The 115,343-nt window shown below is 33.6% G+C and carries 104 protein-coding genes and 1 riboswitch (1 of these 105 running past the window's edge); of the genes, 52 read left to right on the top strand and 52 right to left on the bottom strand.

The features are described 5' to 3' along the window. Positions 1–12: 12 nt before the first annotated feature. A complete protein-coding gene (gene hisS / locus BZARG_RS05100) occupies positions 13–1,386 on the bottom strand; it encodes a histidine--tRNA ligase (RefSeq protein ID WP_040288039.1) in 1,374 nt (457 codons plus the stop codon). Positions 1,387–1,776: 390 nt separating this feature from the next. Here hisS and BZARG_RS05105 point away from each other — a divergent pair, with 390 nt between their 5' ends. Further along, positions 1,777–2,535 carry a hypothetical protein gene (locus tag BZARG_RS05105; RefSeq protein WP_008636147.1) on the top strand — a complete coding sequence of 253 codons (759 nt, stop codon included), beginning with the start codon at positions 1,777–1,779 and terminating at the stop codon, positions 2,533–2,535. 165 nt (positions 2,536–2,700) lie between these two features. On the opposite strand, the gene BZARG_RS05110 is transcribed toward BZARG_RS05105, so the two are convergent. From BZARG_RS05110 to rpsF, 5 genes are all read right to left on the bottom strand, one after another. After that, entirely contained in the window at positions 2,701–3,168 is a 468-nt protein-coding gene (locus tag BZARG_RS05110; RefSeq protein ID WP_008636253.1) for a DUF6495 family protein, read from the bottom strand. 25 nt (positions 3,169–3,193) lie between these two features. Further along, a complete protein-coding gene (locus tag BZARG_RS05115) occupies positions 3,194–4,078 on the bottom strand; it encodes a glycerophosphodiester phosphodiesterase family protein (protein ID WP_008636231.1) in 885 nt (294 codons plus the stop codon). Positions 4,079–4,163: 85 nt separating this feature from the next. Next, the gene (gene rplI / locus BZARG_RS05120; RefSeq protein WP_008636254.1) at positions 4,164–4,625 is read right to left on the bottom strand and encodes a 50S ribosomal protein L9; all 462 of its coding nucleotides are present in this window, start codon (positions 4,623–4,625) and stop codon (positions 4,164–4,166) included. Positions 4,626–4,638: 13 nt separating this feature from the next. After that, on the bottom strand, positions 4,639–4,938 hold the full coding sequence (rpsR, locus tag BZARG_RS05125; protein WP_192807232.1) for a 30S ribosomal protein S18: 300 nt from the start codon (positions 4,936–4,938) through the stop codon (positions 4,639–4,641). Further along, a complete protein-coding gene (gene rpsF, locus BZARG_RS05130) occupies positions 4,938–5,276 on the bottom strand; it encodes a 30S ribosomal protein S6 (protein ID WP_008636087.1) in 339 nt (112 codons plus the stop codon). The genes rpsR and rpsF overlap by 1 nt, the downstream gene beginning before the upstream one ends. A 207-nt stretch (positions 5,277–5,483) precedes the next feature. Between rpsF and BZARG_RS05135 the strand changes: the two genes are divergently transcribed. Next, positions 5,484–6,179 (top strand): LytR/AlgR family response regulator transcription factor, encoded by a 696-nt coding sequence (locus BZARG_RS05135; RefSeq protein ID WP_008636141.1) that lies wholly within the window; start codon positions 5,484–5,486, stop codon positions 6,177–6,179. 179 nt (positions 6,180–6,358) lie between these two features. On the opposite strand, the gene priA is transcribed toward BZARG_RS05135, so the two are convergent. Genes priA through nadC form a run of 3 tightly spaced genes read right to left on the bottom strand, consistent with a single transcriptional unit; the run spans position 6,359 to position 10,642 of the window. Beyond that, complete coding sequence (priA, locus tag BZARG_RS05140) at positions 6,359–8,815, bottom strand: replication restart helicase PriA (protein ID WP_008636144.1); 2,457 nt, start codon at positions 8,813–8,815, stop codon at positions 6,359–6,361. Position 8,816: 1 nt separating this feature from the next. Then, a complete protein-coding gene (locus tag BZARG_RS05145; RefSeq protein ID WP_008636140.1) occupies positions 8,817–9,746 on the bottom strand; it encodes a YihY/virulence factor BrkB family protein in 930 nt (309 codons plus the stop codon). 38 nt (positions 9,747–9,784) lie between these two features. Beyond that, positions 9,785–10,642, bottom strand: a complete 858-nt coding sequence (nadC, locus tag BZARG_RS05150) for a carboxylating nicotinate-nucleotide diphosphorylase (RefSeq protein ID WP_008636153.1) — start codon at positions 10,640–10,642, stop codon at positions 9,785–9,787. A 265-nt stretch (positions 10,643–10,907) separates the two neighbouring features. On the opposite strand from nadC, the gene rlmH reads away from it, so the two are divergent. Continuing rightward, complete coding sequence (gene rlmH, locus BZARG_RS05155) at positions 10,908–11,381, top strand: 23S rRNA (pseudouridine(1915)-N(3))-methyltransferase RlmH (protein WP_008636194.1); 474 nt, start codon at positions 10,908–10,910, stop codon at positions 11,379–11,381. Between the two features lie 9 nt (positions 11,382–11,390). Here the strand turns inward: rlmH and BZARG_RS05160 are convergent, their stop codons facing one another. Beyond that, complete coding sequence (locus BZARG_RS05160; protein WP_008636203.1) at positions 11,391–11,690, bottom strand: HPF/RaiA family ribosome-associated protein; 300 nt, start codon at positions 11,688–11,690, stop codon at positions 11,391–11,393. A gap of 160 nt (positions 11,691–11,850) precedes the next feature. Beyond that, on the bottom strand, positions 11,851–12,837 hold the full coding sequence (locus BZARG_RS05165; protein WP_123766878.1) for a DUF4421 family protein: 987 nt from the start codon (positions 12,835–12,837) through the stop codon (positions 11,851–11,853). Positions 12,838–12,914: 77 nt separating this feature from the next. Here BZARG_RS05165 and BZARG_RS05170 point away from each other — a divergent pair, with 77 nt between their 5' ends. The 8 genes from BZARG_RS05170 (at position 12,915) to BZARG_RS15755 (ending at position 20,960) form a co-directional block, all read left to right on the top strand. After that, complete coding sequence (locus BZARG_RS05170; protein ID WP_008636216.1) at positions 12,915–13,490, top strand: non-canonical purine NTP diphosphatase; 576 nt, start codon at positions 12,915–12,917, stop codon at positions 13,488–13,490. Positions 13,491–13,586: 96 nt separating this feature from the next. Then, entirely contained in the window at positions 13,587–14,102 is a 516-nt protein-coding gene (gene bilS / locus BZARG_RS05175; RefSeq protein WP_008636185.1) for a flavodoxin family protein BilS, read from the top strand. A 173-nt stretch (positions 14,103–14,275) separates the two neighbouring features. Further along, positions 14,276–15,112: an alpha/beta hydrolase gene (locus BZARG_RS05180; RefSeq protein WP_008636209.1), complete on the top strand. Its 837-nt coding sequence runs from the start codon at positions 14,276–14,278 to the stop codon at positions 15,110–15,112. A gap of 244 nt (positions 15,113–15,356) precedes the next feature. After that, positions 15,357–16,133: a YoaK family protein gene (locus tag BZARG_RS05185; RefSeq protein WP_008636123.1), complete on the top strand. Its 777-nt coding sequence runs from the start codon at positions 15,357–15,359 to the stop codon at positions 16,131–16,133. Positions 16,134–16,526: 393 nt separating this feature from the next. After that, positions 16,527–18,368 carry a DEAD/DEAH box helicase gene (locus BZARG_RS05190; protein WP_008636131.1) on the top strand — a complete coding sequence of 614 codons (1,842 nt, stop codon included), beginning with the start codon at positions 16,527–16,529 and terminating at the stop codon, positions 18,366–18,368. 86 nt (positions 18,369–18,454) lie between these two features. Further along, complete coding sequence (locus BZARG_RS05195) at positions 18,455–19,228, top strand: carboxypeptidase-like regulatory domain-containing protein (protein ID WP_008636214.1); 774 nt, start codon at positions 18,455–18,457, stop codon at positions 19,226–19,228. A gap of 868 nt (positions 19,229–20,096) precedes the next feature. Next, positions 20,097–20,570, top strand: a complete 474-nt coding sequence (locus BZARG_RS05200; protein WP_040288040.1) for a GlcG/HbpS family heme-binding protein — start codon at positions 20,097–20,099, stop codon at positions 20,568–20,570. Positions 20,571–20,789: 219 nt separating this feature from the next. Continuing rightward, positions 20,790–20,960 (top strand): hypothetical protein, encoded by a 171-nt coding sequence (locus tag BZARG_RS15755; RefSeq protein WP_008636110.1) that lies wholly within the window; start codon positions 20,790–20,792, stop codon positions 20,958–20,960. Positions 20,961–21,213: 253 nt separating this feature from the next. Here the strand turns inward: BZARG_RS15755 and BZARG_RS05205 are convergent, their stop codons facing one another. Both BZARG_RS05205 and BZARG_RS05210 read right to left on the bottom strand, forming a co-directional pair. Further along, a complete protein-coding gene (locus BZARG_RS05205) occupies positions 21,214–21,876 on the bottom strand; it encodes a TrmH family RNA methyltransferase (RefSeq protein WP_040288041.1) in 663 nt (220 codons plus the stop codon). Between the two features lie 63 nt (positions 21,877–21,939). Next, on the bottom strand, positions 21,940–23,145 hold the full coding sequence (locus BZARG_RS05210; RefSeq protein WP_008636228.1) for a CHRD domain-containing protein: 1,206 nt from the start codon (positions 23,143–23,145) through the stop codon (positions 21,940–21,942). Between the two features lie 106 nt (positions 23,146–23,251). Between BZARG_RS05210 and BZARG_RS05215 the strand changes: the two genes are divergently transcribed. Then, positions 23,252–23,929 (top strand): SIR2 family NAD-dependent protein deacylase, encoded by a 678-nt coding sequence (locus tag BZARG_RS05215; protein ID WP_008636119.1) that lies wholly within the window; start codon positions 23,252–23,254, stop codon positions 23,927–23,929. A 4-nt stretch (positions 23,930–23,933) separates the two neighbouring features. Here BZARG_RS05215 and BZARG_RS05220 read toward each other — a convergent pair whose 3' ends face one another. The 5 genes from BZARG_RS05220 to BZARG_RS05245 form a co-directional block, all read right to left on the bottom strand. After that, positions 23,934–25,499 carry a serine hydrolase gene (locus BZARG_RS05220; protein ID WP_008636241.1) on the bottom strand — a complete coding sequence of 522 codons (1,566 nt, stop codon included), beginning with the start codon at positions 25,497–25,499 and terminating at the stop codon, positions 23,934–23,936. A 131-nt stretch (positions 25,500–25,630) separates the two neighbouring features. Then, positions 25,631–27,268, bottom strand: coding sequence for an ABC-F family ATP-binding cassette domain-containing protein (locus BZARG_RS05225; RefSeq protein ID WP_008636151.1), 1,638 nt, complete (start codon positions 27,266–27,268; stop codon positions 25,631–25,633). A 66-nt stretch (positions 27,269–27,334) separates the two neighbouring features. Next, complete coding sequence (locus BZARG_RS05230; protein ID WP_008636084.1) at positions 27,335–28,567, bottom strand: glycosyltransferase family 4 protein; 1,233 nt, start codon at positions 28,565–28,567, stop codon at positions 27,335–27,337. A 7-nt stretch (positions 28,568–28,574) separates the two neighbouring features. After that, entirely contained in the window at positions 28,575–29,048 is a 474-nt protein-coding gene (locus BZARG_RS05235; RefSeq protein WP_008636219.1) for a heme-binding domain-containing protein, read from the bottom strand. A 585-nt stretch (positions 29,049–29,633) separates the two neighbouring features. After that, positions 29,634–30,614 (bottom strand): DUF1028 domain-containing protein, encoded by a 981-nt coding sequence (locus BZARG_RS05245; protein ID WP_008636244.1) that lies wholly within the window; start codon positions 30,612–30,614, stop codon positions 29,634–29,636. Positions 30,615–30,740: 126 nt separating this feature from the next. On the opposite strand from BZARG_RS05245, the gene purB reads away from it, so the two are divergent. Further along, complete coding sequence (gene purB / locus BZARG_RS05250; RefSeq protein ID WP_008636094.1) at positions 30,741–32,084, top strand: adenylosuccinate lyase; 1,344 nt, start codon at positions 30,741–30,743, stop codon at positions 32,082–32,084. A 282-nt stretch (positions 32,085–32,366) separates the two neighbouring features. Here purB and BZARG_RS16180 read toward each other — a convergent pair whose 3' ends face one another. Beyond that, complete coding sequence (locus tag BZARG_RS16180; protein ID WP_040288042.1) at positions 32,367–32,546, bottom strand: helix-turn-helix transcriptional regulator; 180 nt, start codon at positions 32,544–32,546, stop codon at positions 32,367–32,369. 475 nt (positions 32,547–33,021) lie between these two features. Between BZARG_RS16180 and BZARG_RS15190 the strand changes: the two genes are divergently transcribed. Both BZARG_RS15190 and BZARG_RS05265 read left to right on the top strand, forming a co-directional pair. After that, entirely contained in the window at positions 33,022–33,795 is a 774-nt protein-coding gene (locus tag BZARG_RS15190) for a GLPGLI family protein (protein WP_008636182.1), read from the top strand. A 38-nt stretch (positions 33,796–33,833) separates the two neighbouring features. Then, the gene (locus BZARG_RS05265; RefSeq protein WP_008636081.1) at positions 33,834–36,428 is read left to right on the top strand and encodes a TonB-dependent receptor; all 2,595 of its coding nucleotides are present in this window, start codon (positions 33,834–33,836) and stop codon (positions 36,426–36,428) included. A 64-nt stretch (positions 36,429–36,492) separates the two neighbouring features. On the opposite strand, the gene BZARG_RS05270 is transcribed toward BZARG_RS05265, so the two are convergent. The 4 genes from BZARG_RS05270 to BZARG_RS05285 all read right to left on the bottom strand — a co-directional run bounded on the left by BZARG_RS05270 (position 36,493) and on the right by BZARG_RS05285 (position 38,676). Then, positions 36,493–37,038: a DUF4252 domain-containing protein gene (locus tag BZARG_RS05270; RefSeq protein WP_008636210.1), complete on the bottom strand. Its 546-nt coding sequence runs from the start codon at positions 37,036–37,038 to the stop codon at positions 36,493–36,495. 9 nt (positions 37,039–37,047) lie between these two features. Further along, on the bottom strand, positions 37,048–37,614 hold the full coding sequence (locus tag BZARG_RS05275; RefSeq protein ID WP_040288051.1) for a DUF4252 domain-containing protein: 567 nt from the start codon (positions 37,612–37,614) through the stop codon (positions 37,048–37,050). An 83-nt stretch (positions 37,615–37,697) separates the two neighbouring features. Beyond that, the gene (locus BZARG_RS05280) at positions 37,698–38,180 is read right to left on the bottom strand and encodes a hypothetical protein (protein ID WP_008636085.1); all 483 of its coding nucleotides are present in this window, start codon (positions 38,178–38,180) and stop codon (positions 37,698–37,700) included. Further along, on the bottom strand, positions 38,167–38,676 hold the full coding sequence (locus BZARG_RS05285; protein WP_008636142.1) for an RNA polymerase sigma factor: 510 nt from the start codon (positions 38,674–38,676) through the stop codon (positions 38,167–38,169). Before BZARG_RS05285 ends, BZARG_RS05280 begins: the two co-directional genes overlap by 14 nt. A gap of 143 nt (positions 38,677–38,819) precedes the next feature. Here BZARG_RS05285 and BZARG_RS05290 point away from each other — a divergent pair, with 143 nt between their 5' ends. Continuing rightward, positions 38,820–40,235 carry a S41 family peptidase gene (locus BZARG_RS05290; RefSeq protein WP_040288043.1) on the top strand — a complete coding sequence of 472 codons (1,416 nt, stop codon included), beginning with the start codon at positions 38,820–38,822 and terminating at the stop codon, positions 40,233–40,235. Positions 40,236–40,670: 435 nt separating this feature from the next. Further along, a complete protein-coding gene (locus BZARG_RS05295) occupies positions 40,671–41,375 on the top strand; it encodes a Dph6-related ATP pyrophosphatase (RefSeq protein WP_008636077.1) in 705 nt (234 codons plus the stop codon). Positions 41,376–41,439: 64 nt separating this feature from the next. Here the strand turns inward: BZARG_RS05295 and BZARG_RS15985 are convergent, their stop codons facing one another. From BZARG_RS15985 to BZARG_RS05315, 3 genes are read right to left on the bottom strand one after another with little or no spacing between them, the layout of a single operon-like run. Continuing rightward, positions 41,440–43,401 carry a DUF5074 domain-containing protein gene (locus BZARG_RS15985; RefSeq protein WP_008636239.1) on the bottom strand — a complete coding sequence of 654 codons (1,962 nt, stop codon included), beginning with the start codon at positions 43,399–43,401 and terminating at the stop codon, positions 41,440–41,442. A 19-nt stretch (positions 43,402–43,420) separates the two neighbouring features. Then, the gene (locus BZARG_RS05310; protein WP_008636205.1) at positions 43,421–44,500 is read right to left on the bottom strand and encodes a YncE family protein; all 1,080 of its coding nucleotides are present in this window, start codon (positions 44,498–44,500) and stop codon (positions 43,421–43,423) included. A 5-nt stretch (positions 44,501–44,505) separates the two neighbouring features. Next, positions 44,506–46,335, bottom strand: coding sequence for a TonB-dependent receptor plug domain-containing protein (locus tag BZARG_RS05315; protein WP_008636247.1), 1,830 nt, complete (start codon positions 46,333–46,335; stop codon positions 44,506–44,508). Between the two features lie 33 nt (positions 46,336–46,368). Then, positions 46,369–46,568: riboswitch (cobalamin riboswitch) on the bottom strand. 218 nt (positions 46,569–46,786) lie between these two features. Between BZARG_RS05315 and BZARG_RS05320 the strand changes: the two genes are divergently transcribed. The 8 genes from BZARG_RS05320 to BZARG_RS05355 all read left to right on the top strand — a co-directional run bounded on the left by BZARG_RS05320 (position 46,787) and on the right by BZARG_RS05355 (position 53,762). Continuing rightward, positions 46,787–47,944 carry an ABC transporter substrate-binding protein gene (locus BZARG_RS05320; RefSeq protein ID WP_008636079.1) on the top strand — a complete coding sequence of 386 codons (1,158 nt, stop codon included), beginning with the start codon at positions 46,787–46,789 and terminating at the stop codon, positions 47,942–47,944. A gap of 31 nt (positions 47,945–47,975) precedes the next feature. Further along, positions 47,976–48,998 (top strand): FecCD family ABC transporter permease, encoded by a 1,023-nt coding sequence (locus BZARG_RS05325; protein WP_008636197.1) that lies wholly within the window; start codon positions 47,976–47,978, stop codon positions 48,996–48,998. A 1-nt stretch (position 48,999) separates the two neighbouring features. After that, positions 49,000–49,791, top strand: a complete 792-nt coding sequence (locus tag BZARG_RS05330; protein ID WP_008636195.1) for an ABC transporter ATP-binding protein — start codon at positions 49,000–49,002, stop codon at positions 49,789–49,791. A 95-nt stretch (positions 49,792–49,886) separates the two neighbouring features. Continuing rightward, the gene (gene rmuC / locus BZARG_RS05335) at positions 49,887–51,284 is read left to right on the top strand and encodes a DNA recombination protein RmuC (RefSeq protein ID WP_008636243.1); all 1,398 of its coding nucleotides are present in this window, start codon (positions 49,887–49,889) and stop codon (positions 51,282–51,284) included. A gap of 14 nt (positions 51,285–51,298) precedes the next feature. Next, positions 51,299–51,667, top strand: a complete 369-nt coding sequence (locus BZARG_RS05340) for a hypothetical protein (RefSeq protein ID WP_008636145.1) — start codon at positions 51,299–51,301, stop codon at positions 51,665–51,667. 1 nt (position 51,668) lies between these two features. Then, positions 51,669–52,214, top strand: a complete 546-nt coding sequence (locus BZARG_RS05345) for an acyl-CoA thioesterase (protein ID WP_008636129.1) — start codon at positions 51,669–51,671, stop codon at positions 52,212–52,214. A gap of 233 nt (positions 52,215–52,447) precedes the next feature. Continuing rightward, positions 52,448–53,056, top strand: coding sequence for a hypothetical protein (locus BZARG_RS05350; protein ID WP_008636173.1), 609 nt, complete (start codon positions 52,448–52,450; stop codon positions 53,054–53,056). 1 nt (position 53,057) lies between these two features. Further along, positions 53,058–53,762, top strand: a complete 705-nt coding sequence (locus tag BZARG_RS05355; protein WP_008636112.1) for a DUF3307 domain-containing protein — start codon at positions 53,058–53,060, stop codon at positions 53,760–53,762. 97 nt (positions 53,763–53,859) lie between these two features. Here the strand turns inward: BZARG_RS05355 and carB are convergent, their stop codons facing one another. Next, positions 53,860–56,712: a carbamoyl-phosphate synthase large subunit gene (gene carB / locus BZARG_RS05360; protein WP_008636207.1), complete on the bottom strand. Its 2,853-nt coding sequence runs from the start codon at positions 56,710–56,712 to the stop codon at positions 53,860–53,862. A gap of 97 nt (positions 56,713–56,809) precedes the next feature. After that, the gene (gene rpmH, locus BZARG_RS05365; protein WP_040288045.1) at positions 56,810–56,971 is read right to left on the bottom strand and encodes a 50S ribosomal protein L34; all 162 of its coding nucleotides are present in this window, start codon (positions 56,969–56,971) and stop codon (positions 56,810–56,812) included. A gap of 168 nt (positions 56,972–57,139) precedes the next feature. Here rpmH and BZARG_RS05370 point away from each other — a divergent pair, with 168 nt between their 5' ends. Continuing rightward, entirely contained in the window at positions 57,140–58,036 is an 897-nt protein-coding gene (locus BZARG_RS05370; protein ID WP_008636114.1) for a DUF6263 family protein, read from the top strand. Then, entirely contained in the window at positions 58,026–58,592 is a 567-nt protein-coding gene (locus BZARG_RS05375; RefSeq protein WP_008636082.1) for a membrane protein, read from the top strand. Before BZARG_RS05370 ends, BZARG_RS05375 begins: the two co-directional genes overlap by 11 nt. Position 58,593: 1 nt before the next feature. Here BZARG_RS05375 and cls read toward each other — a convergent pair whose 3' ends face one another. Genes cls through BZARG_RS05390 form a run of 3 tightly spaced genes read right to left on the bottom strand, consistent with a single transcriptional unit; the run spans position 58,594 to position 61,692 of the window. Continuing rightward, positions 58,594–60,048, bottom strand: a complete 1,455-nt coding sequence (cls, locus tag BZARG_RS05380; protein WP_008636224.1) for a cardiolipin synthase — start codon at positions 60,046–60,048, stop codon at positions 58,594–58,596. Further along, positions 60,048–60,977 (bottom strand): lytic transglycosylase domain-containing protein, encoded by a 930-nt coding sequence (locus BZARG_RS05385; RefSeq protein WP_008636235.1) that lies wholly within the window; start codon positions 60,975–60,977, stop codon positions 60,048–60,050. Before BZARG_RS05385 ends, cls begins: the two co-directional genes overlap by 1 nt. A 34-nt stretch (positions 60,978–61,011) precedes the next feature. Next, complete coding sequence (locus BZARG_RS05390; RefSeq protein ID WP_008636218.1) at positions 61,012–61,692, bottom strand: hypothetical protein; 681 nt, start codon at positions 61,690–61,692, stop codon at positions 61,012–61,014. Positions 61,693–61,806: 114 nt separating this feature from the next. On the opposite strand from BZARG_RS05390, the gene BZARG_RS05395 reads away from it, so the two are divergent. Both BZARG_RS05395 and BZARG_RS05400 read left to right on the top strand, forming a co-directional pair. Beyond that, positions 61,807–62,103 (top strand): N-acetyltransferase, encoded by a 297-nt coding sequence (locus BZARG_RS05395; protein ID WP_008636104.1) that lies wholly within the window; start codon positions 61,807–61,809, stop codon positions 62,101–62,103. 319 nt (positions 62,104–62,422) lie between these two features. After that, positions 62,423–64,006, top strand: a complete 1,584-nt coding sequence (locus tag BZARG_RS05400) for an ABC transporter substrate-binding protein (protein ID WP_008636113.1) — start codon at positions 62,423–62,425, stop codon at positions 64,004–64,006. Positions 64,007–64,270: 264 nt separating this feature from the next. Here BZARG_RS05400 and BZARG_RS05405 read toward each other — a convergent pair whose 3' ends face one another. From BZARG_RS05405 to BZARG_RS05415, 3 genes are all read right to left on the bottom strand, one after another. Continuing rightward, the gene (locus BZARG_RS05405; RefSeq protein WP_008636121.1) at positions 64,271–64,984 is read right to left on the bottom strand and encodes a lysoplasmalogenase family protein; all 714 of its coding nucleotides are present in this window, start codon (positions 64,982–64,984) and stop codon (positions 64,271–64,273) included. Positions 64,985–65,075: 91 nt separating this feature from the next. Further along, positions 65,076–66,251, bottom strand: coding sequence for a GlmU family protein (locus BZARG_RS05410; RefSeq protein WP_008636177.1), 1,176 nt, complete (start codon positions 66,249–66,251; stop codon positions 65,076–65,078). A 77-nt stretch (positions 66,252–66,328) separates the two neighbouring features. Further along, positions 66,329–66,580: a type B 50S ribosomal protein L31 gene (locus BZARG_RS05415; protein ID WP_008636196.1), complete on the bottom strand. Its 252-nt coding sequence runs from the start codon at positions 66,578–66,580 to the stop codon at positions 66,329–66,331. 158 nt (positions 66,581–66,738) lie between these two features. On the opposite strand from BZARG_RS05415, the gene BZARG_RS05420 reads away from it, so the two are divergent. The 7 genes from BZARG_RS05420 to BZARG_RS05450 all read left to right on the top strand — a co-directional run bounded on the left by BZARG_RS05420 (position 66,739) and on the right by BZARG_RS05450 (position 73,586). Then, complete coding sequence (locus BZARG_RS05420) at positions 66,739–67,269, top strand: DUF4199 domain-containing protein (protein ID WP_008636249.1); 531 nt, start codon at positions 66,739–66,741, stop codon at positions 67,267–67,269. 43 nt (positions 67,270–67,312) lie between these two features. After that, positions 67,313–68,254: a glycosyltransferase family 2 protein gene (locus BZARG_RS05425; RefSeq protein WP_008636108.1), complete on the top strand. Its 942-nt coding sequence runs from the start codon at positions 67,313–67,315 to the stop codon at positions 68,252–68,254. A 55-nt stretch (positions 68,255–68,309) separates the two neighbouring features. Next, positions 68,310–70,043: a phospho-sugar mutase gene (locus BZARG_RS05430; RefSeq protein WP_008636143.1), complete on the top strand. Its 1,734-nt coding sequence runs from the start codon at positions 68,310–68,312 to the stop codon at positions 70,041–70,043. Continuing rightward, positions 70,040–71,869, top strand: coding sequence for an ABC transporter ATP-binding protein (locus BZARG_RS05435; protein WP_040288046.1), 1,830 nt, complete (start codon positions 70,040–70,042; stop codon positions 71,867–71,869). The genes BZARG_RS05430 and BZARG_RS05435 overlap by 4 nt, the downstream gene beginning before the upstream one ends. A gap of 191 nt (positions 71,870–72,060) precedes the next feature. After that, the gene (locus BZARG_RS05440; protein WP_008636259.1) at positions 72,061–72,603 is read left to right on the top strand and encodes an RNA polymerase sigma factor; all 543 of its coding nucleotides are present in this window, start codon (positions 72,061–72,063) and stop codon (positions 72,601–72,603) included. 31 nt (positions 72,604–72,634) lie between these two features. Then, positions 72,635–73,129: a hypothetical protein gene (locus BZARG_RS05445; RefSeq protein ID WP_008636226.1), complete on the top strand. Its 495-nt coding sequence runs from the start codon at positions 72,635–72,637 to the stop codon at positions 73,127–73,129. 16 nt (positions 73,130–73,145) lie between these two features. Further along, positions 73,146–73,586, top strand: coding sequence for a hypothetical protein (locus BZARG_RS05450; RefSeq protein ID WP_008636188.1), 441 nt, complete (start codon positions 73,146–73,148; stop codon positions 73,584–73,586). Positions 73,587–73,643: 57 nt separating this feature from the next. Here the strand turns inward: BZARG_RS05450 and BZARG_RS05455 are convergent, their stop codons facing one another. After that, positions 73,644–74,693, bottom strand: coding sequence for a WD40/YVTN/BNR-like repeat-containing protein (locus tag BZARG_RS05455; protein ID WP_008636175.1), 1,050 nt, complete (start codon positions 74,691–74,693; stop codon positions 73,644–73,646). A 159-nt stretch (positions 74,694–74,852) separates the two neighbouring features. On the opposite strand from BZARG_RS05455, the gene BZARG_RS05460 reads away from it, so the two are divergent. Together BZARG_RS05460 and purL are read left to right on the top strand one after the other, a co-directional pair. After that, the gene (locus tag BZARG_RS05460) at positions 74,853–76,064 is read left to right on the top strand and encodes an RsmB/NOP family class I SAM-dependent RNA methyltransferase (RefSeq protein WP_008636118.1); all 1,212 of its coding nucleotides are present in this window, start codon (positions 74,853–74,855) and stop codon (positions 76,062–76,064) included. A gap of 265 nt (positions 76,065–76,329) precedes the next feature. After that, entirely contained in the window at positions 76,330–80,043 is a 3,714-nt protein-coding gene (purL, locus tag BZARG_RS05465; RefSeq protein ID WP_008636242.1) for a phosphoribosylformylglycinamidine synthase, read from the top strand. A gap of 80 nt (positions 80,044–80,123) precedes the next feature. Here purL and BZARG_RS05470 read toward each other — a convergent pair whose 3' ends face one another. Together BZARG_RS05470 and BZARG_RS05475 are read right to left on the bottom strand one after the other, a co-directional pair. Beyond that, on the bottom strand, positions 80,124–80,579 hold the full coding sequence (locus BZARG_RS05470) for a hypothetical protein (RefSeq protein WP_008636213.1): 456 nt from the start codon (positions 80,577–80,579) through the stop codon (positions 80,124–80,126). Further along, positions 80,570–81,133 carry a hypothetical protein gene (locus tag BZARG_RS05475; protein WP_008636179.1) on the bottom strand — a complete coding sequence of 188 codons (564 nt, stop codon included), beginning with the start codon at positions 81,131–81,133 and terminating at the stop codon, positions 80,570–80,572. The genes BZARG_RS05470 and BZARG_RS05475 overlap by 10 nt, the downstream gene beginning before the upstream one ends. 380 nt (positions 81,134–81,513) lie before the next feature. Between BZARG_RS05475 and BZARG_RS05480 the strand changes: the two genes are divergently transcribed. From BZARG_RS05480 to BZARG_RS05505, 6 genes are all read left to right on the top strand, one after another. After that, positions 81,514–83,283, top strand: a complete 1,770-nt coding sequence (locus BZARG_RS05480; RefSeq protein ID WP_008636220.1) for an AMP-dependent synthetase/ligase — start codon at positions 81,514–81,516, stop codon at positions 83,281–83,283. A gap of 118 nt (positions 83,284–83,401) precedes the next feature. Beyond that, positions 83,402–83,857, top strand: coding sequence for a MarR family winged helix-turn-helix transcriptional regulator (locus BZARG_RS05485; RefSeq protein WP_008636106.1), 456 nt, complete (start codon positions 83,402–83,404; stop codon positions 83,855–83,857). 1 nt (position 83,858) lies between these two features. Next, on the top strand, positions 83,859–86,267 hold the full coding sequence (locus BZARG_RS05490; protein WP_008636258.1) for a 3-hydroxyacyl-CoA dehydrogenase/enoyl-CoA hydratase family protein: 2,409 nt from the start codon (positions 83,859–83,861) through the stop codon (positions 86,265–86,267). Positions 86,268–86,380: 113 nt separating this feature from the next. Next, positions 86,381–87,571 (top strand): acetyl-CoA C-acyltransferase, encoded by a 1,191-nt coding sequence (locus tag BZARG_RS05495; RefSeq protein WP_008636198.1) that lies wholly within the window; start codon positions 86,381–86,383, stop codon positions 87,569–87,571. A 126-nt stretch (positions 87,572–87,697) separates the two neighbouring features. After that, positions 87,698–89,506 (top strand): acyl-CoA dehydrogenase family protein, encoded by a 1,809-nt coding sequence (locus tag BZARG_RS05500; RefSeq protein ID WP_008636149.1) that lies wholly within the window; start codon positions 87,698–87,700, stop codon positions 89,504–89,506. 86 nt (positions 89,507–89,592) lie between these two features. Next, positions 89,593–91,230 carry a M1 family metallopeptidase gene (locus tag BZARG_RS05505; RefSeq protein ID WP_040288055.1) on the top strand — a complete coding sequence of 546 codons (1,638 nt, stop codon included), beginning with the start codon at positions 89,593–89,595 and terminating at the stop codon, positions 91,228–91,230. Positions 91,231–91,315: 85 nt separating this feature from the next. Here the strand turns inward: BZARG_RS05505 and BZARG_RS05510 are convergent, their stop codons facing one another. From BZARG_RS05510 to BZARG_RS05520, 3 genes are all read right to left on the bottom strand, one after another. Continuing rightward, the gene (locus BZARG_RS05510; RefSeq protein ID WP_008636111.1) at positions 91,316–92,782 is read right to left on the bottom strand and encodes a hypothetical protein; all 1,467 of its coding nucleotides are present in this window, start codon (positions 92,780–92,782) and stop codon (positions 91,316–91,318) included. A gap of 57 nt (positions 92,783–92,839) precedes the next feature. Then, on the bottom strand, positions 92,840–93,967 hold the full coding sequence (locus BZARG_RS05515; protein WP_008636080.1) for a vWA domain-containing protein: 1,128 nt from the start codon (positions 93,965–93,967) through the stop codon (positions 92,840–92,842). A 263-nt stretch (positions 93,968–94,230) separates the two neighbouring features. Beyond that, positions 94,231–94,908 (bottom strand): Crp/Fnr family transcriptional regulator, encoded by a 678-nt coding sequence (locus tag BZARG_RS05520; protein ID WP_040288047.1) that lies wholly within the window; start codon positions 94,906–94,908, stop codon positions 94,231–94,233. Between the two features lie 108 nt (positions 94,909–95,016). Between BZARG_RS05520 and BZARG_RS05525 the strand changes: the two genes are divergently transcribed. The 8 genes from BZARG_RS05525 (at position 95,017) to BZARG_RS05560 (ending at position 103,708) form a co-directional block, all read left to right on the top strand. Further along, positions 95,017–97,389, top strand: coding sequence for a heavy metal translocating P-type ATPase (locus BZARG_RS05525; RefSeq protein WP_008636154.1), 2,373 nt, complete (start codon positions 95,017–95,019; stop codon positions 97,387–97,389). Positions 97,390–97,469: 80 nt separating this feature from the next. Continuing rightward, entirely contained in the window at positions 97,470–97,658 is a 189-nt protein-coding gene (gene ccoS / locus BZARG_RS05530; RefSeq protein WP_008636246.1) for a cbb3-type cytochrome oxidase assembly protein CcoS, read from the top strand. 5 nt (positions 97,659–97,663) lie between these two features. Beyond that, on the top strand, positions 97,664–99,838 hold the full coding sequence (gene ccoN / locus BZARG_RS05535; RefSeq protein WP_008636166.1) for a cytochrome-c oxidase, cbb3-type subunit I: 2,175 nt from the start codon (positions 97,664–97,666) through the stop codon (positions 99,836–99,838). Positions 99,839–99,855: 17 nt separating this feature from the next. Beyond that, a complete protein-coding gene (locus BZARG_RS15990) occupies positions 99,856–100,050 on the top strand; it encodes a cytochrome c oxidase subunit IV (protein WP_040288048.1) in 195 nt (64 codons plus the stop codon). Then, a complete protein-coding gene (locus tag BZARG_RS05545; RefSeq protein WP_008636076.1) occupies positions 100,047–101,060 on the top strand; it encodes a cbb3-type cytochrome c oxidase N-terminal domain-containing protein in 1,014 nt (337 codons plus the stop codon). The genes BZARG_RS15990 and BZARG_RS05545 overlap by 4 nt, the downstream gene beginning before the upstream one ends. Before the next feature lie 24 nt (positions 101,061–101,084). Next, entirely contained in the window at positions 101,085–102,509 is a 1,425-nt protein-coding gene (gene ccoG / locus BZARG_RS05550) for a cytochrome c oxidase accessory protein CcoG (protein WP_008636116.1), read from the top strand. Between the two features lie 49 nt (positions 102,510–102,558). Then, positions 102,559–103,005: a FixH family protein gene (locus tag BZARG_RS05555; RefSeq protein ID WP_008636117.1), complete on the top strand. Its 447-nt coding sequence runs from the start codon at positions 102,559–102,561 to the stop codon at positions 103,003–103,005. A 1-nt stretch (position 103,006) separates the two neighbouring features. After that, positions 103,007–103,708, top strand: a complete 702-nt coding sequence (locus tag BZARG_RS05560) for a sulfite exporter TauE/SafE family protein (RefSeq protein ID WP_040288049.1) — start codon at positions 103,007–103,009, stop codon at positions 103,706–103,708. A gap of 433 nt (positions 103,709–104,141) precedes the next feature. On the opposite strand, the gene BZARG_RS05565 is transcribed toward BZARG_RS05560, so the two are convergent. From BZARG_RS05565 to BZARG_RS05620, 12 genes are all read right to left on the bottom strand, one after another. Beyond that, positions 104,142–106,139: a TonB-dependent receptor plug domain-containing protein gene (locus BZARG_RS05565; protein ID WP_008636078.1), complete on the bottom strand. Its 1,998-nt coding sequence runs from the start codon at positions 106,137–106,139 to the stop codon at positions 104,142–104,144. Between the two features lie 78 nt (positions 106,140–106,217). Further along, positions 106,218–107,069 carry a hypothetical protein gene (locus BZARG_RS05570; RefSeq protein WP_008636245.1) on the bottom strand — a complete coding sequence of 284 codons (852 nt, stop codon included), beginning with the start codon at positions 107,067–107,069 and terminating at the stop codon, positions 106,218–106,220. 168 nt (positions 107,070–107,237) lie between these two features. Continuing rightward, on the bottom strand, positions 107,238–107,636 hold the full coding sequence (locus tag BZARG_RS05575; protein ID WP_008636083.1) for a hypothetical protein: 399 nt from the start codon (positions 107,634–107,636) through the stop codon (positions 107,238–107,240). A gap of 51 nt (positions 107,637–107,687) precedes the next feature. Next, a complete protein-coding gene (locus tag BZARG_RS05580; protein ID WP_008636212.1) occupies positions 107,688–108,137 on the bottom strand; it encodes a hypothetical protein in 450 nt (149 codons plus the stop codon). 2 nt (positions 108,138–108,139) lie between these two features. After that, entirely contained in the window at positions 108,140–108,922 is a 783-nt protein-coding gene (locus BZARG_RS05585) for an ABC transporter permease (RefSeq protein WP_008636124.1), read from the bottom strand. Beyond that, a complete protein-coding gene (locus BZARG_RS05590; RefSeq protein WP_008636148.1) occupies positions 108,915–109,622 on the bottom strand; it encodes an ABC transporter ATP-binding protein in 708 nt (235 codons plus the stop codon). The genes BZARG_RS05585 and BZARG_RS05590 overlap by 8 nt, the downstream gene beginning before the upstream one ends. Then, the gene (locus BZARG_RS05595; protein ID WP_008636186.1) at positions 109,609–110,820 is read right to left on the bottom strand and encodes a nitrous oxide reductase family maturation protein NosD; all 1,212 of its coding nucleotides are present in this window, start codon (positions 110,818–110,820) and stop codon (positions 109,609–109,611) included. Before BZARG_RS05595 ends, BZARG_RS05590 begins: the two co-directional genes overlap by 14 nt. Positions 110,821–111,063: 243 nt before the next feature. Further along, positions 111,064–111,501: a nitrous oxide reductase accessory protein NosL gene (locus BZARG_RS05600; protein ID WP_008636150.1), complete on the bottom strand. Its 438-nt coding sequence runs from the start codon at positions 111,499–111,501 to the stop codon at positions 111,064–111,066. Between the two features lie 81 nt (positions 111,502–111,582). Further along, positions 111,583–112,200: a hypothetical protein gene (locus BZARG_RS05605; RefSeq protein WP_008636115.1), complete on the bottom strand. Its 618-nt coding sequence runs from the start codon at positions 112,198–112,200 to the stop codon at positions 111,583–111,585. A gap of 125 nt (positions 112,201–112,325) precedes the next feature. Continuing rightward, positions 112,326–114,278, bottom strand: a complete 1,953-nt coding sequence (gene nosZ, locus BZARG_RS05610) for a Sec-dependent nitrous-oxide reductase (protein WP_008636199.1) — start codon at positions 114,276–114,278, stop codon at positions 112,326–112,328. A 22-nt stretch (positions 114,279–114,300) separates the two neighbouring features. Further along, entirely contained in the window at positions 114,301–114,870 is a 570-nt protein-coding gene (locus tag BZARG_RS05615) for a fasciclin domain-containing protein (protein ID WP_008636074.1), read from the bottom strand. Between the two features lie 10 nt (positions 114,871–114,880). Beyond that, positions 114,881–115,343: the 3' portion of a c-type cytochrome gene (locus tag BZARG_RS05620; RefSeq protein WP_040288059.1), read on the bottom strand. Its footprint extends 38 nt past the window's final position; only the last 463 of its 501 coding nucleotides appear in the window; its start codon lies off the right edge, out of view; the stop codon is at positions 114,881–114,883.

Consider the following 115,343-nt stretch of genomic DNA (forward strand, 5'->3'; position numbering starts at 1 on the left):
GTATTAGCTCGATTATCTTGTCAATTTCTGTATCAATTCAGTTAATGATAATTTAAATTGCTCACCAGAAATCATATTCTTTAACGTATAAATACCATTATTCATTTCATTATCACCAACTAAAACAACAAAAGGAATTTCACGTTTGTTCGCATGATTCATTTGCTTTTTCATTTTAGCATTATCCGGATATAGTTCTGCGTTCACACCATTTAAACGCAATTGTTTAATCGCTTTTAAACTAAATAAAGCTTCTGCTTCACCAAAATTTATAAACAATACATCAATATTTTTAGTAACAGTTTCTGGAAATAAATTAAGCTCTTCCAAAACTAAATAAATACGATCTAAACCAAAACTAATTCCTACACCACTCACGTCTTTTAATCCAAAAATACCGGTTAAATCGTCATAACGACCACCGCCACCAATAGATCCCATACTCACACCTTCTGGTGCAGAGACTTCATAAATAGCTCCAGTATAGTAATTTAAACCACGCGCTAATGTAACGTCTAATTGTAATTTAGCTGTCTCTAAACCTAATTCTGAAATGGCGTTGTCTATAAATGCTAATTCGGCTATTCCTTTTTTGCCTTCTTCCGAAGAACTTAAAATAGTTTTAAGCTGTTCAATTTGCGAATTGAAATCGCCAGACAATGTAAAAAGTGGTTGTAATTTATCAATTCCTTCTTGGGGAATACCTTTTTCAAGCATTTCCGTTTTTACTTTCTCCTCACCTATTTTGTCTAGTTTATCTAAAGCTACAGTAAAATCAATCAATTTATCACTGGCACCAATTACTTCGGCTATTCCAGATAAAATTTTACGATTGTTGATTTTTATAGTGACGCCTTCCAATTTTAAGGCCGAAAACACCATATCATATAGTTGCACAAATTCTACTTCTTGCCATAAAGATGTGGAACCAACAACATCTGCATCACATTGATAAAACTCTCTAAAGCGTCCTTTTTGTGGTCTATCTGCTCTCCAAACTGGTTGCATTTGGTAACGCTTAAACGGAAACTCAATCTCGTTTTGGTGTTGTACAACGTAACGTGCAAACGGAACGGTTAAATCGTAGCGCAAAGCTTTCTCGGAGATTATTGCCGTGATTTTATTAGAATCTTTTTCAGCATACAAGACCTCGTTCACCTTATTTAAATAATCCCCAGAATTAAGAATTTTAAAAATCAGTCTATCGCCTTCTTCTCCATACTTACCCATTAGAGTATCAGAATTTTCAAAACTTGGTGTTTCTATTGGTTGAAATCCAAAGGTTTCAAATTGCTTCTGAATGGTTTGGGAAATATAATTTCGCTTTGCAACTTGCTCTGGATTAAAATCGCGTGTGCCTTTTGGTATGCTTGGTTTTTGTGCCATGTTAAACCCTACGAAAGCAGGAGTGTGTTAAATGATTATCAATTAGAGATTTCATACTAAAACAACAGGGTTTATGTATGGAATTTCTTTATGGTTCAAATATAATGAATAATGCAGATGCCATAAAACCAAAAGGTGCTTAAATTATATTCAAATCAAACCTTTTTTAAAATCAAACACATATAAATCTATAAGGAAATATGGAAATTAAAAAAAAGATGTTCAGGTAATTTTTGACATTTACTGCTTTAACATTTTACAATATGCAACTGTATTAAATAACGAGTATATAAATCCTATAATTTTCTTTTATTACTACTAAAAAACCTCAATACATATAAAAATTTGGTTATTTTTGCGCTACCTACTTATAATAAACCCGAATAAACTATGCTAAAAAATTACTTATTTTTATTGATATTCTCCTTTTCATTTTTAAATTCATTTTCGCAATCTGATTGTTCGGGAGCTCAGGCCTATATAGTATATGCGTTATCGAATTCTAATTCAGCTTTAGAAGCAAATAATTTAACCCATGCCAAATATTATGCGGCCAAAGCAAAAGAGTCTTTTGAGAATGTCCAGGAATCTCTAAAGGATTGTCAATGTGACCAGGTTGATGATTTTGTCTATGATGCCATAGCCTACTTATCTAAAGCCGAATCTGCCGAAAAAAAAGAAAAAGCTTATTACTATGCCCAAAAAGGAAAAGAGTTAGCTCAAGCTACCATTGAAAAGCTGGATAGATGCACCATGACAGGATCGGGAAGTGACGTCTCGTCTAACACCACATACGAAGCGGATGAACTATCATCTATTGCAAAGCAACAAGAGCAATTAAAGCAACAGCAACTAGCTTTACAACAAAAGCAGGCTGAATTAAAACAACAATTAATCCAAAAGGAAGCACAAGAATTAACGCTCAAAAAAGAAGTCCTTATCTCTAAAATGACTTCAGTGGTTAAAAACAATATTAGAACGTTCAATGATGCTTTAAAAAACTTTAATTGTACAAACGAAATTTTGGAAGATTCTTCTAATCAAATTGATTTAAACAACCAATCTTTAGAGTCTATCAGATTGCATTTTATTAATATACTTACTGAACTATCCTCTGAATATACCCTTAAATTAAAAAGCTGCATATAGTTATACGCTATGCCTTTTTAGATTAGATAGATTTAAGATCTATCAACAACTTAAAAAAAACCCTCTGTAATTTCTTGGAGTATCAAGAAACACAGGGGGTTTTATATATGTATTTTAAGTTAAACTAAAATCTTAAAAGAAGCTAGCTCAGTTTATAAACGTATTTTAACTAATGAGTTGATGTATGTATTTATACAAATCTCCTTTAGTAATAACACCACCTTGTTGAATTAATTGAAATTTATCAGAATTCTTATCTTTAGAGTATTCTTTTTTAGCTTGAGAAAACTCAACATCCTCATCCATTAGGTTCTCTCGTAACCAACTAAAACCTTCTGGTGTTGTTAAATCAATTGGGTTTTTAATTTTAATGGCAACTAGTTTCATGGTATCATCTTTTAAATGAAACAAATGAATTTGCTGTGGCGATATATGTTCAATATAGTCTACTTTGTTTAATACACCTTCCCAAACTAAATCGCTAAAAACGTCTAATTCTTCCTCAGCTACTTCGGGTTTGTTGATTTTAATATCCGTCCACTCATCGGCTGTTATGGTCTGTGTCGCTAGAAAATTAATAAACTCTTGATTCAATTCTTCAAATTGTTCTTTGGTTAATCTTGCGTATTTCATGGTAAAAAATTATTTTGTTATTCTTTTATTTTTCAATATTTAAAGCTTTTGCCGCTTCAAATGGTCTATCGGTTGCAAAGATATCGATTCCTAATTTACGCCATTTCATGTAAAGACCATCACCTTTGGCTTCCGCTTGTTTATCCAAGTTACCAAGGGTTCCTAACATGGTTTTAATGCCATTTTCATGAAGATTAGTATATAAGCTTTTGTCTGATAGTCTAGTTCCCGTAAAAGCCAACATATTTTGAGTTGGTATATTGGATTCCAATAACCAGTCTAATTCCTCCTGATTTCTAGCAGAAACGGAAAGCAATAAATCGGGTGCTAAATTGTACGCCTTATTGGCTTGCTCCATATCGTAGGTAATAATTAGTGCAATGTCTTCAGCTTGCGCATCTCTAATTTCTTGAATGACATCCGCGACATCCACACTACGTTTAATATCTACTGTCAAAATAGCTTGATTGGCTTTGGACCAGCTTAAAACATCGGAAAATTTTGGAATTTTAAAATTGGTAACGTTTCCAAAGTCATCCTTCATATTAAAAGCTAAAAGTTCATCATAAGTATATTGCGTTAATTTACCAGTTCCTGTTGTGGTACGCTCCAAAGTATTATCATGCAATAAAACTAATACCCCATCTTTGGTTTTAGCAATATCAATTTCGAATACCGCCGCAATACTATCGTTAACATATTTAATGGTTTCTAAACAATTCTCCGGATAATTTAGCAACCCTACGCCACCGCGGTGAACACTAATCCATGGTGTATGATCAGGCTGATATTTAAAAACCTCAATTAAAGCTGAGGGTTTCAAGGACGATTCAGGATTTCCCTTAACCTGTTTGCTATTATCTTTACATGAAAAGATTAATAAAAAGGCAAAAACATAAAAAATTCTCATAATTAAATTCTTTAAAAAATTAAATTAAAAAAACCGTTTAGAATGACTCTAAACGGTTTTTATTGTACTATACAGAGTGCGGCTATTAAGCTTGTGCAATAACTTCGAATGGTAATTCAACAGTTACTTCTCTATGTAAACGAATAACAGCATCGTATTGACCTAGACGCTTGATATTTCCACCAATAAGATTGATGAATTTTCTATCAATAGTTTGTCCTTCTTTTTCTAAAGCCTCTACTAAATCTGCTTTGGTTATAGAACCAAATATTTTATCTCCAGCTGATGCGCCTTCAGTAGCTTTAGCTGTAATTTTGATTTCTAAAGATCTGATAGCTTCAGCAATTTTAGTTGCCTCATCAATAATTTTCTTTTCTTTAAATGCACGTTGCTTTAAGTTTTCAGCTAATACTTTCTTTGCAGAAGTTGTAGCTAAAATGGCTTGACCATGAGGAATTAAAAAATTTCTCCCATAACCGTTCTTTACTGTTACAACATCGTCTTTAAATCCTAAACTTTCAACGTCTTGTTTTAATATAAGTTCCATTGTTATGAGTGTTTTATTTTAATAAATCGGCCACATACGGCATTAATGCTAAGTGACGTGCTCTTTTAACTGCTACAGACACTTTTCTCTGGTATTTTAAAGAAGTTCCTGTTAAACGTCTTGGTAAAATTTTACCTTGCTCGTTTACAAAACCTAATAACCAGTCTGGATTTTTATAATCCACATATTTGATACCAGATCTTTTAAAACGACAGTATTTTTTCGCTTTATTGGTATCTATGTTTAGCGGTGTTAAATATCTAATTTCACCGTCTTTCTTTCCTTTTGCTTGTTGCTCTATAGATGACATAATTACGCTTTTTCTTTAAGTTTAACTCTTCTTCTTTCTGCCCAAGATATAGCATGCTTATCTAGGGTTACAGTTAAGTAACGCATAAAACGTTCGTCACGTCTAAACTCAACTTCTAATGGATTGATAACTTCGCCATCAACTTGGAATTCGAATAAGTGATAAAAACCACTTTTTTTGTTTTGAATTGGGTAAGCTAATTTTTTCAAGCCCCAATCCTCTTTGGATATCATCTTCGCTCCTCTAGAAACAAGAAATTCTTCGTATTTCTGTACTGTTTCCTTTATCTGTACTTCAGATAAAACGGGATTTAAGATGAAAACAGTTTCATAATGATTCATAAAAATCTATTTTATAGTTAAAAATGAGTGCAAAAGTAATAGTTTATTTCAAATTTTACAACATTCCAGCAAAGAATCTTCATATTTATTTTTCACACCAAAAACAGTGTTAACTAAAAGTTAAAACAAACGTTTTAACGATGATTCTTGTTTTTTAACCGAATATATTGTACTATTGTCGATACCTTAATCGATAAAAAAAATGTTATGATTCTAAACTGTGTAGTAGTTGACGACTCCGCGATACAACGTCTGTCCATAGTTAAGCTAATTGAGAATCATCCTTCTCTTAACCTAATAGCCGAATATAGCAGTGCTTTAGAAACAAAAAATGGTTTAAACACTTATAAGGTAGACCTTATTTTTTTGGACATTGAAATGCCTGTTTTAAATGGCTTTGAGTTATTGGACGTTTTAAATAATAAACCTCAAATTATATTCGTTACTGGTAAAACTGAATATGCCTTTAAAGCATTTAATTATGATGCTACAGACTATTTACACAAGCCTATTACTAGAGAGCGTTTTAATACGGCAGTTGACAAAGCTGTTGAGCAACATAAACTAAAATTAGATTTTAACGAAACTGAAGGTGAACATATTTTTGTGAAAAGTAACCTAAAGAAACGTAAAGTATACATCAAAGATATTAAATGGATTGAAGCTTTAGGCGATTATGTAAAATTAGTTACTGAAGAAACCAGCCTAGTAGTATTATCTACCATGAAAGCCTTTGAACATGAATTGCCAGAAGGTAAATTTTTAAGAATTCATAAATCTTATATTGTAAATTTAGACAAGGTAGACCGATTTAACAGTAAGAATGTTGAAGTAGGGACTTACGAAATTCCTTTGAGTAGAAATAAAAAGACCCAACTGGTCGATGCACTAAACAATATTTAAAACACCATCCTGATCTAAGCATCAGGATTTTTTTTTTGCTTTATTATTTTTCAATTTTAAACGATTTCCTATTGAAGTTCTTAACTGCCCGCCTATCGGCAAACAAGCGCTCGAACTGAAATTTTCGCATTATTATAGAATTTTACGTTTTTTAAACACGTGATCTCAATTTATTTCTCCTAATAATTATCCACATTTAGTATTACACGAATTGGCCTAAAATCCTTCACACTAGAAAAACTACTATTTATTTTTAAAATAGATGCCTTGGTTTTCGCAAGCGATTGTTTACTCGGAATTTTAATCAATATGTTTTTATGATACTGATTACGAATCCTTGAAACTGGAGGAAACTCCGGTCCTAAAACATTATCCTTAAAAACCTGTCTCAAGGATTTGGCAAACCAATCGGCTCCAACATTTACCTTGTTATAATCTCTATGTTTTAAGGTGATTTTAATTAATCGATAAATTGGCGGATACTTGAAATTATACCGATCATCCATTTGTTCTTTATACATTTTCAAATAGTTATTGGATGATACTTGTTGTAAAATATTATGATGTGGATTGTAAGTTTGTATCACCACTTTTCCCCGCTTATCCGTTCGTCCTGCTCGTCCTGACACCTGCAAAAGCAATTGAAAACTGCGCTCATGAGCTCTGAAATCTGGAAAATTCAGTAAATTATCGGCATTCATAACACCTACTAGCTTCACGTTTCTAAAATCTAAACCTTTGGTAAGCATTTGGGTACCAACCAAAATATCTACTTCTTGATTTTCAAACGTACTAATAATTTTTTCATAGCCATATTTGCCACGCGTGGTGTCTAAATCCATACGCGCTACTTTATGGTCCGGAAACAATAAGCTCACCTCCTTCTCTACTTGCTCGGTTCCAAATCCCTTATTATCGAGCTCTACACTTCCACAAGCTTCACATTTTTTAATCATAACGCTATTATAGCCACAATAGTGACAACGTAACTGATCGCGGTATTGATGATAAGTTAAACTAACATCACAACTCGGACATTGCGGTGAATGACCACAAGTTTCGCATTCAATTATTGGCGAATAGCCTCGGCGGTTTTGAAATAATATAATTTGATGTCCATCTGCTAACGTTTCGGTCATTTCCTCAATCAACCGATCGCTAAAATGACCTTTCATCCGTTTGCGTTTGTGCTTGTCTTTAATATCAACAAGCTCTACTTCAGGCATCAATACATCATTAAAACGGGTGGTTAATTCTACTAATCCATATTTTTGCTGCTGGGCATTAAAATAAGTTTCCAAACTTGGTGTTGCCGAGCCTAAAAGTGTTTTGGTTTTGAAAATATTTGCTAATACAATTGCCGTATCTCGCGCATGATAACGTGGAGCTGGATCAAATTGTTTATAGGATTGCTCATGTTCTTCATCGACAATTACTAATCCTAAATCGTGAAATGGCAATAAAACTGAAGAACGTGCGCCCAGAACAATCCGCGCTTTCGGCGAATTACTCAACACTTGGTTCCAGACTTCTACACGTTCGTTAGATGAATATTTAGAGTGAAAAACAGCGACTTGCTCTCCAAAATAATTTTGTAATCGCGATACCAATTGTGTCGTTAAAGCAATTTCTGGTAAGAGATACAAAACTTGCTTACCCTGCTTTATGGCATCCTCAATGAGCTTGACATATATTTCTGTTTTCCCAGATGACGTAACACCATGAAGTAAAACAATATTCTGATTTTCGAAAGAATCCAAAATTTCTTTTATAGCCACTTCTTGCGCTTCATTTAAGCGTTTGGAACCTTCAACTTCCTGATCGTCATGCTGGACTCGATCGGTTTGAACATGATACTCTTCTAGAATCTCTTTGTCAATCAAGGTTTTTACTATAGCTGAAGAACTATTACTTGCCGTTGTTAAATCGGAAACAGGAATGGGTTTTTTACTTCTTGCGGTTAATGAAAAAAGTGTCATAACTACTTCCCGTTGTTTGGGCGCGCGACTTAATTCTTCCAACAAAACCTGTAAAGCATCTTGGTCATGAAACTTATTTTGAAGCTTCACATAACGGACTAATTTCGGTTTGTATTTATCGAAAATTTCTTCATGAACGAAAATCGCTTCTTTTTCTAAAAGACGCTTCACCAATGGCAGCACATTCTTCTTATCAACAATATTACTGATGTCCTGAATTTTTAAAGAAGACTGATGCTGTAAGGCTTCATAAATTAAAAACTCATCATCTTTTAAATCTGCTACATTAATTTCTAAAGCCATATTTTTAGAAATAATAGTTTCACTATCTAAAATAAAAGCGCCTGGAAGAGCAGCCCGCATCACATCTCCAATCGCACACATATAATAACTTGACATCCATTCCCATAACTGAAACTGTGTTTCGGTTACTATAGGCGTATCATCTAAAATTTGATGAATCTCTTTAGCGTCATAAATTAACGGTTGATTGTTATGAATAGCCTGAACTATTCCGGTATAAATTTTACGCTTCCCAAAAGGAACAGAAACACGCATTCCAGGTTTTATAAATTCAGATTCGGCTTCAGTAATGCTGTATGTGAAGCTGTTTTCAATGGGAATAGGCAATATGACATCAATAAAATGTAATTTCATATTAAAATCCTTTTTTTAATCGGTTCAACGACGCATTTAACTCATAGCCCATTAATAAAATATTACTGTTTAGCCATAGGTAAAATAGCAAAATTAAAAGTGCGCCAATAGAACCGTAAAGCTCGTTATATTGGGAGAAATTAGTAATGTAAATCCCAAATAAATACGAGGTTAAAATTATTAAAAACGTTGTAAATAAAGCGCCAACTGAAAAGAACCGTGAGGCTTTCCCTTCCCGAGTTCCAAAATAATATAAAGTGGCAATTGCCATATAAATCATGGTTACAAAAAATACATATTTAACAATAGGAATCCATATAAGTGTATTTTCTTTATCCATATACCCATAGGTTTCTAGATTTCCAATAATATAAATTTGAAAATACCCAAAAAAGGCTACAGTAAGGATAGATAGAAAAGCTAAAATTAAAGCTACACCTAAAGCATACAGATATTGTTTAACAATATTTCGCGATAATTGCTCATGATATGAACTTTCAAAACCTGCAAAAACAGCACTAATTCCATTTGCCATTAAGGCTATAGAAACTAAAAAAACAGACGATAATAATCCGCCACGTTCTGAACTATCTATATTTTCAAAAATATTAGCGAAGAAAAAATCGGAAGTACTTGGGGGTAAAAATGAGTTTAGAAAGCGCTGAAATTCTATTTTAAAATCGTCAATCGGAATATAAGGGATAACAATTAATACAAATAGTAAAAAAGGAAAAATAGCCGTAAAAAAGTTAAATGCTATAGCGCTCGCTCGTGTGGTTAAAGCACCTCTAGCGATTCCAATGGTATAAAGCTCAAGTAAATCATACAAAGACAAGCCTTCCAGGCCAGGCAACTTAATTTTCTTTAAAAACTTGACTACCACGTTGACAACGGGAATTTTAGCCAATTTTTCTTCTACAGGTTGCGACATGAATCTTTTTTAATTTATTTTAAGGTTTCTAAAAGCTTTTAAATTGCTTTCAAACTTAAATCCATATTATAAACGGAATGTGTTAAGGCACCTGATGAAATATAATCCACGCCACATTCGGCATAGTTTCTAATAGTTTCTTCTGTAATACCGCCAGAACTTTCTGTTAAACATTGATTGCCAATTAAAGAAACGGCTTTTTTAGTGTCTTCGTAATTAAAATTATCTATTAGAATTCTATAAACACCTTCTGTTTTAAGAATCTCTTTAATTTCATCTAGATTTCTAGCCTCCACGATTATTTCTAAATCGCGATTTGTATCCTTTAAATATTGCTTTGTTTTTTCAATTGCTTTTGTAATACCACCAGCAAAATCTATGTGATTGTCTTTAAGCATAATCATATCATACAATGCAAATCTATGATTTTCACCACCACCTATTTTAACCGCCCATTTTTCCAAAGCGCGAATACCTGGCGTTGTTTTTCGCGTGTCTAACACCTTGGTTCCTGTACCTTCTAATAAATTTACAAACTCTTTGGTTTTAGTGGCAATGGCACTCATACGCTGCATAGCATTTAGCACCAATCGTTCTGCTTTTAAAATTGATTGCGAAGAACCTTCGACATAAAAAACAATATCCCCATATTTAACAGGTTTGCCGTCTGCAATCAATGTTTCCACTTTTAAATCTTTATCGATATAGGCAAATACTTTTTTAGCCAATTCTACACCGGCTATAATACCCTCATCTTTTACTAAAAGTTTTGCTTTTCCATTAGCATCTGCAGGAATACAAGCCAATGAACTGTGATCGCCATCACCAACATCTTCACGAATAGCATTAACAATAATTAATTCTACTTCTTTATTAAATTGATCTTGAGTTATCATGATTTTACTGTTTTAGACACTACGAAAATATAGCATTTTTAATTAAATTATCTCTATCAACTGGAAAAAAAGAAAATAGGTTTTTCTAATCAGTTTTAAAGATGGTTTTTTCATCTTTCCTTTACCATTACGAATTACCAATTACCTTATTTATTAATTTCAAAAAGAACAGTTAAAACGCTATATTTTAAAGAGAAACAAATAGAGCTTTCATACAATCCTTAATTTTAGTTTAAAAATATTCAGAAAAGATATAAATTTGCACATGACCATTAAACTTCTTGCCATAGGCAAAACCGATAATAAACAACTGCAAGCGTTAATTGACGATTATCAAAAGCGGTTGTCGCATTATATTAAGTTTGAATTTGAAATCATTCCAGATTTAAAAAAGGTAAAAAACTTAAGCGAAACACAACAGAAAGATAAAGAAGGTGAGCTTATATTAGCGAAACTATCACCAACCGACACGCTTATTTTATTAGACGAGAATGGTAAACAATTGCATTCGGTAGGGTTTTCAGAATATATTCAGAAGTATATGAATTCTGGGATAAAGCAATTGGTATTTGTCATTGGTGGCCCATATGGTTTTTCGGAAGCTGTGTACCAAAAAGCACAAGGTAAAATGTCCTTATCCAAAATGACATTTTCTCACCAGATGATACGATTATTTATAGTTGAGCAGTTTTATCGTGCCTTTACTATTTTAAAAAACGAACCGTATCATCATCGGTAAGATAATTGTTTATTTAGTAGACATCGCGTGTTTACGCTTTTTAAGCTGAACCTCTAAATCGCTAATGGTTTCTTTTACGGCAGCTTCAAAATTTTTCTCATCTGAAATAGCATAAATTCGTGGCCCTGGCATACTTAATTCCATGCTACATATAAAACCATCTTCTTTAGTACCTGGGCCTTTTTTAAACTGAACATCACAGTTAATTAACCATTCGTATTTTTTTATTAAAGATTGTAATTTATCTTGAGTAAAAGCTGTTAAAGACTCGCTCGTATCTAGGTTTACGTATTGAAAATTTATTGTCATAAGTTAGAGTGTTTATTGTTATTAAAATACAAATATAATAGCTTAATATATTTTTAAAAATGATTTTCATCATAGTTTTAAATATTAAGCATAATTACACCTTAAAAGTATCAAATTTTCAGAGTTTAAAAGAGACTTTATAAAAGGATTAACTATTTTTCTATTTTCTAGAACCCAATTTATAGCCAAATGCTAATTTAGCTTTACTTAAACTAAAAAGCTGCGTGTTGTCAAAATCTAAACTCGTTGAATACGCACTACCATTATATATTAAACTAATATAATACCGTTTCACATTGTAGAATAAGGCAGCAGTATAATCTACTTTATAAAGGAATGGGTTTGAAGGTTTATAACTATCGTCCATAAGTTTTACCTTTTTATTCATTACAGCAATCCCTGGCATAACATTAACCGAGGCAACAAAATTATGTGGTAGCATAAAAGCGGATAAGAATCCCCCCATAACACCAACGCCATTTGAGCTATACTTTTTTATGTTTGCTTGTTCATTATAGTTAAAAGCGCCTTGCTCGGTTAATATCGTGCTTTTTCCTGAAAAATAGTCGAAAACTGCAAATCCCCCTATACCTCCAGTAATATAAATATCTTTATTTTTTTGTGCTAAACCTGCTTTTAGTAATGAGAATGAAAATTCAATTTCCGATAAGGTGTATAGATAATTAATACCCACTGTTGCCGACTTAATATCGCCTCGAAATATGGTAGGTTCGTCATAATTATTTCTAACATTATAACCTTTATAGGTCTGAACATACAGATTAACAAAATGATTTTTTCCAATAATCGTCGTACCTTGCAAATCAAATCGACTGGTAATTTCGTCCTTATTAGTTTTAAGATTAAAAGCTACATCTACTAAAATTTTCCGACTCGCAAAACCCACTCCAACACCAAATGGATTATTAGGAGTAAATCTTGTTTTTGAATCATCATCTCTAACGGTAAATCGCTTCACTTTATAATTTGAAAAAATTCTTAACGAATAATTATCTATGTCATGATCGATAAATAAACTGTCCACAACTTTAACAACTCCTAAAGAATCGACATCTTTCAAAATTTGAGACTGCATAGAATAACCACTCAAAAAACAAACACTAAAAAGAAGAAGTGTGATTCTCATAAAGATCAATTTGTTTACCTGTCTCCAGATTTTAAATTATATTTGTAATGAGATAAAAATACATTAAAAATTATAAAATGCAACTCGTTTTCGCCACAAACAATTCAAATAAAATAAAAGAAGTTCAGCAATTAATCCCTGACCATATTACGTTATTGAGCCTTAAAGATATAGGTTGCCATGTGGATATTCCTGAAACACAAAATACGATAGAAGGTAATGCTATTCAAAAAGTAAATTATATAATAGAACATTATGGCTATAGTTGTTTTGCGGATGATACTGGATTAGAAGTTAATGCTTTAAATGGTGAGCCAGGCGTTTATTCAGCACGATATGCTGGAGCGCAGCGAAACGCAGATGATAATATGAATAAACTTATAAAGAGTTTAGAAAACAATGAAGACCGTAGGGCTCAATTTAAAACGGTTGTTGCTTTACATTTAAACGGTAAATTAAAAACATTTACTGGCATTTGTAAAGGCACAATAACAGAAACAAAATCAGGAACCGATGGCTTTGGCTACGACCCTATTTTCAAGCCGGAAGGTTACACCAAGACTTTTGCTGAAATATTAATGGAGGAGAAAAACCAAATTGGACATCGCGGAAAAGCCGTTAAGCAATTGGTGGAATATTTAAACACACTATAAAAGACAATTATAATCTAACAGAGCATTTAGCTGATTTTTAATTTAGGGCCTTTTCAGGCATTTAAAACTACTCTGCCAAATTTAAATCTAACACCAATGACTTATAAAGTAGTATACTCAACTATTACGGGAAACACAAAAATCCTTGCAACAGCGATAAAAGAGACATTAAGCAAAAAGTTTTGCACATATTTTGGTGAAGTAAGCGAAAGTAAAAATGATAAAGCGGATGTTATATTTATCGGTTTCTGCGTACATGAGGGTTCTTGCACGGACGACATAAAACAGTATTTAAAAACTTTAAAAGATGAAAACATTGCAATTTTTGGTACGGCCGGTTTTGGGGGTTCTGAAAGTTATAATAAAACTATATTAGATACTGTAAAAACATATATTTCAGAATCAAATAACATTCTAGGAAGCTTTATGTGTCAAGGAAAAATGACCAAAAACGTTTCAGAGAATTATATTAGTACACTTAAAACGGAACCTGGAAATACGGAAATTACAGATATGATTAATAATTATCATAACGCTCTTTCTCATCCTGATGAAAATGACATCATTGCCGTTCAATTTTTCGCAAACAAGATATTTAGTCAAATCCTATAAATTCTCATAGTTTCGCTATCTTGAATTTTTAAATTTCTATTTACGAATTAAGACTAGCAATCATTATATTAAAATGCTTAAAACTTTCTCATTGACTTCCAGTTTTATAGAAGCAAAGAAATAAAAACCTTATTATTTAGGACGTAAAAACCTATAAGAAAAACTACAGCTTTATGAAACTTAAAAAAATACTTATTGCATGTTTCCTCCTGATTTTTGTGAACCAGATTTACGCGCAAAATGATGTTGTAAAATATAAAAAAGAACCACTAGTCATTGGTGAACAAGTACATTTTGATTCGCAAATCCTGAATGAAAACCGTATATTAAACATATATTTACCGTTAGACTACGGAAAAGATCCGTTACAAACATATCCCGTTATTTATCTACTAGATGGCTCAATGGATGAGGATTTTATTCACATTACCGGCCTCGTTCAATTCGGATCATTTTCTTGGATTAATATGGTTCCCGAGTCTATAGTTGTAGGGATTTCTAATGTAGATCGGGAGAGAGATTTAACCTTCTCTTCTACTGATAAAGAAGATCAGGTAGAATACCCAACAACGGGGAAATCAGAAAATTTTATCCAATTTATTGAAAAAGAATTACAGCCATTTATCCAAAACAATTATAAAATATCAGACTCAAAAACCGTAATTGGACAGTCGCTTGGCGGTCTTTTAGCAACAGAAGTGTTATTTAAAAATCCAGAATTATTCGATAATTACATATTAATTAGCCCCAGTTTATGGTGGGGAAATGAAACCTTATTAACATATACTCCACGACCATTCACATCAAAAAAAAGTGTTTTTATTGCTGTTGGAAATGAAGGCGATATCATGGAGCGATTGACTAAAGAATTATTTGATAAATTAAAGTCTTTACAGGACGAAGATTCAACGATATATTATGAGTTTTTAGAAAATCAGACGCACGGTGACGCACTACATTTAGGGGTTTATCATGCTTTTGATAAGATATTTGGTAAAAAAGAAGACTAATTAAATAATGCGTAAAATATAACAATTACGATTAATTATTAGTTTATCTTTTTTTTTACAATTTAAGGTTGACTACAGGTTTTATTATTTAAAGAATTTGCTCTCATTTCAAAAGTCATCAATTTGACTAAAAGGTAATTTGAAGTATTCGTAGGCCAATTTCATCAAAACATTATTATTAAAAACCTTTTTGTCTATTTGAAATTGTATTATAGGCTACATCATAGAACTTAATAAAAATTAAATGTTTAGACATCAAGGCAAACAAAGAACTTTAAAACACAACTTACGCATTGCTACTGTTTTATCTTTTGTAGCTGGTATTGTAAACGTTACCGGTTTTCTGGCTTTCAAGCAACTAACAACTAATGTAACCGGTCATTTTGCGCTTTTTATAACCGACGTTTCCGAGTTTGAATTTTGGAAAGGCACCATTTTTCTTATTTATATTTTCTCTTTTCTTTTTGGTTCATTTTCATCTAGTTTTTTAATTGAGAAATTTAGAGCCAGCAAACAATTAAATGTCTTTGTTTTACCCACAATAATTGAGTCGTTTATTTTAATATTTGTGGCACTTATTAGTAATGTAATTCAAATAACATATCCTGATCTCATAATTTGCTTACTTCTTTTTGCAATGGGTATGCAAAACTCATTTGTAACTAAAATTTCAGATGCTATTGTAAGAACCACTCACTTAACAGGATTGTTTACAGATTTAGGTATTGAGCTTTCTCAACTATTTTTTCCAGCGACCCATAAAAACCGGGAAAAAATAAAAGAATCTATTAAATTACATATTTATATTATTTGCTTTTTCTTTTTAGGTGGTATGCTAGGTGGCTTTCTTTACGCAAGAATGGGTATGAAATTAAATACTCTAATTTTTGGTGCTATAATTTTATTAATAAGCCTATTCTATGATGACATGAAGTTTAAGCTTATTAAAACAAAAAGGAAATACAGACAAAGAAGAAGGGTGAAACGATCCAACTTAAAAAAAAGAATAATAAATGATTAATTAATTTTATAGTTTTTAGAAAAGAATAAGTGTTCTTGCTATTAAAAATAGAGCTTAAACTCGCACCTCATAGACGGAAATAATAAAAAGAAAATTAATTATATACTCGAGTTTACTGTTTCTGTTAATAAAAAACAATATCTATTTAGCGCTATAATTACCCGAAAATTCTTCACTGTAATCACTTCCTGAAAAATTAAATTGGAGATTATTACTTCAATAGGAATGAAAAACCAAAATAAAAATGTACCTTTGCACGAAATTTCACAGAAACTAAAGTTCTGTTGAATAAAATCCTCAGGGTGAGGGTGTGTTACTGGAAGTTTAGGTTAAGTATGTCGATTCTCTTCTTTTGTAGCACTACAAACATAATCGATTACTTACTAAACAAGAATGAGCACATTCCAAGAATTAGGTCTTAATGACGACCTATTAAAAGCTATTGCAGATATAGGATTTGAAACTCCTAGTGATGTCCAATTAAAAGCAGTACCAATTTTATTAGAAAAAGACACCGATTTGGTTGCCCTTGCGCAAACCGGAACAGGTAAAACAGCAGCATTTGGTTTTCCAATGTTGCAAAAAATCGATATGGATAGCCGCACAACTCAAGGCTTAATCCTATCGCCAACTCGTGAACTTTGTTTGCAAATTACCAACGAAATTAAAGCATACGGTAAATACTGTAATGGTTTAAATGTTGTTGCTATTTATGGTGGCGCAAGTATTACCGATCAAGCACGCGAAGTTAAAAGAGGCGCACAAATTATCGTAGCTACTCCTGGTCGTATGAAAGATATGATTAAGCGTAGATTAGTAGATATCTCTAAAATAAAGTATTCTGTTTTAGATGAAGCTGATGAAATGCTTAACATGGGTTTCAAAGAAGATATTACTGAAATCTTATCTCATACTCCTGAAGAAAAAAATACCTGGTTATTCTCGGCTACTATGCCTAAAGAGGTTTCCAATATTGCTAAAAAATTCATGGTTGATCCTATTGAAATTACAGTAGGAAACAAAAACGAAAGTACAAATCAAGTATCTCATGAATACTATTTAGTAAATGCACGAGATCGTTATGGCGCCTTAAAGCGTTTAGCAGATGCTAATCCAGAAATATTTTCGGTTATTTTCTGTAGAACAAAACGTGATACTCAAAAAGTAGCTGAACAGTTAATTGAAGATGGTTACAGCGCAGGTGCTTTACATGGTGACTTGAGTCAGAACCAGCGTGATTTGGTTATGAAGTCTTTCAGAAACCAACAAATTCAAATGCTTGTTGCAACAGATGTTGCCGCTCGTGGTATTGATGTAGATGATATTACTCACGTAATAAACTACCAATTACCTGATGAACCTGAAATTTACACACACCGATCTGGAAGAACAGGACGAGCTGGTAAAACAGGTATTTCTATGGTTATTGTTTCTAAAAGTGAGGTTCGTAAAATAAAAAGTATTGAGCGCATCATTAAAAAAGACTTTATTAAAAAAGAAGTTCCTGATGGAATGGCTATTTGTGAAGTTCAATTAATGTCGCTTGCCAATAAAATCAACGATACGGAGATTAATCCTGAAATTGATAAATATTTAGAGAGTATCAATGAATTATTTACGGATACAACTAAAGAAGAATTAATTAAGAAATTCTTTTCAGGAGAGTTTACGCGTTTCTTTAATTACTATTCAAAATCACGTATTCAAAACGTAACAGAATCTCGCGGAAGTGATAGCGATGATGGTGGTGGACGCGGCTATACGAGCAATGCCAACGATACACGTTACTTTATTAACGTTGGTCGTAAAGATGGTTATGATTGGATGAAGCTAAAAGATTTCTTAAAAGAAGTTTTAGAGTTAGGTCGTGATGACGTTTTTAAAGTAGATGTTAAAGAGAGCTTTTCATTTTTTACAACCGATAAAGGTTTACAAGAAAAGGTAATCGCATTCTTTACAGACTTCAAACATGATGGACGTTTTGTAAATGTGGAAGTTAGTGAAGATAAAGGTCAAGGAACCAGTAGAAACAAACGTCGTAGTGGCGGTGGTGGATTTGGTGGTGGACGCAAACGTGACGATAGCTCAAGAAGCGAACGTCGTTCAAGTGGCGGACGCAGCGATCGTGGTGATTCTGGAAACAGAGGCACTCGCAGAAGTGATAGCGACTCTAAACCTAGACGCACAGAATCTGCTAGTAGCGATTCGGATCGACCAAGACGCTCTAGACGCTAGTAACAACTGTTAATAATAAGTCAAATAAAGTACTAAAGAAGAGATCTATTTTTTTCTTTAGTACTTTTATGTTTAAATTAGCCAGCATGAAGCACTACCTACTCCTACTTATCGCCCTTTTTACTGCAACTATAACTTTTTCACAAGATGAAACCTATGTAAAAGGTGTTATTATCAATGCATCAGAAGGGGAGCCAATGGAGCGTGTAAATATTGTTAATTTAACACAAGTAGTAGGAACCACGACAAATGTTGCCGGTGAATTTAACTTACGTGCCAAAGCAAATGACACTTTACATCTCTCCTATTTAGGTTTTAAATCCATTAAAGTTCGAGTAACGAATGACTGGATTAAGTTTGGAACTTCTACAATCCAATTAACCGAATTAGCATTGGCTTTAGAAGAAGTTGTGATAAATAATTTCCGTTTAACCGGAATTTTAGAAGTAGATATTAAAAACGTTCCTATTAATACCAATTACCGATATAGTATTTCTGGTTTACCATCTACAGGTTACGAAGCAGGAAACCGCAGTAATGCTTTTACAAGAGCTTTAGGTGCAATTTTTAACCCTGCCGATTTCCTTTATAAGATGTTTGGGAAGAATCCGAATGAGATGAAAAAGCTCAAACAGATGAAAAAGGACGATGAAATTCGAACCTTGCTAGCTTCACGTTTTGATAGAGAAATGCTAACCGTTTTATTACAAGTAGATCGTGTAGATTTAGATGAAATTGTTCGTCAGTGTAACTATTCCGCCGATTTTATAAATAGCGCCAACGATCTTCAAATTCTGGACGCTATTAGCGAATGCTACGAAGAATATAAGGTTCTTAATAGAAGTCGTAAGAAACGTTAAGACACACCATTAGAACACCTCTTAAACCGAATATATCTGTACTAAAAGCAATCTTGCTGACGTTACTATTGATTTTTGTATTTAGTAAAACACAGGTGGCTCCCGTTTTCATATTTTCTAAAACAGAGCTAATACCAGAGCACTTAAAAATCACTAGGTTGTAATAACAAATTTATTATCGCATACTTATTGCTGTTCAAATATTTCTTAAAGCCCAAAGTTACTTTTAAGAAATCCTCAAGATCAAAAAAGTACGAACTAAAACTTTCACCCTTTCTAATTATAATCCTTTTTGAACTTCGCCTTGTCTAGAAGAATTTTTTATTAGAAAACTCCTATTGAAAGAGTTGACAGAGCGGAATAGCAAAAAATAGCTATATTAGTTTCCAGAGTATGTAATGCAGTAATTCATATTGAAACACCATTAAATTTATTTCCCACTTTTATTTTTACAATAATAAGTAGTCTCATTTTTATAAAATTAAAAAGATTGGCTACTCCATTCTCTTACACTTTCTTGTTAATCTGGTTGCTCAATTCTCTTTTGCTTTTGATAATGCTTTTGATAAATGGTTGATAAGATTAGAATTTAATTATATTTATTGAATTATCTTTTTAGTCGGCATAGTATTAATCAATTTCGGAACAAGAAGAATACTGACTATAGCAAATAAAAGCACTCACTATTAGAGTTATTGTGGTAATGATATCCAGGTTAACTAAAAGTTATTGAATTAACGCTTGAAGTAATTTTATTTTAATGATTTTTTTAAAATAGATGAACTGATAATTAGAAATCCGATATCCTTAAAGTGTTTTTTATAACTTGATATTTTTACAAAAAAATACATCCTTAACAATCCATAAAATGAAACCAACATTCCTTATATTACTTTTAAGCCTAACACTTATGACACACGCACAAAAAAACATGGAACAACAGCCAATACTTACCGGTAGCATGGCCGCAAAAATTGTTCAAGCTGCTTTTGCCGAAGCCGAAAAAGATGGATATTATATCACCGTTACTGTTGTAGATAAATCGGGTCAAATTCTTGCCGTACAAAGGCATCACAATGCTGGCGTACATACATTAAGAGCGAGTTATAAAAAGGCATTTACAGCGTGTTCTCAAAAACGAGATACTGCCACCATTGCTAAAGGTATCAAGGATGGCACAATTCCTGAAGATATTCGTTTTTTAGATGAAAATATTTTAATTCTTGATGGCGGTATTCCAATTTTTATCGATGGTCAAGTTGTTGGTGGTATAGGTGTTGGCGGCGCTCACGGCAGTGCTGATGTTAAGGTTGCTAAAGCAGGGTTAAAAGTCCTAGAATAGCATTTTGTCTCTATAATTTGGGAAGGATGAAAACCTTCAATGAAAAGCAAATAAAGTATTTCAACATCTAAATTAAAACAGAAAATCAAAGCCTAATATTGACTAAGCCACTATTGTGATTTATGAGCAAACTAAATGGAAAGCACCAAAACATTGAATTATGACTAATAATTTAATGAGTTAAAAAAATAGCGAAACTGAATTTAAAACAAACCACATATGAATTACATAAAAACAGGTTTAATAATTTCTACAATTATTATTCTTTTAGCCATGATTTTTTTACAATATGATATACTTGGAGTAAACACCGTTAAAGATGTTTTTATTATTCCTGCATTTATTATTAATACTTCGCTTATTTTTAAAATTTTCAAAAGTAAAAAGTAGTAATTCAATAATAAATAAAGAAATAGAACGGTGATTGAATATACGCAGGCACTAAAATTTGGAAAAAGAAATGTAATCCTATAGTTTAAACAATAGACAGAAGTAAACCTGCGTATAAAAATAATTCCAGCTCTTTACTTCTTAACGTGTGATTGGTGAATTTTAAATGGAGAACATATCCAAGCCGAATATTAACTAAAATTGCGAAAATTATTCATGCTTATGATTTCATTGAACGTAACGGTTTTATCACCTATTTAGGATTACTTTCATAATACCGCTCCACAATCTGATCATAACTTTTAACGGTCTTTTTAATCCAATCCAAACGTTTCTCTAGCTTTTCATTTTCCGTTAATTGCCAAGCAATATCCGTTTGTTTTAATTTCGTTGTAACATCCTGAAGAATAATAGCAGCAGAAACAGAAATATTCAAGCTCTCCGTAAAACCAGTCATCGGGATTTTTAAGAAGCAATCTGCTGAATCCAAGACGTCCTGCGATAAACCTTCCGTTTCCCTTCCGAAGAAAAAACAAGATTTTTTAGTCACATCAAACTCATGTAACAAACAATCGTTGGTATGTGGCGTGGTAGCGACAATTTGATAACCTTCCTCTTTTAAACTTTTTAGTGCATCCTTAACATGATGGTGCCGATTTAAATCCACCCATTTTTGTGCACCCATAGCAATTTCACCGTCTATGCTTTTGCTGTTTACCTCTTCCACAATATGAACTTCTTGAATTCCAAATACATCACAACTACGCATAACAGCACTGGTGTTATGAAGCTGATACACATCTTCAGTAGCAACGGTAAAATGTTTAGTGCGTCCAGAGAGTACTTTGTTAAATTTTTCACGCCTTTTATCCGTTAAAAACTCTTCCAAATGTTCTAGTAGTTGTATATCAATCATATATAGTAAAATAAAAAACCTGACGTCACATCAGGTTTCTAGGGTTCAAATCTAATTAATTTTTTAATCCTCCACATTCACACCAATATCACCTTGAGCAATAATGGTTCCTAGATTGCTAGCGCTTTCGTGCACGTTAATATATCCGTTTATATTCAATACATCTTGATATCCAAATGGCGTGGCATCATCTAACTGAATAACATTGGTTTTACTCGTTCCTGTATCGCCATAAACTGGATTAAATGTAAACAGAATACCACCTGTTGTTGCCAAATCATTAGCATGAATATGTGCAGGATGTGAATCGCCTACAATGGTGTTTTCAATTTCTAGAACCGCTAAAGCATTCCCATTTTCACGTTCAAAAAATGTTGCAGTTCCGTACTTTCCTGATGGCGCTACCTCACTCAAATCATAAACTACAGAGTCCCCAGTTAAACCATTGACACCAATATCTCCTTGAGAAATAATAGTTCCTAAATCTGTTGTACTTAAGTGAACGTTAATATAGCCATCAAAATCCATCAAATCGGTGAAATTAATCGGAGTTGCATCATCTAAAGTCGAGATATTAGTGCGACTTAAGCCCGTATCGCCATTTATAGGATTGAAAGTTAATGCAATAACACCTCCTTCAAGTGCGGTATTGATATGAATATGAGCAGGATGTTCTTCGCCCGGAATAGTATTAACTAATTCTATACGTGCTAAAGCTTCCCCATTTTTACGTTGTGAAAATTTAGCTGTTCCACTAATGCCAGGAACATCGAGGGCGTTTAATCCGTAAGTTTTTGAGACACCTATCAATTCATTCTGCCCAATATCACCATCTGCTAAAATCATTGCTGGCGTATCGTTGTTTAATCTAACATCAATATAACCATCAAAATCAAGTAGTTCTTCATAGGTAATATCTGTACCGTCATCTAGGGTATTAAACGTTGTATCGCTTCTTCCTGTCTCCCCATTTAAAGCTGTTAGACTTACACTTACGGCACCACCTTCCGCAGATGTATTCAATCGTAAACTCGCAGGGTGATTTTGTCCCGCCAACGTACCAGATAATTTAATTTTAACGGTAATAGAAGCGTCTTCGTTTTTAATAATTCGAGCTTCACCAATTACACTCGGATCGCTAACTGGATTCAAGTCGTAAGTTGTGGAAATTAAACTGGTTTCTAAACGGGTAATATTATCATCGCTAGCGCAGTTCGCCAAAACGAAAAATGAAAAAATACTCATAAGTACTAAAATGGACTGTTTCATAAATACGTTTTTATATCTGCCATAAATTTACAATATATACCTATACCTGAAAACGGAAACGTATTATAATATGATTATCGTATACAATTTCATATTTTTAACGTCTATGAAACATATTGTAGTATTATCAGGTGCTGGTGTGAGTGCAGAAAGTGGGATTAAAACATTTCGCGATGCGGATGGTTTATGGGAAGGTCATGATGTTATGGAAGTAGCATCACCACAAGGTTTTCGTATGAATCCTGAATTGGTTTTAGGTTTTTATAACCAACGACGAAAACAACTTTTAACGGTAAAACCGAATCAAGCTCATATTGATTTAGCAACATTAGAAAAAGATTATAACGTAACCATTATTACTCAAAACGTTGACGATTTGCACGAACGCGCTGGCAGCAAAAATGTTATTCACCTACATGGTGAACTTTTAAAAGCGCGAAGCACGTTTAATGAAGAGTCTGTTGTAGATTGCAAAACGGACATTAACTTTGGTGATATGTGCCAAAGTGGTTATCAAATGCGCCCGCATATTGTATGGTTCGGTGAAGCGGTCCCAATGATGGACAAAGCCATGGAAATTTGCGCAACTGCCGATATTTTAATCATAATCGGTACGAGTATGCAAGTTTACCCTGCTGCTAGTTTAATGCATTATGTTCCCGAAAATACACCTGTCTATTTTATTGATCCTAAACCAGCATTACTAAATCAGAAAAACATAACTGTTGTAGAAGAAACTGCTACTGTTGGTGTCAAAAAAGTAATTGACAACTATTTATCCTAATTTTCTAATCAATGCGTTTTAAATCCAAATCCTGAAAATCGTAACTAAAATCAATATTTGGTGAAATACCTTTCATAGTAAAACCAGTTGCTTTTCCTTTTTCATCGACCGTAAACATGGTGAAAGCGTCTGCATTCATATCTTGATATTCCCATTTTACTGCGAGGGTTTCATCTTTATAAAACTGCAACGGCCCCGTTAATAATGGTGATCTGTGACTTTTAATCCACAATTGTTTGTTTTTTATAAAGACCTCCATTTTTCCAAACCATACGTCTTCATAAATACCGATATAGTTTTTATATTTCACTTTAGATTGTTTATTTTCTAAAACAATTTCCCAAACTTTCTCAACGACTACATCTGCTTCACTTTGATTAGATTTCATATACTCTGCATATTTATCTGTCCATTTAAAGTCGTCAAGCTCTAAATACATATCGATAATAGACTGCGTAATAGCCGAGAACATTCCTCCGCCATCGTTACTGGTGTTTGTAAGTACAATAATACCTAAATCTAGATCGGGAATCATAACAGTTTTTGATAACATACCCGGTAAACCACCTGTATGCTCCACCTGCATATTGCCTTTTACATCGGATAGGAACCAGCCTAACCCATAGCCCGCAAAATGACTATTATATCGTGGATTCGTATTTGCATCCGTTATTGTGTGAATTTTCCACATCTCGTAATGATTGGTTTCAGAAAACAATTCCTCTTTAAGGCCTTCGCCATATTTACCAGAATGCAATTGGACCAACATCCAAGCTGATAAATCGTGCACATTAGAGAAAATTCCACCCGCAGCACCATTTATCATATCTTCAAATGTTTCAATAATACGCAAGCCACCTATTTCCGTAGAGTGCGACGCTGACAGGTTGCTCGTATCGGTAATTTCAGATAATGAGGTATAGGAATTATCCATTCCTAAAGGTTTAAAAATTCGAGAATTTATAAAAGCTTCCCAAGTCATGCCGCTTTTTCTAGCAATAATTTCACCAGCTACTAAATAGAGTAAGTTATCATAATCCCATTTAGTACGAAAAGCAGATTGTGGTTTAAAATGTTGGAAGTTGGCTAAAATATCATCAATTGTAAAATCGGAACCTTGCGGAAATAACATCAAATCGCCAGCGCCCAGTCCCAATCCACTTCTATGGGTTAACAAATCAATAATATTAAAATTCTCCTCCACATACTCATTATACATGGTAAATTCGGGAATATGTGTTTTTACTTTATCTTCCCAATTAATTATTCCTTCTTCAACTAACATCGCTAAAGCTACCGATGTAAAGGCCTTACTATTGGATGCAATAGCAAAATTGGTATGCGCATCAACCGGTTCTTTTGTGTCAATTGATTTAACGCCATAACCTTTTTCATGCAAAATTTTACCATCTTTTACTACAGCCACTGCACTACCAGCTACATTAAATTTAGACATGGCATAATTAACAATGGAATCAATTTGCTTGGGTGAAACTTGAGCTTGAAGTGGAATTGCTAAAACTGCAACAAATAGCAGTATAAATATGTTCTTAATCGCCGTATTGTTCATAATTATAGAAGTGTGTAGATAATTGAACTTGAAAGGTAATTATTTACCCAAGAAATTCCTATTCACACTAATTATAAAGCAAAATATACCTTAAATTTATAAATGAAAATGATTTAACGCTGACGGTTCAACTATTTTTTTAAATCTATTTGCTTCAAGTTTTCCATACGATTTCGGATTAAGAAATCATCAATTGTTTCAAAATGCTCAATGACGCGTTGGTCTTTAAATTCGAAAACTTTTTGTGATAAACCTTGAAGGAAATCACGATCGTGGGATACTAATATAAGCGTCCCATCAAAATCCATAAGCGCTTCTTTTAAAACGTCTTTACTTTTTAAATCCAAATGGTTTGTTGGCTCATCCAGAATTAACAAGTTTACAGGTTCCAATAACAATTTAACCATAGCCAAACGTGTTTTTTCTCCTCCCGATAAAACACTTACTTTTTTATCAATATCGTCCCCTCTAAACATAAATCCGCCGAGAATATTTTTTATTTGAGTTCGAACATCGCCTTGTGCCACTTCATCAACCGTTTGAAATATGGTTAAATCCTCATCCAATAAAGACGCTTGATTTTGAGCAAAATATCCAACTTTTACATTATGCCCTAATGTAGATTGCCCATCCACCTCAATTTCACCCATTATGGCTTTTATCATGGTTGATTTTCCTTCACCATTCCGTCCGACAAAAGATACTTTTTCACCTCTGGAAATAGACATATTGGCATTTTTAAATACCACAACATCATCATACGACTTTGATAAATCTTTTATGGTAACCGGATAATCGCCTGATCGTTGTGCGGCTGGAAATCGTAATTTCAAAGCCGATGTATCCAAATCATCTACTTCTATAATTTCTAGCTTTTCAAGCATGCGCTCACGAGAATTGACTTGGTTTGTTTTAGAAAAGGTTCCTTTAAAACGATCAATAAAAACCATATTATCGGCAATAAAACGTTGCTGTTCTTTATATGCTTTAATTTGATGAATGCGCCGATCTTCTCGGAGTTGTAAATAGTGTGTATAATTGGCTTTATAATCGTAAATGCGACCCATTGTCACTTCAATCGTGCGATTGGTGATATTGTCAATAAATGCTTTATCGTGAGAAATAACCATCACGGCATTAGCTTTATTCAGTAAAAAATCCTCCAACCAAATAACCGATTCAATATCAATATGGTTAGTGGGTTCATCCAATAAAATTAAATCTGGTTTCTGAAGTAGCATTTTAGCCAATTCGATTCGCATACGGTAACCACCACTAAATTCGCTAGTTTGTCTCGTAAAATCAGATCGTTTAAAACCTAAACCACCTAATGCTTTTTCTATTTCAGCGTCGTAATTCACGTCTTCTAATGCGTAGTATTTTTCACCTAAATCGGAAACCTTGGTGATGATATTCATGTATTCATCAGACTCGTAATCCGTTCGAGTCTCCAAGGCTTTATTCAGCGCATCCATTTCATCACGCATTTCAAAAATATGAGCAAATGCTTTGGATGCTTCTTCAAAAACAGTACAATCATCCTCTGTGAGCAGGTGCTGTGGTAAATAAGCAATAACCGCATCTTTAGGGAAACGTACATGGCCCCGAGTCCCTTTTTGAACACCCGCAACGATTTTCATCATGGTAGATTTTCCTGCACCGTTTTTACCCATTAAGGCAATTTTATCATTTTCATTAATGGTAAACGACACGTCACTGAATAAGGTATGTCCGCTAAACTCAACTGCTAAATTATCTACTGAAATCATGGCTTGTTTTTAATGCCGCAAAGCTATGAAAAAGCGCTTGGATTATGGAAAATATTATGAATCTGCTTATTTATTTTTAAGCTCAATCCACTTACTCATAAATTTTGTACTCTGCAGTGAATGGTGTTGCAGCATTTGACCGGTAAAATTATTTTCTCGGTGGGTATGTAAATCTGACTTGATCTTATCAACTATTTCAATAAAACTCCTTTCATACAATTCTTTATCGAATCGCTTATTGATAGTTTGAAAACCATTTTCCTGTTTGGTCTTCCATGTAGATTCATCTGTATAAAGTTCTACAGCTTTTTCAATAAAACTATCTGGATCATCGAAAATAAAACCATTTGGCTCTAAATCACCAAACATCCCTTCGGCTGCAATTTTAGACATAGCACACGGCGTTCCGTTAAGCATGGCATCAATTAATTTACCCTTTAATCCGGCACCAAACTGTAAAGGCGCTAAACAAACTCGCGATTGCTGCATAACTTCATGAACATTGTCTGCAAATCCTTTTACTAAAAAACCTGCTTTTGGATTATGTAATTGCGTGACTTTCTGACTCGCATAAGCGCCGTAAATATGAAGTTCTGCTTTTGGTAATTGCTTACTAATGCCTGGCCAAATGACTTCTTTTAGATATAAAACCGATTGATAATTGGGTTTGTGAAAAAAGTTTCCAATGGTAATAAAATTGCCTCTCGAATTAAAATCTGGTGATTCTTTAATCGTTTTTTCCGAAATCGGCTCTAATAAAAATGGTAAATAATGTAATAAAGTAACATCGACTTTAAAGTAATGGTGGAGTAAATCCATTTCTGCTTCGGAAATAATAAGGCTTAAATCGCATCTATAAATACTAGCAATTTCACGTTTTGAAGTGGCGTTTACAAGATACTTTTTAAAATCAGCATCTTGAGCTTTAAAAGCTAGCTCTCGTGCTTTTCGTAAACCGTGTAAATCCTCGGTGTCCAATAATCGTAATGCATTTGGACAATGTTCCGCCACACGCCAACCAAATTGTTCTTCAGTTAAAAAACGATCGAATAGAACAATATCAGGATTCTCGGCTTTTATAAAATCATCAAAAGAAGCATCGTTTAAGGTAATTGCCACTTCAGGGATTCCAAGCGTTGCTAAATCGAAAGCATCTTCAGTTTTTGATGTTGCTGTTGCAAAAGTAATCTTATAATTTTCAGACAGAAAAAGAGTCATTAATTGCAACATCCGCGTTCCTGCAGCTGAACTTTTTGGCTCTGGCCAGACAGAACCAATTATTAGTAGTTTTTTTAGCATAAAATATTTATTGAGGCCTAGGAGCTAATCCATATATAATACGCATCTGCTTGGCCCAATTAACCACACTGATTCTTTGTTCATCGGTTAAACTGGCCTCACTATGCGTCCATAAATAAGAGTCTAATGGCATTTCCTTCGTTTCAACCATTTCTATTAATTCTTCTAATTTATGATCTTTCTTTTTCACGGAATGATCACTCCAAAGCGATATATTAAAATGCTTCTTCCCATCGTTAACGTGTTCAGCTAACCAATAATTTAATGGTGTAATATTATTATACCAAGGATAACGCGTGTAATTACTGTGGCAATCAAAACAACTTTCTTTTAAAATAACCGATACTTCTTCTGTTGCAAGAGTGTTTAGCAAAAATGGCTCAACAGATGTCAAATCACCTTCGTTTTTTTCAGGCCTAAAAAACTGCGCTATTATAAACACGAACAATAAAAGTAGTATGACCTTCTTAATTATTTTCATTTTAGTAGTTTTAATATTCAAAAATAGGAAAAACAGGTGACTATAACACGGCTCTATGCGGATTTAAAATCTGTAGATCATACACGTGAGAAACGATTAGAATGTGTCAACCTTCTCATTAAAAAGTCAAATTTAACCCCGAAGACTTTAGATGTTATATTTAGAGTAAATGATAAAATCCCCTATCGAGCCGCTTGGGCTTGGAGTTTATCTGCACAAAGAATCTAGAAGAGCTCTTTCCACATTTAGATATATGTAAAAACAAGTTACATGAAATTCATTTGGATCCCGCCGTTAGACCAGCATTAAAAAATTGCGAGTATTTAGCAAAAGCCTATTATTCCAAAGTACCAAATGCAATTCAAAAGCACTTAAAACCTGTTTATCAAGAATGTATATTCAAGTTTGTTTTGATAATATAATTACGAACGCGAAAATTGCACCAAAAGCTTATGCCATGAATACACTATACCCTTTTGGAACCGATTATGATTGGATTTATCCCGAATTAGTCTTGATTTTACAAAGGGGTTATCAAATGCAAAGCTCTGGTTTTTAAACAGGTACTAAATATATTTTAAAAAATTAAAGGTCAAGAACTGTCTCTAAATCGGCTTCAGAAATAATTAACATATTTACTTTCACTAATCGTTGCGTTAATATTTTCCAATTAGAATCGGCTTTAAAAACGCGTTTTAAAATGGGCTTTGCTTTATCAAAATCTTTATTAGTGATTAAATTAATAGCATACCAATATTGCATTTCTAAATTATCTGGAAAAAGCTGTTGCGCCATTAAATAGTGGCGCTCGGCTGCCATGGAATCACCTTCTTCCATTGCTATATCCCCTTTACTCATAAAATTGTAAGCACGATGAATTGTCATTAATCGCTCCAATTCAACTATTGGGTTTTCGTTATCTTCAACACGCAAATCCATAACGGTATCCTCCCATTTATTCCCTGAAGCTTCAGGTTTAACAATTAAAATAGCAGCCGATTGTTTACCACGAATATCACCTTTTTCAGCTTCTGCAGCTTTCATTGCCGCCAGAATACGTTCGCTTAATGTTCCTTTAGATGTTTGAAACGCCTGTGCCATGGCATCCCAAACGGTATTTTTCAACATCATATTAGCTTGTACTGAAAAGTTTTTACCGATAAAATGACCAGCTTCATCAATACAGGAACTTCCGGTATGTGCTGCCACATCGCCGTTTTTATTTAAAAAAGCCACTTGTCGAAACATCGATCCATTATCTCCATTTAGTAATTTATTTAAAGCCTCTTGTGGCATCATGCCCTGTTTCATAAGCACCAGACCTTTGGGTCCATAACTAGGGTCCACCATGGCTTGGGTAGCAACAACCCCAACCCCAGCTTCTCCATAAATAGCAAGACTACCAACGCTAAACCAATGTGATTGGACTGCAACGCCCATTTCTCCTGTTACAGAATCGCGAGCAACTATAGAATAGGTATGTATAAAAGGTTCTGACTTTTTATAAAATTGAGAATAGGTAATTTGAAAAATTAAAAAAGCACTAATAATTAATAAACGATTCATAATTAAAATTTAAAGACTTTTAAATATACATAAAATATGCCTTATCAATTCAAAAACATAAAATAAATGACATCGGATTTTGGTTAAAATCCGTATCTTCGCCTCTTTTAAAACACAACAACAATCATGTCTATATCCTCATTAAATGCCATTTCACCTATTGATGGTCGTTACCGCGATAAAGTTGAAAAATTAGCACCTTATTTTTCTGAAGAAGCTTTAATTAAATATCGTGTACAAGTAGAAATCGAATATTTTATCGCACTTTGCGAAATTCCACTACCACAATTAGTAGATTTCGACAACACCTTGTTTGATGATTTACGCGCAGTATACAAGAACTTCACCTCTATTGATGCCTCTGCGATTAAGGATATTGAAAAAGTAACCAATCACGATGTCAAAGCGGTTGAGTATTTTATAAAAGATAAATTTGACACATTGAATATTTCGAAATTTAAAGAATTTATTCATTTCGGATTAACCTCTCAAGATATTAATAACACCTCTATTCCTCTAAGTATTAAGGAAGCTATGAATGATGTGTATGTTCCTGAATATTTTGAGGTTTTAGAGAAACTAAAAACGCTTACTGAAGATTGGAAATCGATTTCCATGCTAGCAAGAACACATGGTCAGCCAGCATCTCCTACACGATTAGGAAAGGAAATTCAGGTATTCGTAACCCGTTTGGAAGCGCAATTTGATTTATTAAATGATATTCCTAGTGCGGCTAAATTTGGTGGTGCAACAGGAAACTTTAACGCCCATCATGTCGCATATCCGCAAATTGACTGGAAAGCTTTTGGTGGTAAATTTGTTCAGGAAAAATTAGGCTTACACCACTCGTTCCCAACAACTCAAATTGAGCATTACGATCACATGGCAGCTTTATTTGATAATTTGAAGCGCATTAACACCATTATAATTGATTTGAATCGTGATATCTGGACATATGTGTCTATGGATTACTTCAAGCAAAGCATTAAAGAAGGAGAAGTTGGAAGCTCGGCTATGCCACATAAAGTAAACCCTATTGATTTTGAAAATAGTGAAGGAAATTTAGGACTTGCAAATGCTATTTTCGAGCATTTATCAGCAAAATTACCTATTTCAAGATTACAGCGAGACTTAACAGATAGTACGGTTTTACGAAATGTGGGTGTTCCTTTTGGACATACTATTATTGGTTTTAAATCGACCTTAAAAGGCTTAAATAAATTACTTTTAAACGAAAGTAAATTTGCTGAAGATCTAGAAAACAACTGGGCCGTTGTAGCTGAAGCTATTCAAACTATTTTGCGCCGTGAAGGATATACTAACCCTTATGAAGCTTTAAAAGGTTTAACACGTACAAATGAAAAGATTAATCAGCAATCTATTTCAAATTTCATTGATACACTGGAAGTTTCTAATGACGTTAAGACAGAATTAAAAGCAATTACACCGAGTAATTATACAGGAATTTAAGGACCAGCTGGTAGATCCTTAAAACTACTCTATATCAAAATAAAATAGGCATTAAAAGTAAAAGGCTTCTAAAATTTAGAAGCCTTTTACTTTTTTTATTTTAATAAATAATTCTCAAATTTTTCTATTTTTATTTTCAAATACTCCATCTCTTTATCTTTTTCAACAATTCTAAATTCAAATTGTTTTATTAAACTATCTGATAGTTGATTTAAAAATTCTGCATAACCTAGCCCATCATTTAGATTCTTATGTACCGGTATTTTTTTTGAGTCAATTATGTCATTGAAGGTTACTTCTAAAACATCTGCAATTTGTTGCAGTAAGATAACATCTGGAACAGATTTTACTAGCTTCTATATTACTTAATGTAGCCTGAGATATAAATAATTTATCAGCGAGGTCTTCTTGAAAAAGATTATTTTTTAGTCTTATTTTTTTAATACTTTCGTCGATACCCATTTCTAGTTATTAAATTTTTAATGAAAAAATTAATTATTTAATTGGAAAATGTAATATTTAGACTCATATTTGATTTAGGATTTTTTTGCAAAAACCTATTAATCAATTATTAACAAAATTATTTTTTTATTTGCCCTATGGATTGCGCTATTTTCATTTACAAACACTAAAAATGACATTAAGTTTTCTGATTTGGAAACATTAGAAGTAAATGAAATAATAAATTTTAGCATTTTCGGCAGATTTTGATTTTCACACATCTAAAATAAAGATTTCCAATAAGGTAATGCCAATGGGGTGGTATTATTAGTTATGGCGCTACTGAAGCAGTTGCTTCGGCAAATGCTCGCAAGTTGGCTGGGCAATATATCCAATCAGTTTATGGAAATAAATGTGAAATAATATAGATGTTAATCAAGTTTGCAAAGGTTTTATATAAAAGAAAATCTTCGCTTATTTTAAAAAAAATAAAAATATGAGAATGTTATTTATATTAATTCTGATTGTTAACTTTTCGAATGCGCATGCGCAAGAAAATAATTTAGTTGCGGATTATACCTATACCATAAAACACGAAATATTACCGTCTGCTACCACAGTTAATTCTAGACTTACTGCAAATGCGTTTGAGTCACATTACGAGATGGATTTTGTTGGAAACTTAAACTTTATTGAGGAAGAAGCCGGAGTTGATGGCGGATCTGCACTCGCTGTAAAAGTAAAGCAAAATCCAATAATATATAAGGATAATCAATCAAAGTACATTTATAGTATAGAAAGAATTTTTTTAAAACCGTTTCTAGTTAAAGATTCCATGAATATTTTTAATTGGAAAATTAATGAAAACAAAAAAGAGATATTAGGCTATTCCTGCCAGCAAGCTACTGTTCATTATAGAGGAAGAAACTATACGGCTTACTTTACTACAGAAATACCTTTTCAAACGGGTCCTTGGAAGTTTTATGGACTACCAGGACTAATTCTTGAGGCAGAGTCTGATGATGGTGTTTTAAAACTGAACATAAACAAAATAGCTATTAACACAACAACAACAACAACAACAGATATAGTTAATCCATATTTAGATATTAAATTACAACCTATATCATGGGATGAATATATTATTGAATATGAAAAAAAACACGAAGAATTTAAAGGGTTTAGAGACCCCAATGGGGGGACAATATCCATACCTAAAAGGATAATAGAAACATTAATAAGTGATAAATACCTTTCAGAGAACCCTTGATTTCTTTTTACATAAATATTAAAAGAGCCATACTTGTTATGGTTTTCTTTTTTTTCTGCATAAATTATACACATGCACAACATAATTTGTCTGGAACTATAACTGACGCTGAAACTAAAGAACCCGTAAAGTTTGTAAGTATAATAATAAAAGACAATAACAATACTATACTTTCATATACCTCCACAGATATCCAAGGTTTCTATAAAATAAATATTCCCGAAAACCACACGGAATTTTTTGTTACTACATCTATGTTAGGCTATTTTCCAAAAACCATAACTTATAAATTAGATACTAAAAGTGCGCCAAAGTATACATTAAACATTGCTGTTTCTCAAAGAACATCTAGTTTAGATGAAGTTTTAATTGAAACAAAAAAACCAATATTAGTTAAAAAAGATACCACAGTTTATAGACCAAACCAATTTAAGGATGGATCTGAACGTCATATTGAAGATTTATTAAGCAAACTTCCAGGTATAACCATAGCCGATAATGGTAGCATTCGATTTAAAGGTAAACAAGTAACCAGAGTGTTATTAGATAATGATAACCTGTTTGATGCTAATTATACAATAGGAACACGAAATATTAATCCAGAAATAATTGAAGAGATTGAAGCTATTGAAGACTATCAGAAAAACCCTTTACTTAAAGGAATTGAAAACACAGAAGATGTTGCATTAAATCTTATATTAAAAAAGGGAAAAACGGATGTTTCAGGAGAAGTTGATGTAGGTCTAGGTATAAAAGATAAATATGACTTAAAATCAAGTATGATTTCTGTTTCAAAAAAAATTAAAGGATTTGGTTTAATAAATTATAATAACATCAATCAAAATCAGAGTCCCTATAATTTTTCATCAAATACTTTTGATTTATCAAAAGCTAATGAATTAGAATTAAGAGCAGATAACTTTTTAAACTCCAACAACTTAAACTCTATTATACCTGAAAATTATATAGGAGAAAACAAGAACCTGTTTGGAAGTATAAATGCCCTAAGCAAAATTTCAGAAAATACATCTATCAGAATCAACTACAATCACTTAAGTGATAGGTTAATTTTACAAGATTTTAATAAGATTGACTATAATTTATCCTCTAACAATTTAATAATAACAAATGCGAGTAATCAAATAAAAAAACCAAATGTTAATGTCTTGGATTATGAAATTATTAATAGTCTAAAGCCCAATCAACTTTTAAACTTAAAAGGTAAGCTTGATTATACCATTGTTGAATCAAGATTATTAACAACCAATAATAATCAAGTTTTTAATGAGGTTAAAAAAAGTGAGGACTTTTTTTTAAATCAAGAATTGAATTTCACCAATAAAATTGACAAAAATAAAGCTTTCCAAGTTTTATCTAATTTCTCTAGCAATAATATTCCCCAAAATTTCAACTTGACAAACCCAACAGATGAAAATACTATTCAGCAGCAAATAAAATTCAAAAAAAACACCTTTAATATACAGTCCAAATTTCTTTCTAAAGTTAAAAGTAGTAGTTACGCCGCTTCATTAGGTTTTTATAATCATAAAAGCACTTTAGAGTCAAGTAATAATGTCTTCTTTACAGGTTATTCCAATTTCAACAATACGTTAAAAAATGATAATTCTTTATATTTAGATGTGAATTATGAATTTTCAAAAAATAAATGGATGTTTAGTTTAGAGAACAGGTTGTTGTTTTCATATATAAAAATCACTGATAACGCTTCTATTTATAAAGATAAAACTATAATTTATAATCCTTCATTTAAAAGTCGTTATTTAATAAATAACGTATCCAGCGTATATATTAATTTCAACATTAATAACCAAGCACCTGAAATTGCTAAAAAACACTCTGGCTTAATTCAAACGAACAATAGGTATTTACAAGCCAATAATTTTAATTACAATTTAATTAAAAATGAAAACTTATCACTGGGATATAGAATAAATGATTTTTATAATTTATTTCAGTTCAATTCTTATGTGAATTTCTCAAAAAGAAACTTTGATTATCTCAATAACATGTTTATAAGTGAGGAAAATACAATTAATATTTCAAGCATTCAAGAATTAAATAATACGAGTTATAGGTTTGGAATAGACACAGAAAAATATATTCACTTTTTCAAATCCACCTTTAACTTAAAAACGTCATATACTATAAATAACTATAAAAACAGTATAAATAATGAGGGGTTAAGAGATAATATTAATAAATCCTTGTTTTTAAATCTTGATGTTAGAACTGGTTTTAAAGAAAATCTAAATTTTGAGAACAGTATTATTTTTCAAAATAATACATTCGCTTCAAGTACTAACAAAAAATCTACTTTTACTACATTTCAGAATAATTTTACCACCAAGTACAAACAAGATAATTTTTGGATACACTTAGATACTAAATATTTTAATCCGGATGTAAGTACTAAAAGTAAAGGCGTATTTTTTGCAGACATAATGTTTAATTACGTGCAAAAAAACAAGAAGATTGAATATAGCTTACGGGTAAGTAATTTATTTAACACTAAAAGTTATATTGAAACGAACTCATCCGATTTATCTACTTCAACCTACAGTCAGAAACTTTTAGAGCGCTACATATTAATTTCAGCTAAATTTAAACTTTAAAGGTTATTTAAAAGAAAAGGCGATCCGTTTGGATCGCCTTTTTTGTATACGTAGAGTACCTACTCTATTTAAAGAAATCTATAATCCCTTTTAATTGAGATGAATCCTCAAAATTAGTATTCTGAATGGCACTTACCAGAGTTGCCATTTCTTCTGGTCGCATGCTATCACCTAAAACTCTAACAATTCCGAAGCCCGTTTCTTTAGAACTCGCAAAAACAATTATCTCTTCCGCGCTATCATCATCACCAAGGTATTTTATAACAATCTTATTACCGCTATCATTAAACTCCATAAGTTCTGTGTACTTCACATCACTTAAAATAGTTTGAACTTTTGCAAGTTCAGTGGTATAAGTTGCCAAATTGGATTCAGTCGTTTTGTAACCTAAAAAATTTAAACGCTGCACCGATTTATAGGCCGCTTTCTGCTCCTTTGTTAAAGTAGTTTCGTCCATTATAACAATAGAAGTTGGAATATCAGCCGACATGAAATCTATTGTCTCCTGGCGATCTACAAAATAAGTTTGCAGCGTTTCTCCAGAGTTACAGCTTGCCAGCGAAATAGCCGCTAGCAAACTGAAAATGGTATATTTAATTGCTGTTTTCATTCAGAATGTTTATTTCTTATTAGTATTTTCCAAATGCTTTCCACCTGGAATACCCATTTTTTGAGTTAATTTTGAAATTTGATTCAAATTAATATCCCCAGTTAAAGAAACGACTATGGTTTCAAACTCGCGTTTTTTACCATTCATATTCACGTCCATATCTTTTGTAATAGCACCTAGCCCATCTACGAACATGAGGAATTCACTTACATGATCTGAATCGCGACCCTCTTGCACATAAAACGTCATATTCATCCCATCATCCTTCACTACCATTAATTCTTCAAGTGACGATTTACGCGACTTAACCCATTTAGCAACATCATCAGAGATACTTTTATTTCCAGTTGAAATCATTTTAAAACTAGTAATGCTATTAACCATACTAATGTATTCTTTCGATTCTGGATCGTCTGTATTAATATCCATTTTCGCCAGCATTTGAAACATTTTCGGCTTAATAGAAACATAAGTTACGTCTGGGTTATCACTGAATTTAGTAAAAATATCTTGTGCTTGAGAAGCAAATGGCATCATTATTAGCGCCAAAACGAACATTAGTGTGTACTTTTTCATAATTGTATTTTTTGAGTTGTTAAAATTTTTGTTACTATCACTTTCAGCGATATGTTTCTTTTTATTTATTAATTTCATTTGTGTTATTTTATATTTTTAAAAATTCTTTCTGTTGGGTTTCCCATTGCCTTTAAGTAGTTAACTTTAGAAACACCTTCATTAATAGCATCTAAATAGCCTACTTTCCCAACGCCTTTATTCATTTGAATGGAAATCATTTCTAACGATTTCACCACTTCATTATAGGCTAACATAGGATCATCATACGTTCCTAAATCGTCTGCTTGTTGAAACGGTTTATTAAAATAAAAGCTTACTGAAAGCACTGCTATTGCAGCAACCGCTATCCATTTATAATTAAAGACTGATTCCGATTTTAAGGGTATTTCTTTTGTATAAACGTCTTGCTGATTTACTGCAAAGTAAGTAAACATAGGTTTATACACTTCCAAATGTGATGCCACATCTTCTTGAGAAAAATAGTGCTTTAACTGTGCTTCCTCTTGAAGTGTCGTTTCAGCATTTTCGTATTTTTCAAGTAACTTTTCTATTTTATTTAATACCATAATTATGTGTATTAGTTAATTTTTCACGTATTATTTTACGAGCTCTAGACAATGCCACACGGACTGCTGCTGGACTCATATCCAACATTTTCGATATTTCATCAAACTCATACTGTTCAATGTCTCGTAATTGAACCACCATTTTTTGTTGTTGTGGTAAACTTTCCATAATCCTAGCAACCCATTCTAAACTATCCTTTACCTCAACTCCTTTTTGTAGAGACACGCTATGGTCTTCATAATTACTATGCACGATTTTTAAATTCTGCGCTTGTTTCGATTTTAATTTATCCAAGCAAAAGTTTTTTGTCATCGTCATGGAGAAAGCTTCTACATTTTTATAGTCGCTTATTTTCTTTTGATTATTCCATAATTTCAAAATAACTTCTTGAGTTGCATCTTCAGCTTCTTCCCTAGAAACAAGTAGTCGTTTTGCTAAACGAAAGATTTTATCTTTAAATGGCATGACAATATTTAAAAACTCTGTCTGTGTCATAGTGCGGTTAATTGGTCATAGTTGGTTTCTGGCTACTTAATATTACGACGAATGAATTTCGATATTGTTACAAATATTTTTTATTTTGTTATAAAGTAACTACTTTTATTCAGTTAAAAATTAAAATTTAATACGCACTTACTATGAAAACACGCTTGTACCTTATGATTGCCTTAGGAGTTTCCACTATTTTTATGGGTTGCTCTGAAGATTTGGACGACAATCCCACACCTACTAACGACTTAAATGGCTTTGTCTGGCGCGGTTTAAATACTTATTATTTATACAAAGATAATGTGCCAGATTTAGCTAACAATCGCTTTGCATCAGGAAACTATCAAGCTTATTTAAATAGTTATTCATCTCCAGAAGATTTATTTAATCATTTAAAATACCAACCTCAAACAGTTGATCGGTTTAGTTGGATAACTTCAAATTATATTGAATTGGAGGAGCAATTAAGTGGCACAACCCTAAACAACGGAATGGATTTCGGCCTTATGCGCTATCCAAATGGATCCAATAATGTATTTGGATATGTAGGATATGTTCTACCAAATTCTGACGCCAGCAACGAAGGTGTAGAGCGCGGTATGATATTTAATAGTATTAATGGAACAGAACTAAACACATCAAATTATAACAGCTTATTAAGTACTGCAACATATTCCATAAATTTAGCTAGTTATGATGACAAGGGAACTCCTGAAACTAATGATGATACCATAACTTCAAACGGTCAAAGCATTACTTTAAGTAAGTCATCAAGCACAGAAAATCCTATTTTTAAATCGGAGGTTTTTAATGTAGCAGGTGCCAATGTGGGTTATTTAATGTATAATGGATTCACCAGAGATTTTGACTCGCAGTTAAATGATGTTTTCGGAGAATTTAAATCACAAAATGTTCAAAATTTAGTATTGGATTTACGTTACAATTCTGGAGGGTCAGTTAATACGGCTATTTTATTATCAAGTATGATAGCAAATAAGACGGGTGAAGTATTCAGTACAGAACAATGGAATAGCGATATTCAATCGGTTTTATCAACCGAAGATGTTACCAATTATTTCACGAATAATGATGGCGGTACCCCTTTAAATATTTTAACCCTCAATAAAGTCTATATTTTAACTACCAAGCGCTCCGCTTCGGCAAGCGAACTTGTTATAAATTGTTTAGACCCTTATATGGATGTTGTTCATATTGGTACGGAAACCGCTGGAAAGTTTCAAGCATCCGTAACACTTTATGATTCACCAAATTTTAATAGAGCTAATGCCAATCCTTCTCACCTATATGCTATGCAGCCTTTAATTTTTAAAACAAAAAATTCGTTAGGTGTAACTGATTACAGTCAGGGCCTAACTCCAAACATTTCTTTACCTGAAAATTATGGTAATATGGGTGTTATTGGTAATGAAACCGAACCACTTTTAGCTACTGCTTTACAACTGATTTCAAATGGTAATCGTATGAGCTTTCCTTCTATTAAAGCATTAGATCTTATTGGTGATAAAACTGATTTTCTGCCAGTTTCTGTTGGAATGTATAAGTAAAAATGAAATTACAGGACATTTAAATTTGTCATAAAATTATTAAAATTAAACTACGCTTTTTTGTAAAAAACCCAGGCATGACGTCTGGGTTTTATCATAAATATCTATTCTAAACCTACCTTTTATATAAAATAGCCCAAGCAGTAGTTACTTCTAGGTCAAAACTTTCTGTGATTTAAACATTACTTTTTAAAATTTGATTTTAGTTAGTTAAAAGTGAGAAATGCTTTCAATCATTAAAACGCTAAATTATTAATAATACCGCTTTAATAATTTAAGCAAACGCATTTTTATTGGTAGTTTCTCATTAGTTAAATACTAGGAGTTTTCAGTATTAATTAAAGGCTATTTTAAACCTTAAAAAATATTTATTAAGTACTAACGCGACTATGAAAATGCATTAAATATAATAACTTCGCCTTTAATAGATAATTAATGAAGCCTTACAAAACATATATTAACTGGAGCACCGGCAAGGATTCGGCTCTAGCACTTTATTATTTAAAGCTAGACAATAGCTACAGTATTGAGCAACTCGTTACAACAGTAAACAGCAGTTATAATCGTGTTACTATGCATGGTTTACGAATAGATTTTATTGAGAGGCAAGCTACTTCAATAGGAGTACCATTTTCTACAATAAAACTACCAGAACAGCCCAGTATGGATGACTACAATCAGCTTATGATTACGGCCACTTCAAACCTTAAAGAGCAAGGTTTTACACATTCTGCATTTGGCGATATTTTACTGGAAGACCTTAAGTTATACCGCGAAAAACAACTAGGAAGCCAAGGAATAAATACCGTATTTCCACTTTGGAAAAGAAATACTAAAGATTTAATGCAGGAGTTTCTTGATTTAGGTTTTAAAGCTGTCATAGTTTGCGCAAATGCTAACTATTTCTCGGAGGATTTTGTTGGTAGAATTATAGATGAAGATTTAATTGCTAATTTACCTGATACAGTTGATCCATGCGGCGAGAATGGTGAATTTCACACCTTCTGTTTTGATGGGCCAATTTTTAAAACACCAGTAAATTTCGAAATTGGTGAGAAAACTTACCGCGAGTATCCAAGTCCGGATTCAGCAGGTACTCTTTCTGGCTTTTGGTTTTGTGATTTGTTACCTATGGCATAAAAAAATACCACGATAACTAAACATAGTGTTTTGTATCGTGGCATTTCAATTAAATGAAATTATATTACTGCTTGATCAGCTTAAACAAGCCATTTTTATTTTGCGATGAAATTTTCACAATATAAACACCTTGCTTTAAATTAGAAATATTAATCTGTTTTTCAGATGTATTATTTAGTTGCTTTACTAATTTCCCAGTTATATCATAAATTTCTAAATCAACAACTTGGTTAAGACTCTTTATATTAAAGAAATCTGAAGCGGGGTTTGGATATATTTTCAATTCAACCATGTTATCATCTACAGCACTCATGGTTTTCGCGTTATTTATTACTCCAACAGCATCTAAATCAAAACCACTAGAGCCAAAAGGTGTTGGAAATGGATCATTTATTATATTTCCATAGGAATCATAAGAGGCAAAAGCAGGGTCTATTGTTCCAACCACGTCAATTACTTTAACATGTGTGATACTATTTTTATCCAAAAGCGCGTCGTTAGGAATGTCGGCTAAATCGAAAGGTGTTCCAAAACCAGTACGATATTTACCCGCTAAATTATTGATATACGTAGCATCAACAGCTCCAAAACCACCGACTTGCGTATCGGTTTGCGTCTGACTGTGATTAGGGAATCTGAAATAATTAGCACCATCTGAACTCACTTCAACGAAAGCTAATTCTAAAAAGGTATCACTAAAAGAGTTTTCAAAAACTGCAAAATCATAGCCTGGTTCATCAGCAATAGGTATATCAAATGTTAAAATAGCCTCTCCACGATCACCTAAACTCACAATCGCGTTATTAGCAATACCTGTAGCGTTAGTCTCCGTACCAACAGTAGCATTACCGCTTCCAGAATCTGTAATATTCATTAATCCTCGTGTCACAGATGCACCTGAAGCCCAATCAATAAATAACGTGTTACCTTTAGCAATGGCAGTCGTTCCAGTTTGACCTGCAGGTGGCGGGTATATACCCAAAGGCATAGTATACTTATAAATTCCATTTGGATTAATTCCAGCTGTATAGGTGTTTTGGTAAATTCCAGAAATATTATAAGTAAAAACCTGACCTTCATTTGTATAATCACCAGCATCTGTTAAATAAAACAAATTATCTACAAGCGAAAATCCATAAGCCGACAACATACCTTCAGCAGATGTATTAATAAATTCTGTTGTTGGTAAGCTAGCTGAAAAATCAAAATTATAAATGTTATTATTTAACACATAATAAGCATTTCCATTTTCAACTTGTAAAAAATCTGGATGATTACCCATTGTAAAATTATAGATATCCTTTAAAGAAAAATCATTTAAATCTATTCTGAATAATTTCGCTAAAGTTTCATCGCCTGTCCACGCTGGTTTTCCACCACAAAGTACATATAAATAATCATCATCAGCTACAATAGAATTTGGAACATCCCCTACTGTAATTTCTGAAACCGAATAGTCTGTTAAATTTATAACCGAAACAATATTACCATGACCATAACCACCTTTGTGTGCTACAAATAGCTGGTTATTCTTTTTGATTATTTTTTCTGGTCCTTCACCTACTGGAATCGTAGTTGTTATAGTATTCGTAGCTAAATCTAATACGGCTACATAAGAGGCATTTGGATCTGATGCATTTCCCCAATTTGTAATATATCCTAAACCGTTATCAAATTCTATATATCGTGGATTCTCAATACCTATTGTTACTTTTGCACTATATGCAAATGTCGAGCGTTCGACCACATTAATTTCATTACTCCCGTTGGATACTACATAAGCATGATCACCATAAAAGCCCATGCATTGTGCAACGTCTCCTATAGTCTTACCAGGGTTTTCGGATGTAAAAATACCGTTGTTTATAGTTCCTGAATCACTTAAAAAAGATAAGGAAGCGTTAGAGCTACCAAACCCACCTTCATTTAATATAAAAACACCATTATCATAATTAGCTTGCGCAAAGCCAGAAAAGGCTAAAAGACCAAAAATAAAAGGTATTAAGAATAGATAATTTTGTTTCATGTTTTCGTTTTTAAATTATTTAATTATTATTATAAAATCCGTTTGGAATAAGCTTAACATTATAGTTTTTTTTAAATTGGCCCTGTAAATTATATACTAATGCTTCGCCATTAGAAACATAGTCTTTAGCATCGGCTATATAGATATCTCCTTCAATAATTTTAAAACCATATAATACTCCCACATTCTGCGAAATGGTACTAAAAAGAGGTGCTGTAGGCAATGTGAAATCACTAAAATCTACTCTATATATTTCTCTATTTAGAGTATATAAAAGTGCATTATTATCTATTTGTAGATAGCCAGGATGAACACCAGATGCGAAAACAATTTCATCGGTAACTTGATTTGTTACCATGTTTATTTTTTGTATTCCACCTAATGTTTCATCACCTGTATAGTTGGCTTTTCCAGAACAAAGAACATATAAATCGTTATTGTGTATAACCATATCTCCTGGCACATCATAAACGGCAATAGTTGACGTAACGCTTTCCGAAACCGCATCAAGTACAGATATGGTATTACCATAGCCCCAACCGCCATAATGTGAAACATATAGAGTTCCATTATTATTTAATATCGCCTCTGGTCCTTCTGCAACGGGAATTGTTTTAATAACCACATTGGTTTCTGTGTCTAAAACCGCCACATAATCGTCCGTGGTATCTGCGGGATCACCCCAGTTAGTAATATATCCTTTATCACCATCGAAAGTCATATAACGCGGAGTTAAAATATCATTTTCAATAGTTGTAATAAGTTCAAAAGTGTAGCGATTTACTACTTCAATAGTATTTGAATTATTCACTACTATGTAAGCTTTATCTTCGTAAAAAGCCATGCTTTGAGCTACATCCCCTAATAATCTTCCATTAACAGCATAAAATATATCGTTGTACACCTCTCCTGAATCATCAATAAAAGATACAGAGGCATTAGAACTCGTGTAGCCACCTTCGTTTAAAACAAATACACCGTTAGCGTAATCGCCAGAAGGTGGTGGATTGTCAATAATAATTTCACGATCGTCACTGGTACAATTCTGCAAAAGCAAACCGGCAGCGAATACGACTACTAATTTTAAATAATTTTTCATAATTACTAAATATTAAAATTTAAATACACATTAAAGTTTCGACCCGGCATGGGTCTATTTAAAACACTTTCATAGGATTCGTTCCATAAGTTTAAAACTTTTGCACCTAATATATATGTGTTGTTCTTCCTTCCTAAATTATATTCTACACCAAAATTGGCAACCATATAGCTATTAAGAATATGTTCTGACGCATTATCGGTTGTAGTATAAACTTCGCCGTTTCGGATATATTGATAATAAGCAGACAGTTTTTTGTAATTATACCCTACAGCAGTCGTTAATTTATGATACGGGACATAAATTAATTGATTATCCGTTTTTTCGTTTGTTGAAACCGTATAGGCATAGGTTGCCGAGACATCAACTGTATGAGATGCAATACTTTTTTTGGCCGTTAAAAGCGCTTCAACTCCATAAATTTTGACGTTTTCCGCATTTTTTGGTCGCCAAACACCATTTACATCAGGCGTCCATAATAATAAATTTTGAACTTTATTATAATAACCATTAAGCGTCAGTGTAGCATTTGGAATATGTAAAATATGACTCATTTCCCCTTGATAAGATAGTTCAGGTTTTAAATCAGGATTACCGAGTCCTTCCCAATACATGTCATTATAAGTAGGGATTCTGAAATTTTTGGATGTATTTAATTTCAGACTATAAAAACGCGTTATTTCAGCTTGAACACCTGCTGAATATAAAAACGGGCTTTCATACACGCTATTTAATTCTTGACGTAAGCTAATCTCATATAAAAATCGTTTATTAACTTTATGTTTTAAGCCTAAAACAGCAGATCCTAAATGACGTTTTTCATGTTTTATATCAGAACCTTCGCCATTATTTTGATTATAATTAAAGCCTCCACTTATAAGCATTCGGCCTAATTCATAATCTAAATTATATTTTAAAAACAAACTCCCTACATCGCCATAACTATAATAATCTCTAGCAATGTTCGGGTAGTATTTATAATTTTCAGTAATGTAAGCAACTTTAGTATTGGAGATTATGCCTTTAAATTTGGAGACCCATTCCACCATACTTCGGGTGTTAAAATCATCGTACTTACTTTCTAAAGCATTCGGCGTTGGAAGAGAGAAATTTCGTTTGCCATCATATATATTGGAATACAAGTTTATAGCATTTTTCTTGTTTAACTTAAAACCAAAAGTCGTGCTGATATTTGTATTCTTAAATTGTCCATTTTTGTTAATTCGTTCAGTTCCTTGATACTCATAGTTGTTTTCGGAACCTTGATTCGAAATGCCTAATGAAAAACTCGTGTTTTTTGTTGAATAACTTGTTTTATAATCGATTCCATACGTATTATAACTTCCATAGTTTAAAAATAAATCGTTTTCAAACCCAGTATTGTAGTCAATTTTATTTTCTAAATAAATACTACCACCAATAGCATTACTGCCATCTACAACGCCACCACCACCCGACTTTACAATTACCTGATCATAGCCTCGCGTATTAACTGTATTAAAATCTGTTTGACCTGTAGTTTGAGAATTTATATTAATTCCATTCCACAAAACGGCTGTTTGTTGTGCTGTGGTGCCTCTAAAGCTAGGTGAAGAAACCATACCTAAACCATTTTCTTTTAAGTAAATAGTGGTATTATAATTTAAAAGACTGGTAAGTGAGGTTGGGTTCCGTTTTAAAATACTATCGCTTAAAATCGTTTGCGTTGTGGTATAAACTGAATCTTTTAATTTAATATATTTTAAACTGACTTCGTTCAACTCCGTAACTGGAGCATCTTGTGCAAAATTTGCACCAAAGGAAAAACACATCAATAATGTAAAATATCGATTCATAATCAGTTAGCCCTTTACCCGAAAGCCTTTAATTTTAAGGTTACGAAATTGGCAGGTCTCCTGACTTACGTCTTCATGTTGGTCTTCCCATCCTTAAATAGACAGTGACTTGAAGTTTAACATGAAGCTTGATAGCATACAGTTGCGGGAACAGTTCTGGATTTTAACCAGATTCCCTTTTAATTGAGGTAATCTTGATTTTTTTGAAAAAACGCAAAAAAATCTTGATTTACCATCAAACCAAATTCTGCGCAAAAATAGCTATTCTTTTTAGATTTGCATAATGAAGCTTATTTTTTCTTGGTCATTTTATAAAGCAAATAAATAAACCCTGCCAAAAAATGGAAGATAATAACTCTAGCTACTATATATAATGTTACATTTGAACCATCACGCATAGTTGTAAATTTTCTGTAAATTTACATGATTTCTAATCAAATAAATGTTACCAATGTTACACAAAAAAATAATTTTAGTTACCCTACTAGTCAGTTTATTTTTCTGGAATTGCCAAGATAAAAAGCAGAAGGAAATTACGGTAAATGAATCTATTGAAACCTCAATAAATATTGATTATGCCACAGGTTTCAGTATAGAAAACTACGAACAGTACACCATTTTAAACATTAGTAATCCGTGGCCAAATTCCGAAAAAAATTACAGCTATTTATTATTGACAAAAGAGCAGTCAGCGGTCAGTACATTTAATAAGGATGATTACGATGGCATCATTACTATTCCGATCGAAAAAATGGTAGTTACCTCCACAACGCATATTCCAGCTTTAGAGTTATTAGAGGTTGAAAATACATTGATAGGCTTTCCTGGTACTGACTATATTTCTTCGGAAAGAACACGAAAATTAATCGACTCTAAAGCAGTTAGAGAATTAGGGAAAAATGAAGGTATTAATACCGAAGTTTTATTAGAGCTTAATCCAAACGTTGTCGTTGGTTTTGGTATGGATGGCACTAATAAAAGTCTTGAAACTATTAGTAAGTCAGGTATTCCTGTTATTTATAATGGTGACTGGGTAGAAACATCACCTTTAGCAAAAGCAGAATGGATAAAGTTTTTTGGCGTTCTATATAATAAGAGCGAGCAGGCTGACACTGTTTTCAGAAAAATTGAAAGTGATTATTTAGAAGCTAAAAAACTGGCACAAAATGCCACAAATATACCACGTGTTTTAAGTGGCGCCATGCATAAAGATATTTGGTACCTGCCAAGTGGTACTAGTCCAGAAGCACAACTTTTAAAAGATGCTAATGTCAACTATTTATGGCAAAATACAGATAGTAAAGGAAGTTTGGCTTTAAATTTTGAAGCCGTTTATGAGAAAGCTAAAGATGCTGATATTTGGATTAGTCCATCTTATTATGGGTCATACGAGGCTTTAGAAAAAGCAAACGCACATTACACACAATTTGATGCGTTTAAAAACAAAACCATCTATTCATTTGTAAATACAGCAGGCGAAACCGGTGGCGTTACTTATTACGAAATAGGAACTGCTAGACCCGATTTAGTGCTGAAAGATTTAGTAAAAATTGCGCATCCAGAGTTACTTGAAGATTATGAGTCGCAGTTTTTCCATCCATTACAATAACACGATATTTGCAATTAGGTTCTAATCGTCTATGAACACCAAGTTTACATACGCTTTCATATCACTAATTGCCGTGCTAATTGTTTGCTTTTTTGCAAATATTAGTTTGGGATCGGTGTCAATTCCATTGCATGCTATTGTTGATAGTCTGCTAGGCTCATCAGATCACGAATCGTGGCAGTATATTATTCAAAACTACCGCTTACCAAAAGCTTTTACGGCTATTTTGGTCGGTTCTGGTTTAGGGATTTCGGGATTATTAATGCAAACTCTTTTTAGAAATCCACTAGCGGGTCCTTATGTTTTAGGTATTAGTTCTGGTGCCAGTTTAGGTGTGGCTCTTATTATTTTAGGAGCAGGTATTTTTGGTGGCGTATTTGCAACTTTATTAATTTCCAAATGGAGCATTATTATTGCGGCAAGTTTAGGGAGTTTTCTGGTTCTATCGGCTGTTTTACTCGTCTCTTCTAAAGTACGAGATACAATGGCTATCCTAATTATTGGTCTCATGTTTGGAAGCATTACAGCAGCTGTGGTAAGTGTCCTTTCCTACTTCAGTAGTGCAGAGCAATTACAACAATATATTTTCTGGGGTTTTGGTAGCTTGGGTAATTTATCTTGGTACGAATTGGCTATTTTCTTTAGTGTTTATATCGTCGGTTTAATTTTAACCATTTTTTCTATTAAAGCATTAAACTCACTTTTATTAGGCGAAAATTATGCAAAAAGTCTCGGATTAAATCTCAAGAAAAGTCGGTTGATAATTATTTTAGCCACGAGCTTATTGGCAGGAACCATCACAGCATTTGCTGGACCTATTGCCTTTATAGGTTTGGCTATTCCACATATTACACGACAGGTATTTACAACCTCAAATCATAAAATATTATTACCAGCCGTATTTTTATTTGGCGCCATTATTATGCTAATATGTGATAGTATTGCTCAGTTACCAACTAGTGATTATACCTTACCAATTAATGCCATCACTTCATTAATTGGTGCGCCCGTGGTAATTTGGCTTTTGGTACGGAAACGGAAAATGCTTTTTTAAGATGAAAACAGACCAACATATCATCCTTAAAACCGAAAACTTAACAATCGGTTACGCTTCTAAAAAAGTAGAAACAGTTGTAGCTTCTAACATTAATATGGCCTTACAAAAAGGTCAGCTAATCGGTTTAGTGGGTGCTAATGGTATAGGGAAATCTACGCTTTTAAGAACCTTAACTAACGTACAAGCAAAACTATCGGGAACTGTTTATCTAAATGAAAAAAGTTTAGATGCTTACACAAGTTCGGATTTAGCAAAAACCATGAGTTTGGTTTTAACGGAGAAAATAGCTTCTAAAAACTTAACCGTTTTCGAATTAGTTGCGTTAGGTAGACAGCCGTATACAAACTGGGTAGGTAATTTATCGGAAACAGATTTGGAGGTTATAAATCGCGCAATAATCCAAACCAACATCGAAGCGTTAAAAGATAAAAAATGCTTCGAATTAAGCGATGGCCAACTTCAAAAAGCTATGATTGCGCGAGCATTGGCTCAAGATACCGACTTAATAATTTTAGATGAACCAACTACGCATTTGGATATGTATCACAAAGCATACATTTTAAAATTACTCCAAAAATTAGTTAAAGAGACCGATAAAACGATTTTATTTTCGTCCCACGAAATCGATTTAGCTATTCAACTTTGCGATACCATGGTGGTTATGACAAATAATTCAGTTATTACAGATACGCCTAACCATTTAATTGAACAAGGTATTTTTGAAACCCTTTTTCCTAAAGATTTAATTGCTTTCGATAATAAATTGGGTAGTTTTCGGGTGAAGAAGTGAATTTATCATCATTATTTCTTTGCTGAAAGTTCATATATCAAATCTCACTTGTTTTAACTAAAAAATTTATCTTTGATTAAATTCACTTTTTTGAAATGACAGACAGCATTATCCTCATTATTGCCATTCTCCTATCAGCTGCCATTGGCGCTTATATTGGTCTTACTATTTCTAAACTTAAAAATAAAAGTGAAACGAGCACGCTTGAGGAACGAAATAGCAATTTACAGCAACAACTATCTAACAACAAGTTGTCTTTTGAAGAAGAGATAAAAAAGCAAAGTCTTTATTTTAATCAACAAATTAGGGATTTTAAAGACGTATTAGCGAAAACTGAAATCGACCGTGATGGCATTCGAAGAGAAAAAGAGCTTTTAAATTCGGAGTTAGCACGTAGAAATTCAGAATATGAAAACTTGGAGCATCAACTTTTAAAACGTGATGAAGAGTTAATAATTCAACAAGAACAGTTACGAAAAGATTTTGAATTATTAGCAACCAAAATTCTGGATGAAAAGAGTGAGAAATTCACCCTTCAGAATAAAGAAAATATTAAGCAAATACTAAATCCATTGCAAGAGAAAATTCAACTCTTTGAAAAGAAAGTTGAAGATACTCAAAAGGAAAGTATCAGTATGCATTCATCTTTAAAGGAGCAGCTATTAAGCTTAAAAGATTTGAATCTGCAAATGACTAAAGAAACCACCAACCTTACACGCGCTTTAAAAGGCGATAGTAAAATGCAAGGAAACTGGGGTGAATTAGTATTGGAGCGTGTGCTAGAGAAGTCCGGATTGGAAAAAGATCGCGAGTATTTTGTTCAGAAGCATTTTACCCGAGAAGATGGCAGCCGCGTTCTTCCGGATGTGGTTTTACATTTGCCAGATAATAAACGGATGATTATTGATAGTAAAGTTTCTTTAACCGATTACGAACGCTTGGTGAATGCCGAAGATGATGATAGACCTTTATGGTTAAAAGCGCATGTAAACTCTATTAAGCGACACGTAGATCAGCTTTCCGATAAGAAGTACGAAGATTTATACGATATAGAATCCCCTGACTTTGTTTTAATGTTTATTCCCATTGAACCAGCTTTTGCGGTAGCTATAAATGAAGACAACTCACTTTATAATAAAGCTTTCGAAAAAAACATTGTAATTGTTACACCTACAACATTATTAGCTACTTTGCGTACTATTGATACCATGTGGAATAATGAAAAGCAACAGCGAAATGCGTTAGAAATAGCCAAACAAGCGGGTGCACTTTATGATAAGTTTGAAGGTTTAGTGATAGATTTAACAGGTGTTGGTAAAAAAATTGATGCAGCTAAAACGGATTATTCGGCAGCCATGAATAAACTGGTCGATGGAAAAGGAAACATTATTGGACGTGTTGAAAAGCTCAAAAAAATGGGAGCGAAAGCAAAAAAATCTCTGCCAGAGACTATTATAAAACGGGCGCAACTTCAGAACGACGACGATGAATAAAAAACAAAAATAATATGAAAAATTTTTTAATAAAGTCAACAGTTATTATAGCGCTTTTTTTAGTTGCTTTTGGTTGTTTCGCATATTTTGCAACCTATAGTAAAGGTATTAGTGCAGGCGAACTGGTTAAATTCAGTCGAAAAGGTGCCATTATTAAAACCTGGGAAGGGCAAATAAGTCAAGGTGTTTCTGAAGGTCAAATATTTCAATTCTCGGTTAGTAATTCGGAAACGGCCGTTATTGAAGATTTAAAGAGTTTTCAAGGAAAGTACGTGAAACTTCATTATTTTGAGCGCTATATAAATCTCTTTTGGTTGGGAGATACTAAATTTTTTATTACCAAAGTAGAAGAGGATAAAGAACGAAATAATAGGCGCTTTTAATATGAATAAAACTTACAAAACCGTGGCTAGCTCTCAAATTAGCATTGCGGAACTTATGCAACCTTTACACTCCAATTTTGGTGGTAAAATTCATGGTGGTTACATGTTGAGTTTAATGGACCAAATAGCTTATGCCTGCGCTTCTAAACACTCCGAAAACTATTGCGTTACAGCTTCTGTAGACACGGTAGATTTTTTAGAACCTGTAGAAATTGGCGAACTCGTTACCATGAAATCATCCATTAACTTTGTGGGAAAAACGTCTATGGTTGTTGGCATTCGTGTAGAGGCTGAAAATATTAGAACCGGACTTGTTAAACATTGCAACTCTTCATATTTCACAATGGTCGCAAAAGATGATGTTGGAAAATCTATTCCCGTGCCTGGTCTTGTTTTATCTACTTTAGAAGAAGTGAAACGCTTTTTAAAAGCTATTGAACGTAATTATACCAAAAGAAATAGACGAATTGAATTTAGTAGCGAGGATTTTGTTTTGGATCATTACTTAAAAGAACTTGAAGGTTATAATATTAAGTTAGATTTATAATCCCTTTCTTGACTGCTTAACTGCAATCATTCTTACCTCTTTATTTTTAATCATTTGGTTATTTCAATAAAATAATCGATATTTGATTATTCCGCAATTACGGAATAATTAAATATATTCCTTTTTAACGGAATATTTTAGTTTATTCCTTTTTTACAGAATACTTTAACTTCTTTAAGGATTCAAGTATTTAGTACTAGAATTACATTTTAGATACTTAAGAAATAAAACTTATGATAAGTGTTATAACAGGCGATATTATTAAGTCCAAACATGTGAAACCTACTATATGGTTATCACAACTTAAAGACGCTTTAACCTTTTTACAACCTGATGAGAATTTATGGGAAATATACCGAGGTGATAGTTTTCAAATAGAATTTAATAATCCGCAAGACATCTTTTTACACGCCACGTACATCAAAGCCTGTATTAAAATGATAAAAGGTTTAGATGTTCGAATGGCAATTGGTATGGGTGCTAAAACCTATCAAGGTACATCTGTAACCGAATCCAACGGCGAAGCTTTTCAGTTTTCTGGTGAAACATTAGAAAACCTGAAAAAGGAAAAATTGAATTTAAAAATAAAAACGGCAAACCCTAATCTGGATAGAGACCTCAATTTATACATTAAATTAGCTTTAATCAGCATGGATAATTGGACGACAAACTCTGCCGAAATTGTAAAAATGCATATTGAAAATCCAAAAAGCATTCAAACAGATCTTGCTCAACGCATCGGTATCAGTCAAGATGCTATTAGCAAACGTGTAAAACGCGCAAACCTTGAAGAAATATTAGAACTTAACACACTGTGTAATATTAAAATAACTAACTTGTAGTATGATTCTACTAGTAAAATTAGTGTTAGCACATTTAATTGGTGACTTTATTATTCAACCAAAGTCTTGGGTAAAGAATAAAGAGAAAAAGAAACTTAAATCGCCTAAACTATATTTACATGTGGGCATTCATATTGCCTTATTATTTCTTATTGTTTGGGATGTATCCTATTGGCCATTATTACTCATAATTGGTGCTTTACATTTTATAATCGATGCTTTGAAACTGCTATTTCAAACGAAGAGAACCAAACGTCGGTGGTTTTTTATTGATCAGCTATTACATATTATCAGCATTTTTGCTGCGTATTTCCTTTATAGAGATATGATGTTCTCAACGGCCGATTTCCCCACAGAAACTGCCTTGCTCCTACTAACCTGTTTGCTTTTTTTAACGGTACCAGTATCTATTATTATGCAAGCCATTTTCAGCAAATGGAATATTGAAAAACTAACTAAAGGCAACGAATCGCTTAAAGATGCTGGTAAATACATTGGTATCCTGGAGCGTATTTTAGTATTCATTTTTATTATAATGGATCATTGGGAAGCTGTTGGGTTTTTAATTACGGCTAAGTCGGTTTTTAGGTTTGGCGATTTAAAAGAAAGTAAACAAAGAAAACTCACCGAATATATTCTAATTGGCACCCTAATCAGCTTCGGAATAGCGATTGTAACAGGCGTTGTATTTCGATTTCTAATGTAAATCAAAATAAGCTACAAAAAAACCATCAGAAAACATCTGATGGTTTTTTATTACTACATGAGCAATTAGCCTTTAAAATAACAGCATTACTACCCTTTTATTTACTTAAGTACATTTTACGTCGGGCGTATAAGTTATAAAACTCATCATCTTTTAAGTCATCAATAAATAAAATACTTTCGCCCGTACTCTTCATTTCAGGACCTAGTTGTTTGTTAACATTGTGAAACTTATCAAAAGAAAACACAGGTTGTTTTATAGCGTAACCTTCTAATCTCGGTTTAAAGTCAAAATCGGTTACCTTATTAACCCCCAGCATCACTTTTGTTGCATAATTCACATATGGTTCACCATAAGCTTTTGCAATAAAAGGAACCGTTCTAGAGGCTCTAGGATTGGCTTCAATAATATAAACAACATCGTCTTTAATTGCGAATTGTACATTAATTAAACCAACCGTATTTAATGCTAATGCAATTTTTTTTGTATGATCTTTTATTTGCTGCAGTACCAAATCACCTAAATTAAAAGGAGGCAAGACACCGTTACTATCTCCTGAATGGATTCCGCAAGGTTCAATATGCTCCATGATTCCGATAATATAAACGTTCTCACCATCACAAATAGCATCCGCTTCCGCTTCAATAGCGCCATCTAAATAACGATCTAATAGTAATTTATTATCAGGCATTTGGCGTAATAAATCCACAACATGCTCTTCTAATTCATCCTTATTAATTACAATTTTCATGCCTTGACCTCCTAACACATAGGAAGGTCTTACCAAGATTGGGAAGTCTAAAACATCTGCAATTGCCAAAGCTTCATCGGCATTGGTTGCCACATCAAATTCTGGATAAGGAATATTATTTTCTTTTAAAATAGTTGAAAAACTACCTCTATCTTCAGCTAAATCTAAAGACTTATAAGTTGTACCAATAATTTTAATTCCGTAGCGATCTAATTTTTCAGCTAATTTAAGTGCCGTTTGGCCACCTAGCTGAACAATCACACCTTCTGGTTTTTCATGACGAATAATGTCGTAAATATGTTCCCAGAAAACCGGTTCGAAATATAGTTTATCGGAAATATCAAAGTCCGTTGAAACCGTTTCTGGATTACAGTTAATCATGATGGTTTCGTAACCACATTCTGCAGCCGCTAAAACACCGTGAACACAACAATAATCGAACTCGATACCTTGACCAATTCTATTTGGTCCCGATCCTAATACAATGATTTTCTTTTTATCGGAAACAACACTTTCATTAGATGGCGCTATTTCGCCATTTGATAATTCTACTTCGTTTTCAAATGTAGAGTAGTAATAAGGTGTTTGCGCTTCAAATTCTGCCGCACACGTATCTACTAATTTATAAACACGCTTTATTTTAAATTCCTCTCTTTTCGTGTATACTTGACTTTCCAAACAATTTAGCATGTGCGCTATTTGTCTGTCGCCATAACCTTTTTGTTTCGCTTCAAGTAATAAATCACGCTCTATATTTTCAATTGAAAAAGTAGAAATCTCTTTTTCTAAATAATGTAACTCTTCATATTGCTTTAAGAACCACATGTCGATTTTAGTAATTTCGTGAATGCGACTCAATGGAATACCCATTTGAATAGCGTCATAAATTACAAATACACGATCCCAGCTCGCGAAGGTTAATTTCTCAATAATCTGATCGTAATCTTTATAACCTTTCCCGTCGGCACCTAAACCATTTCGTTTAATCTCCAAGGATTGTGTCGCTTTATGCAACGCTTCTTGGAACGACCGGCCGATAGCCATAACCTCACCAACAGATTTCATTTGAAGACCTAAAGTTCTATCAGAACCTTCAAACTTATCAAAATTCCATCGCGGTATTTTCACCACAACATAATCAAGCGTTGGTTCAAATAAGGCCGAAGTAGAACCTGTAATTTGATTGGTTAATTCATCTAAATTATAACCAATAGCTAATTTTGAAGCCACTTTAGCAATAGGATAACCAGTTGCTTTGCTCGCTAATGCCGAAGAACGAGATACACGCGGGTTAATTTCAATAGCGATAATATCCTCGTTTTCATCTGGACTTACGGCAAATTGGACATTACAACCACCAGCGAAATCGCCAATACTACGCATCATATGAATTGCCATATCACGCATTCGTTGAAACGTTTTATCCGATAAAGTCATAGCCGGCGCCACCGTAATGGAATCGCCAGTATGAATTCCCATCGGATCCATATTTTCAATAGTACATATAATAACAACGTTATCGTTTTTATCACGTAATAACTCTAACTCAAATTCTTTCCAGCCTAAAAGTGCTTTATCTATCATAACTTCATGAATTGGCGAAATTTCCAATCCACGTGTTAATAACTCATCAAAATCTTCTTCTTTATAAACTATAGATGCACCTGCGCCACCTAATGTATAAGACGCTCTAATTACCAATGGAAAACCAAATTCTTGAGCAATTTCCTTACCTTTTAAGTAAGACGTTGCTGTAGCTTGTGGCGCCATTGGAACACCTATTTTCAACATGAGTTCGCGAAACTTCTCACGATCTTCTGTAATATTAATCGCGTCGATATCAACACCAATTAACTTTACATTAAAATCGTCCCAAATACCTTTTTCTTCTGCTTCAATCGCTAAATTTAATGCAGTTTGTCCACCCATAGTAGGTAAAACGGCATCAATTTGTGGATGTTCATTTAGAATTTTAATAAGGGATTTTGTGGTAAGTGGCAACAAATAAACATGATCCGCCATAGAAGGATCGGTCATGATAGTTGCTGGGTTGGAATTAATAAGAATTGTTTCAATTCCATCCTCTCTTAAAGAACGTAGCGCCTGAGTTCCAGCGTAATCAAATTCGCAAGCTTGACCAATAACGATCGGGCCTGAACCTATAAGCAGTACGGATTTTATGTTTTTGTTTTTAGGCATGTTGTGTGTTTTTTTTTGCAAAAGTAGTTAACGAATAGGTATAAAAAAAGGCGTTACCGCAAAGCAACACCTAATTATATTAACAATTGTTAATTCATTATTTTTTATGACTTAATTCAGAAGATACAGATATTTTCTTTCTTCCTTTAGCTCTTCTACGAGCAAGGACTTTTCTTCCATTTACACTAGCCATTCTTTCTCTGAAGCCATGCTTGTTTTTTCTTTTTCTCTTTGACGGCTGAAATGTTCTTTTGCTCATTACTTATATCTTTAAAATCTTCTTAAATATCTTTAACCTTATTTTAGGTTCTAAACCCTAAAACTGCGTGCAAATATACAAACCCTTTTTTATTTAACAAACCTTATTTTAAAAAAAATTTATAGATAAATTTTTAGTTTCTTTGTTATCCTTAAAAAAGGCAAAAAAATGCATAAAAATTTAACAACTATTCTTCTACTGTTCACGGCTTTAAGTAATGTAATACAAGCACAAACACAACTGCAATATAACTTAAAAACTGGAGATAGTATTCATGTTCATCAAAAAGCAAATCAACTTATAACGCAAGATAGCGATGAAACAACTCATGAAATGACTAATATTTTAGAAAGCACGTTTGTTTTTACGGTCAAAACCGTCACAGATAGCTCCTATATTTTAGATTTTTCATATAAACATTTTAAATTAGAATCAACTTCCAATTTATATGGCGTAATGATATCTGTGGATACCGCTGCTCCCATTGAAGAAAGTGATATGGAAGGTCAAATTTTCAAGGGATTAACAAAAGCCAAACTTAAAGTCGAGTTTTTAAAAAGCGGTGATATTATTAGCATTCGTGGTACAACACGCATGATAAATAACATGATGGAAGGCGTGGGGATTGAAGATGAATTCACCAAACAAATTATGATTGAAGAAATGAAGAAAGAATTTGGTAGCAAAAGTCTTTCTGATAGTTTTGAGCAATTCACTTATATCTACCCTACAAAAAAAGTAGCTATTGGCGACTCATGGAAAAACACATATTCTGGAGATATAGCAGCGGAAAACACCTGGGTTTTAACCAGTACCAATCCAAATATTAGCTTGATTGGTAGCGCAAACATTACATTGCATACCGAAGAGGACAATTATAATATGATTTTAGAAGGCATAAAAAAGACCAATGTTTCAGCCGATAAAAAAAGTGGCTTTGTAAAAACAATGACTGTGACTTCTAAAACTCAAGGTAACGCTGTATCTTTGCAAAATAATTCGGTAAAAATACCAACAACTATAAATTCTAATACAACCTATAAAACCAAACTTTATGTACAATAAAATTATAAAATTAATTATTGCTATAGGCATTATTGCATTTGCTGTTTATCAATTTATTGAAGGCAATATTGGAAATGGTATTATGTACATCCTTCTATCGACCATATTTATATTTTTATATTTTAAAAACGAATTTATCTTATTAGCTTTTTTAAGACTTCGAAAGCAAGATTTCGTAGGTGCTAAAAAATGGCTAGATAAAATTAAAAACCCGAGTAGTGCTCTAGTAAAAAAGCAGGAAGGATATTATTACTATCTTCACGGTATCATGGTTTCGCAATCTAATATGAATGAAGCCGAAAAGCATTTTAAAAAGGCTATTTCTTTAGGATTATCTATGGATCATGATTTAGCGATGGCCAAACTAAATTTAGCCGGAATAGCGTTTACAAAACGCCGTAAAAATGAAGCTAAATTATTACTTGGCGAAGCGCAGAAATTGGACAAGCGTAATATGTTAGCTGATCAGATTAAAATGATGAAAGATAATATGAAGCGTGCTCAAGGCCCGAATCAACATTACGGTCAGAACCAAGCACGTGGTAAAAGACGATAAGTTACAATAACGGAGACCATAATCTACTATAAGATTCTTTTAGTTTACAGTATTTAGAACGTTTTTGCCAACTTTCTAATGAGAGCTCTTCACTATTTAAAATATCATCTAGAAATAGATCTTTGAGTTCTACACTAGTCTCTTTATTATAAATAAGCGCATTTATCTCAAAGTTTATATTGAAGCTTCGGTAATCTAGATTGGAAGTTCCAATGGTGGAAAATAAATCGTCTACAACCATTGTTTTAGCATGGATAAACCCTTTTGTATAGCGATACACTCTTACCTCTGCTTCCAATAAGCGCTCTAAATACGAATTAGTAGCATATTTGGCTATCCAAGAATCCGATTCCTTTGGAATAAGCAAACGCACATCAATACCGCTTTTTGCTGCCACTTGCAATGCGGTAACTATTTCATCGTTTGGAATAAAATAAGGCGTTGTAACATACACATAATTTTCTGCCGTATTAATTGCAACAAACATAGCTTCCATGATGTTTGCCCAGTCGGTATCTGGCCCGCTAGCAGCAATTTGCACCGCTTTTGTAGTTTGCACATCCGAATTAGGAAATAGTTCTACCGAAATATCACAACTTGAGTTGGATACAAAATCCCATGTCATTAAAAAATGAACTTGCAACGGTTTTAATGCTTCACCTACAATACGCAAATGTGTATCGCGCCAGTATGTTGTGTCATCTTTGTAATTCACATAAGCATCAGCAATATTAATACCACCCACATATCCTATTTCACCATCGATTATGGCTATTTTTCGATGATTTCGATAATTCATCTTTCCTGTAAAATTCGGAAATAAAACAGGCATAAACGCATAGAATTCAACGCCATTATCTTTCAATCTTCTTTTAGTTTTCCATGAAATTTTACTTCCAACATCATCAAATGTCAAGCGAACTTTGATACCTTCAGAAGCTTTTTCACATAAAATATCAATAAGCTTTGTACCAATATGATCATCTTTTAAAATATAGTATTCCAAATGAATATGATGCTTGGCTTGCTTTAAATCTTCAAAAAGCAACTTAAATTTCTCTTTACCGTTTTTTATAATTTGAAGTTCATTTTTAAGTGTTACTGGCGTGTTTTTATTGTTATTCATCAACTTAACCAGCTTCATTTTCGTATCGAGAAACTCATCTAGTTTATGCAACTGACTTTTACTCAATTTATATTCCCGATCAAGTTTTTGAACGACATTTTTATTGAGAACATTCTTTCTATTAAAAATTTTATTCTTACGATATTCTTGACCGAAAAAATAATAAACAATCAATCCTAAATAAGGAAAAACCACTAAAACCATTATATATGATAAAGTTTTAGTGGGATTTATATTTTTAAATAATATCGTCGTTACTGCAGAAATTACGAGTATGTAATTTAAAACAATAACGAAAACCCAAATATTGTCTTTTAAAAAATCAATCATTAAGGTTTTGTGGCGTAATAACCGTCTTGCGGAATTTCAATAAAATACTGCTTTCTAGTTCTATTATTTAAATGTGGTTCACGCAACCACGGATTGTGAATTTTTAAAATCTTATAGTTAATTTTGAAATTTTGAGCAAAAGTAGCAAAATCGGTTACAGCAGTATCGACAGCAACCTTGTATGTTGGTATATTTTTATACAAATCTTTATCTCTAAAGTTAAAACCATATTTATCAGCATTTGATAAAATTTCTTTTAAAGCTACTATTCTAAACATATAACGACCAGTTTCTTCCCCTAAAAGCAAATCGTAATAATCAGTAACTTTTTGTTCGCTTAAACGTCTAGAAATACCTGACATACCAGCATTATAACCAGCGGCTGCTAAAGTCCATGATCCTAGTTTTTCTTTGGATTTCTTCAAATAATCACAAGCTACTTCTGTGGCCAATTCTAAATTATAACGTTCATCCACATTGTCATTAACTTCCAAACCATATTCACGAGCGGTAGCTGGCATTATTTGCCATACACCTCTTGCTCCTGCTGGCGAAACGGCGTTAGTTAAACCACTTTCAATAACGGCTAGGTATTTAAAATCGTCTGGTACACCATGTTTAGCTAAAATAGGTTCTATAATAGGAAAATATTTTTTAGCACGTTTAAACATGAGTAAACCATTGGATTGCCAATAGGTATTTACCAATAACTCCCGATCCATGCGTTCGTAAACATCAGGGTCGTTTAACGGCATATCTTCACCCGCAAAATTTAAATCCATTGGAATTTGAAGGGCATAAACATTATAGTCGTTTATAAGATTTTTCTCAAAATTCTCATCCGTCGGCACGTTCTGTTGTGCAAAAATAAATAGGATGGTTAAACTTAACAACCCCACTAATACTAGTGCTTTCTTTATCATTTTCATTTCTGTAAGTTTTGGTTTAAAGTTATAAAAAATATCAATATGATTGACTAGAACCCTCTAAAATAAGTTTTGGTAAATGAGCGTTAAACCAACGGTATTTACTTATCACCATAACATGCGTACCATTCTCTACTTTTATACAGTTTTTAATGTATTTATAAGGAAAAACACTATCATTAGTTCCGTGAATATGTATAATATCTTTTATGGGCTCTAATTGATCCCAATTAATCATTTCTTTTATGGCCCAATCAAGATATTGTGTATCTGTTACAGACAGGTATTTTTTATATAATTCCACACGGTGCGTAAGCGTCTCACCAAAAGCATATTTAGACAACATATCCATATTATTAACCAAGGACGTTGGCGCTAGCTTGTAAGCCTTTGTAACACGCATTAGCATCATTCGTCTTGGCATTTCTTTGTAGCTTTTAACACTTGAAATTATTATTAACCGCCTCAATGTGATTAACTTACTCATTTCCTGAACAATTACACCTCCAAATGAAACTCCGATTAAAGCCACGTTTTTATGTTTAATTTCTTTAGTTAAACGAAAAGCATATGCCTTTAGCGTTTCGTTTTCTTCAGGAATTAACCATTTTAACCAATGAACTTTAAATTGACTTTCCGGAAGCTTTATATGCTCGAAAATTGTTGGGTTTGCAGCCATACCAGGCATGAAATACACATGTACTATATCTTGATTCATAAGCTATTAAACCTTATTACACTCATAATGACAATAATTTTTCGTAAATTTGCATTGCAAAACTATATAAAAATAGTTGCTACTCCCTATAATTCCCTTGAATAAAAAAATATTATGACAGAAGAACATGTACTCATTGACAATGATTTTTTACGCCAATTTGAATTAAAAATGGACGATCAACTTGCGATAATTGAATATTCGCTTCAGGAACGCAAAATATTTTTAACCAAACTGATTATTCCGGAAGAAATCTCTACTGAAGCTTTTCAAAACGAGTTTATAAAAACCGTGTTTGAAAACATTGAAGAACGTAATTTAAGCGTTGTTCCAACTAGTCCAGAAATAGCTAAATTTATTAAAAAAAATAGGCAATACAGAAGCATGTTACCAGTCGGTGTGCGTATTTAATGATGAATTGATTTTAAGGTATTCGTTTTATGAATAAATCATTGCATTAAACGATGCCATAACAATTAAATAAAAAAGGCGTACTTTTATTACTAAAGTACGCCTTTTTTAGTTTTACAATTTAAAAATATTATTTATTTTACAACAATTTCACCAAGCTTATATTATTAATTAATGATTTAGTTTCTTCACTAGCTTTTAATAAAAACACCCTATTTACAAACATCTTTTTAGAGAAAATAAAAACGGTATCTTATTTTTTTACACAATATTATAGCTTTAGTTTTACAGCTGATTAATTGAAACTTCAAGATTACAAATGAACTACCGCCTCGTAATATTTCTACTTCTTATTGGTTGCTCTCAAAAAAAACAGCAATTTTCAGATGTGTTTCGCTATAACGAGCATAAAAACATCAGTTCATTAGATCCTGCATTCTCTAAAGATCTGGCGGATATTTGGGCCACCAATCAATTATTTAATGGATTAGTAGAAATGGACGATAGCTTAAATGTCAAGCCAAGCATTGCTAGAAATTGGACCATAACAGATAGTGCTAAAACATATACCTTCACTTTACGTAAAGATGTATATTTCCATAAACATGCATTACTTGGTAAAGATTCCACAAGAGCAGTATCGGCTTTCGATTTTGAATATAGCTTAAACCGATTAAAAGATAAACAAATTGCATCGCCAGGAAGCTGGGTTCTAAATAAGGTTTCAGACTTCCGCGCGATTAATGATTCCATTTTTGAAATAAAACTCACACAGCCATTTCCTGCCTTTTTAGGTTTATTAACAATGAAATATTGCTCCGTCGTTCCTAAAGAAGTAGTAGAACATTACGGAACCGACTTCAGAGCAAACCCAATTGGCACAGGTCCATTTAAGTTTCAGCGCTGGGAAGAAAACTTAAAGCTCGTTTTTAGAAGAAATAATAATTATTTTGAAGAAGATGCATCAGGAAGTAAATTACCTTATCTAGAGGCTGTGGCCATTACATTTCTTCCTGATAAACAAAGTGAATTCTTACAGTTTGCACAAGGAAACATAGATTATGTTTCTGGTTTAGATGCTTCTTATAAAGATGAAATTTTAACAGCAAACGGACAACTTCGTGATTTATACACAGAAGATGTCAATATGATTCGTGGCCCGTATCTAAACACTGAATATTTGGCTTTTTTAATGGATTCTGATGTTTCTGAAATACAGTCAGAATACATACGAAAAGCAGTTAATTATGGTTTTGATCGTGAAAAAATGATGATTTACCTCCGAAACGGCGTTGGTATTCCGGCTCATGGTGGCTTTATACCTAAAGGCTTGCCTGGTTACAGCGAATTGTCTGGGTTTAATTATCAACCTCAAAAAGCGAAGGAATTAGTCAATCAATATAAATTAGAAACTGGTAATGAAACTCCAGAAATCACTTTAACAACAACTAGTAACTATTTGAGTTTTTGCGAATATATTCAGCGTGAACTTCAAAAAACAGGTTTAATCGTTAATGTAAGTGTGGTTCCAGCGTCCAGTTTAAAAGACTCTAAAGCCAATGGTCAATTAGATATGTTTAGAGCCAGCTGGGTGGCCGATTATCCCGATGCCGAGAATTACTTATCTCTTTATTACAGTAAAAACTTCGCTCCCGATGGTCCAAATTACTCACATTATAAAAATGAACAATTCGATAGTTGGTACGAGCAGGCGTTTACGGAAACCAATACCCTTAGAAGAGAAGCACTTTACTCTAAAATGGATAGTTTAGTTATGACATCTGCACCGGTTGTTCCTATGTTTTATGATGAAGTTGTAAGATTTACCAGAAAAAATATTTCAGGATTAGGTATTAACCCTATTAATTTATTGGATTTAAAACGGGTGAAGAAAATAGATTAAATCTGTCATTAAGAGAGCACAAAACCTCCAGGGTTTAAAAACCTATGAGGTTCATATCAAAATTCTAGACAAATGAAGCTTATTCGCGTCTAAATCTTTTAGTTTCCTAAAAACCATGTTTTATAGTGGCAATTTCGGTAACGATTAGCATCTATATCGTATTTGCTTATTATGATGATAAACTACTATTTTAAAGTAAAAATTGAAGGTTTAGAAATTAATACTATAAACATATTAGAATTAAGACCTGTTATAAACATTTTTTTATACCTCTTGTTTTTCTAATAACTTATGCTCGTCCTCCTTCTCATTTATAATTCCAAATACCACAAAATACAGCCCTAATCCATAAAGGAACATTATAAAAAAATCTTGAAATTGCAAATCAAATTTAAACGTTTTAATAGCCATCATGCCTTCACAAATTGAATATGAAAAAACTCCAAAAAGTACATAAAAGTAACTTTTTTTATTAAATACATCCTTTCTTAAATAAGCAAGCTGAAACATTAATAATGTTAAAAAAAAGGTTATTAATGCAGGAATAAAAAAGCTTTTAAGATCATTTAAAAGAAGTGCCGTAAAAAAGATAATGTAACAAAATAGTAAAACTGCTAAAGGGATTAATCTTGAAATTCTGTATTCTTTTCTATGAGAAAATTTTAAACAGAAAAATATTTTTCCAAGTGAAAAAACGAATAGACTTATGCTTACAAAAATAAGGTTTGTGTTGTTTATTATAAGTAGATCTCCAACAAAAAAACTTATTAAGGCTAAAAACATCCACAATTGCTTTCTTTTATTATTCCCTGTTTTATTAAAAATATAATACACTAACAAAAGCAATAATATAAAAGGTTTAGAAAATAGTCTAAACGGAAATGGGGGCAAATTCAATTTTACAAGTATGTCAATTAAAAGCATTGAAAAATACAACAATGCAAATAGTTTATGATTAGAAAAGAGTTGCTTAATCATCACTCTATATTTATAAATACAGGTAAAAGTAACAAACTAATCGGTAAAAATTGTTTGCTTTAATATAATAATATCTTAAAGAGATTAAACTCTATTCCCTTCTAAACTTTTTAGTTTCCTCAAACACATGTTCTAAAATAGCAGAATCTTGCTCGGTAAATTCTATTTCCCTGCGAGACATAACCACTTCTGCTACCTCAAAAGCTTTTTTGGTTAAATAAGTTGTGAAGCCTTTACTGCCTCCCCAAGAAAAACTTGGTACGAAATTTCTTGGAAATCCACTTCCAAAAATATTTGCACTCACACCAATTACTGTTCCGGTATTAAACATGGTATTAATACCGCACTTACTGTGGTCTCCCATCATGAGTCCACAAAACTGTAAACCTGTTTTGGCAAAACCTTCGGTTTCGTAATCCCAAAGACGTACTTCGGTATAATTATTTTTTAAATTGGAATTATTAGTGTCCGCTCCTAAATTACACCATTCTCCTATTACAGAATTTCCTAAAAAGCCATCGTGGCCTTTATTAGAATAACCAAATATAACGGAATTATTAACCTCTCCTCCTACTTTACTATGAGGCCCAATTGTAGTAGGACCATAAATTTTAGCGCCCATTTTTACGGTAGCATGATCACATAAGGCAAAAGGTCCACGAATAAAGCTACCTTCCATTATCTCGGCATTCTTGCCAATATAAATAGGGCCATTTTCAGCATTTAATGAGCAGAAAGGCAATTTAGCACCTTCTTCAATAAAAATGTTTGCTCTGTTGAAAACTATTGTTTTTTCTGGTATTTCTTCAGACTGTCTGCCATTTGTTATCAAATCAAAATCGTCTTGGATGGCTTCACCATTTTTAGAGAAAATATCCCAAGTGTTTGCAACTTTTAAAAGTGCTTCGTTGTATTCAATAGCTTCATATGCATCAAAATCGACTTCTTCTTGAGAATCTGTCGTAAAAAATGCAATTACATCTTCACCTTTAAAAATAGCCTGATTCTCTTGCAAATCTTTAATCATAGCCACCAATTCGTGGTTAGGGCAATATGATGCGTTAATCATCACGTTCTGCTCCATTTCAACCATCGGGTATTTTTCCGATAAGTAATCTTCGGTAACAGTTGTTGTAGTATAATCTAGATAGGCTTCCCATTTTTCACGAATCGTTAAAATACCAATTCGGATATCGGCAACAGGGCGTGTAAATGTAAAAGGCAACAAATTATTGCGCGACGGACCATCAAAAAGGATATAATTCATGATAAAAGCTTTTTTGTAAAAATAAAAAAAGCCTTTCAATAGTTGAAAGGCTTTTAGAAATATATTTTAGGCTAAACTTATTTTTTGAATTTAGCGTATTTCGTTTTAAACTTGTCAATACGTCCTGCAGTATCTATCAGTTTAGACTTCCCTGTGTAAAAAGGATGTGACGTTCTTGAGATTTCCATTTTAACCAACGGATAATCAACACCTTCCACCTCTAAAGTTTCGTTCGTGTTTGCTGTAGATTTTGTTAAAAATACGTCTTCGTTAGACATGTCTTTAAATGCTACTACTCTATAATTTTCTGGATGTATATCTTTTTTCATCGCTAAATGCTTTAATATCTTACTTTTTCGAGGTGCAAATTTAATCAATTTTAATAACTATGCAACAGTTTTTCGATATATTTATAATAACTTTTATTGTAACGTTTTTATATATTTGTTTACTAACAGTAACAACCAATTTAAACTTATCAAAAATTATGGAAACAAACACAAAATCTAATTCAATTAATTACGGCCTTTATTTAGGTGGTATCCTTGCATTATTAACCGCTCTCGCTTATGCAGTAAATCTAGACTTATTTACAAAATGGTGGTTTGGTGTGGCGGTCATGCTTGTTGTAGTAGCTTTAGGAGTCCTTTCATCAATTAAGTCTAAAGCTTTGTTGAATGGATTTATTACTTTTAAAGGCGCTTTTTCGGCATATTTTATAACAGTTGCCATTGGTTTAGTTATTAGCTCTGTTGTAGGTTTTGTTATTTTTAACATTGTTGATCCTGATGCTGCTAACGTTTTACAAGAAAAAGTTATTGAAGCACAAGTGGAAATGATGCGTGGCTTTGGCACTCCAGATGAAGCTATTGCAGGAATTGTTGAAGAAATGGAAAAACAGGAAAATCTGTATTCTTTAAAAAACATCTTACAAGGTTTAGCCTTTCAATTAATTGGTTATAGCGTTGTAGGACTTATTGCTGCTTTGATTGTGAAAAAAGAACCAATAGAAGCTTAAATAATTTCGTTACTTTTGGTGTTTCAAACATGAAATTAAATACATGAATATATCAGTAGTCATACCACTACTTAACGAAAAGGAATCATTAATAGAACTTCATGATTGGATTGCAAATGTTATGCAATCCAATCATTTTTCTTATGAAATCCTATTTATAGATGACGGTAGTACCGATGGCTCATGGGAAACCATTCAACAGTTATCCCAAAAAAATAATGCCGTAAAGGGCATTCAGTTTTTACGGAATTTCGGAAAATCACAGGCCTTACACGCAGGTTTTGACAAAGCACAAGGCGATGTTATAATTACTATGGATGCCGACCTTCAAGATAACCCTGAAGAAATCCCCGAACTTTATAATATGATTGTTTCTAACGGCTACGATATGGTTTCGGGCTGGAAGAAAAAACGTTACGATTCGGTAATTTCTAAAAACATACCCTCTAAATTATTTAATTGGGCAGCTAGAAAAACATCAGGCGTAAAACTAAATGATTTTAATTGTGGACTAAAAGCTTATCATCAAAATGTGGTTAAAAACATTGATGTAAATGGCGAAATGCACCGTTATATTCCAGTTTTAGCTAAAAATGCTGGTTTTTCAAATATCGGCGAAAAAGTGGTTCAACACCAAGCCAGAAAATATGGCGAAACCAAATTTGGAATGGAGCGTTTTATTAATGGTTTTCTGGATTTAATTACTATTTGGTTTATTTCACGCTTTGGCAGGCAGCCTATGCATTTATTCGGAACTTTAGGTTTTATTATGCTGGCCATAGGATTTGCCTTCTCTATTTATCTGGGAATAGACAAATTATTTTTAACACCTCACGGCCGATTAATAACTGATAAACCCCAATTTTATATAGCTTTGGTCACCATGATAATGGGAACACAATTTTTTGTAGCTGGCTTTTTGGGTGAAATTATTTTACGTACTAAAGAAAACCGCCAACGCTACCTAATTAAAGATAATATATAAAGCTTACCTCCTATTTTTTTGAATTCGTACCTTTGTACGCTATTTTACAATTTCTATGATACAAATTAAACCTGAATTATTAGCTAGAGTTAACAAGTGGTTAACGCCTACTTTTGATACAGAAACACAAGATTATATAAAAAAATTAATCGCCAACAATCCGTCAGAACTTCAAGAAGCTTTTTACAAGAATTTAGAATTTGGAACTGGTGGTATGCGCGGCATTATGGGTGTTGGAACCAATCGTATTAATAAATATACATTAGGAAAAAACACACAAGGTTTAAGCAATTATTTAAAAAAAAGTTTTCCTGACGAAACTATAAAAGTGGCTATTGCTTTCGACTGTCGACATAATAGTCAATCGTTGGCCAAGTTAGTTGCCGATGTATTTTCATCAAATGATATTGAAGTTTATCTTTTTGAAGAATTACGTCCAACTCCAGAGTTATCCTTCACATTAAAACATTTAAACTGTCATTGTGGTATTGTGCTAACGGCCTCGCACAATCCTCCAGAATACAACGGATTTAAAGTGTATTGGCAAGATGGCGGTCAATTAGTTCCACCTCAAGACGCGGAAATAATTGCTGAAATTAATCGCTTGGAATATTCTGAAATTAAATTTGAAGCGAAGAATTTATTAATTCATTATATAGGTAAAGAAGTAGATACAGTGTTTATTGATGCTTCAGTAAAAAATGGTAGTTTTAATACAGACCAAAAAGCAAAAGATAACCTTAATATTGTTTTTACCTCATTGCACGGCACATCTATTACTATTATTCCAGAAACCTTAAAACGCGCTGGCTATAATCAAGTTCATATTGTTGAAGAACAAGCTAAACCGGATGGTGATTTCCCAACGGTTAAATCTCCAAACCCAGAAGAGCCAGAAGCCTTAAAAATGGCTTTAGCATTAGCTGATAAAGTCAAAGCCGATATTGTTATTGGAACTGACCCAGATAGCGATCGTATTGGAATAGCTGTAAGAGATTTAGACAACCACATGATTATACTAAATGGTAACCAATCCATGATCATAATGACAGCGTTTTTATTAAAACAATGGAAAAAAGAAGATAAAATAAAAGGTGAAGAATTTATTGGTTCTACCATTGTTTCCACACCAATGATGACGGTATTAGCAAACGCTTATAAAGTTGAATGTAAAATTGGTTTGACAGGCTTTAAGTGGATTGCTAAAATGATTAAAGATTTTCCAGAGCTCGATTTTATTGGTGGTGGCGAGGAAAGTTTCGGTTTTATGGTTGGCGATTTTGTTCGCGATAAAGATGCTGTAACCGCTACCCTACTGGCCTGCGAAATTGCTGCCCAAGCAAAAGCTGAAGGAAGCTCTTTATATGAAGAGTTAATTAATCTTTATACAGAGCATGGTTTTTACAAGGAACGTTTAATCTCTATCACTAAAAAAGGAATTCAAGGCGCGCAAGAAATCAAACAAATGATGGTTGAAGCGCGCGAAAATCCTTTAAAAATAGTTAATGGATCGAAAGTAGTGAAAATTGAAGATTATCAATTATCAGAAACTAAACACATTGAAACAGGCGAAACAGAACCGATTTTAGTTCCAAAATCCAATGTCCTTATTTATTATACCAATGATGGAAGCCAAATAGCCTTGAGGCCAAGTGGAACCGAACCAAAAGTAAAATATTACTTAAGCGTCCAAGCAACTTTAGACAATGCTTCTAACTTTACGGCTACAGAAAAAGCTTTAGAAGCAAAAATTGATGCCATTATAAATGATATGAATATTACAGAATGAAAAAAATTATACATCAATTAAGTCCTTTCATTAAGAAGTTTAAGATGCATGTTTTCTTAAATATCTTTTTCAATTTACTTTATGCGCTATTTAGCTCCTTGGCATTTATTGCTTTAATACCCATGTTAAATGTGTTATTCGATAAAACGACTATTGTTACAGAAGCACCCGTATGGACAGGTATTGGAGGTTTAAAAGATTACGGTCAAGATTTCCTGAATTACCACGTTAGCGGTTATTTGGTGGATGGCAACGCGCAAATGGCATTAGTAATCGTTATAGCTATCGTAATTTCAACCTTTCTACTTAAAAACATCTTTGGCTATCTTGCCATGCAGCACGTTATGTATTTAAGGAATGGGGTTTTAACGGACTTACGAAAAGACATGTATCAGAAAATAATTCAATTGCCATTAAGCTTTTATTCTAAAAGGCAAAAGGGAGATGTTATGGCACGAATTCTAGGAGATATTAACGAAATGCAAAACTCCTTCTTTATCATTTTAGAGCTCATTGTTAGAGAGCCTTTAACTATCGTATTTTCATTAGCGCTAATGTTTACTATTAGCTGGGAATTATCAGTTTTTGTATTGTGCTTCATTCCTTTGGCTGGTTTTTTAATTTCAAGAATAGGAAAAAGTTTAAAAGGTAACTCATTAAAAGCTCAACAAGAATCGGGTAAATTAATTTCGATTGTTGAAGAATCTTTGACTGGTTTAAAAATTGTAAAGAGTTATAATGCTGAACCAATTTTTACAAATAATTTTACAAATTCAGCAGATAGAATTTTAAGATTATCAAATAAAATTGGTGTCAAAAATAATTTAGCAGGCCCTGTTAGTGAAGTATTAGGTATTGCAACCATAGCCGTTTTATTATGGTATGGTGGTAAATTAGTTTTAATCGATGGATCTATTGAAGGCACTACGTTTATTGCTTTTATGGGACTTGCTTACGCTATTTTAACACCTGCAAAAGCCATTAGTAAAGCAAGTTATAAGGTAAAAAATGGAATGGCCGCTGCCGATCGTGTTTTCGAAATCTTACATGAAGACGACAATATGCAGGATAATCCTGACGCCATAGAATTCGAGGATTTTAAAAATAATGTATCCATTAATAATATTTCATTTAAATATGATAACGATCTCGTACTAAAAAACTTCAGTTTTCAAGTAGAAAAAGGTGAAACCGTGGCACTTGTTGGACAATCTGGAAGTGGAAAAAGTACGATTGCTAATTTAGTAACGCGTTTTTACGATGTTAATGAAGGCAACATAACTATTGATGGGATAGATATTAAAAACATGACGAAAAAGTCTCTACGCGACCTCATGGGACTAGTAACGCAAGATTCAATACTATTTAATGATTCAATAAAAAACAATATTTTAATTGGTAAACCAGACGCAACTGATACTGAAATTATCGAGGCATTAAAAATTGCCAATGCTTGGGAATTTGTTCAAGAATTACCAAATGGGATCGAAACCAATGTTGGTGATGCCGGAAATAATTTTTCTGGAGGCCAAAAACAACGTTTAAGTATTGCGCGGGCAGTTCTTAAAAACCCACCTATTATGATTCTGGATGAAGCTACATCAGCTTTAGATACCGAAAGCGAACGTTTAGTGCAAATTGCATTAGAGAATATGATGAAAAACAGAACTTCCATTGTTATTGCACATAGATTGTCCACGATTCAAAATGCCGATCTTATTGTGGTTATGAAACATGGTGAAATTGTTGAGCAAGGCGCTCACACAGAATTAATGGCTAAAAACGGAACCTACCGCCGATTGGTGGATATGCAGAGTTTTGAGTAGAAAAATTTAAGAAAAGAGATACTAAAACGCCTTGCTTATAGATAATAGACAGTTCCAAATACGTCCTTTTATACACATAATTTTTTATTATCTTAACTGCCACTGTTTACCGAGACTATTAACTTAATACTTTATTTAAAAGTTTCATTAAACTTTTTCACCTTCAACTAGTCTAAAATTTAAACCGATTTGTGAATACCGAAACCCAATTAATTGCCAATTTAAAGTCAGAAAGCAAACGTGAGGTTGCTTTTAATGAACTGGTTGCGCAATATAAAGAGCGTTTGTATTGGCATATTCGCCATATGGTAAAATCGCATGACGACACAGACGATGTATTGCAAAATACATTCATTAAAGTTTATAGAAATATTAAAAACTTTAAAGGCGACAGTAAGTTGTTCTCTTGGATGTACCGAATTGCAACAAACGAAGCAATTACATTTATAAATAATCGCGCTAAACAAATGCAAATAAGTAATGAAGAAGTTCAGGATTTGGCAATAGCAAATTTGCAAGCAGACATTTATTTTGAAGGTGAGGAAATCCAGATAAAGCTACAACGAGCTATAGCAACTTTACCAGAAAAACAACAACTCGTTTTTAATATGAGATATTTTCAGGAATTAAAATATAAGGATATGGCTGAAATATTAGATACAAGTGAAGGCGCCTTAAAGTCTTCCTATCATATTGCCTCAAAAAAAGTAGAAGCCTTTGTATTGAACGATTAAACCTTTTCAAGAAACTGAAGTCCAAAGAGTAATGAAAAACAGGAAATTACATACTAACAAAGAATCAGGTTTTAAAACACCAGATTCTTATTTCAAGGATTTTGAAGAAACTCTTTTGAGTGAACTTGTGCTTAAGGAAAAATGTAAAACATCTGGTTTTAATGTCCCTGATGATTATTTTAAAAACTTTGAAACATCTAACCGCGACACGGTTTTGGAGGAAAAGAAAGAAACGAAAGTTATTCCTTTGTTTTCTAAAAAAACAACTTGGTACGCCGCAAGTGCCGCTGCAATAGCCATTTTACTGATTAGTTTGCCAGACTTTAAAGAATCCGTTAGTTTTTCATCTCTAGACAATGATAGTATTGAAAACTATATACTTTCCAATGATTATGAAGCATCAGATTTCAATAACTTAATTACTGATCCATCAGCTTTTGAAAACGCTATATATAACGAAACCTTGAGCGATGTATCTTTAGAAAGTTATTTATACTACAACTCCGATTTAGAAGATCTTAATTAAGATTAAAAATACACCTATGAAATACACCCTCTTAATATTAGTAACTGTTTTTATGAGCACCATGGGATTTGCACAAAAAGACGATGGGCATCATGAAAAGATTAAATCCTTAAAGGTTGCTTATATCACAGAAAAATTAAGTCTCACGCAAACAGAAGCCCAAAAATTTTGGCCTATTTACAACAAGTTTGATGACGATTACAGTGCGTTACGTCAGGCTAGTTCAGACATGCGAAAGTGTATTGAAGTCGAAAAAATATCAGAAAGTGATGCCAAAATTCAAATTACAGAAATGATGCAGCTTTATGAAAAAAGGTATCTATTGTTTCAAAAATATACAGTCAATTTACAAAAAGTACTACCCGCTAAAAAAGTCATTTTACTTAAAAAAGTAGAAGATGATTTTAAGCGTAAAATGTTTGATGAGTACAAAAGCAGACATGGAAAATCAAAATAAAATTCAAAATATAAATTGAGAAATAATTATAAAAAAGCAGCCATTTGGCTGCTTTTTTTATCGCATAAATAAAAGTTTACTAATCCGCCCTTGACCTGCAGCATAAGCCACACTATCATTTACAAAACGAAGCGTATAAAAACCTTCATCTGTTAAATGTTGCCAAGTGGCGCCCTTATCTTTAGAATAATCTACACCTTTAAATCCAACGGTAACTAGCTCTTCACCTCCACTATTCGGGATATATTGCACGCAACTGCGATAACCTGGCTCCTGGTTTTCCGCAACTAATTTCCAAGTTTTTCCGCCATCTATAGTTCGAATTTTATTTGCGGCGTTGGCTTCTGGATTAGTGTAATCGCCACCAATAGCAAAACCAGTCATGTCATCATAAAAATCTATAGAATACATTCCAGTAGTTTCCTTTCCTTGAACAATAGGTGTATCAAACACTTCCCATGTCTTTCCTTTATCCGACGAGAATAAAATAGTGCTTACCAAACCGCCTGTCGCTATCCAAGTTTTAGACCCTTTAACCACAATATTGGTGTTACTTGCCGCAAATGCAGCCGCACCTTTAATTGCTTTAGGCAACATGTTACAAGGTACTTTATCCCAAGATTTCCCACCATCTCGTGTAATAATAATGCTTAAACAATCGTCGGTTGCATCCCCTATAGCAATTCCTTCTTTTTTATTCCAAAATGTCATAGCATCATAAAAAACCTTTTCGTGCTCTTCTTTATAAACCAATTCCATATCGCCAGCATTAGAAGTCTTAAACAATAATGCCGGATTACCAACATTCAACATAAAAAAATCTTCAGAATTATTAGCTATAGCACGAAATTCCAAGTTAAGTGAATCGTAAGTTTGTTCGGAAATTAGCCATTCATCTGTTTCTGAATTATAGAGTCCGTAGGTGTTTTTATTAGCGGCAAAAGCAATGCTGGAGTGATCAAGAACTTCTAAAGCACGTATATTCAATGTAGAATCTTCTAAAACATTATTAATTTCCACTTTCGAAATGGCTTTTTTATATTTCACCTTTTCATTTTTACAAGCTACAATAGTAAGTACCAATAGTAATAGACTAAAATATTTCATGGATCGTAATTTTTGATAAAAATAGAAAAGCTAAACGAATTAATTGGATAAACTCTTAAAGAAATAAACTTTGTGTACCTTTGCTGGCTTATAAACAATTTAAAGTATCACGTTTCAAGTTTCAAAAAAACAAGGCGTAATACGGTACACATATAAAGAATGCGATTACATAGAAACTTATGTTTTGCCGTCATAGACGGTTTAACACTTATATTTAATGAAGGTAAATATGCTGATAAAGTTATTCAGCAACTATTAAAACGTGATAAACGTTGGGGAAGTCGCGATCGTGGCTTTGTAGCTGAAACGACTTACGACATGGTACGATGGAAGCGTCTGTACGCTGAAATTGCCGGTGTAAAAGAACCGTTTAGTCGTGAAGACTTGTGGCGTATGTTTGCTGTTTGGGCAACCTTAAAGGGTATTAAACTACCAGATTGGAGTTATTTTGAAAATACACCAACACGTAAAATTAAGGGACGTTATGATGAATTATCAAAAATCAGAAAATTCAAAGAATCTATTCCAGATTGGATGGACGAATTGGGTGTTAAAGAATTAGGTGAAGAAGCATGGACTAAAGAAATTGCGGCTTTAAATCAGCAGGCAGATGTTGTTTTACGTGTAAATACGCTTCAAACTACCAAAGAAAAATTACAAGCAGAATTATTCGATTTAGAATTTGAAACCGAATTTATTCAAGGTTATCCAAATGCTTTAAAATTAAAAGAGCGCGCTAATGTTTTTACAACAGATGCCTTTAAAAATGGACATTTTGAAGTTCAAGATGCTTCATCACAATTAGTAGCCGAGTTCTTAAATGTAGAACCTGGTATGCGTGTGGTTGACACCTGTGCGGGAGCTGGTGGAAAAACGTTGCACCTGGCTTCTTTAATGGAGAATAAAGGACAGATTATTGCTTTAGATATTTATGCCAACAAACTAAATGAACTTAAGCGTCGTGCCAAACGAAATGGTGCTCATAATATTGAACCAAGACATATAGATTCCACTAAAGTCATAAAAAAATTATACGATAAAGCAGATCGCGTATTGATTGATGCGCCATGTTCTGGTTTAGGTGTTTTACGAAGAAACCCAGATGCTAAATGGAAATTAGAACCGGAATTTTTAGAAAAAATCAAGAAAACCCAACAGGAAATTTTACAATCTTATGCCAGAATTGTAAAGCCTGGCGGCCAAATGGTTTACGCTACATGTTCAATTTTACCATCTGAAAACCAGAATCAAGTTGACACCTTTTTAGCTTCTGATATGGGGAAAGATTTTACATTTGTAAAAGATAAGAAAGTATTAGCTTCAAAATCAGGATTCGACGGGTTTTACATGGCTTTACTTCAAAAGAAGTAATAAATAGGAGGTGATATTATAACCTACTTATTTTATTATTATCGATTATAACTTTTGCTTAAGTTGCGGTTAACTATTAGAATAAACTTATAAAAAGATAAATTTAAAAGCGACTTTAACGAGTCGTTTTTTTTATGGTTAATAACAGCGTGGATAACTTACCATTTTCAAGATTTTAAATAGCAGTTATTACGCCGAAAAAAAGTAAATTTGCATTTTAAATAACCTGTCCGCCGAATAGGAAGACAACTCTAACACTTACATAATGATTCACTTCTTCGGAAACCAAAACAGTAAAGTATTCGCTGTTCAAGCAACAAAAGAATTATCAACAGAAACCACTTCTAAATTAGTGTGGCTATTTGGCAACCAGCCAAAAATAGAACAAGCGTCTCTGGATGCTTTTTTTGTTGGTCCTCGTGCTGCCATGATTACCCCATGGAGTACCAATGCTGTTGAGATTACTCAAAACATGGGAATTGAAGGCATCATTCGTATTGAAGAATTTGATACGTCTTCGGAGGACTTCAAAGATTTTGATCCGATGATTTCTGAAAAGTACAATAGAATAAATCAGGAGTCTTTCAATATCGATATCCAACCAGATGCGATTATTAATATTGATGACATTTCAGCTTATAACCAACAAGAAGGTTTGGCTTTGAATGATGAAGAAATCGATTATTTAAACGGTGTTTCTACAAAAATTGGTCGACCGTTAACGGATTCTGAAGTGTTTGGTTTCTCTCAAGTCAATTCAGAGCATTGCCGACATAAAATTTTCAACGGTTCGTTTGTCATTGATGGCGAAGAAAAACCAACCTCCCTTTTCAAATTAATTAAAGAAACAGCCAAACAAAATCCAAACGATATTGTTTCGGCTTATAAAGATAATGTGGCTTTTGTAAAAGGTCCAAGAGTTGAACAGTTTGCACCTAAAACAGCTGATAAACCGGATTTTTATCAAATTAAAGATTTTGATTCTGTTATTTCAATAAAAGCAGAAACTCATAACTTCCCAACAACTGTTGAGCCTTTTAACGGTGCTGCAACTGGTGCAGGTGGAGAAATTCGCGATAGATTAGCTGGTGGAAAAGGTTCTTTACCTTTAGCTGGAACGGCTGTCTATATGACGTCTTATTCGCGTTTAGAAGAAAATCGACCTTGGGAAGAAAAAATGCAAGCACGTCCTTGGCTATATCAAACGCCTATGGATATTTTAATAAAAGCCAGTAATGGTGCATCCGATTTTGGAAACAAGTTTGGACAACCACTTATTTGTGGTTCTGTATTAACGTTTGAGCACGAAGAAAACGCAGCTTCTAGCGATGCAAAAGCAAGAAAGCTTGGTTTTGACAAAGTTATTATGCAAGCTGGTGGTATTGGTTACGGAAAAGCAGATCAAGCAATAAAGGACAAACCAAAAGTTGGCGATAAAATCGTTATTCTAGGTGGAGAAAATTACCGTATTGGAATGGGTGGTGCTGCGGTATCCTCTGCAGACACTGGAGAACTCTCATCCGGTATTGAATTAAATGCGGTTCAGCGTTCTAATCCAGAAATGCAGAAACGTGCGGCTAATGCTGTTCGAGGTATGGTAGAAAGCGAAGAAAACTTCATTGTTTCCATTCACGATCATGGTGCTGGCGGCCATTTAAACTGCCTATCCGAATTAGTTGAAGAAACTGGCGGAAAAATCGATTTAGATAAGTTACCTGTTGGTGATCCTACTCTTTCTGCTAAAGAAATTATCGGAAACGAATCTCAAGAACGTATGGGATTAGTAATTTCTGAAGAACATATAGAAACACTACAAAAAATTGCCGATCGCGAACGCTCACCAATGTATACCGTTGGTGAAGTTACCGGAAATCATCGCTTTACTTTTGAATCGAAAACGACGGGAGAAAAACCAATGGATTTAGCATTGGAAGATATGTTTGGAAGTTCACCAAAAACTATCATGACAGATAAAACGGTTGTAAGAAATTATAAAAACCCACGTTATAAGTCCAAAAATTTTCAAATTTATTTGGAGCAAGTTTTACAATTAGAAGCTGTTGCCTGTAAAGATTGGTTAACTAATAAAGTGGATCGTTGCGTAGGTGGAAAAGTAGCCAAGCAGCAATGTGCTGGTCCCTTACAATTGCCATTAAATAATTGTGGTGTTATGGCTTTAGACTATAACGGACAAGAAGGTGTTGCAACTTCAATTGGCCACTCGCCTATTGCGGGTTTAATAAATCCTGCTGCGGGAAGTAGAAATGCCATTACAGAGTCTCTTACCAATATTATTTGGGCCCCTTTAAAAGATAATTTAAAAAGTGTTTCGCTTTCTGCAAACTGGATGTGGCCTTGTAAAAATGAAGGTGAAGATGCACGTTTGTATCAAGCGGTACAAGCCGTTTCTGAATTTGCAATCGATTTAGGTATCAACGTTCCAACAGGAAAGGATTCGCTTTCTATGAAGCAGAAATATCCGGATGGCGATGTTATTTCTCCTGGAACCGTAATTATTTCGGCTGCGGCAAATTGCAATGAAATTAGTAAAGTTGTTGAGCCTGTTTTACAGAGAAACGGTGGCAATATCTATTATATAAATATTTCGCAAGACGATTTTAAATTAGGAGGAAGTTCTTTCAATCAATCCTTAAATGTCATTGGAAATGAAGCACCAGATGTTAAAAACCCAAGCTATGTAAAAGCCGTTTTTAATACGATTCAGGAATTAATAAAAGCGGATCAAATTGTTGCAGGACATGATGTAGCGTCCGGTGGATTGATCACTACGTTATTAGAAATGTGTTTTGCCGATATCAATTTAGGCGCAGAATTAGATCTTACAGCCTTAAATGAGCAAGATTCTATAAAATTACTATTCTCTGAAAATTCAGGAATTGTTTTTCAAGCGAAAGATAGTTCAGTAGAGCAAGTTTTAGCCGATGACAATATTGAATTTTTTAACATAGGAAAAGTTCAAGAAAGCGATGTATTAACGATTACTAACGATGAAGAGGTATTCAACTTAACCGTTTCAAAATTACGTGATACTTGGTATAAAACATCCTTCCTACTCGATCAAAAACAAACCGCAAATGGTTTGGCACAAGATCGATTTGATAATTATAAAAAGCAGCCGCTAGAATTTAAATTTCCAGATCATTTTACAGGCCGCACGGATAATTCACGCAGTACAGGTCAGTCGAGACTGACCCATACAGAATCGCGGCCAAAGGCAGCGATTCTGCGCGAAAAAGGATCCAACTCCGAACGCGAAATGGCTAATGCCATGTATTTAGCTGGATTTGATGTGAAAGATGTACACATGACCGACTTAATTTCAGGTCGAGAAACTCTGGAGGGCATCCAATTTATTGGTGCTGTTGGTGGTTTTTCAAACTCAGATGTTTTAGGTTCTGCTAAAGGTTGGGCAGGCGCTTTCTTATATAACGAAAAAGCTAACACGGCATTAAAGAATTTCTTTAAAAGAGACGATACACTTTCTGTAGGAATTTGTAATGGCGCGCAACTGTTTATGGAATTAGCAATGGTTAATCCAGAGCACGAAGTTCATGGCAAGTTAACTTATAACAATTCTAAAAAACACGAAAGCAGCTTTACATCAGTAGAAATTCAAAAAAACAACTCGGTTATGCTTTCATCTTTAGAAGGCTCTAAACTAGGTGTGTGGATATCACATGGTGAAGGTAAATTTGTTTTACCACAAGAAGAAAATCATTATAATATTGTAGCTAAATATGGTTATAACAGTTATCCTGCTAATCCAAATGGCTCCGATTTCAATACCGCTATGATGTGTGATAAAACCGGAAGGCATTTAGTAACTATGCCACATATTGAGCGTTCAACCTTTCCTTGGAACTGGGCACACTATCCAGAAGGCAGAAATGACCAGGTATCGCCTTGGCTAGAAGCTTTTGAAAATGCTAGAGTATGGATTGAAGCAGAGAACAAATAAAACAAATAGTTGTAATAAAAAAAGTGGTTTGAGAACTTATTCTTAAACCACTTTTTCATTTCCACTAATTAGAAAACAACTTATTTTTTCTTTCTGATTTTTCTTTTCATTTGTTTCTTTAGAATTAAAAAACCATTGCTTAATCTTCCTTTTTTCTTCAAGATGGGAATACTTAATGTTACTAAAAGTGCAATACATGCTGCTGATCCTAAACCGCCACCAAAACCGTTGAAAAAGGAGCTAGCATTAAAAAATATAATTGTGAAAACTACACCCGAAAGCGCAACTAGAACGTAATTGGACAGTACGTTGGAAGATACCATTCCTGTAAATGAAGCCCCGAAACAAACCAAAGGCAAGTTTTCAATTAAATAAACTGATAGTAAATTTGGAAATAGCAAAACAAATACACCTGCTAAAACACCAACCAAAGCAGACGCTCTAACCGTGCCTTGATTAAATTTTACATGTAAAATAAAAGTAGTTAACGAAGATAATCCGCCTGCTACTAGCAAAACAATGTATTCTATAACCATTTAGTAATTAGTAAAGTAATGAAAAATGCTATTGTAACGCCTCCAAAGGCCAAAGTTCCTAATTTTCCTCCAACACCATGAAAGGTGTTTTTAGTTCCAATTAATAAGAATCCAGAAATAAAGCTAGCTAATGTTATAAATATATAATCAGGAGCGATACTAATATTAGTCATTCCCACAAATGTACCGCAATAAACTGCTGTTGGCATTCCTTGAATTAGTTTGCTTTTCTTAAATAAATCAGGTATAAAACTTACCACTAAACCAATTAAACTCGCAGCTAAAACACTACTTAATCCAAGTAACATATATAAACCATACGTTGCAATAGCTCCTATAAATACAAATCCAATGGTCAAAACATGCTCTAAAACATGATTCTCAGCACTTAAAGGTGTTTTTTTATACGTAATAAGTAGAAGTAACAACATCAAAATAATAAACGCAACAATAAATGGGCTATTTTGTTGCTCTATCAAAATAGCGACTAAAAACCCCAAGTGAGAAAGTATTACTACTATAAAGGAAAGACGTTTAATATGTTTTTTAATCATCTTGATTTTTTAATCAGGGGCAAAAATACATAATTAAAACGGGCTGTAATAAGTAACAAACATTCATTTAATATTAGACAGCAATTTTAAAATCACGTTTTTGCTTCTTATTACATCACTACTTTTGTATCTTTATTTCTTTTTATTAGCATTTTATCTAAAATGTATCAGGTTTTAATTTTAATAATATAAAGTGCATGATCATAATAAGTTAAACCTATTTCTAGAAACCAGCCATTACAAATACAACTTTCATAGTATAATCACTTATAAAACAAACTATTAGTTTAATTAAATAATAAATTAGTCGTTTTTTTAGGAAAATTATTCAAATAATCATTCCTTTTCTTAATTTGCAAAACTATTCATAATTAATACCTATGCACAAAATCACCAGACTTTTTGATTTCCCGTATCACCAATTAGAAACTTATAATTTAGATAAAGCCTTAACCTCCAAATACAATGGAAAATGGGAATCTATCTCTACACAGGAATATGTGGATCAAGCCAATGCCATTAGTCGTGGATTATTGCGTTTAGGAATTCAGCCAAACGACAAAATTGCAGTCATTTCTACCACAAATAGAACGGAATGGAATATTATGGATATTGGTATTTTGCAAATAGGCGCTCAAAACGTTCCAATTTACCCAACCATTTCTAAAGAAGACTATGAATATATTCTAAACCACTCTGGAGCAACCTACTGTTTTGTCTCCGATACTGGAATTTTAGAAAAATTAAATCCCATTAAAGATCAAACAAAACTAAAAGAGATTTACACATTTGATGATATTGATGGAGAAAACAGCTGGAAAGATATTTTAAAACTTGGAAAAGACACGAGTAATCAACAGGAAGTTGACGCTCGGAAAGCTGATGTGAAAACGGACGATTTAGCAACTTTAATATATACTTCTGGAACTACTGGAAGACCTAAAGGTGTTATGTTATCACACAAAAACATTGTTTCCAACGTTTTGGATAGTGGGAGACGTGTTCCTTTTGATTATGGTAAATCTAAAGGCTTAAGTTTCTTACCAGTTTGTCACGTTTTTGAACGTATGATTCTCTATTTATATCAATATTGCGGTGTAGAAATTTATTATGCCGAGTCTATTGAAAAAATGAGCGACAATTTAAAAGAGATCAAACCTAATGTTATGACTGCCGTTCCGCGTTTATACGAAAAGGTTTATGACAAAATTGTTGCTAAAGGTGGAGAACTTTCAGGAATTAAAAAGATGCTTTTCTTTTGGGCTGTAGATTTAGGTTTAAAATATGAACCATACGGCGCTAACGGGTGGTGGTATGAAGCTCAACTAAAATTGGCCAGAAAACTTATTTTCAGCAAGTGGAAAGAAGGCTTAGGCGGACAATTGGATTTAATGGTTTCTGGTAGTGCTGCTTTACAACCACGACTTACACGTGTTTTCGCTGCTGCAGAAATGCCTATTATGGAAGGTTACGGTCTTACAGAAACTTCTCCAGTAATTGCTGTGAATGATCAACGAGAAGGGGGATTCAGAGTTGGAACTGTTGGCAGAGTTATTGATAATGTGGATGTTAAAATTGCCAAGGACGGCGAAATTTTAATAAAAGGACCAAACGTTATGTTAGGTTATTATAAAGAACCTGAAAAAACGGAGGAAGTTATGACAGATGGCTATTTCCACACAGGAGATATCGGCGAAATTGATTCGGATGGTTTTTTAAAAATTACGGATAGGAAAAAAGAAATATTCAAAACCTCTGGGGGTAAATATGTGGCTCCTGCCTTATTGGAAAACGAATTTAAACAATCCCGATTTATTGAGCAAATTATGGTGATTGGTGAAGGGGAGAAAATGCCTGCAGCCCTTATTCAGATTAACTATGATTTTGTTGAAGAATGGGCTAAAAGACATAATCACCCAGTAAAAACTAAAGAAGATATTACTTCCAATACCATATTACGTGAGCGTATTCAAGAAGAAATTGATGAAGTAAATAAAAAGTTTGGTCACTGGGAACAAATCAAGAAGTTCGAAATAACCCCAGATCCTTGGACTATTGAAGGAGGACACTTAACACCAACCATGAAAATGAAACGAAAGGTTATTAAAGAAATTTACAAAGACCTTATTGAAAAAATATATCGACCATAATCAAGAAACTCCTAATCTATTTAGGAGTTTTTTTTTGCATTAATCCAAGTTAATATTTTTCGATTTGTTATGCGTGCATAATAAATTTTTACTATATTTGGGTTTCGAACAAAGAAATATGAAGGATAAAACCATCGATTATATATTTAGAACCACATGGTTAGCTATAAATAAAATGTATAACGAAGAGGCAGCAAAATTTGAAACCAGTATGGCCACCGGTTTTGCTTTATTAAGTATAGACCCTGAAAACGGAACAGCATCTACCTCGTTAGGTCCTAAAATGGGTATGGAAGCTACCAGTCTTTCTAGAACCTTAAAAAGCATGCAGGAAAAGGGTTTAATTGAACGTAAACCAAATCCTGAAGATGGCCGAGGTGTTATCATTCACCTTACTGAGTTTGGCCGTGAAAAGCGCGCGTATTCCCGTGAAAAAGTTTTAACCTTTAATGAGGCTATTCGTAAAAATGTTTCTGAAGAAAAATTAGAAAGCTTTTATGAAGTTGCGGGCATTATCAATAATATGATATCTAACAAGAAAATTTACAATCAAAAAGAACACATTCTAAAATAATATGACGAAACGAAGAATAAAAAAAGTAGCAGTTATAGGTTCTGGAATTATGGGGAGCGGTATTGCTTGTCATTTTGCCAATATTGGTGTCGATGTCCTTTTATTAGACATTGTTCCTAGAGAATTAAACGCTACCGAAGAAGCTAAAAAACTAACTTTACTAGATAAAGTAGTTCGTAATCGCATTGTTAATGACTCATTAGCAGCTGCTTTAAAATCGAAACCCTCTCCTATTTATCATCAAAAATTTGCGAGTCGCATTACCACCGGTAATTTAGACGACGATATTGCCAAAATAAAAGATGTTGATTGGATTATTGAAGTTGTTGTAGAACGACTAGATATTAAGAAACAAGTTTTTGAAAACTTGGAGAAACACAGAACACCAGGAACCTTAATTACCTCTAATACTTCAGGTATTCCAATTCACTTTATGAGTGAAGGTCGTAGTGAAGATTTCCAAAAGCACTTCTGTGGAACACACTTTTTCAATCCTGCACGTTACTTACAGCTATTTGAAATTATTCCTGGTCCTAAAACATCGGAAGCAGTTTTAGATTTCCTAAATGATTATGGCGAAAAATTCTTGGGTAAAACATCAGTAATCGCTAAAGATACACCAGCTTTTATTGGAAATCGAATTGGAATTTTCGGAATTCAAAGTTTATTCCATCAAGTAAAAGAATTAGGCCTAACTATTGAAGAAGTTGATAAATTAACTGGTCCTGTTATTGGCAGACCAAAATCGGCTACCTTCCGTACTGTTGATGTGGTAGGGTTAGACACCTTGGTACATGTTGCCAACGGTATATATGATAACTGCCCAGACGACGAAGCCCACGAGCTTTTTAAACTTCCAGGTTTCATCAACACGATGATGGAAAATAAGTGGCTAGGAAGTAAAACAGGTCAAGGTTTTTATAAGAAGGTAAAAGGTGATAATGGTAAGAGCGAAATTCTATCTTTAGATTTAGACACATTAGAGTACCGCCCGAAAAAATCAGCCAGATTCGCAACGCTAGAGTTAACTAAAACAGTTGACAAAGTTGTCGATCGTTTTCCAATTTTAGTTTCAGGAAAAGATAAAGCTGGTGATTTCTATAGAAAAAACTTTGCGGCTATGTTCGCTTATGTGTCGAATCGCGTTCCTGAAATAACCGACGAGTTATATAAAATTGATGATGCCATGAAAGCTGGTTTCGGATGGGAACACGGACCATTTCAAATTTGGGATGCTATTGGTGTTGAAAAAGGAATCGAAATTATGAAAGCAGAAGGTTTTGAGCCAGCTGCTTGGGTAAATGAGATGTTAGCTTCGGGAAATAAATCGTTTTACTCTATTAAAGAAGGGGCGAGTTATTTTTATGATATTCCGAACAAAACACAAGAAAAAATTCCTGGTCAAAATGCATTCATCATTTTAGAAAACATTAGAAAATCCAATGAAGTCTTTAAAAATTCAGGTGTTGTTATTGAAGATTTAGGTGATGGCATTCTGAATTGTGAATTCCAAAGTAAAATGAACACCATCGGTGGTGATGTTTTAGCAGGAATTAATAAAGCAATTGATTTAGCTGAAAAAGATTTCGCTGGATTAGTAGTCGGAAATCAAGGCCCTAATTTCTCTGTTGGTGCTAACATAGGAATGATTTTCATGATGGCAGCTGAACAAGAATACGACGAATTAAACGCCGCTATTAAATACTTTCAAGATACGATGATGCGCATGCGCTACTCCTCTATTCCAACTATTTCTGCGCCTCACGGGATGTCTTTAGGTGGTGGTTGTGAGTTATCCTTACATGCTGATAAAGTTGTTGCTGCGGCAGAAACGTATATGGGATTGGTAGAATTTGGTGTCGGTGTTATACCTGGTGGCGGTGGCTCCAAAGAAATGGCACTACGTGCTTCTGATACGTTTCAGAAAGGTGATGTACAATTAAACATATTACAAGAATATTTCTTAACCATTGCAATGGCCAAAGTATCCACGTCTGCTTATGAAGCATTCGATATGGGTGTTTTACAACATGGAAAAGATGTGGTGGTAGTTAATAAAGCCCGTCAGATTGCTGTTGCAAAACAACACGCCATATTAATGGCAGATATGGGCTATACACAGCCTATTCTTAGAAACGATGTCAAAGTTTTAGGAAAACAAGCATTAGGTATGTTCTTAGTAGGAACAGACGCCATGCAAGATAGCAACTACATTAGTGAACACGATATGAAAATTGCTAACAAATTAGCATATGTAATGGCTGGTGGCGATTTATCTGAACCAACATTAGTAAGCGAGCAATACCTATTGGATCTAGAACGTGAAGCATTTTTATCTTTATGTACAGAACGTAAGACACTTGAGAGAATTCAGCATATGTTGAAGACTGGGAAGCCGTTGAGAAATTAGAATCCCATCCCAGCCTTCCCAAAGAGAAGGAGACGTGATGGACAAAAATAAATTTTAACTTAAAATCACCCATAACAGTTCCCTTTCCTTTGGAAAGGGTTAGGGATAGGATAATGAAACAAGCATATATAGTAAAAGCATACAGAACAGCCGTTGGTAAAGCGCCAAAAGGGGTGTTCAGATTTAAAAGAACGGACGAATTAGCTGCCGAAACCATCAAATATATGATGAAGGAGCTACCTAATTTAGACCCTAAACGCATCGATGACGTTATGGTTGGTAATGCCATGCCAGAAGGCGCCCAAGGTTTAAATATGGCGCGTTTAATCTCTTTAATGGGATTAGATATTGTAGATGTTCCTGGTGTTACCGTAAATCGTTTTTGTTCTTCTGGGATAGAAACAATTGCTATGGCAGCCGCTAAAATTCAAGCTGGAATGGGCGATTGTATTATTGCCGGTGGTGCAGAAAGCATGAGTTCGGTACCAATGTCTGGTTTTAAACCCGAATTAAATTATGATTTAGTAAAAGCAGGTCATGAGGACTATTATTGGGGAATGGGAAATACAGCTGAAGCTGTGGCCAAAAAATACAATGTATCCCGTGAAGACCAAGATGAATTTGCATACCATTCGCACATGAAAGCGTTAAAAGCTCAAGCTGAAAACCGTTTTCAAGACCAAATTGTACCTATAGAAGTTGAACAGACTTATGTGGATGCTAATGGTAAAAAAGCAACCAAATCATACACGGTAACCAAAGATGAAGGCCCTCGTGCTGGAACTAATAAAGAAGCTTTAGCTAAACTACGTGCTGTATTTGCAGCAGGTGGAAGTGTTACAGCTGGAAACTCATCACAAATGAGTGACGGTGCTGCATTTGTTATGGTTATGAGTGAGGACATGGTTAAAGAATTAGGTTTAGAACCAATTGCTCGCCTTGTTAATTATGCAGCTGCAGGTGTTGAACCTCGTCTTATGGGAATTGGTCCTGTAAAAGCTATTCCAAAAGCATTAAAACAAGCAGGTTTAAAACAATCGGATTTAGAGCTTATAGAATTGAATGAAGCTTTTGCATCACAATCTTTAGCCGTTATCCGTGAATTAAATCTGAATCCTGATATCGTGAATGTTAATGGTGGTGCCATAGCATTGGGTCACCCATTAGGATGTACAGGTGCTAAATTATCTGTTCAACTTTTTGATGAAATGCGCAAGCGTAATATGGTCGGGAAGTATGGAGCCGTTACCATGTGTGTTGGGACAGGGCAAGGTGCTTGTGGAATATTTGAATTCTTAAAATAGAGAATCCCGTCTGCCTTCGGCATCTTTCCTAAGGGAAGAAACAATTGAAAAAACAAAAAATTAAAGTATAACTTAAAATCACCCGTAACAGTTCCCTTTCCTTCGGAAAGGGTTAGGGATAGGAAAATGGAAACAAAAGATAAAGATATATTAAGAGGCGGTCAATTTCTTGTAAAAGAAACGAATTGCGAAGATGTGTTTACTCCTGAAGATTTTTCAGAGGAACAAACCATGATGAAAGAATCGGTTCAAGAATTTAACGACCGAGAAATCATACCACACAAAAACCGTTTTGAGGCAAAAGATTTTGCGCTAACGGAAGAAGTTATGAAAAAAGCTGGCGATATGGGCTTTTTAAGCGTGGCTGTTCCTGAAGAATATGGTGGAATGGGTATGGGCTTTGTTTCAACTGTATTGACTTGCGATTATATTTCAAGTGGAACAGGTTCTTTTAGCACGGCTTTTGGTGCGCATACTGGAATTGGCACTATGCCAATCACCCTTTATGGAACTGAAGAACAAAAACAAAAATACGTTCCTAAATTAGCATCTGGCGAATGGTTTGGTGCCTATTGTTTAACAGAACCTGGCGCTGGATCAGATGCCAATTCTGGAAAAACAACCGCTACGCTTTCGGAAGATGGAAAATCGTATAAAATTAACGGTCAGAAAATGTGGATTTCAAACGCAGGGTTCTGTCGCTTAATGATTGTTTTTGCGCGTATTGAAGATGACAAAAATATTACGGGTTTTATTGTTGAATATGACAAAGAAAATCCAAATGGTATCACTTTAGGTGAAGAAGAACATAAATTAGGTATTCGCGCAAGTTCAACACGTCAAGTATTCTTTAGCGATACGGTTATACCTGCTGAAAACATGTTGGCTGGTCGTGGCGAAGGTTTCAAAATTGCTATGAATGCTCTTAACATTGGTCGTATTAAGTTAGCGGCTGCCTGTTTAGATTCGCAACGTCGTATTTTAACGACTGCTGTTAAATATGCCAACGAACGCAAGCAATTTGACACGCGTATTTCCGATTTTGGCGCTATTAAAATCAAAATAGCCGAGATGGCTGCAAATGCATATGCTGGTGAATCGGCTACGTACCGCGCATCTAAAAATATTGAAGATCGTATTGCTATGCGTCAAGCTGCTGGAAATACACATCAAGAATCCGAATTAAAAGGTGTTGAAGAATATGCTATTGAATGTTCTATTTTAAAAGTAGCTGTTTCTGAAGATGTCCAAAATGCCGCTGATGAAGGTATTCAAATTTTTGGTGGTATGGGATTCTCGGAAGAGACACCTATGGAAGCTGCTTGGAGAGATGCTCGAATTGCTCGTATTTACGAAGGCACCAACGAAATCAACCGTATGTTGTGTGTAGGCATGCTTGTTAAGAAAGCCATGAAAGGTCACGTAGATTTATTGGGTCCTGCACAAGCGGTTCAAGACGAATTAATGGGTATCCCTTCATTTGACACGCCAGATTATTCTGAATTATTTTCAGAAGAAAAAGAAATGATTAAGAAGTTAAAGAAAACCTTTTTAATGGTTGCTGGCGCTGCGGTTCAAAAATTTGGTCCGGATTTAGAAGAACACCAACAGTTATTAATAGCTGCTGCTGATATTCTAATCGAAATTTATATGGCTGAATCTACGATTTTAAGAACCGAGAAGAATGCTAAACGTTTTGGTGAAGAAGCACAATCCGTACAAATTGCTATGGCGAAATTATACTTATATCAAGCCGTAGATATTGTAGAAGGAAAAGGAAAAGAAAGTATTATTTCTTTTGCTGAAGGAGATGAACAACGTATGATGCTTATGGGCTTAAAACGTTTTACTAAATATACAAACTTCCCAGATATCGTTGATTTACGTAAAGAAATTGCCGAAAAAGTAAAAGCAGAAGGAAAATACTGTTTTTAAATATAATAAAGTTTAGTGAAAAGTGAAAAGCCGTTCCTTAATTGGGAACGGCTTTTCTTTTTCCGTATTTTAGTAAAAATTTTCAAATGAAAGCATTCAGCCTACTTTTAGCTATTTTATTAATTCCTGTAAGCATTTATAGTCAAGGCTTACTCCAAGAAAAAAACACCTTTACGCATCAAGACACCTTACGCGGTTCTATTACGCCCGAGCGTGAATGGTGGGATCTAACCTATTATCACTTAGATATTTCGGTAGATCCTGATACTAAATCTATTTCAGGTAAAAACACCATAAAATATACCGTTTTAAAACCGTATGCCACCATGCAAATAGATTTGCAGGAGCCGTTATTTATTACCAAAGTCACTCAAAATGGAAAAGAATTAAACGCAAGACGCGATGGAAACGCTTATTTCATTGGATTAATAGATCAGCAGGTTCTGGGCACTAATAATACTATAGAAGTCTATTATGAAGGTAAACCTAAAGAAGCAATAAATGCACCTTGGGATGGCGGCTTTTCTTGGAAAAAAGATGAAAATGGCAACGATTTTGTAGCCACATCCTGCCAAGGTTTAGGCGCTAGCGTTTGGTGGCCATGTAAAGACCATATGTATGACGAAGTAGATAGTATGGATATTAGTATTACAATTCCTAAAGGATTAATCAGCATCTCTAATGGACGTTTAGAAAGTATTGTTGAAAATAAAAAAACAAACACTTATAATTGGACAGTTAAAAACCCAATTAATAATTATGGCGTAAATGTAAACATTGGTGATTATGTAAACTTTTCGGAAGTATATGCTGGAGAAAATGGGCCGTTGGACATGGATTATTATGTGTTACGAGATAATTTAGAGAAAGCGAAAGAACATTTTAAAGATGCACCACGAATGATGGAGGCTTTCGAGCATTGGTTTGGACCTTATCCGTTTTATGAAGATAGTTTTAAGCTCGTGGAAGTTCCTTATTTAGGTATGGAGCATCAAAGTTCAATTACTTACGGAAATCAATATAAAAAAGGTTATTTAGGTAACGATGTATCGGATTCAGGTTGGGGAATGAAATTCGATTTTATCATTATTCACGAATCGGGACACGAATGGTTTGCTAATAATATCACGAATAAAGATATTGCCGATATGTGGATCCACGAAAGCTTTACCTCCTATTCTGAAAACTTATTTGTGGATTATTTCTATGGAAAAGAAGCTGCTGCCGATTATGTGGTGGGCGTAAGAAAAAGAATCCAAAATGACACACCAATAATTGGAACATATAACGTAAATAAAGAAGGATCGGCAGACATGTATTATAAAGGTACGAATATGCTTCATACGTTACGCCAATTAGTAAAAAATGATGAGAAATGGCGCCAAATATTACGTGGTTTAAATGAAAAATTTTATCATCAGACCGTAAATACTAAACAAATTGAAGATTATATTAGTGAGAAATCTGGGATTGATTTAAACGCATTTTTTAATCAGTATTTACGCCAAGCACACATTCCGACTTTAGAGTATAGCTTTAAAAAAGGTAAATTAAATTATCGTTGGATTAATATTGTTGCTGATTTTGAAATGCCAATTCAAGTTACTTTCCACAATAAAGAACAATGGATTCATCCGACCAGTAAATGGAAAACAGTAAAGACTAAAGATCAAAACTTATCTATAAACAGAAACTTTTATGTAAATAGTTCTAAAATTGAGTAACTATCATTCTATTTCTAAAAGAAAGTAAAAAAGGGAAACGCGCTTAATTTAAGCACGTTTCCCTTTTAAATATAAATGATTTCTACTAAATATCGTTTATAAAACTGCTGTAAGGATCTTTAAATTGAATTCCTTCTGTAAATCGGTATTTACTTAATTGCTTATGTTCAACTAATGCCCAAAGCACAAATTCTTTTACAAAATAACTTTCTTCTTTTGATAAATTAGGTTGATGCTCACCTAACAAATCATCCAATGGCGTAACGGATTCTAAAAGCGCTTTGTATTCCTTATCACGCAAATCATCTAACAATTCAAACTCGGCTGTATTATTAAAAAACCAAGAAACAACATCATCATAAGGTCCTACTTCATCTTGTTTTTTCAATTTTTCTATCTTCGGAAAGAACTCTGGAAATAAGGTTTTCACCGCTTCACCAATTAAATTATACGCTACTTGAGCTGCGCCTTCCTGCTCTCCTTCATAAACCAATTCTACTTTTCCGGTTATGGATGGAATAATCCCTAGAAAATCGGATAAACGAACTGTTGTTTTATCTTCTCCCGCTTTTAAAGATCGCAATTCGGCTGTACTTAACAAGTTTTCAAAAGCCGTAATACTCAATCGCGCACTTACACCACTCTTCTCATCAATAAAATCGCTTTCACGCGCTTCAAAAACTATTTGCTCTAATAAATCTTTAGCTAATTCTGGTACGTGAATGCTTTCTTTTTGGCGTAAATCCGATTTAGATTCTTGTTCTGTAATTAATTTGGCCGTTTCAATATCTTCCGGATAATGCGTTAATATTTGCGAACCAATTCTATCTTTTAAAGGTGTAATAATACTTCCTCTATTGGTGTAATCTTCTGGGTTTGCTGTAAACACAAATTGCATATCTAAAGGCAATCGTAATTTGAAACCACGAATTTGAATATCGCCTTCTTGCAAAATATTAAATAACGCCACTTGAATTCTAGCTTGTAAATCTGGCAATTCATTAATAACAAAAATACAGCGATTTGCCCGTGGAATCATTCCGTAATGAATAACTCGATCATCCGCATAAGTCAATTTTAAGTTGGCTGCTTTTATAGGGTCCACATCTCCAATAATATCGGCAACTGTAACATCTGGTGTGGCTAACTTTTCAGCAAAACGCTCACTTCTATGCATCCATGAAATAGGGGTTTCATCTCCTTTTTCTTCAATTAATTCTTTGGCAAAACGTGAAATTGGATTTAACGGATCGTCATTAATTTCAGAACCCGCTACTACAGGAATATATTCGTCTAATAGGGTTAGCATTAATCGTGCTAAACGCGTTTTAGCTTGACCTCGCAATCCTAGTAGGTTAATATTGTGTCTTGATAAAATAGCACGTTGTAATTCTGGAATTACGGTGTTTTCATAACCGTGAATACCCTCAAAAACAGGCTCCTTATTCTTAATTTTTTCGATTAGGTTATCCCGCAATTCGTCTTTAATAGATTTCGATGGATAACCTGATTTTTTTAATGCTCCTAATGTGGTGATTTTTTCTATTTTCATATTTATCTTTTCATAAAAGAGAGAAAAACTTTTAACTCTTAACTCTTAATTTTCTTATTATCCCTTAATTCGCTTTTTCCGATTGGTTTCATAATCTTCAAAAATCATTTCACCTAGACCTTTTAATCCCGTATAAAAAGCCTTTCCTTGATTAGCCTGGGTAAACTTTTCAACAAACTGCATTAAATACTGGTCTTGAGCAATCATAAAAGTCGTAATGGGAATATGTAAACGTCTTGCTTGTTGCGCCATATCGTAACATTTGTTTGTAATATGCGGATTTAAGCCATTACTATCCTTATAATAAGTACCGTCTGGTAATTTTAAGCAGCTAGGCTTTCCGTCGGTAATCATAAATATTTGTTTGTTGGTGTTTCGCTTTCTTCGGAGTAAATCCATTGCCAATTGCAAGCCTGCAACTGTATTGGTATGATAAGGCCCGACATTTAAATATGGTAAATCTTTAATTTTAATAGACCAAGCATCGTTACCAAACACTAAAATATCGAGTGTATCTTTTGGGTAACGTGTCGTAATTAATTCTGCTAAAGCCATAGCTACTTTTTTGGCTGGAGTAATACGATCTTCGCCATACAATATCATACTGTGGCTAATATCAATCATTAAAACGGTACTCATTTGCGATTTATGCGTGGTTTCTTCAACAACCAAATCATCTTCGGTTAAATTAAAATCGCCAATACCGTGATTAATTTGAGCGTTTCGTAGGCTCTCGGTCATATTGACTTTATCAAGACTATCCCCAAATTGGTAATTTCTGAAATCGCCAGTATGCTCGTCACCTAAACCAATACCTTTACTTTTGTGGTTTCCGCTTCCACTCTTTTTAATATTCCCAAAAATTTGCTCTAAAGCTGATTGGCGAATAGCACGTTCCGTTTTTGCTGTAATAGCATTGCCTTTATTGCCATCTGGACGAATTTCTTCACGGATAAAACCTTTCTTTTTAAGGTCTTCAATAAAATCGTCAATGGTATATTCTGAAGTCGTTAACTGATATTCTTGGTCTAATTGTTTTAACCAATTTATGGCTTCATCAAAATCGCCAGAAGTATGGGTAATTAATTCCTTAAAAATATCAAAGAGGACTTCAAACGGACTTTGCGAAGGCGATTCATATTCTTTAAATATGAAGCCTTTTCTTTGTGGTTTTTCTTTTTTCATGCATCATAAAAATACGACAATTTTAAGCCGAAATCATCGCCTTAACATCTATTTAGGATTATTTCTATTTATTTTTGTGCGAGATCTAGTTCAATAACCCTTTAAAACTTTTCGCTTATAAAAACGGTAAGCTTATTTGAATGAAGTCAAATTAATATTAAATTCAATTTGGAAAGCTAGTTACCTTCTGAAGATAATGATAAAACCAATTGAAGGTTTTAAACAGATATAATATTTTACTAATAATATAAGTGTAGAAATATTTACTCTACACGTTTTAATCCCTCCAAATCCTCAATGGTAATTTGCTTGCCTGAAGTAGAAATAAGGTTTTCTTTTTTAAATTGAGACAGAATACGAATAGCAGATTCCGTGGCAGTGCCAACAATACTAGCGTAATCCTCACGAGATAATATAACATTTAAAGCACCTGATTCACCTACGCCAAAAACCTTTTCAATATGAATAAGGGTTTCAGCCATACGTTGTTTTACAGATTTTTGAGCCATATTTATTAAATCATCCTCCGCGCTACGCAAATCTTTAGCTAGTTGCTTCATAACATCAAAAGAGAAACTTTGATTTTCATGAAGCGGGTTAACAATCTGATCTTTAGGAACAAAACATAATTCAATATCATTTAATGCTACTGCACTTAAATTAGTTCTTTCATCACTAATTACGGAACGCTGTCCTAAAAGCTCACCGGTACCCATCAATTTAACCGTATGCTCTTTTCCATTGGCGCTTAATTTGGTGAGCTTGCAAACACCGCTTCTTACACAATATACCCCATGAAGCGATTCGCCTTCACCAAAAATTACATCCCCTTTTTTATAAAAACGTGTTGTTTTACAAGCAGATACATTTCTTATCTCTTCCGTGGTCATAGCGTTTAAAGAGTTTAATTGCCGCGCTATACATTGCTCACATTTACTCATACCAGATACATATATTTTAACCTCAAAAATACGGAAATCATGACATAAATCATATTAAATCATAGGTTATATTCTTACCTTCGCACATTGTATAAATGAGCAAATTTTATGGAGCATCAAAATTGTTTCCACTGTGGTGATAACTGCGATTCTGAACAAATTAAATACGACGATAAACTATTTTGTTGTAACGGTTGTAAAACGGTTTATGAAATTTTTTCAGAAAACGATTTAACCTGTTATTACGATTTACAAGCCTCCCCTGGTTCCGCTCCAAAAGAAATTCAAGGTAAGTATGATTTTCTTGGACAAGAAAACATAATTGAAAAACTAACGGAATTTAATGATGGTCGCATACAAATTGCCACTTTATATATTCCACATATTCACTGTAGTTCTTGTATTTGGATTTTAGAGAACCTTAACAAACTCAATAAAAACATAACATCATCGCAGGTAAACTTTGGAAAAAAGACCGTGCGTGTTACTTATAATTCTGAAAAATCATCATTACAAGAAGTCGTTTTATTATTAAGCACCATTGGTTACGAACCATACATTTCCTTGGACGATTTTAAAACCGGAAAAGAAGATATAAACCGAAGCTTAATTTACAAGCTAGGTGTTGCGGGTTTTGCATTTGGAAACGTCATGTTTTTATCCTTTCCGGAGTATTTTAAAGGTGGTGAATTTTGGCTCGAACAATACAAACACCTATTCAGATGGCTCATGTTTGCTTTTTCCTTACCTGTAGTTTTTTATGCGGGTCGCGACTACTTTACATCGGCTTATAAAGGTTTACGTGCTGGTATTTTAAATATTGATGTACCAATTGCCCTAGGTTTAGTGGTACTTTTTGTCAGGAGTACGGTAGAAATTGTATTAAACCTTGGCGCTGGATTTTTTGACAGTTTAACAGGTTTAGTCTTCTTTTTATTATTAGGACGGTTTTTTCAACAGAGAACGTATTCATTCTTATCCTTTGAACGCGATTATAAATCCTATTTCCCCATTGCAATTACAAAAATCTCAAACGGTATTGAAGCGCCAATTCAGGTTTACGATATTGAAAAAGGCGACCGATTACTAATTAGAAATGAAGAGCTAATTCCTGTAGATGGTATTTTAATTAACGGCCGAGCCAAAATAGATTATAGCTTTGTAACAGGAGAATCTGACCCTATTAATAAAACTTCTGGCGATAAACTTTTTGCAGGAGGCAAACAAACCACGGGCGTCATTGAAATGGAAGCCTTGAAATCTGTGGAGCAAAGTTACCTAACCCAACTATGGAGCAATGACGTATTTAGCAAAAATAAAGAAGACGGTTTCACGACCTTAACCAACACTATAAGTAAACGGTTTACCATTGCCGTACTTATAATTGCTTTTGTGTCCACAAGCTACTGGTTGTTTACAGATTCATCCAAGGCAATGAATGTTTTTACTGCTGTTTTAATTATTGTGTGTCCGTGTGCAATTGCGCTTTCTGCACCGTTTACTTTGGGAAATTTACTCCGTATTTTTGGAAAACTAAAGTTCTATCTTAAAAACGCATCAGTTATCGAACAATTAGCGGCCATTGATACTATTATTTTTGACAAAACAGGAACAATCACTTCCAACAAACAAAGCTCTGCAACTTATGATGGTGCTGTTCTTTCTACTTCCGAAGGCATTCAATTAAAAAATACGCTACGTGGATCCAACCATCCTTTAAGTAGAACACTTTATGATATTTTAGATGAGAATAATATTATTACTCTAAATCATTTTGAAGAACATTTAGGAAAAGGTATTGAAAGTGAACATCAAAACGATACCATGAAAATTGGTTCAGCAAGCTTTGTTGGTTATGATCAGGATACATCTATACTTAACACAACAGTTCATATTACGAGTAACGATCAATACAAAGGAAAATACACCTTCTTTAATAGTTACAGAAAAGGGTTATCAAAGCTATTTAATAACCTAAAAACCGATTATGATTTAGTTATTCTTTCAGGGGATAATGCAGGTGAAATGGAGAATTTAGAGAAATTATTACCTTCAAAAACAAAATTAATCTTTAATCAAAAGCCCAATGATAAGTTAGAGTATATTAAATATCACCAATCAGAAGGCGCTAAAATTTTAATGATTGGCGATGGTTTAAACGATGCTGGGGCTTTAGCTCAAAGTAATGTTGGGATTGCAATTTCGGAAAATGTCAATGTTTTTTCACCCGCATGTGATGCTATTTTAGATGCCACAAAATTTAATCAGTTGTACAAATATATAAAAGCGTCCAAACAAGCCATCAAAATTATCAAGTGGAGTTTTGTGTTGTCCTTTTTTTATAATATAATAGGCTTATATTTTGCGGTCACTGGACAATTAGAACCTGTGATTGCAGCGATTTTAATGCCGTTAAGCTCCATTAGTATTGTTGCCTTTACAACCCTTGCAACCAATCTAATTGGGCGGAAATTAGAATGATTAAAAATAGGCAGATATGATTTTTATCATATTATTAAGTTCTATAAATGTTGTATTTTTGAACCATAACTTATAAAAGTATGAGTGCTATTTATATATTGCTGAGTATCAGTATAGTAGTGGCTATTGGCTTTTTTATTGCTTTTGTTTTGGCAGTAAGAAGCGGCCAATTTGATGATGATTACACCCCATCTGTCCGCATGTTATTTGAAGACGAGCTCGTTAAAGAAAATCAGAAACAAACTATTAAAACCAAAAAGATTAATTAAAGATTATGGAAGTACAACAATTCTATTACGATAACAAAGTCGTTAAAAATTTCCTCTACGCTACTATATTTTGGGGGGTTGTAGGTATGATAGTAGGCTTACTTTTAGCTTTTCTGTTTTTATTTCCAAACTTAACTGACGGTATTTCCTGGTTGAGTTTTGGTAGATTAAGACCATTACACACAAATGCTGTTATTTTTGCCTTCGTTGGGAACGCCATTTTTGCTGGTGTATATTATTCCACTCAACGTCTTTTAAAGGCCAGAATGTATAGCGATGTATTGAGCAAAATCAATTTTTGGGGTTGGCAACTTATTATTGTTGCTGCCGCTATTACTTTGCCTTTAGGTTTTTCATCCTCTAAAGAATATGCTGAATTAGAGTGGCCTATTGATATTGCAATTGCTATAGTTTGGGTTGTTTTTGGTGCCAACTTAATTGGAACTATGATTAAAAGAAGACAACGTCACTTGTACGTTGCCATTTGGTTCTATATTGCAACTTTTGTAACGGTTGCTGTTCTACATATTTTTAACAGTTTAGCAGTACCTGTTAGTGCATTCAAGAGTTATTCAGTTTATGCAGGTGTTCAGGATGCATTAGTGCAATGGTGGTATGGTCATAATGCAGTTGCATTTTTTCTAACGACACCATTTTTAGGTTTAATGTATTACTTTGTTCCTAAAGCAGCTAACAGACCAGTTTACTCCTACCGTTTATCTATTATTCACTTCTGGTCATTGATTTTTATATATATCTGGGCGGGACCTCACCACTTATTATATACAGCACTTCCTGAATGGGCACAAAATTTAGGTGTTGCATTCTCTGTCATGTTATTATTACCGTCTTGGGGTGGTATGATTAATGGATTATTAACGCTTCGAGGTGCTTGGGATAAAGTACGTACAGATCCTGTTTTAAAATTTATGGTTGTAGCTATTACTGGTTACGGTATGGCAACTTTTGAAGGTCCTATGCTTTCATTAAAAAACGTAAACGCTATTGGTCACTTTACGGATTGGATTATTGCTCACGTGCACGTAGGAGCATTAGCTTGGAACGGATTCTTGGCATTCGGTATGATCTATTGGTTAATACCACGTTTATTTAAAACCAAATTATATTCGATTGGATTAGCAAACTTCCACTTCTGGGTTGGTACTTTAGGTATTATTATGTATGCTTTACCATTATATGTTGCTGGTTTTACACAAGCAAGTATGTGGAAGCAATTTAATCCAGATGGTACATTAGTTTACGGTAACTTTTTAGAAACTGTTACGGAAATCATGCCAATGTATTGGATGCGTGCTATTGGTGGAACTTTATACTTAACAGGTATGTTGGTTTTAGTTTATAACGTTATCTTAACAGTTAAAAACGGTAGCAAAGTTACCGATGAATTAGCTGAAGCTGCAGCATTACCAAATGTATCAAAAAGTCGTGTTGGTGGCGAAGGCTGGCACTCATGGTTGGAAAGAAAGCCAATCAAGTTGACTATTTATGCAACAATTGCTATCTTAATAGGTGGTATTGTTCAAATTGTACCAACTATTATGGTGAAATCAAATATACCAACCATTAGTAGTGTAAAACCTTATACAGCTCTTGAATTAGAAGGACGAGATTTATATATACGTGAAGGTTGTGTTGGTTGTCACTCACAAATGGTAAGACCGTTTAGGAGTGAAGTAGAACGCTATGGTGATTATTCTAAAGCTGGTGAATTTGTATACGATCATCCTTTCTTATGGGGATCTAAACGTACTGGTCCTGATTTACACCGTATAGGAGGTAAATATTCGGACAACTGGCACTTTAATCACATGTACGATCCGCAGAGCACGTCTTCAGGTTCAATAATGCCATCTTATAAATGGATGATAAAAGATGAACTAGACAAATCGAATACCGTAACTAAACTGGAAGCTATGGTAACACTAGGTGTTCCGTATACTGAAGAAGACATTGCAAATGCCCAAGCTGATATGCTAGCTCAAGGTACTCAAATTGAAAAGAACCTATATAACGATCCTGATTTTGCCTCTAGTTATGAAGCAGATAAAGCTGCAGGTGGTGAAGACTTCGTAGAAATGCGTAATCGTGAAATCGTGGCGATTATTGCCTACTTACAGCGACTAGGAACTGATATAAATGTAAAAGATTTAGAAGAATAATCTAAAAATAAAAAATCATGTTAAAGTATATAAAAAATCACATGGATAGTATTGCGGGAATTGAGATATACCCTATTATCTCCTTGCTTATATTTTTCATCTTTTTTGTGGGCTTATTTTATTGGGTAATTACCGCAAAAAAAGATTACATAAATACTGTAAGTAATATACCATTAGATCTAGATAACAACCAAAACCAAGAGGAACTATGAAAAAATCTATCCCAGGCTGGGTGAGGATACCCATTCTATTTTTTATAATCGCTATACTGGCAGAAATATTCATTGAAACTGATGGCCAACCAGCTTTTGTTGAGAAACCTTTAGTTTTGTTGTTTTTAGTATTTGTATTAGTATTATTGATGGGGATTGAAGCTATTGTTAGCTCTTTGGATAATATTTTATACCAGAGTCTCGATGAAGAAGCTAAAGCACGTTATAACACTAAAAAAACTAAAACATCAAAACTTGTTACGTGGTTTGAAAATTTATACACCAAATCTTTAGGATCAAAACCTATGGAAGAGGAGCATGAAATAATTTTAGATCATAATTATGATGGTATTCGCGAATTGGATAACGATTTACCGCCGTGGTGGATTTACAGTTTCTATGCTTCTATTGTTTTTGCTGCTGTTTATTTAATTAGATACCATGTTTTTGATGCGGATAATCAATATGACGAACTAAAATCAGAATATGCGCAAGCTGCCATAGATATCGAAGAGTATAAAAGAAACGCTAAAGATTTAGTGGATATCAACACCGTCGAAATACTAACAAGCGTAGCGGACTTAAAAGCTGGAAAATCAATTTATGAAGCTAACTGTGTAGCTTGTCATATGGCTGATGGTGGCGGAGGTATTGGACCAAACCTAACAGACAACCACTGGATTTTAGGTGGTGGTATTAAAAATGTATTTAAAACTGTAGCTGAGGGTGGTAGAGCTGGTAAAGGAATGATTGCTTGGAAGCAAAGTTTAAAACCTGCTGAAATGGCACAAGTTTCCAGTTATGTCTTAACTTTTGTTGGTACAACTGCTGCTAACCCAAAGGATGCTGAAGGCGATATTTGGGTAGATGAAAATGCTTCAATAGAGGAAACTTCAACGCAAGACGTGCCCACTGAAGAAGGTTCGATTGAGTTAGATTCCAATAAAGAAGAAATTCCGGTAGAGAGTGCTGATACTAGTTCTAAACCTGTAGTTTCTTTAGAAGATTAGTTAAAAACATTTAAATAAAGCATTGTGGAGACTCCAGAAAACGAATCGTTTAGAGATACAATTGGCACGCTAGATGACCAAGGTAAGCGCGCATGGGTATATCCTAAAAAACCAAGTGGTAGATACTACGATTGGCGTAAAATAGTTAGCTACGTATTATTAGCTTTTCTATTTGCAGCACCATTTATAAAAATCAATGGTAATCAGTTCTTAATGTTTAACATTTTGGAACGCCGATTTAATATTTTTGGATTACCGTTTTGGCCACAAGATTTCTACTTGTTTGTCCTCTCCATGCTAATAGGCGTTATTTTTATTGCTTTATTTACGGTTGGTTTTGGACGTATATTTTGTGGATGGATTTGTCCACAAACCATATTTATGGAAATGGTTTTTCGCCGTATTGAATATTGGATTGATGGCGACAGAAATAAACAACGTAAATTAGATAAGCAACCTTGGAATGCCGAGAAAATAAGAAAACGTTTACTAAAATGGTTTATATTTTTAATCATTTCCTTTTTAATTGCAAACGTATTTTTGGCCTACTTAATAGGTAGTGACAAACTTATTAGTCATATTCTGGATGGCCCAACCGAACACATGGGAACCTTACTACCGCTTTTAATATTTACTGGTGTTTTCTATTTTGTTTTTGCTTGGTTTAGAGAGCAAGTTTGTATTATTGCTTGTCCTTATGGTCGTTTGCAAGGCGTTCTTTTGGATAATAAATCAATCGTTGTAGCTTACGATCACAAGCGTGGAGAGGCTGAAAACGGTCGTAAATCATTCCGTAAAAATGAAGATCGCGAAGCACTAGGCCATGGAGACTGTATTGATTGTTTACAATGTGTGCACGTCTGCCCTACTGGTATCGATATTCGTAACGGAACACAATTAGAATGTGTTAACTGTACAGCATGTATTGACGAGTGCGATCATATCATGGAAAGTATTAATCTTCCTAAAGGATTAATACGTTATGCGAGTGAAGATGAAATTGAGAAGAAAGAAAAGTTCAAATGGACACCAAGATTAAAAGGTTATTTAGCTGTTTTATTCATTCTTTTCGGTGTTTTATCAGGAATGTTATTACTTCGAAATGATGTTGAAGCTAATATTTTAAGATTACCTGGTCAGTTATACGAACATAAAGAGGGCACTATTATAAGTAATGTTTTCACCTATAAATTAGTGAATAAAACCACTAACGAAATTGAGAACATTCACTTTAAATTAAGAAAATTTGAAGGTACGATAAAAGTCGTATCCAATTCGGAAAGATTTAATGTACCGGCACAAGGTTTAACACAAGGTACATTATTCATCGAAATTGATCAAAATGCATTAAGTGGTGATAAAAACAAATTAATGATTGAAGTTTATAGCAACGATGAGCTGATTGAAACTGAAACCGTTAACTTTTTAGGTCCACGGAGTTATAATTAAAATTAGAGCATATAACTATTAAATAAATGACCGGTTTACGGAAACTATTATGAAAATGAATTGGGGAACTGGTATGGTTCTGGCATTAGTAGGTTTTATAGCCTTTATCATGTTTTTTGTGATAAAAATGAACATTGATAAAAAGTATGAGTTTGATTTAGTAACTGAAGATTATTATGAGCAGGAATTAAAGGTTCAAGGTAATATGGAGAAAGAACAAAAAGGTAATAGTTTAACGCAAAATATACGTTACAAACAAACTACCGAAGGAATTCTTATTACTTTTCCCGACTCTTTAAACGTTTCAGAGATTACAGGAAAAGTTTTCCTTTACCGACCATCTGATAAACAATTTGATTTTGAAACGCCTATTTCGTTGTCAGATCAAAATATGCTTATCCCAGACAGCCGATTACTTGGTGGGCGCTGGAATCTAATTATAGATTGGGAATATGATGGCAACGATTACCGCTTTAAAAGAGAAATAAGATACTAGCATGCTTTGGTCTGCACTTATATTGGGTTTACTAGGCAGTTTTCACTGCGTTGGTATGTGTGGTCCTATAGCATTTATGCTGCCGGTAGACAGATCTAACTCTACTCGTAAAATAACCCAAATTGGGTTGTATCATTTTGGTCGTGTATTGGCTTATAGTATCATTGGATTGATTTTTGGACTGATTGGAAAAAGTCTCTACATTTTTGGATTGCAACAACAACTTTCTATTATTATAGGTGTTTTAATGATTGTCGTTATTCTGATTCCTTCTAAAACCTTTAATAAATACAACTTTTCAAAACCACTTTATAAAGTTATATCCAAAATAAAATCTGGTTTAGGCGCAGCGCTTAAAAAAAAGACAGCTGATACATTTTTAACCATTGGTTTTCTTAACGGATTTTTACCGTGTGGATTGGTCTACATGGCAGTATTTGGATCTTTAGCAAGTGCAAATGCTCTTGAAGGAGCACTCTATATGACACTATTTGGTATTGGAACTATTCCATTAATGACAACTGCTATTTATTTAGGGAAATTTCTAAACGCGACTATTAAGCAACGTATTCAGAAAGCCATTCCAATTTTTGTTGTTATTATTGGCCTGTTATTCATTGTTCGTGGGTTAGGATTAGGCATTCCATACCTGTCCCCTGCTCCAGTAGTCGAAATGGTTTCTGGTGAAATTAATTGCGATTAAATTTAATCTTCAGTTATCATCCTTAAAGTTCTTTCATTATTCTGTTTTCTAACCAATACGCTAGTAATATAGAACACCGGCATAAAGTGAACCATTGCGTGTACTCCTACCTCCCATTAATGATATACACTATACCTATAATTTTGAAGTCGGACTAACAAACTAAATAGGCCTAAAGAAATAATACTCATATATTACTTGTTTTGAGGTGGAAAATGGTCTTATATACAATTTATATTAATGGATACTTCACATACGATTTCGGTGTGGCTGAAGCTTATTATATTATAATAAAATATGTATTAAGATAAGAGATAATTAAAAGCGATTCTGAAAAATTCCTTCTTTTGCTTTAAGAAAATAGTTTTACATAAAAAAGCTCCCAATTAGTATTGAAAGCTCTCTTTTTTAATAAATCTGAATTTACATTTCCTTAAAACACATAAGATACATTCATATAAAAATTTCTACCCTGGCGTGGTATGTTATTCCAATCGGCATAAGTTGAATATTCGGCATCTAATATATTTTCAATACCATATTTGAATATTATTCTATTGCTATTCCAGTGGATAATATTTCCTAAATTCAAATTCAATACGGCATATTCTGCGGTATTATCTTCACCATAAAAGCTGCTGTAACGACTTTGATTGCCGTTACCTTCCAATTGTAAAGCGGCATTAAATTTTGTCGTGTAATAAGCAACTTCTGCTACATATGAAAATGGTTTTATTAGCGGTAAATTCTCACCATTACTTCCCGATCCATAATTATAGCCAACGGTTGCATTTAATGATAATTTTTCTGTAAAATCATAACTTGAATTTATATAAACATCAAAAATAGAAGCATTTGATAAAGCTTTATAAATCCGAACACCATTAGCACCGATAGTCATCGCGCTTAAAGTTGGATCTATTTCACCAATTATATAATCCATGATGTAGAAATAAGACGCCTCTACGCCTATTTTAAAACGGTTTTGGTAGTAGTTAGTCTTAATATTAGCCTCTAAAGATTTCTCGTTATTTAAAGTAGGATTCCCTATATAATCATAATTATCAAAACTATTGAATAAGAAAAATCCGTAACCTTCACTTACAGAAGGCGCGCGTTCACCATAACCAACACCAAAACTAGCATCGTATGATTTTGTTTTAAATTGATAATCAGTAGCAAAACTCTTTAAAAAGCGATTTTTACTATCTGTTAATTCTGGATAAAAAATTTGAAGACTCTCCAATCCTACTTGATCACCAATAGTATTATTATGAAAACCCAATCGCGTAGAAACGTTAAGGGTTTCTTTATCACTAATAGTAATAGCATCCTTAACAAAAAGACCTGAATATAAGGTTCTAATATCTGGCCATGTGTACATAAACATAACAGATTCATTTGGATCGTTTGGATACATGGTCATTTCTGCTATTGATCGGTTATAAAATCCATTTAAATTGAATAACAAACGATGATTTTTCTCTTCCAATCCCACTTTAGAATAAAAACCATAGGTATCACTCCAACCTGGCATGTCCATACGAATTGGTACATCTGGACGTTTAGAATCGTCCATAATATGCGTAACCGTATTGAAATAAAGCTTTGATTCCCAAGATTTAATAAACGTTGAATCGTTTTTATAGGTATGCGTTAAAGAAGTAATTAAAGCTTCAGCAAGCGATACATCCATAGGTAATGCTGGATAACCAACATCCGTAGCTTTGTCATAAATAAGATTGGCATCCATAGAGTGATTATCACTTAACTTATAACCAGCTTGAAACGACAAATTGTACTTTTCGAATTGAGAATACAGAACTTCTTTATTATTTCCTGCATCATAATTATCGGATTTCCGGTAAATACCATCGGCATTCATATAAAATTTATTACCAGAATAGGCGACATCTAAACCTGCTGTTCGGTAGTTTCCGTTGGTTTCGTAACCTAAATCGGCACTTGTTTTAAATCCGTTGTCGTAATATTTAGATCGTGGTAACCGCAAATCTATTCCACCACCAATACTATGGCCATTTTCCGTTCCTTCTTGGCCAGAACCAATACTTACTTTTTCTAAATTAGAAACATCAACATAAGATGTTATGGGATCCATTTTATCGGTACAGGCACCAAAAATTTGCATACCGTCAATAGTAACATTTAAGCGTTCGCTTGTCATGTTATTCATAGTCGGTTCCCAGGCATAATTACCGCGCTTAATCATGGTAATTTTGTTAGATTTCTCTAAATAATCGTCAATACTAGATAAGGTTTTTTCTTGGCGGTATTTACTTAATTTTCGCTGCCCAATTAATATTACTTCTTGGAGTTGCGTGGTATCTTTTTCAATCGTTACATCGGTTTCTTGTGCATAAGTTAATGCACTAAACAGTAAGATTAAAATGTATATTATATACTTTTTCATAGCAGATAGTGTTTTATAAAGTCTGCAGATAGCTTACACGAAGCAAACTATCTGTAGACTTTTCTGATAATAATATAATTAAAACTCTAACTCGAGGTATAAACTGCTCTGAATATTGTCTGTAGTAACCTGTTCACCTTTAAGAAGCAGACCTTCACTATCTAATAATTGTAGATTTAATACCCAGTACCCCGACATGGTTAATGATAAATTGGCATGATATAAATTATCCGCTGAATTGTATGTCAAATTGGTATTGTTTGGCGAACTATGATTTCCCATTCCTGGCATTCTTGGGTCTAATTTCAAAGCGAAATTTTCAACTATAGGAAAAGACATCATATTTTCCATTTGATAAAGTCCCACGACCAATTCATTGTTCCCAATATTTGGGTCATTCGGTTTTACCATGGCAACTACATAACGTTTGCTATCGCTCCCCGTAAAACTAGCTACATTTTGCTTATCACTTTGTGAAACGGTAATTTCCTCTGAAACGGAATAATCCACCTCATCAATCGCATAATTAACGGTTAAAGTCCAACCTGAACCATCTTCATTAGTCATTTGGTAAATAATATTCCCCTTATAAACGGTATCCTTACCTATCGTTTTAGTTGGGTTCGTTTTAGGACAAGAATGTTGCATAGTTGGCATTTGCATTACTGGCATCCAGTTAATAGTGGCGTTTTCAACATAGGTATTACTTGCATTATCTTTTATACGCAGACTTATAGTGTTATACCCGGTATAAAAGCGTCCAGATGTATTGTACAATTCTATTGTATGGGTGTCATTAGTAAGTTCTTCAACTATTGTAAGTCCTTCCACTTCGTTAGTAACTGAATCTATTTCATCCGTATCGTCTGTTGAACAAGAGGTTGCGAATAAAGCGATAAAAAGTACTGGTAATATATATTTAAGTTTCATTTTTCTGTTTTTTAAGTTATAAATTGGGTAGCATTTACCAAAACAGACTGTTTTTATTAGCTGTTTTTATAATTAATAAATGCTGAATTACGCATGCAGTTATCCATTCTACCCCACATATAATTGAAGTAGAATTCAAAATAAAACAATCGCGTTAAAATGAGAAAATTAACTTAAATCTGGTGGAGGTGTTTCCACAAACAATACTTGCCTATGAAGTTTTGGTGTATAAGAATAAATAGAAATAGTAGAGCGATCACCTGATAGAGGTTGTTCCAAAATCCTATTAACATCTGAAACAAAGAAAACATCTAAAGAATGACGTTTAACGATATTTTGAATGGGGGAATTCCCCTCGGTTCCGGTTTCATTTTTAGCTAATTCAGTTTTTAATTGACATTTTCCATTACACCCTTGCTGATCGTCTTTTTGAATACAAAGTGTTTTTGCAATGAAATCTTGATTCATAACAAAATCACTAACAATAACCAAGGTATTAATATTGTGCGCCAAAAGAATAATGGTAAGCACGTAAGCGGTTATGATATGTGATATGGTTTTAATCATTAAACAAATTTAAGCATTGAAGAGCGATATAAACATGACACTAATCAGGTTTTATAAATTAAAGTGATTAAAATAAGCTTGAATTAATTCTTTTAAATTATCGTGAGCTACATCAGCTAATTTAGGATTATTGGTTTCTCGTAACACGCTAATTTCATCAAGCATTGGCACTAAAACAACATGCAATTGATCATGCGGTTCACCAGTCATGGTACAATTTTTAATTACATAACTAGTTTGTTTTGAGAGTTTATCTCCCAATTCCTTATAGTTTGTAGAACTTTCTAAATCGAATTTCTTAATAATAGCTTCCATGTTTTTCACGCCTTCATGCGTTTCTGGATTTACAAGCCATTTATCGCCTCTATTAAGGTTTAATTGCAAAGTATCTGCAACTGATATCTTTTGAACAGTTTCCAAACTATCAGTTGCTTTAGGTTCGTTTTTGCAACTCGTAAAAAGTGCTGCACAGATTAGTACTAGGAAAAGTGATGATTTCATAACTAAAAATCTTTTCTCTTGGATTTATATACAATACGTAATACAGGTAAAACTATCCATAACGTTAATGCTGCAAAAGATACTATCAACCCGAAATTGGTTCCAAAAAACTGCTTGAATACGGCACCAGTATAGCCTAATAAAGCCGAAATATCTAGCTTAAGTAAAATAAGCGTTCTAGACAAATCTATTGGGTTTAGCATAGTTCCAAATAAGGATAGTTTATCTAAGGGATAATCTTCAAAAAACAATAAAGACATCAAAAATAAACCATCATAAATAACCGCTAGAAACAGCCACATTAAAATAGCATATCCAAATCCTTTAATTCTGTTCTCATTAGATATCGCAATATTAAAGGCTAAAGCTGTAAAAATTAGTGTTAGAAAAACCCCGGTAATAAGCAATAAACTAAAATCCCAAATGGCATTAGACATAAATAAGCCATAAAATATAAATGGAATACCCAGCCCCAATATTAAACTCATAGAAAGCGAGATGGCTACACCTAAATACTGACCCAGAAAAATGGATGATCGTTTTAAAGGTTGCGCTAATAAGAGTTCTGTAAACTCTTTAGAACTGTAATAGTACATGACGCCAAAAATAGTTCCTATTAAAGGTACCAAAACAATAATAACATTCATGAGTGTAATGACTGCTTTGGATAGATCGTTGTTTAAAAACAACAACACAACACCTAGTAATAAGTAAAATGCAAAATACACGTAACTCCAACGGCTGCGCATGAGGTCGTAAAAACTATATTTTAATATTTTAAGCATGATTGTCTGTTAATATGGATGCGATGGCATGTTCGAAATCCGGTTGTTTAGTTTTGTCTTTAAGTTCGCTAATACTTCCTTTAAAGTAAATTTTACCTTCTAAAAGAAATACAATTTCATCTGAAATCTCTTCTACAAAACTCATAATATGTGAGGTAACTAATATGGTTTTGCCTTTAGCTTTTTCGGCTTGGATTAATTTCTTTAAGCGTAATAAAGAAATGGGATCTAATCCTGATGTTGGCTCGTCAAGTATAACCAAAGGACTATCAAACATAAAGGTTAATACCAAGTTTACCTTTTGTTTAGTACCTCCAGAAAGTTGACCTAATTTTTTATCTAAAAAAGGCTCTAATTTGAAAAGACTAATTAACTCTTGATCCTTGATAGTCTTACCACGTAGATCTTTAATCATCGTAATTAATTCCTTTACTTTTAAATTACTGGGAAAATTAGCAATTTGAGGTAAATAATCTATTTTATGTCTGTAATTGGAGCCGCTCTTCACGTTTTCTCCCAACACGGAAATTGTGCCTTTATTTGGAATAACCATGCCTAACAAACATTTTATAAGTGTTGTTTTTCCAGATCCATTTGGTCCTAATACTGCAAAAATCCCACCTTCTCCAATTTTCAAATCGAGACCACTTAAGACCTCGTTTTTTCCAAATTTTTTATGTAAATCTTTAATTTCTATCATGTTCTATTCGTTTCATTCTTGGATTATCATCCATTAAATCGTCTGGGGTAAACACTGGGGAAACTTTTTCCGAAAAATCTATCAGATCAATAAATAGACTTCGTAATAAAATTATGGTCTCCGGGGTTCTATTTACTATATAAGAGAAAAGTTTTACAGGTCGGTATGGGACATCGCCAATGCCGTCTTTGTCTAAATCGTATCCGGTATAATTACTCCAAAAATTATTATTAAATTTATTATCGTTAATTCTTCCGTTGTAAGAAATGTCGAAGGAATTATATAAAAAGTTATTGTCGACAATATGATTTTCGTAGCAAGCACCTTTTACTCTAATGGCATAACCATTACTTGTAAAATCATTATTACTATAAACTAAACGGTTACTACCTTCCACTGTTATCCCCACAGTATTCTCAATAAAAATGTTGTTTTTAAGGTTGGCGTCGTTAACTTCTTTTAATAGTAATCCGTATGCTGCGGATCCCCAGTTTTTCTTAATAACATTGTTTTTCACCTCCATAAACTTTGAAAACATCAGCGCTATTCCTGCTCCATTGGTTTCAAATACATTATTATTAACCGTATTATTATTACTGAACATAAAATGAAGACCATATCGCACGTTGTTTACACTAAAATTATCAGTGATGGTTATATTATCAGAGAATTCAAGATAAATACCATCACGAACTTTACGGACATCATTTCCACGAACTTCCACATTTTTACAATACCATAAGTGAATGGCATTCCCAGAAGTGAATTCCGTTACCGCTTCTCCTTTAACTTTATTATTCAATACTTTCCCATTATTGGATTTTTGCAAATAAATTCCGAAAAAAAGTTTTTCCAACTCCAAGTTTTGAATAATAAAACCCTTACTATTTACAATCCTTACGGCTGCATAATCGGTGGTATAGCTGACGCCCACATTTATTATTTTAAAGCCATCAAGCGTTACATTATCCGCTTCAATGGTAATAATCTCCCCTTTTGCTTCGCCATCTATAGTTGGTAGCCCCTCGCCTATAAGTGTAATGCTTTTATCAATTTTTAAATTGGCCTCTTTATAAATCCCTTTTTTAACCAAAATGGTATCACCTTCTGAAGCTTGTTGTATCGCTTCCTGGATTGTTTTAATGGGGCAAGAGGCGCAAACAGTTATGGTATTTGACCATGCACTTGGAATGGACATTAACGCCGTTAAAAAGAAGAGTATGTAGTGTTGTTTTTTCAAAATAAAGTCAAAATTTATAAATATGAAGTCCTTTTTTTAAGTGATGTTAAAAAGTTGAAGATACAGATTATAATAGCGTTTCAAGAATTGAAGTTTATAAAACCGAACCCTTCAAAAAACCGAATAAATGCGAATTTAATAAAAAAACTTCAGCAGTTTTCAAACGTTAAGAATCATTCAAAAACTACCGAAGCTATTTTATTATTTTATAACCAGATGCTTCTGAATTTCCTCCCAAGAGTATGTGTCACCCGTAAATTCTTCTTGAGCTTTATTTCCAGCTTCTTCATTTGAAAAAGCAGAGAGGTTTGCTCCCATTGGGCTTTGTAACTTTTTGCTAACCAAAAAAGTAGCTTTTGTTGCATTAATTAACTCACCAGGCTTATGGAAATCTGCTACTAAATAGTGTGCTATTTCGGTATCCTTAAACTCATCCTGTAAGGCATGAACCATACACTCAATAGCATCGTATTTATAAGCTTTCCCCTTTGAGGTTACTAATTGCGAAGCATGTTGCCTATCTACAATCGTCATATCGCAGTAATGACAGCCATCTTGCCCATAATTTATAGGCTGCGGTTCGACTTTGCAAGCCGTTAATAATAGACATATAGTAGCTAGAAAAAGAAACTGTTTCATCTGTTTAAATTTTAATGTTTGTTAATAGATTTTCAATTTTATTATGAAAACTCTATAGCATCAACTTTACGTTGAATCTTATTATTTAACTCTTTTTAAAGTTGCTTTTCTGCCTATCCAGAAAGCTACAAGTGTTAAAGCCATACCAACAAATAGAAGATAACCGCCTAAATGTGGCCAGGAGTCAACATCAAAGTTAAGAAGTTTTTTATAACCAATTAAAGGTGGTTTATAACTCATCGGTGAACCATCGGGCATTGTTACTTTAATAATAGCGTGCGGATCTAAATTGCCGCCATAATCGGTTAACCAGTTATTAAAATCATACATTCCAGCAACACCAAGAACAGACATTAATAAAAACCATCCTAGAAAAAATTTATAGTTTAATTTTTCGAAAAAGCCTAAAAATCCAATCAGAACCCCCAAAACAGCCATTCCTAGAATAACCTTTGGAAACACTGAAAACTCCCACATTTCTTCTGGTTTCGGAATCGTTTTCATCCCAATATAGTGGTTTAAACCATCTATGTTTTGTAAATCAAATTCTTTCACGCCTTGAATACCATCAATATATATATTCATCCCTAACGGATCCGGATATTGCGGCGCTCCCAACATGATGTTCCAAAGAGGAAATTTAAAAAGTCCTAATAATAATAAAGAACCTATCACCATGATAATACCAGCCTTTTTCATAATTGTAATGTTTTGAGTTTATTTCAGGTAGTAATGTTTAAAAAAAAGAAAGGCGAGAGCGAAACTACTGCTCTCGCCTTATTAGGAAAATAAACACTAAAACAAAATTCTCCTATTCTTTACTTTTATTCGCCTAGAGACCAAGATAATTCGATGTCCGAATCAGCTGGAGATACACGAACATAACCTTGCATTTCTTGGTGTAATGCTGAACAGAAATCTGTACAGTAAAACGGCCATACACCTACTTGTTTTGGTTCCCATGTTAATGTTCTAGTTTGACCTGGACCTATTAACAACTCGGCATTGTTCGCACCAATCACAGCAAATCCGTGTGGTACATCAAAATCTTGTTCCAAGTTTGTTACGTGGAAGAATACTTTATCTCCTACTTTTACACCTTCAATATTATCAGGGTTAAAGTGACTACGAATCATGGTCATGTACACATGCACATTTTTACCTTCACGAACTACTTTTGTTTCAGCACCAGTAGTTGCTTTTCGTGGATGCTCGTTTTCAGCTAACTTATAGAATTTTTTAGAATTACCTTTAATTATCTCTGCTGGAATAGCGGCAGCGTAATGCGGCTCACCATGCGTTGGGAAATCTAACAATAATTCCATTTTATCCCCTGAAATATCATATAACTGCGCTGAATGCTCCATTTCAGGACCTACTGGCAAATAACGGTCTTTTGTAATTTTGTTCATAGCGAACATATATTTACCGAAAGGCTTTCTCGAGTTTCCTCCAGGAATTGTTAAGTGACCTACTGAATAGTATGTTGGTTTTCTGTCTAATACTTCCCAAGTGCCTAATTTCCATTTCACAACTTCTGAAGAAATAAAGAACGTCGTATATCCATTTCCTTGTCCATCAAACTCTGTATGTAAAGGTCCTAATCCCGCTTGCTCTACAGAACCAGCTAATATATCCTCAAAATTTAAAATTGGAATGCCATAAGCCTCGCCATCAAATCTCTCCTTTTCAATAGCATCTAGCATTTTTGTAAATGAATGCACTGTTAAGTTAGCTGATAACTTACCATTACCTACAATATACTCTCCAGATGGATCTACATCAACACCATGAGGTGATTTTGGCGTTGGTAAGAAATATACAGCGCCAGGAACTTCCGATGGGTTTACCACACGAACTTCCTTTTTCATAGTCGAAGTTCCAGTATGTGTAGCCTCATCATATAAGTTATGTGCATAATTTGCTGGCATCATAGTTCCACCACCATTATTTACATATTCTTCAATTTTTTTCCAGTTTATAGCTGCAATAAAATCTTTATCGTTTTGAGATGCATTAACCTCTAATAGACTGTTTGCTTCCTCTGTATTATATGTTGTAAAAAAGAACCAACCATGAGATTTTCCACGTCCAGGGTGCGATAAATCGTAGTTAAAACCTGGCATTAATACTTGAAATTTTATATCCATATGACCATGATCTGGGTCAACAGAAATAAACGACAACGCCCCTTTAAAGTTTCCTTTGTATTCATTAATAGGCATATCACGTTGCGGTACTGGAACAGAAAAACGTGTTCCTGCTACTACATACTCGGTATTTTCAGTAATAAAAGATGAACTGTGGTTACCAGCACTGTTTGGAACTTCAATTATTTCTTCAGTCTCAAAAGTCGTTAAACTAATTCTGGCAATACGCGGCGTATTGTTTCCATTAATAAAAATCCAACGACCATCTAATTCTCCGTTAGTTTGTGAAATATCTGGGTGATGCGAATCATCCCAAGGAATAAAACCATAAGAAGTTTCTAACATCGGTTTGGTTTCTTCTGAATACCCATAACCATTGGTTGGGAATTGAGAAAATACTGGAATCTCTTTAAACATACGTCCAGAAGGTAAACCGTAAACTAAAAGGTTACCACTATATCCTCCAGAAAGAAAAGCATAATGCGAATCGTGCTCGCCAGGAGCTATGTATACTTTTTCAGCTATACTAGATCCTAATGCACCTTTGCTTGACGAAGAGTTATTGCAGCTTGTAAAAGCAAGCGCAGCAACCATCAATCCTATTGATAATTTGAATTTGTTTTTCATTATTTGTTTTGTTTTAAGTGTTTTATTTTGTTGGAGGTAATAATACTTTATCAATTACATGTACAATACCATTACCAGCAGGAATACTTGCTAATATTTTGGCGCCTCCAATCATTGGTTCACCGTCAATAACCTCAATTTGAACATCTTGATTATTTGCTTGACCCAGTTTTTTAAATTTGGTTAAAAACTCTTTTGAATAATTACCAGGCGTTACATGATACTTTAAAATATCTGCTAAATCATCTTTGTTTTCGGGCTTCAACAAATCTTCAACAGTTCCTTCTGGTAGCGCTGCAAAAGCTTCATTAGTTGGTGCAAACACCATTAATGGTCCTGCATTTACTAGAACATTTTCCAACTGGGCAGCTTGAACAGCAGCTACTAAAGTTGTGTGATCTGGTGAGCCAATAGCTATATCCAATACCGATGGTGCACTACCATCGTCTTCAATAAAAGCTTGACCGGTACGCTCGGTGGTTTCTGCTGATTTGTCAGCTTCCACGACTGTGGCTTCTTTGGTTTCATTTTTACAGCCTAAAAAAAGTGATAAGCAAAAGGCTGCAAGCATTAGTTTTTTAATTGGTTTCATAGTTTGGTTATTACAAAGTTCTGAAGTACTCTAAAACCGCTCTGGCTTCAACTTCAGTAAGGTTTTGATTAGCCATTGGCGATCCGTTAAACTCCATTAACAACTCTTTAGCTAAAGGATCTTCTTTCACCATTTGTTCTGGGTTTAAAATCATATTCATAACCCATTCTGGTGTTCTACGCTCCAAAATACCTGTTGGCGCTGGTCCAATAAACTTCTTGTCAGTTCTGTGACAAGCTGTACACATTTTTGAAAACACCTCTTCTCCTTTGATAACCATAGCTTGATCAATATTGGCGTCCAATGTTAAAGATTTAATTGGACCAACCCCTTTATTGGTTAAGTCCACTTGTTTAGAAGGTGGTAATGCTTCCTCCTTTTTAGTAGTTGTTTCCGTTTTCGGTTCTTTTTTGTCATAAGAAAAAGTTTCCTTTTTCTTTTCCTCTTTTCCGCCACAGCTTATTAAAGCCATT

The sequence above is a fragment of the Bizionia argentinensis JUB59 genome (genome assembly GCF_000224335.1).
In the GTDB taxonomy this organism is placed as follows: Bacteria; Bacteroidota; Bacteroidia; order Flavobacteriales; family Flavobacteriaceae; genus Algorimicrobium; species Algorimicrobium argentinense.

Excerpts from the sequence above, each read along its gene's own strand:
- BZARG_RS05415 (WP_008636196.1), bottom strand. The coding sequence starts at position 66,580 with ATGAAAAAAGATATACATCCAGAAAATTATAGAGTAGTAGCATTTAAA.
- BZARG_RS05210 (WP_008636228.1), bottom strand. The coding sequence starts at position 23,145 with ATGAAACAGTCCATTTTAGTACTTATGAGTATTTTTTCATTTTTCGTT.
- ccoS (WP_008636246.1), top strand. The coding sequence starts at position 97,470 with ATGAGTGCTATTTATATATTGCTGAGTATCAGTATAGTAGTGGCTATT.
- BZARG_RS05375 (WP_008636082.1), top strand. The coding sequence starts at position 58,026 with ATGTACAATAAAATTATAAAATTAATTATTGCTATAGGCATTATTGCA.
- BZARG_RS05385 (WP_008636235.1), bottom strand. The coding sequence starts at position 60,977 with ATGAAAATGATAAAGAAAGCACTAGTATTAGTGGGGTTGTTAAGTTTA.
- rmuC (WP_008636243.1), top strand. The coding sequence starts at position 49,887 with ATGACAGACAGCATTATCCTCATTATTGCCATTCTCCTATCAGCTGCC.
- BZARG_RS05390 (WP_008636218.1), bottom strand. The coding sequence starts at position 61,692 with ATGAATCAAGATATAGTACATGTGTATTTCATGCCTGGTATGGCTGCA.
- BZARG_RS05500 (WP_008636149.1), top strand. The coding sequence starts at position 87,698 with ATGGAAACAAAAGATAAAGATATATTAAGAGGCGGTCAATTTCTTGTA.
- BZARG_RS05395 (WP_008636104.1), top strand. The coding sequence starts at position 61,807 with ATGACAGAAGAACATGTACTCATTGACAATGATTTTTTACGCCAATTT.
- BZARG_RS05430 (WP_008636143.1), top strand. The coding sequence starts at position 68,310 with ATGATACAAATTAAACCTGAATTATTAGCTAGAGTTAACAAGTGGTTA.
- BZARG_RS05560 (WP_040288049.1), top strand. The coding sequence starts at position 103,007 with ATGCTTTGGTCTGCACTTATATTGGGTTTACTAGGCAGTTTTCACTGC.
- BZARG_RS05425 (WP_008636108.1), top strand. The coding sequence starts at position 67,313 with ATGAATATATCAGTAGTCATACCACTACTTAACGAAAAGGAATCATTA.
- BZARG_RS05245 (WP_008636244.1), bottom strand. The coding sequence starts at position 30,614 with ATGAATCGTTTATTAATTATTAGTGCTTTTTTAATTTTTCAAATTACC.
- BZARG_RS05165 (WP_123766878.1), bottom strand. The coding sequence starts at position 12,837 with ATGAGAATCACACTTCTTCTTTTTAGTGTTTGTTTTTTGAGTGGTTAT.
- BZARG_RS05605 (WP_008636115.1), bottom strand. The coding sequence starts at position 112,200 with ATGAAAAAGGCTGGTATTATCATGGTGATAGGTTCTTTATTATTATTA.
- BZARG_RS05345 (WP_008636129.1), top strand. The coding sequence starts at position 51,669 with ATGAATAAAACTTACAAAACCGTGGCTAGCTCTCAAATTAGCATTGCG.
- BZARG_RS05455 (WP_008636175.1), bottom strand. The coding sequence starts at position 74,693 with ATGAAATATTTTAGTCTATTACTATTGGTACTTACTATTGTAGCTTGT.
- BZARG_RS05355 (WP_008636112.1), top strand. The coding sequence starts at position 53,058 with ATGATTCTACTAGTAAAATTAGTGTTAGCACATTTAATTGGTGACTTT.
- BZARG_RS05325 (WP_008636197.1), top strand. The coding sequence starts at position 47,976 with ATGAACACCAAGTTTACATACGCTTTCATATCACTAATTGCCGTGCTA.
- rpsF (WP_008636087.1), bottom strand. The coding sequence starts at position 5,276 with ATGAATCATTATGAAACTGTTTTCATCTTAAATCCCGTTTTATCTGAA.
- BZARG_RS05565 (WP_008636078.1), bottom strand. The coding sequence starts at position 106,139 with ATGAAAAAGTATATAATATACATTTTAATCTTACTGTTTAGTGCATTA.
- BZARG_RS05340 (WP_008636145.1), top strand. The coding sequence starts at position 51,299 with ATGAAAAATTTTTTAATAAAGTCAACAGTTATTATAGCGCTTTTTTTA.
- BZARG_RS05220 (WP_008636241.1), bottom strand. The coding sequence starts at position 25,499 with ATGAACAATACGGCGATTAAGAACATATTTATACTGCTATTTGTTGCA.
- BZARG_RS05295 (WP_008636077.1), top strand. The coding sequence starts at position 40,671 with ATGAAGCCTTACAAAACATATATTAACTGGAGCACCGGCAAGGATTCG.
- BZARG_RS05280 (WP_008636085.1), bottom strand. The coding sequence starts at position 38,180 with ATGGTATTAAATAAAATAGAAAAGTTACTTGAAAAATACGAAAATGCT.
- BZARG_RS05575 (WP_008636083.1), bottom strand. The coding sequence starts at position 107,636 with ATGATTAAAACCATATCACATATCATAACCGCTTACGTGCTTACCATT.
- BZARG_RS05265 (WP_008636081.1), top strand. The coding sequence starts at position 33,834 with ATGGTTTTCTTTTTTTTCTGCATAAATTATACACATGCACAACATAAT.
- BZARG_RS05160 (WP_008636203.1), bottom strand. The coding sequence starts at position 11,690 with ATGACAATAAATTTTCAATACGTAAACCTAGATACGAGCGAGTCTTTA.
- BZARG_RS05330 (WP_008636195.1), top strand. The coding sequence starts at position 49,000 with ATGAAAACAGACCAACATATCATCCTTAAAACCGAAAACTTAACAATC.
- BZARG_RS05520 (WP_040288047.1), bottom strand. The coding sequence starts at position 94,908 with ATGAGTAAATGTGAGCAATGTATAGCGCGGCAATTAAACTCTTTAAAC.
- BZARG_RS05270 (WP_008636210.1), bottom strand. The coding sequence starts at position 37,038 with ATGAAAACAGCAATTAAATATACCATTTTCAGTTTGCTAGCGGCTATT.
- BZARG_RS05315 (WP_008636247.1), bottom strand. The coding sequence starts at position 46,335 with ATGAATCGATATTTTACATTATTGATGTGTTTTTCCTTTGGTGCAAAT.
- BZARG_RS05515 (WP_008636080.1), bottom strand. The coding sequence starts at position 93,967 with ATGAAAAAAGAAAAACCACAAAGAAAAGGCTTCATATTTAAAGAATAT.
- BZARG_RS05595 (WP_008636186.1), bottom strand. The coding sequence starts at position 110,820 with ATGTCCATTCCAAGTGCATGGTCAAATACCATAACTGTTTGCGCCTCT.
- nosZ (WP_008636199.1), bottom strand. The coding sequence starts at position 114,278 with ATGAAAAACAAATTCAAATTATCAATAGGATTGATGGTTGCTGCGCTT.
- BZARG_RS05370 (WP_008636114.1), top strand. The coding sequence starts at position 57,140 with ATGCATAAAAATTTAACAACTATTCTTCTACTGTTCACGGCTTTAAGT.
- BZARG_RS05615 (WP_008636074.1), bottom strand. The coding sequence starts at position 114,870 with ATGAAACCAATTAAAAAACTAATGCTTGCAGCCTTTTGCTTATCACTT.
- BZARG_RS05555 (WP_008636117.1), top strand. The coding sequence starts at position 102,559 with ATGAAAATGAATTGGGGAACTGGTATGGTTCTGGCATTAGTAGGTTTT.
- ccoN (WP_008636166.1), top strand. The coding sequence starts at position 97,664 with ATGGAAGTACAACAATTCTATTACGATAACAAAGTCGTTAAAAATTTC.
- rlmH (WP_008636194.1), top strand. The coding sequence starts at position 10,908 with ATGACCATTAAACTTCTTGCCATAGGCAAAACCGATAATAAACAACTG.
- BZARG_RS05145 (WP_008636140.1), bottom strand. The coding sequence starts at position 9,746 with ATGTCGCAACCTGTAGAAGAAAAATTGGCTAAAATTCCCGTTGTCAAC.
- BZARG_RS05585 (WP_008636124.1), bottom strand. The coding sequence starts at position 108,922 with ATGCTTAAAATATTAAAATATAGTTTTTACGACCTCATGCGCAGCCGT.
- BZARG_RS05185 (WP_008636123.1), top strand. The coding sequence starts at position 15,357 with ATGTTTAGACATCAAGGCAAACAAAGAACTTTAAAACACAACTTACGC.
- BZARG_RS05115 (WP_008636231.1), bottom strand. The coding sequence starts at position 4,078 with ATGAGAATTTTTTATGTTTTTGCCTTTTTATTAATCTTTTCATGTAAA.
- BZARG_RS05450 (WP_008636188.1), top strand. The coding sequence starts at position 73,146 with ATGAAATACACCCTCTTAATATTAGTAACTGTTTTTATGAGCACCATG.
- BZARG_RS05435 (WP_040288046.1), top strand. The coding sequence starts at position 70,040 with ATGAAAAAAATTATACATCAATTAAGTCCTTTCATTAAGAAGTTTAAG.
- rpmH (WP_040288045.1), bottom strand. The coding sequence starts at position 56,971 with ATGAGCAAAAGAACATTTCAGCCGTCAAAGAGAAAAAGAAAAAACAAG.
- BZARG_RS05510 (WP_008636111.1), bottom strand. The coding sequence starts at position 92,782 with ATGAAAATAGAAAAAATCACCACATTAGGAGCATTAAAAAAATCAGGT.
- BZARG_RS05545 (WP_008636076.1), top strand. The coding sequence starts at position 100,047 with ATGAAAAAATCTATCCCAGGCTGGGTGAGGATACCCATTCTATTTTTT.
- BZARG_RS05285 (WP_008636142.1), bottom strand. The coding sequence starts at position 38,676 with ATGACACAGACAGAGTTTTTAAATATTGTCATGCCATTTAAAGATAAA.
- BZARG_RS05480 (WP_008636220.1), top strand. The coding sequence starts at position 81,514 with ATGCACAAAATCACCAGACTTTTTGATTTCCCGTATCACCAATTAGAA.
- BZARG_RS05460 (WP_008636118.1), top strand. The coding sequence starts at position 74,853 with ATGCGATTACATAGAAACTTATGTTTTGCCGTCATAGACGGTTTAACA.
- BZARG_RS05180 (WP_008636209.1), top strand. The coding sequence starts at position 14,276 with ATGAAACTTAAAAAAATACTTATTGCATGTTTCCTCCTGATTTTTGTG.
- BZARG_RS05320 (WP_008636079.1), top strand. The coding sequence starts at position 46,787 with ATGTTACACAAAAAAATAATTTTAGTTACCCTACTAGTCAGTTTATTT.
- BZARG_RS05135 (WP_008636141.1), top strand. The coding sequence starts at position 5,484 with ATGATTCTAAACTGTGTAGTAGTTGACGACTCCGCGATACAACGTCTG.
- BZARG_RS05105 (WP_008636147.1), top strand. The coding sequence starts at position 1,777 with ATGCTAAAAAATTACTTATTTTTATTGATATTCTCCTTTTCATTTTTA.
- BZARG_RS05200 (WP_040288040.1), top strand. The coding sequence starts at position 20,097 with ATGAAACCAACATTCCTTATATTACTTTTAAGCCTAACACTTATGACA.
- BZARG_RS05205 (WP_040288041.1), bottom strand. The coding sequence starts at position 21,876 with ATGATTGATATACAACTACTAGAACATTTGGAAGAGTTTTTAACGGAT.
- BZARG_RS05410 (WP_008636177.1), bottom strand. The coding sequence starts at position 66,251 with ATGAATTATATCCTTTTTGATGGTCCGTCGCGCAATAATTTGTTGCCT.
- hisS (WP_040288039.1), bottom strand. The coding sequence starts at position 1,386 with ATGGCACAAAAACCAAGCATACCAAAAGGCACACGCGATTTTAATCCA.
- BZARG_RS05495 (WP_008636198.1), top strand. The coding sequence starts at position 86,381 with ATGAAACAAGCATATATAGTAAAAGCATACAGAACAGCCGTTGGTAAA.
- BZARG_RS05110 (WP_008636253.1), bottom strand. The coding sequence starts at position 3,168 with ATGAAATACGCAAGATTAACCAAAGAACAATTTGAAGAATTGAATCAA.
- BZARG_RS05310 (WP_008636205.1), bottom strand. The coding sequence starts at position 44,500 with ATGAAAAATTATTTAAAATTAGTAGTCGTATTCGCTGCCGGTTTGCTT.
- BZARG_RS16180 (WP_040288042.1), bottom strand. The coding sequence starts at position 32,546 with ATGGGTATCGACGAAAGTATTAAAAAAATAAGACTAAAAAATAATCTT.
- BZARG_RS05420 (WP_008636249.1), top strand. The coding sequence starts at position 66,739 with ATGGAAACAAACACAAAATCTAATTCAATTAATTACGGCCTTTATTTA.
- BZARG_RS05195 (WP_008636214.1), top strand. The coding sequence starts at position 18,455 with ATGAAGCACTACCTACTCCTACTTATCGCCCTTTTTACTGCAACTATA.
- BZARG_RS05590 (WP_008636148.1), bottom strand. The coding sequence starts at position 109,622 with ATGATAGAAATTAAAGATTTACATAAAAAATTTGGAAAAAACGAGGTC.
- BZARG_RS05570 (WP_008636245.1), bottom strand. The coding sequence starts at position 107,069 with ATGAAACTTAAATATATATTACCAGTACTTTTTATCGCTTTATTCGCA.
- BZARG_RS15990 (WP_040288048.1), top strand. The coding sequence starts at position 99,856 with ATGTTAAAGTATATAAAAAATCACATGGATAGTATTGCGGGAATTGAG.
- BZARG_RS05275 (WP_040288051.1), bottom strand. The coding sequence starts at position 37,614 with ATGAAAAAGTACACACTAATGTTCGTTTTGGCGCTAATAATGATGCCA.
- BZARG_RS05600 (WP_008636150.1), bottom strand. The coding sequence starts at position 111,501 with ATGAAACAGTTTCTTTTTCTAGCTACTATATGTCTATTATTAACGGCT.
- BZARG_RS05190 (WP_008636131.1), top strand. The coding sequence starts at position 16,527 with ATGAGCACATTCCAAGAATTAGGTCTTAATGACGACCTATTAAAAGCT.
- BZARG_RS05230 (WP_008636084.1), bottom strand. The coding sequence starts at position 28,567 with ATGCTAAAAAAACTACTAATAATTGGTTCTGTCTGGCCAGAGCCAAAA.
- bilS (WP_008636185.1), top strand. The coding sequence starts at position 13,587 with ATGACTTATAAAGTAGTATACTCAACTATTACGGGAAACACAAAAATC.
- BZARG_RS05490 (WP_008636258.1), top strand. The coding sequence starts at position 83,859 with ATGACGAAACGAAGAATAAAAAAAGTAGCAGTTATAGGTTCTGGAATT.
- BZARG_RS05400 (WP_008636113.1), top strand. The coding sequence starts at position 62,423 with ATGAACTACCGCCTCGTAATATTTCTACTTCTTATTGGTTGCTCTCAA.
- rplI (WP_008636254.1), bottom strand. The coding sequence starts at position 4,625 with ATGGAACTTATATTAAAACAAGACGTTGAAAGTTTAGGATTTAAAGAC.
- BZARG_RS05235 (WP_008636219.1), bottom strand. The coding sequence starts at position 29,048 with ATGAAAATAATTAAGAAGGTCATACTACTTTTATTGTTCGTGTTTATA.
- BZARG_RS05485 (WP_008636106.1), top strand. The coding sequence starts at position 83,402 with ATGAAGGATAAAACCATCGATTATATATTTAGAACCACATGGTTAGCT.
- BZARG_RS05505 (WP_040288055.1), top strand. The coding sequence starts at position 89,593 with ATGAAAGCATTCAGCCTACTTTTAGCTATTTTATTAATTCCTGTAAGC.
- BZARG_RS15985 (WP_008636239.1), bottom strand. The coding sequence starts at position 43,401 with ATGAAACAAAATTATCTATTCTTAATACCTTTTATTTTTGGTCTTTTA.
- BZARG_RS05170 (WP_008636216.1), top strand. The coding sequence starts at position 12,915 with ATGCAACTCGTTTTCGCCACAAACAATTCAAATAAAATAAAAGAAGTT.
- purB (WP_008636094.1), top strand. The coding sequence starts at position 30,741 with ATGTCTATATCCTCATTAAATGCCATTTCACCTATTGATGGTCGTTAC.
- BZARG_RS15755 (WP_008636110.1), top strand. The coding sequence starts at position 20,790 with ATGAATTACATAAAAACAGGTTTAATAATTTCTACAATTATTATTCTT.
- BZARG_RS05580 (WP_008636212.1), bottom strand. The coding sequence starts at position 108,137 with ATGAAATCATCACTTTTCCTAGTACTAATCTGTGCAGCACTTTTTACG.
- BZARG_RS05405 (WP_008636121.1), bottom strand. The coding sequence starts at position 64,984 with ATGATTAAGCAACTCTTTTCTAATCATAAACTATTTGCATTGTTGTAT.
- priA (WP_008636144.1), bottom strand. The coding sequence starts at position 8,815 with ATGAAATTACATTTTATTGATGTCATATTGCCTATTCCCATTGAAAAC.
- BZARG_RS05215 (WP_008636119.1), top strand. The coding sequence starts at position 23,252 with ATGAAACATATTGTAGTATTATCAGGTGCTGGTGTGAGTGCAGAAAGT.
- BZARG_RS05290 (WP_040288043.1), top strand. The coding sequence starts at position 38,820 with ATGAAAACACGCTTGTACCTTATGATTGCCTTAGGAGTTTCCACTATT.
- cls (WP_008636224.1), bottom strand. The coding sequence starts at position 60,048 with ATGATTGATTTTTTAAAAGACAATATTTGGGTTTTCGTTATTGTTTTA.
- BZARG_RS15190 (WP_008636182.1), top strand. The coding sequence starts at position 33,022 with ATGAGAATGTTATTTATATTAATTCTGATTGTTAACTTTTCGAATGCG.
- BZARG_RS05445 (WP_008636226.1), top strand. The coding sequence starts at position 72,635 with ATGAAAAACAGGAAATTACATACTAACAAAGAATCAGGTTTTAAAACA.
- BZARG_RS05350 (WP_008636173.1), top strand. The coding sequence starts at position 52,448 with ATGATAAGTGTTATAACAGGCGATATTATTAAGTCCAAACATGTGAAA.
- BZARG_RS05525 (WP_008636154.1), top strand. The coding sequence starts at position 95,017 with ATGGAGCATCAAAATTGTTTCCACTGTGGTGATAACTGCGATTCTGAA.
- purL (WP_008636242.1), top strand. The coding sequence starts at position 76,330 with ATGATTCACTTCTTCGGAAACCAAAACAGTAAAGTATTCGCTGTTCAA.
- nadC (WP_008636153.1), bottom strand. The coding sequence starts at position 10,642 with ATGATAACTCAAGATCAATTTAATAAAGAAGTAGAATTAATTATTGTT.
- BZARG_RS05225 (WP_008636151.1), bottom strand. The coding sequence starts at position 27,268 with ATGATTTCAGTAGATAATTTAGCAGTTGAGTTTAGCGGACATACCTTA.
- BZARG_RS05475 (WP_008636179.1), bottom strand. The coding sequence starts at position 81,133 with ATGATTAAAAAACATATTAAACGTCTTTCCTTTATAGTAGTAATACTT.
- BZARG_RS05470 (WP_008636213.1), bottom strand. The coding sequence starts at position 80,579 with ATGGTTATAGAATACATTGTTTTGCTAGTAGCAGGCGGATTATCTTCG.
- carB (WP_008636207.1), bottom strand. The coding sequence starts at position 56,712 with ATGCCTAAAAACAAAAACATAAAATCCGTACTGCTTATAGGTTCAGGC.